100 protein-coding genes, 3 tRNA genes, 1 pseudogene and 1 riboswitch (1 of these 105 cut by a window edge) are annotated in these 115,343 nt (G+C 70.5%); of the genes and pseudogenes, 48 read left to right on the top strand and 56 right to left on the bottom strand.

Annotated features, from left to right (window positions below; translation table 11 throughout):
• Positions 1–223 precede the first annotated feature (223 nt).
• Positions 224–306, bottom strand: a tRNA-Leu gene (locus BSL84_RS17665).
• A gap of 292 nt (positions 307–598) precedes the next feature.
• Here BSL84_RS17665 and BSL84_RS17670 point away from each other — a divergent pair.
• The 6 genes from BSL84_RS17670 to pknB all read left to right on the top strand — a co-directional run bounded on the left by BSL84_RS17670 (position 599) and on the right by pknB (position 8,677).
• A complete protein-coding gene (locus BSL84_RS17670; RefSeq protein WP_045320615.1) occupies positions 599–1,417 on the top strand; it encodes an FhaA domain-containing protein in 819 nt (272 codons plus the stop codon).
• Between the two features lie 10 nt (positions 1,418–1,427).
• Positions 1,428–1,925, top strand: coding sequence for an FHA domain-containing protein FhaB/FipA (locus BSL84_RS17675; RefSeq protein ID WP_045320616.1), 498 nt, complete (start codon positions 1,428–1,430; stop codon positions 1,923–1,925).
• Positions 1,926–2,075: 150 nt separating this feature from the next.
• Positions 2,076–3,533 (top strand): PP2C family protein-serine/threonine phosphatase, encoded by a 1,458-nt coding sequence (locus BSL84_RS17680; RefSeq protein ID WP_045320617.1) that lies wholly within the window; start codon positions 2,076–2,078, stop codon positions 3,531–3,533.
• 28 nt (positions 3,534–3,561) lie between these two features.
• On the top strand, positions 3,562–4,986 hold the full coding sequence (locus BSL84_RS17685) for an FtsW/RodA/SpoVE family cell cycle protein (RefSeq protein ID WP_030028117.1): 1,425 nt from the start codon (positions 3,562–3,564) through the stop codon (positions 4,984–4,986).
• Positions 4,983–6,449 (top strand): peptidoglycan D,D-transpeptidase FtsI family protein, encoded by a 1,467-nt coding sequence (locus BSL84_RS17690; RefSeq protein WP_045320618.1) that lies wholly within the window; start codon positions 4,983–4,985, stop codon positions 6,447–6,449. The genes BSL84_RS17685 and BSL84_RS17690 overlap by 4 nt, the downstream gene beginning before the upstream one ends.
• A gap of 194 nt (positions 6,450–6,643) precedes the next feature.
• On the top strand, positions 6,644–8,677 hold the full coding sequence (pknB, locus tag BSL84_RS17700; protein ID WP_030028120.1) for a Stk1 family PASTA domain-containing Ser/Thr kinase: 2,034 nt from the start codon (positions 6,644–6,646) through the stop codon (positions 8,675–8,677).
• A 210-nt stretch (positions 8,678–8,887) separates the two neighbouring features.
• On the opposite strand, the gene BSL84_RS17705 is transcribed toward pknB, so the two are convergent.
• The 6 genes and pseudogenes from BSL84_RS17705 to BSL84_RS17725 all read right to left on the bottom strand — a co-directional run bounded on the left by BSL84_RS17705 (position 8,888) and on the right by BSL84_RS17725 (position 12,844).
• The gene (locus BSL84_RS17705) at positions 8,888–9,613 is read right to left on the bottom strand and encodes a class E sortase (RefSeq protein WP_075970717.1); all 726 of its coding nucleotides are present in this window, start codon (positions 9,611–9,613) and stop codon (positions 8,888–8,890) included.
• Between the two features lie 14 nt (positions 9,614–9,627).
• Positions 9,628–10,296 (bottom strand): annotated as a pseudogene (locus tag BSL84_RS17710) (class E sortase); the annotation flags it as partial.
• Positions 10,297–10,445: 149 nt separating this feature from the next.
• Positions 10,446–11,084 (bottom strand): aminodeoxychorismate/anthranilate synthase component II, encoded by a 639-nt coding sequence (locus BSL84_RS17715; RefSeq protein WP_030028125.1) that lies wholly within the window; start codon positions 11,082–11,084, stop codon positions 10,446–10,448.
• Positions 11,081–11,257: a hypothetical protein gene (locus tag BSL84_RS36550; protein WP_030011120.1), complete on the bottom strand. Its 177-nt coding sequence runs from the start codon at positions 11,255–11,257 to the stop codon at positions 11,081–11,083. Before BSL84_RS36550 ends, BSL84_RS17715 begins: the two co-directional genes overlap by 4 nt.
• 89 nt (positions 11,258–11,346) lie before the next feature.
• Complete coding sequence (locus tag BSL84_RS17720) at positions 11,347–12,099, bottom strand: class E sortase (protein WP_079273232.1); 753 nt, start codon at positions 12,097–12,099, stop codon at positions 11,347–11,349.
• Positions 12,071–12,844 carry a DUF881 domain-containing protein gene (locus tag BSL84_RS17725; protein ID WP_030031167.1) on the bottom strand — a complete coding sequence of 258 codons (774 nt, stop codon included), beginning with the start codon at positions 12,842–12,844 and terminating at the stop codon, positions 12,071–12,073. Before BSL84_RS17725 ends, BSL84_RS17720 begins: the two co-directional genes overlap by 29 nt.
• Positions 12,845–12,935: 91 nt before the next feature.
• Between BSL84_RS17725 and crgA the strand changes: the two genes are divergently transcribed.
• Positions 12,936–13,190 (top strand): cell division protein CrgA, encoded by a 255-nt coding sequence (crgA, locus tag BSL84_RS17730; protein WP_030031168.1) that lies wholly within the window; start codon positions 12,936–12,938, stop codon positions 13,188–13,190.
• Between the two features lie 115 nt (positions 13,191–13,305).
• Here crgA and BSL84_RS17735 read toward each other — a convergent pair whose 3' ends face one another.
• Positions 13,306–14,181 (bottom strand): rhomboid family intramembrane serine protease, encoded by an 876-nt coding sequence (locus tag BSL84_RS17735; protein ID WP_030031169.1) that lies wholly within the window; start codon positions 14,179–14,181, stop codon positions 13,306–13,308.
• 138 nt (positions 14,182–14,319) lie between these two features.
• Positions 14,320–14,847, bottom strand: coding sequence for a peptidylprolyl isomerase (locus tag BSL84_RS17740; RefSeq protein ID WP_030031170.1), 528 nt, complete (start codon positions 14,845–14,847; stop codon positions 14,320–14,322).
• A gap of 148 nt (positions 14,848–14,995) precedes the next feature.
• Here BSL84_RS17740 and BSL84_RS17745 point away from each other — a divergent pair, with 148 nt between their 5' ends.
• Positions 14,996–15,721: a DUF5324 family protein gene (locus BSL84_RS17745; protein WP_107484817.1), complete on the top strand. Its 726-nt coding sequence runs from the start codon at positions 14,996–14,998 to the stop codon at positions 15,719–15,721.
• A 98-nt stretch (positions 15,722–15,819) separates the two neighbouring features.
• On the opposite strand, the gene BSL84_RS17750 is transcribed toward BSL84_RS17745, so the two are convergent.
• The gene (locus tag BSL84_RS17750; RefSeq protein WP_075970718.1) at positions 15,820–16,344 is read right to left on the bottom strand and encodes a LysM peptidoglycan-binding domain-containing protein; all 525 of its coding nucleotides are present in this window, start codon (positions 16,342–16,344) and stop codon (positions 15,820–15,822) included.
• Between the two features lie 186 nt (positions 16,345–16,530).
• Between BSL84_RS17750 and BSL84_RS17755 the strand changes: the two genes are divergently transcribed.
• Positions 16,531–17,436 carry a hypothetical protein gene (locus tag BSL84_RS17755; RefSeq protein WP_075970719.1) on the top strand — a complete coding sequence of 302 codons (906 nt, stop codon included), beginning with the start codon at positions 16,531–16,533 and terminating at the stop codon, positions 17,434–17,436.
• Between the two features lie 88 nt (positions 17,437–17,524).
• Positions 17,525–17,686, top strand: a complete 162-nt coding sequence (locus BSL84_RS36140; protein WP_158879720.1) for a hypothetical protein — start codon at positions 17,525–17,527, stop codon at positions 17,684–17,686.
• Between the two features lie 153 nt (positions 17,687–17,839).
• Here BSL84_RS36140 and BSL84_RS17760 read toward each other — a convergent pair whose 3' ends face one another.
• Entirely contained in the window at positions 17,840–21,133 is a 3,294-nt protein-coding gene (locus tag BSL84_RS17760; RefSeq protein ID WP_075970720.1) for an AfsR/SARP family transcriptional regulator, read from the bottom strand.
• Between the two features lie 171 nt (positions 21,134–21,304).
• Between BSL84_RS17760 and BSL84_RS17765 the strand changes: the two genes are divergently transcribed.
• On the top strand, positions 21,305–22,771 hold the full coding sequence (locus BSL84_RS17765; RefSeq protein ID WP_075970721.1) for an NB-ARC domain-containing protein: 1,467 nt from the start codon (positions 21,305–21,307) through the stop codon (positions 22,769–22,771).
• Here the strand turns inward: BSL84_RS17765 and BSL84_RS17770 are convergent.
• Both BSL84_RS17770 and BSL84_RS17775 read right to left on the bottom strand, forming a co-directional pair.
• A complete protein-coding gene (locus BSL84_RS17770; RefSeq protein WP_075970722.1) occupies positions 22,768–23,937 on the bottom strand; it encodes an NAD(P)/FAD-dependent oxidoreductase in 1,170 nt (389 codons plus the stop codon). The genes BSL84_RS17765 and BSL84_RS17770 overlap by 4 nt on opposite strands.
• Before the next feature lie 220 nt (positions 23,938–24,157).
• Positions 24,158–24,469, bottom strand: coding sequence for an ArsR/SmtB family transcription factor (locus BSL84_RS17775; protein WP_030028010.1), 312 nt, complete (start codon positions 24,467–24,469; stop codon positions 24,158–24,160).
• A gap of 119 nt (positions 24,470–24,588) precedes the next feature.
• On the opposite strand from BSL84_RS17775, the gene BSL84_RS17780 reads away from it, so the two are divergent.
• Complete coding sequence (locus BSL84_RS17780) at positions 24,589–26,154, top strand: MFS transporter (RefSeq protein ID WP_030028009.1); 1,566 nt, start codon at positions 24,589–24,591, stop codon at positions 26,152–26,154.
• A 192-nt stretch (positions 26,155–26,346) separates the two neighbouring features.
• On the top strand, positions 26,347–27,858 hold the full coding sequence (locus BSL84_RS17785; RefSeq protein ID WP_051873143.1) for an FAD-dependent monooxygenase: 1,512 nt from the start codon (positions 26,347–26,349) through the stop codon (positions 27,856–27,858).
• A gap of 77 nt (positions 27,859–27,935) precedes the next feature.
• On the opposite strand, the gene BSL84_RS17790 is transcribed toward BSL84_RS17785, so the two are convergent.
• The 4 genes from BSL84_RS17790 to BSL84_RS17805 form a co-directional block, all read right to left on the bottom strand.
• Positions 27,936–29,144 carry a cytochrome P450 gene (locus BSL84_RS17790; RefSeq protein WP_030028007.1) on the bottom strand — a complete coding sequence of 403 codons (1,209 nt, stop codon included), beginning with the start codon at positions 29,142–29,144 and terminating at the stop codon, positions 27,936–27,938.
• Between the two features lie 27 nt (positions 29,145–29,171).
• A complete protein-coding gene (locus BSL84_RS17795; RefSeq protein WP_234308267.1) occupies positions 29,172–29,828 on the bottom strand; it encodes an HAD family hydrolase in 657 nt (218 codons plus the stop codon).
• A 42-nt stretch (positions 29,829–29,870) separates the two neighbouring features.
• Complete coding sequence (locus tag BSL84_RS17800; protein WP_030028005.1) at positions 29,871–30,896, bottom strand: ScbA/BarX family gamma-butyrolactone biosynthesis protein; 1,026 nt, start codon at positions 30,894–30,896, stop codon at positions 29,871–29,873.
• A 393-nt stretch (positions 30,897–31,289) separates the two neighbouring features.
• Positions 31,290–31,362: transfer RNA gene (locus BSL84_RS17805), tRNA-Ala, on the bottom strand.
• A gap of 162 nt (positions 31,363–31,524) precedes the next feature.
• On the opposite strand from BSL84_RS17805, the gene BSL84_RS17810 reads away from it, so the two are divergent.
• Together BSL84_RS17810 and BSL84_RS17815 are read left to right on the top strand one after the other, a co-directional pair.
• A complete protein-coding gene (locus BSL84_RS17810) occupies positions 31,525–32,073 on the top strand; it encodes a helix-turn-helix domain-containing protein (protein WP_030028004.1) in 549 nt (182 codons plus the stop codon).
• A 44-nt stretch (positions 32,074–32,117) separates the two neighbouring features.
• Entirely contained in the window at positions 32,118–33,539 is a 1,422-nt protein-coding gene (locus BSL84_RS17815) for a serine/threonine-protein kinase (protein WP_075970723.1), read from the top strand.
• On the opposite strand, the gene BSL84_RS17820 is transcribed toward BSL84_RS17815, so the two are convergent.
• The 11 genes from BSL84_RS17820 to dnaA all read right to left on the bottom strand — a co-directional run bounded on the left by BSL84_RS17820 (position 33,526) and on the right by dnaA (position 47,798).
• Positions 33,526–34,836 (bottom strand): hypothetical protein, encoded by a 1,311-nt coding sequence (locus BSL84_RS17820; protein ID WP_030032201.1) that lies wholly within the window; start codon positions 34,834–34,836, stop codon positions 33,526–33,528. The two genes, BSL84_RS17815 and BSL84_RS17820, sit on opposite strands and share 14 nt — an antisense overlap.
• A gap of 122 nt (positions 34,837–34,958) precedes the next feature.
• Positions 34,959–35,093, bottom strand: coding sequence for a DLW-39 family protein (locus BSL84_RS37020; protein ID WP_208809277.1), 135 nt, complete (start codon positions 35,091–35,093; stop codon positions 34,959–34,961).
• Positions 35,094–35,237: 144 nt separating this feature from the next.
• Positions 35,238–35,311, bottom strand: a tRNA-Ile gene (locus tag BSL84_RS17830).
• A gap of 118 nt (positions 35,312–35,429) precedes the next feature.
• Complete coding sequence (locus BSL84_RS17835; protein WP_075970724.1) at positions 35,430–36,080, bottom strand: DUF3566 domain-containing protein; 651 nt, start codon at positions 36,078–36,080, stop codon at positions 35,430–35,432.
• Between the two features lie 3 nt (positions 36,081–36,083).
• On the bottom strand, positions 36,084–38,699 hold the full coding sequence (gyrA, locus tag BSL84_RS17840; protein WP_075970725.1) for a DNA gyrase subunit A: 2,616 nt from the start codon (positions 38,697–38,699) through the stop codon (positions 36,084–36,086).
• Positions 38,700–38,742: 43 nt separating this feature from the next.
• Complete coding sequence (gyrB, locus tag BSL84_RS17845; protein WP_030029793.1) at positions 38,743–40,764, bottom strand: DNA topoisomerase (ATP-hydrolyzing) subunit B; 2,022 nt, start codon at positions 40,762–40,764, stop codon at positions 38,743–38,745.
• A 317-nt stretch (positions 40,765–41,081) separates the two neighbouring features.
• Complete coding sequence (locus BSL84_RS17850) at positions 41,082–41,558, bottom strand: DUF721 domain-containing protein (protein ID WP_045320663.1); 477 nt, start codon at positions 41,556–41,558, stop codon at positions 41,082–41,084.
• Between the two features lie 149 nt (positions 41,559–41,707).
• Positions 41,708–42,844: a DNA replication/repair protein RecF gene (recF, locus tag BSL84_RS17855; protein ID WP_045320625.1), complete on the bottom strand. Its 1,137-nt coding sequence runs from the start codon at positions 42,842–42,844 to the stop codon at positions 41,708–41,710.
• A gap of 56 nt (positions 42,845–42,900) precedes the next feature.
• Positions 42,901–43,776 carry a phosphogluconate dehydrogenase (NAD(+)-dependent, decarboxylating) gene (gene gnd, locus BSL84_RS17860; RefSeq protein WP_030029596.1) on the bottom strand — a complete coding sequence of 292 codons (876 nt, stop codon included), beginning with the start codon at positions 43,774–43,776 and terminating at the stop codon, positions 42,901–42,903.
• 243 nt (positions 43,777–44,019) lie between these two features.
• Complete coding sequence (gene dnaN / locus BSL84_RS17865) at positions 44,020–45,150, bottom strand: DNA polymerase III subunit beta (RefSeq protein ID WP_030029595.1); 1,131 nt, start codon at positions 45,148–45,150, stop codon at positions 44,020–44,022.
• 842 nt (positions 45,151–45,992) lie between these two features.
• Positions 45,993–47,798, bottom strand: coding sequence for a chromosomal replication initiator protein DnaA (gene dnaA / locus BSL84_RS17875; RefSeq protein WP_075970726.1), 1,806 nt, complete (start codon positions 47,796–47,798; stop codon positions 45,993–45,995).
• A gap of 354 nt (positions 47,799–48,152) precedes the next feature.
• On the opposite strand from dnaA, the gene rpmH reads away from it, so the two are divergent.
• The 9 genes from rpmH (at position 48,153) to BSL84_RS17920 (ending at position 54,620) form a co-directional block, all read left to right on the top strand.
• Entirely contained in the window at positions 48,153–48,290 is a 138-nt protein-coding gene (gene rpmH, locus BSL84_RS17880; RefSeq protein ID WP_007265229.1) for a 50S ribosomal protein L34, read from the top strand.
• 21 nt (positions 48,291–48,311) lie between these two features.
• Complete coding sequence (gene rnpA / locus BSL84_RS17885) at positions 48,312–48,686, top strand: ribonuclease P protein component (protein WP_075970727.1); 375 nt, start codon at positions 48,312–48,314, stop codon at positions 48,684–48,686.
• Entirely contained in the window at positions 48,683–48,964 is a 282-nt protein-coding gene (gene yidD / locus BSL84_RS17890; protein ID WP_075970728.1) for a membrane protein insertion efficiency factor YidD, read from the top strand. Before rnpA ends, yidD begins: the two co-directional genes overlap by 4 nt.
• Before the next feature lie 3 nt (positions 48,965–48,967).
• The gene (gene yidC / locus BSL84_RS17895; protein WP_030025731.1) at positions 48,968–50,068 is read left to right on the top strand and encodes a membrane protein insertase YidC; all 1,101 of its coding nucleotides are present in this window, start codon (positions 48,968–48,970) and stop codon (positions 50,066–50,068) included.
• A gap of 15 nt (positions 50,069–50,083) precedes the next feature.
• Positions 50,084–50,596, top strand: a complete 513-nt coding sequence (locus tag BSL84_RS17900; RefSeq protein ID WP_030025736.1) for a protein jag — start codon at positions 50,084–50,086, stop codon at positions 50,594–50,596.
• 129 nt (positions 50,597–50,725) lie between these two features.
• On the top strand, positions 50,726–51,442 hold the full coding sequence (gene rsmG / locus BSL84_RS17905) for a 16S rRNA (guanine(527)-N(7))-methyltransferase RsmG (protein WP_045320627.1): 717 nt from the start codon (positions 50,726–50,728) through the stop codon (positions 51,440–51,442).
• A gap of 264 nt (positions 51,443–51,706) precedes the next feature.
• Positions 51,707–52,795 carry a ParA family protein gene (locus BSL84_RS17910; RefSeq protein ID WP_075970729.1) on the top strand — a complete coding sequence of 363 codons (1,089 nt, stop codon included), beginning with the start codon at positions 51,707–51,709 and terminating at the stop codon, positions 52,793–52,795.
• A complete protein-coding gene (locus BSL84_RS17915) occupies positions 52,792–53,901 on the top strand; it encodes a ParB/RepB/Spo0J family partition protein (RefSeq protein ID WP_075970730.1) in 1,110 nt (369 codons plus the stop codon). Before BSL84_RS17910 ends, BSL84_RS17915 begins: the two co-directional genes overlap by 4 nt.
• 101 nt (positions 53,902–54,002) lie before the next feature.
• Positions 54,003–54,620 (top strand): GNAT family N-acetyltransferase, encoded by a 618-nt coding sequence (locus BSL84_RS17920; RefSeq protein WP_030025740.1) that lies wholly within the window; start codon positions 54,003–54,005, stop codon positions 54,618–54,620.
• A gap of 68 nt (positions 54,621–54,688) precedes the next feature.
• Here the strand turns inward: BSL84_RS17920 and trxA are convergent, their stop codons facing one another.
• The 7 genes from trxA to BSL84_RS17955 all read right to left on the bottom strand — a co-directional run bounded on the left by trxA (position 54,689) and on the right by BSL84_RS17955 (position 64,224).
• The gene (trxA, locus tag BSL84_RS17925; RefSeq protein WP_030025741.1) at positions 54,689–55,030 is read right to left on the bottom strand and encodes a thioredoxin; all 342 of its coding nucleotides are present in this window, start codon (positions 55,028–55,030) and stop codon (positions 54,689–54,691) included.
• A 58-nt stretch (positions 55,031–55,088) separates the two neighbouring features.
• On the bottom strand, positions 55,089–56,051 hold the full coding sequence (gene trxB, locus BSL84_RS17930) for a thioredoxin-disulfide reductase (RefSeq protein WP_030025742.1): 963 nt from the start codon (positions 56,049–56,051) through the stop codon (positions 55,089–55,091).
• A gap of 122 nt (positions 56,052–56,173) precedes the next feature.
• Positions 56,174–57,100, bottom strand: coding sequence for a hypothetical protein (locus BSL84_RS17935; protein WP_045320630.1), 927 nt, complete (start codon positions 57,098–57,100; stop codon positions 56,174–56,176).
• Positions 57,097–57,792 carry an RNA polymerase sigma factor SigM gene (sigM, locus tag BSL84_RS17940; RefSeq protein ID WP_030025744.1) on the bottom strand — a complete coding sequence of 232 codons (696 nt, stop codon included), beginning with the start codon at positions 57,790–57,792 and terminating at the stop codon, positions 57,097–57,099. Before sigM ends, BSL84_RS17935 begins: the two co-directional genes overlap by 4 nt.
• Before the next feature lie 107 nt (positions 57,793–57,899).
• A complete protein-coding gene (locus tag BSL84_RS17945; protein ID WP_030025745.1) occupies positions 57,900–59,621 on the bottom strand; it encodes a protein kinase family protein in 1,722 nt (573 codons plus the stop codon).
• A gap of 117 nt (positions 59,622–59,738) precedes the next feature.
• Positions 59,739–61,913 carry a murein biosynthesis integral membrane protein MurJ gene (murJ, locus tag BSL84_RS17950; protein WP_075970731.1) on the bottom strand — a complete coding sequence of 725 codons (2,175 nt, stop codon included), beginning with the start codon at positions 61,911–61,913 and terminating at the stop codon, positions 59,739–59,741.
• Between the two features lie 46 nt (positions 61,914–61,959).
• Positions 61,960–64,224 carry a DUF6049 family protein gene (locus BSL84_RS17955; protein WP_030025747.1) on the bottom strand — a complete coding sequence of 755 codons (2,265 nt, stop codon included), beginning with the start codon at positions 64,222–64,224 and terminating at the stop codon, positions 61,960–61,962.
• Positions 64,225–64,410: 186 nt separating this feature from the next.
• On the opposite strand from BSL84_RS17955, the gene BSL84_RS17960 reads away from it, so the two are divergent.
• A complete protein-coding gene (locus BSL84_RS17960; RefSeq protein ID WP_075970732.1) occupies positions 64,411–65,877 on the top strand; it encodes a CCA tRNA nucleotidyltransferase in 1,467 nt (488 codons plus the stop codon).
• Positions 65,878–65,945: 68 nt separating this feature from the next.
• Here BSL84_RS17960 and BSL84_RS17965 read toward each other — a convergent pair whose 3' ends face one another.
• The 3 genes from BSL84_RS17965 to BSL84_RS17975 form a co-directional block, all read right to left on the bottom strand.
• A complete protein-coding gene (locus tag BSL84_RS17965; protein WP_030025749.1) occupies positions 65,946–67,214 on the bottom strand; it encodes an MFS transporter in 1,269 nt (422 codons plus the stop codon).
• Positions 67,215–67,319: 105 nt separating this feature from the next.
• A complete protein-coding gene (locus tag BSL84_RS17970; RefSeq protein WP_030025750.1) occupies positions 67,320–68,402 on the bottom strand; it encodes an inositol-3-phosphate synthase in 1,083 nt (360 codons plus the stop codon).
• Between the two features lie 49 nt (positions 68,403–68,451).
• Positions 68,452–69,054: a PadR family transcriptional regulator gene (locus tag BSL84_RS17975; RefSeq protein ID WP_030025751.1), complete on the bottom strand. Its 603-nt coding sequence runs from the start codon at positions 69,052–69,054 to the stop codon at positions 68,452–68,454.
• A gap of 275 nt (positions 69,055–69,329) precedes the next feature.
• Between BSL84_RS17975 and BSL84_RS17980 the strand changes: the two genes are divergently transcribed.
• Both BSL84_RS17980 and BSL84_RS17985 read left to right on the top strand, forming a co-directional pair.
• Positions 69,330–71,921 (top strand): transglycosylase domain-containing protein, encoded by a 2,592-nt coding sequence (locus BSL84_RS17980; RefSeq protein WP_037660452.1) that lies wholly within the window; start codon positions 69,330–69,332, stop codon positions 71,919–71,921.
• Between the two features lie 91 nt (positions 71,922–72,012).
• Complete coding sequence (locus BSL84_RS17985) at positions 72,013–73,473, top strand: glycosyltransferase family 87 protein (RefSeq protein ID WP_079273234.1); 1,461 nt, start codon at positions 72,013–72,015, stop codon at positions 73,471–73,473.
• Between the two features lie 10 nt (positions 73,474–73,483).
• On the opposite strand, the gene BSL84_RS17990 is transcribed toward BSL84_RS17985, so the two are convergent.
• From BSL84_RS17990 to BSL84_RS18000, 3 genes are all read right to left on the bottom strand, one after another.
• Positions 73,484–74,515, bottom strand: a complete 1,032-nt coding sequence (locus BSL84_RS17990) for an alanine racemase (RefSeq protein WP_030025755.1) — start codon at positions 74,513–74,515, stop codon at positions 73,484–73,486.
• A 71-nt stretch (positions 74,516–74,586) separates the two neighbouring features.
• The gene (locus tag BSL84_RS17995; protein ID WP_030025757.1) at positions 74,587–75,705 is read right to left on the bottom strand and encodes a lipid II:glycine glycyltransferase FemX; all 1,119 of its coding nucleotides are present in this window, start codon (positions 75,703–75,705) and stop codon (positions 74,587–74,589) included.
• 141 nt (positions 75,706–75,846) lie between these two features.
• Positions 75,847–76,149, bottom strand: coding sequence for a hypothetical protein (locus BSL84_RS18000; protein ID WP_030025758.1), 303 nt, complete (start codon positions 76,147–76,149; stop codon positions 75,847–75,849).
• A gap of 249 nt (positions 76,150–76,398) precedes the next feature.
• On the opposite strand from BSL84_RS18000, the gene rpsF reads away from it, so the two are divergent.
• The 4 genes from rpsF to rplI all read left to right on the top strand — a co-directional run bounded on the left by rpsF (position 76,399) and on the right by rplI (position 78,094).
• Positions 76,399–76,689, top strand: coding sequence for a 30S ribosomal protein S6 (gene rpsF, locus BSL84_RS18005; protein ID WP_004950685.1), 291 nt, complete (start codon positions 76,399–76,401; stop codon positions 76,687–76,689).
• Positions 76,690–76,762: 73 nt separating this feature from the next.
• Complete coding sequence (locus tag BSL84_RS18010) at positions 76,763–77,350, top strand: single-stranded DNA-binding protein (protein WP_030025760.1); 588 nt, start codon at positions 76,763–76,765, stop codon at positions 77,348–77,350.
• 42 nt (positions 77,351–77,392) lie between these two features.
• Positions 77,393–77,629, top strand: coding sequence for a 30S ribosomal protein S18 (gene rpsR, locus BSL84_RS18015; RefSeq protein WP_005315025.1), 237 nt, complete (start codon positions 77,393–77,395; stop codon positions 77,627–77,629).
• Positions 77,630–77,647: 18 nt separating this feature from the next.
• Entirely contained in the window at positions 77,648–78,094 is a 447-nt protein-coding gene (rplI, locus tag BSL84_RS18020; protein WP_030025761.1) for a 50S ribosomal protein L9, read from the top strand.
• Between the two features lie 123 nt (positions 78,095–78,217).
• Here rplI and BSL84_RS18025 read toward each other — a convergent pair whose 3' ends face one another.
• On the bottom strand, positions 78,218–79,555 hold the full coding sequence (locus BSL84_RS18025; protein WP_030025762.1) for an MATE family efflux transporter: 1,338 nt from the start codon (positions 79,553–79,555) through the stop codon (positions 78,218–78,220).
• A gap of 452 nt (positions 79,556–80,007) precedes the next feature.
• Between BSL84_RS18025 and dnaB the strand changes: the two genes are divergently transcribed.
• Both dnaB and BSL84_RS18035 read left to right on the top strand, forming a co-directional pair.
• Complete coding sequence (gene dnaB, locus BSL84_RS18030; protein WP_030025763.1) at positions 80,008–81,471, top strand: replicative DNA helicase; 1,464 nt, start codon at positions 80,008–80,010, stop codon at positions 81,469–81,471.
• 9 nt (positions 81,472–81,480) lie between these two features.
• Entirely contained in the window at positions 81,481–82,866 is a 1,386-nt protein-coding gene (locus BSL84_RS18035) for a serine hydrolase domain-containing protein (protein WP_075970734.1), read from the top strand.
• 137 nt (positions 82,867–83,003) lie between these two features.
• On the opposite strand, the gene BSL84_RS18040 is transcribed toward BSL84_RS18035, so the two are convergent.
• Positions 83,004–83,465, bottom strand: coding sequence for a GNAT family N-acetyltransferase (locus BSL84_RS18040; protein WP_030025767.1), 462 nt, complete (start codon positions 83,463–83,465; stop codon positions 83,004–83,006).
• Positions 83,466–83,478: 13 nt separating this feature from the next.
• The gene (locus tag BSL84_RS18045; RefSeq protein WP_107069526.1) at positions 83,479–84,372 is read right to left on the bottom strand and encodes a GNAT family N-acetyltransferase; all 894 of its coding nucleotides are present in this window, start codon (positions 84,370–84,372) and stop codon (positions 83,479–83,481) included.
• 130 nt (positions 84,373–84,502) lie between these two features.
• Between BSL84_RS18045 and BSL84_RS18050 the strand changes: the two genes are divergently transcribed.
• Together BSL84_RS18050 and BSL84_RS18055 are read left to right on the top strand one after the other, a co-directional pair.
• Complete coding sequence (locus BSL84_RS18050) at positions 84,503–85,153, top strand: HAD family hydrolase (protein WP_045320637.1); 651 nt, start codon at positions 84,503–84,505, stop codon at positions 85,151–85,153.
• Positions 85,154–85,295: 142 nt separating this feature from the next.
• The gene (locus BSL84_RS18055) at positions 85,296–86,483 is read left to right on the top strand and encodes a globin domain-containing protein (protein WP_030025773.1); all 1,188 of its coding nucleotides are present in this window, start codon (positions 85,296–85,298) and stop codon (positions 86,481–86,483) included.
• Positions 86,484–86,540: 57 nt separating this feature from the next.
• Here BSL84_RS18055 and BSL84_RS18060 read toward each other — a convergent pair whose 3' ends face one another.
• From BSL84_RS18060 to BSL84_RS18075, 4 genes are all read right to left on the bottom strand, one after another.
• Positions 86,541–87,020 carry an NUDIX domain-containing protein gene (locus tag BSL84_RS18060; protein WP_030025775.1) on the bottom strand — a complete coding sequence of 160 codons (480 nt, stop codon included), beginning with the start codon at positions 87,018–87,020 and terminating at the stop codon, positions 86,541–86,543.
• A gap of 60 nt (positions 87,021–87,080) precedes the next feature.
• Positions 87,081–87,986: a LysR family transcriptional regulator gene (locus BSL84_RS18065; RefSeq protein WP_030025777.1), complete on the bottom strand. Its 906-nt coding sequence runs from the start codon at positions 87,984–87,986 to the stop codon at positions 87,081–87,083.
• 185 nt (positions 87,987–88,171) lie between these two features.
• Entirely contained in the window at positions 88,172–89,341 is a 1,170-nt protein-coding gene (locus BSL84_RS18070) for a cystathionine gamma-lyase (protein ID WP_075970735.1), read from the bottom strand.
• A 163-nt stretch (positions 89,342–89,504) separates the two neighbouring features.
• The gene (locus BSL84_RS18075) at positions 89,505–89,885 is read right to left on the bottom strand and encodes a phage holin family protein (protein ID WP_030025779.1); all 381 of its coding nucleotides are present in this window, start codon (positions 89,883–89,885) and stop codon (positions 89,505–89,507) included.
• 89 nt (positions 89,886–89,974) lie between these two features.
• Between BSL84_RS18075 and BSL84_RS18080 the strand changes: the two genes are divergently transcribed.
• From BSL84_RS18080 to BSL84_RS18095, 4 genes are all read left to right on the top strand, one after another.
• Positions 89,975–90,292: a cupin domain-containing protein gene (locus BSL84_RS18080; protein WP_030025780.1), complete on the top strand. Its 318-nt coding sequence runs from the start codon at positions 89,975–89,977 to the stop codon at positions 90,290–90,292.
• A gap of 163 nt (positions 90,293–90,455) precedes the next feature.
• Positions 90,456–90,683 carry a DUF5326 family protein gene (locus tag BSL84_RS18085; protein ID WP_030025781.1) on the top strand — a complete coding sequence of 76 codons (228 nt, stop codon included), beginning with the start codon at positions 90,456–90,458 and terminating at the stop codon, positions 90,681–90,683.
• Between the two features lie 288 nt (positions 90,684–90,971).
• Complete coding sequence (locus BSL84_RS18090; protein WP_234308269.1) at positions 90,972–91,718, top strand: IclR family transcriptional regulator; 747 nt, start codon at positions 90,972–90,974, stop codon at positions 91,716–91,718.
• Positions 91,719–91,815: 97 nt separating this feature from the next.
• Positions 91,816–92,265: an SsgA family sporulation/cell division regulator gene (locus BSL84_RS18095; RefSeq protein ID WP_030025783.1), complete on the top strand. Its 450-nt coding sequence runs from the start codon at positions 91,816–91,818 to the stop codon at positions 92,263–92,265.
• Between the two features lie 25 nt (positions 92,266–92,290).
• Here BSL84_RS18095 and BSL84_RS18100 read toward each other — a convergent pair whose 3' ends face one another.
• Positions 92,291–93,685, bottom strand: a complete 1,395-nt coding sequence (locus BSL84_RS18100) for a YibE/F family protein (RefSeq protein ID WP_078848742.1) — start codon at positions 93,683–93,685, stop codon at positions 92,291–92,293.
• 72 nt (positions 93,686–93,757) lie between these two features.
• A riboswitch (TPP riboswitch) is annotated at positions 93,758–93,903 on the top strand.
• On the opposite strand from BSL84_RS18100, the gene thiC reads away from it, so the two are divergent.
• Together thiC and BSL84_RS36560 are read left to right on the top strand one after the other, a co-directional pair.
• Complete coding sequence (gene thiC, locus BSL84_RS18105; protein ID WP_030025785.1) at positions 93,897–95,684, top strand: phosphomethylpyrimidine synthase ThiC; 1,788 nt, start codon at positions 93,897–93,899, stop codon at positions 95,682–95,684. (Overlaps the previous riboswitch by 7 nt.)
• 272 nt (positions 95,685–95,956) lie before the next feature.
• Complete coding sequence (locus tag BSL84_RS36560; RefSeq protein WP_199838732.1) at positions 95,957–97,069, top strand: hypothetical protein; 1,113 nt, start codon at positions 95,957–95,959, stop codon at positions 97,067–97,069.
• An 84-nt stretch (positions 97,070–97,153) separates the two neighbouring features.
• On the opposite strand, the gene BSL84_RS18115 is transcribed toward BSL84_RS36560, so the two are convergent.
• The gene (locus BSL84_RS18115) at positions 97,154–98,266 is read right to left on the bottom strand and encodes a tetratricopeptide repeat-containing glycosyltransferase (RefSeq protein WP_199838733.1); all 1,113 of its coding nucleotides are present in this window, start codon (positions 98,264–98,266) and stop codon (positions 97,154–97,156) included.
• Positions 98,267–98,561: 295 nt separating this feature from the next.
• On the opposite strand from BSL84_RS18115, the gene BSL84_RS34805 reads away from it, so the two are divergent.
• Positions 98,562–99,269 carry a hypothetical protein gene (locus BSL84_RS34805; RefSeq protein ID WP_079273236.1) on the top strand — a complete coding sequence of 236 codons (708 nt, stop codon included), beginning with the start codon at positions 98,562–98,564 and terminating at the stop codon, positions 99,267–99,269.
• 21 nt (positions 99,270–99,290) lie between these two features.
• On the opposite strand, the gene BSL84_RS18125 is transcribed toward BSL84_RS34805, so the two are convergent.
• From BSL84_RS18125 to BSL84_RS18135, 3 genes are all read right to left on the bottom strand, one after another.
• A complete protein-coding gene (locus tag BSL84_RS18125) occupies positions 99,291–100,106 on the bottom strand; it encodes a membrane protein (protein ID WP_030032135.1) in 816 nt (271 codons plus the stop codon).
• Between the two features lie 149 nt (positions 100,107–100,255).
• Positions 100,256–101,632 carry a metallophosphoesterase gene (locus BSL84_RS18130; protein ID WP_075972146.1) on the bottom strand — a complete coding sequence of 459 codons (1,377 nt, stop codon included), beginning with the start codon at positions 101,630–101,632 and terminating at the stop codon, positions 100,256–100,258.
• A 215-nt stretch (positions 101,633–101,847) separates the two neighbouring features.
• Positions 101,848–102,963, bottom strand: a complete 1,116-nt coding sequence (locus tag BSL84_RS18135; protein ID WP_030028209.1) for a LacI family DNA-binding transcriptional regulator — start codon at positions 102,961–102,963, stop codon at positions 101,848–101,850.
• A 361-nt stretch (positions 102,964–103,324) separates the two neighbouring features.
• Here BSL84_RS18135 and hisC point away from each other — a divergent pair, with 361 nt between their 5' ends.
• Positions 103,325–104,404: a histidinol-phosphate transaminase gene (gene hisC / locus BSL84_RS18140; protein ID WP_030028208.1), complete on the top strand. Its 1,080-nt coding sequence runs from the start codon at positions 103,325–103,327 to the stop codon at positions 104,402–104,404.
• A gap of 40 nt (positions 104,405–104,444) precedes the next feature.
• Here the strand turns inward: hisC and BSL84_RS18145 are convergent, their stop codons facing one another.
• Complete coding sequence (locus BSL84_RS18145; RefSeq protein WP_075970738.1) at positions 104,445–104,813, bottom strand: cyclophilin-like fold protein; 369 nt, start codon at positions 104,811–104,813, stop codon at positions 104,445–104,447.
• A 187-nt stretch (positions 104,814–105,000) separates the two neighbouring features.
• On the opposite strand from BSL84_RS18145, the gene BSL84_RS18150 reads away from it, so the two are divergent.
• The 4 genes from BSL84_RS18150 to BSL84_RS18165 are packed head-to-tail and all read left to right on the top strand — an operon-like array spanning position 105,001 to position 112,907.
• Positions 105,001–106,506 (top strand): cytochrome ubiquinol oxidase subunit I, encoded by a 1,506-nt coding sequence (locus tag BSL84_RS18150; protein ID WP_075970739.1) that lies wholly within the window; start codon positions 105,001–105,003, stop codon positions 106,504–106,506.
• An 18-nt stretch (positions 106,507–106,524) separates the two neighbouring features.
• Positions 106,525–107,526 (top strand): cytochrome d ubiquinol oxidase subunit II, encoded by a 1,002-nt coding sequence (gene cydB / locus BSL84_RS18155; protein ID WP_030028204.1) that lies wholly within the window; start codon positions 106,525–106,527, stop codon positions 107,524–107,526.
• A gap of 19 nt (positions 107,527–107,545) precedes the next feature.
• The gene (cydD, locus tag BSL84_RS18160) at positions 107,546–111,139 is read left to right on the top strand and encodes a thiol reductant ABC exporter subunit CydD (RefSeq protein ID WP_075970740.1); all 3,594 of its coding nucleotides are present in this window, start codon (positions 107,546–107,548) and stop codon (positions 111,137–111,139) included.
• Positions 111,140–111,155: 16 nt separating this feature from the next.
• Complete coding sequence (locus BSL84_RS18165; RefSeq protein ID WP_030028740.1) at positions 111,156–112,907, top strand: GAF domain-containing protein; 1,752 nt, start codon at positions 111,156–111,158, stop codon at positions 112,905–112,907.
• Positions 112,908–112,918: 11 nt separating this feature from the next.
• Here the strand turns inward: BSL84_RS18165 and BSL84_RS18170 are convergent, their stop codons facing one another.
• On the bottom strand, positions 112,919–113,806 hold the full coding sequence (locus tag BSL84_RS18170; RefSeq protein ID WP_045320640.1) for an HAD family hydrolase: 888 nt from the start codon (positions 113,804–113,806) through the stop codon (positions 112,919–112,921).
• Positions 113,807–113,913: 107 nt separating this feature from the next.
• Between BSL84_RS18170 and BSL84_RS18175 the strand changes: the two genes are divergently transcribed.
• Complete coding sequence (locus BSL84_RS18175; protein ID WP_030028743.1) at positions 113,914–114,819, top strand: LLM class flavin-dependent oxidoreductase; 906 nt, start codon at positions 113,914–113,916, stop codon at positions 114,817–114,819.
• A gap of 92 nt (positions 114,820–114,911) precedes the next feature.
• Here BSL84_RS18175 and BSL84_RS18180 read toward each other — a convergent pair whose 3' ends face one another.
• Positions 114,912–115,343, bottom strand: partial view of an RNA 2'-phosphotransferase gene (locus BSL84_RS18180; RefSeq protein ID WP_075970741.1) — the 3' portion only. The gene runs 108 nt beyond the window's last position; only the last 432 of its 540 coding nucleotides appear in the window; the start codon falls outside the window, past its right edge; the stop codon is at positions 114,912–114,914.

The following is a 115,343-nucleotide window of genomic DNA, read 5'->3' on the forward strand; positions in this document are numbered from 1 at the left end:
GTCCCCGGCTGCCCTCTTTCGTCTCGTCCGCCGCGACGAAAGTCGGATCGGGCGGGAGCAGTTGGAGCGGTCCGCGCCTGCGGCCGCCCCGCCGTGACCGACGCCACACCGCGGGCACCGGTTGACCGGAGACGGCCGTGCGGTGGGTCACGCGCACGCGACCGTCGCGGGGCAATGCGAAACGGCCGCCACCGCTTTCGCGGTGACGACCGTCTCGTCGATGTGGGCGAGGGGGGATTTGAACCCCCACGTCCCGAAGGACACTGGCACCTGAAGCCAGCGCGTCTGCCGTTCCGCCACTCGCCCGAGCAGCGTCCCAGTGGTCTTCCCTTTCGGGCCGTTCCCCTGGCGACGTCGAAACATTAGCACGTAGAACGGGGTGGATTCACATCGCTTTCCCCGGGGGCACACGCCCTGGCACGGACTGCCCCTCCCGCACTCCGCTCCCGGTGCGGGACACTGTTCCCGGAGCGCCCCTACGATCGCTTGTGAGGACCAACACTCGTCCCCACAGGAGCGATGGGGAACCACCCGAATCCGCCACGCGTGGATACGATCAGTAAGCAGTACAGGGCGACAACGACGGAGGAGGTGCCCCATGGGAGTTCTGAAGCGGTTCGAGCAGCGACTCGAAGGTCTGGTGAACGGCACCTTCGCCAAGGTGTTCAAGTCCGAGGTCCAGCCGGTGGAGATCGCCGGAGCCCTCCAGCGGGAGTGCGACAACAACGCCACCATCTGGAACCGCGAGCGGACCGTCGTCCCCAACGACTTCATCGTGGAGCTCAGCGCCGGCGACTACGACCGTCTGAGCCCCTACTCCGGGCAGCTCGGCGACGAGCTCGCGGGCCTCGTCCGCGACTACGCCAAGCAGCAGCGGTACAGCTTCATGGGTCCCATCAAGGTCCACCTGGAGAAGGCCGAGGACCTGGACACCGGGCTCTACCGGGTCCGCAGCCGCACCCTGGCCTCCAGCACCTCCCAGCCGCAGGGGGCCCCGCCGTCCCCGGCGAGCGGCTACGGCTACCCGCCGGTCGCCGCACCGCCCATGCCCGCCGGCCCGCCCCCGGGCGGACCCGGTGCCCGCCGGCCCGCCCCCGGCGGTCCCGGCGCGGCGGCCCCGGTGGGACCGGGCGGCCCCCGGCGGCACTGGATCGAGATCAACGGCACCCGCCACCAGATCTCGCGCCCCACGCTCGTACTCGGCCGAAGCACCGAAGCCGACGTGCGGATCGACGACCCCGGCGTATCGCGCCGGCACTGTGAGATCCGGACCGGAACGCCCTCGACGATCCAGGATCTCGGGTCCACCAACGGCATCGTGGTGGACGGGCAGCACACCACCCGCGCTACGCTCCGCGACGGCTCGCGGATCGTCGTGGGCAGCACCACCATCATTTACCGGCAAGCCGAAGGGTGAAGCGGGGGCAATGTCAGAGCTGACCCTGACGGTCATGCGGTTGGGTTTCCTGGCCGTTCTGTGGCTGTTCGTCATCGTGGCCGTTCAGGTCATCCGCAGCGATCTCTTCGGTACGAGAGTGACCCAGCGCGGCTCCCGCCGCGGCGGCGCCGGCGGCGCCCCGCAGCAGGGCGGCCGCCAGGCCGCGCCTCCGCAGCAGCGCCAGCGTCGCGGTGCGCCCACCAAGCTCGTCGTCTCCGAGGGCATCCTCACGGGAACCACCGTGGCCCTCGCCGGACAGACGATCACCCTGGGCCGCGCCCACGACTCCACGATCGTGCTGGACGACGACTACGCGTCCAGCCGCCATGCCAGGATCTACCCCGACCGTGACGGCCAGTGGATCGTCGAGGATCTCGGGTCCACCAACGGCACGTATCTCGACCGGACCCGGCTGACCACCCCGACGCCCATTCCGCCGGGCGCACCGATCCGCATCGGCAAGACCGTCATCGAGCTGCGGAAGTAGTACGAGAATGAGCGAGCGGAGCGAGCGCGCGGCGGTGATCCGTGCCACCGAGGACACGGACACGAGCGCGCTCCCGACCGGAGGGTGGGCAGTGTGGCTCGTCGAGACCGGTTGTACCCGGAGGAAGCTTCGTCGACAGGGCAGGTGCGCATGAGTCTGTCCCTGCGGTTCGCCGCCGGATCCCACAAGGGCATGATCCGTGAGGGGAACGAGGACTCCGGCTACGCCGGCCCGCGTCTCCTGGCGATCGCCGACGGCATGGGAGGCCAGGCCGCCGGCGAGGTCGCGAGCTCCGAGGTGATCTCCACCCTCGTGCAGCTCGACGACGACGTCCCGGGCTCCGACCTCCTGACCTCCCTCGCCACCGCCGTGCAGCGCGCCAACGACCAGCTGCGCGTCATGGTGGAGGAGGACCCCCAGCTCGAAGGCATGGGGACCACCCTCACCGCGCTGCTGTGGACCGGCCAGCGCCTGGGTCTCGTCCACGTCGGCGACTCCCGCGCCTACCTGCTCCGCGACGGCGTCCTCACGCAGATCACCCAGGACCACACGTGGGTGCAGCGCCTGGTCGACGAGGGCCGCATCACGGAGGAGGAGGCGACGACCCACCCGCAGCGCTCCCTGCTCATGCGCGCGCTGGGCAGCGGCGACATCGTCGAGCCCGACCTCTCCATCCGCGAGGTCCGCGCCGGCGACCGCTACCTGATCTGCTCCGACGGGCTCTCCGGCGTCGTCTCCCACCAGACCCTGGAGGAGACCCTCGCCGACTACCACGGCCCCCGCGAGACCGTGCAGTCCCTGATCCAGCTCGCGCTGCGCGGCGGCGGGCCGGACAACATCACCTGCATCGTCGCGGACGTCCTCGACACCGACAGCGGCGACACCCTCGCCGCCCAGGTCAACGACACCCCGGTGGTCGTCGGCGCGGTCGCCGAGAACCAGCACCAGCTCTTCGACGGCGGCAACGCCATGCAGTCCGCGGCCGGCCGCGCCGCCGGCCTCGGCCGCCAGGCCCCGCCGCCCGCGGGCTCCTTCGGCCCTCCCGGCAGCGGCGACGCCCCCGGCTACGGGTACGGCGACCAGGGCCAGGGCGGCGGCTACGGCACCTTCGGCGAAGCCGACGGCTACGACGGCGACTCCGGCTACGACGACAGCTACGACCACCCCCGCAGGCGCCGCGGCAAAGGGCGCAAGTGGACCACCCGCACACTGACCCTGCTCGTCGTCGCCGGTGTCATCGGCGGCGGCCTCTACGCCGGCTGGCGCTGGACCCAGACCCAGTTCTACGTCGGCGTGAAGGGCGAGCACGTCGCGCTCTTCCGCGGCATCAGCCCGAAGCTCGGACCGCTGGAGCTCTCCAAGGTGGAGACCGACCGCCCCGACATCGAACTGAAGTACCTGCCGCCCTTCAAGCGCAAGCTGGTCGAGGCCACCATCAGCGAGGGCAGCCTCGACGGTGCCCGCAAGAAGCTGGACGACCTCGGCGTCCAGGTCTCAGCCTGCAAGAAGGACGAGGAGCGCCGAGGCGCCGAGGCGCAGAACAGCCAGACACCCGGCCCCAGCCTGACTCCCGAGGAGCAGCAGCTGGTCGGCCTGTGCGGAAAGTAGCCCGCGGGCGCAGGGGGCCTGCCACACCATGAGCGTTGTCACCAACACGACCACCATCGGCGCCATCGAGCTGCCGAGCCGGCGGAACACCGAGCTCGTGCTGCTCGCCTTCGCCGTGGTCATCCCGATCTTCGCCTACGCCAACGTGGGTCTGGCGATCCACGGCGAGCTGCCCCCCGGCATGTTCGCCTACGGGGCCGGCTTCGCCGTCCTCGCCGGCATAGCGCACTTCGTCGTACGCCGGTACGCGAAGTACGCCGACCCGCTGCTGCTGCCGCTCGCCACCCTGCTGAACGGCCTCGGCGTCGTCCTGATCTGGCGCCTGGACCAGTCCGTGCGGCTGCAGAACCTCGCCAAGCGCAGCTTCGGCGACTTCTCGCCCTCCGCGCCCCGCCAGATGATGTACACGGCGCTGGCGATCGCCCTGTTCGCCGCCGTGCTGCTGATCCTGAAGGACCACCGCGTCCTGCAGCGGTTCACGTACATCTCCATGGCCGGCGCGCTGGTGCTGCTGATCCTGCCCGTCGTCCCGGGCCTGGGCGCCGACGTCTTCGGCGCCAAGATCTGGATCAGCGTGGGCGGCTTCTCCATCCAGCCCGGCGAGTTCGCCAAGATCGTCATCGCGATCTTCTTCGCCGGCTATCTGATGGTGAAGCGCGACGCGCTCGCCCTGGCGAGCCGCCGCTTCATGGGGCTCTACCTGCCGCGCGGCCGCGACCTCGGCCCGATCCTGATGATCTGGGCGATGAGCCTGCTGGTCCTGGTCTTCGAGAACGACCTCGGCACCTCGCTGCTCTTCTTCGGCATGTTCGTGATCATGCTGTACGTGGCCACCGAGCGCACCAGCTGGATCGTCATCGGCCTGCTGATGTCGGTCGGCGGCGCGGTCGTGGTGGCCTCCTTCGCCAGCCACGTCCAGGCCCGCGTCAACGCCTGGCTCGACCCCTTCGGCTGCTACACCACCTCGGGCGCCTGTGAGCAGGTCGGCCAGTCGATCATGAGCTTCGGCTCCGGCGGCGTCCTCGGCGCCGGCTGGGGGCAGGGCAACTCCGACCTGATCGGCTTCGCCGCCAACTCCGACTTCATCTTCTCCACCGTCGGCGAAGAGCTCGGCCTCTCCGGCGTGATGGCCTTCCTCCTGGTCTACGGGCTCATCATCGAGCGGGGCGTCCGCACCGCCCTCGCCGCCCGCGACCCCTTCGGCAAGCTGTTCGCCATCGGCCTCTCCGGCGCCTTCGCCCTCCAGATCTTCGTCGTCGCCGGCGGAGTCATGGGGCTCATCCCCCTCACCGGCATGACGATGCCCTTCCTCGCGTCCGGCGGTTCCTCCGTCCTCGCGAACTGGATCCTCATCGCCGTCCTCATCCGGATCAGCGACACCGCCCGCCGCCCGGCACCGGCTCCCGCCCCGTCCCCCGACTCCGAGATGACCCAGGTGGTCCGCCCGTCATGAACAAGCCCCTGCGCCGCATCTCGCTGTTCTGCGGGCTGCTCGTCCTCGCGCTGCTGATCCGGACCAACTGGCTGCAGTACGTCCAGGCCGAGGAACTCAGCACGCGCAAGGAGAACCGACGGGTCCAGATCGCCCAGTACGCGACCGAGCGCGGCAACATCATCGTCCAGGGCGAGCCGATCACCGGTTCCGCGGTCACCGACGGCAGCGACTACAAGTACAAGCGCACCTACACCGAAGGGGAGCTCTGGTCCCCGGTCACCGGGTACGCCTCGCAGGCCTTCGGCGCCACCCAGCTCGAATCGCTTGAGGACGGCATCCTCACCGGCAACGACGACCGGCTGTTCTTCGACCGCACCATCGGCATGTTCACCGGCGAGAAGAAGCAGGGCGGCAACGTCGTCACCACGCTCAACCGCGCCGCGCAGAAGGCCGCCTTCGAGAAGCTCGGCAACAAGAAGGGTGCGGTCGCCGCGATCGACCCGCGCACCGGTGCCATCCTCGCGCTGGTCTCCACGCCCTCGTACGACCCGTCGAGCTTCGCCGGCAACTCCAAGGCCGACGAGAAGGCGTGGGTCGAGCTGAAGGACAGCGAGGACAAGAAGCTCGTCAACCGCGCCCTGCGCGAGACCTACCCGCCCGGCTCCACCTTCAAGGTGGTCACCGCCGCGGCCGCCCTGGAGCACGGCGTGGTCGACAAGATCGACGACCCGACGGACACCCCCGAGCCGTACATCCTCCCGGGTACCCGGACCCAGCTGCCCAACTCCCACACCGGTTGCGAGAAGGCCAGCCTCAACGAGGCGCTGCGCATCTCCTGCAACTCCGTCTTCGCGAACCTCGGCGACAAGGTCACCCGCGACAAGATGGTGGAGACGGCGGAGAAGTTCGGCTTCAACAACGACAAGATCGACACTCCGGTCCGCGCCTTCGCCAGCGTCTACGACAAGAAGATGGGCCGGGACGGCAACGCCCAGAGCGCGATCGGCCAGTTCAACACCGCCGCCACCCCGCTGCAGATGGCCATGGTCACGGCGGCGATCGCCAACGACGGCAAGCTGATGAAGCCCTACATGGTGGACAACCTCACGGCTCCCAACCTCGACATCATCGAGAAGCACGAGCCGCAGGAGATGAGCCGGCCGCTGTCCGCGGACAACGCGCAGAAGCTCCAGCAGATGATGGTCAACGTCGTCGAGAAGGGCACCGGCGAGAAGGCCAAGATCAAGAACGTGACGGTCGGCGGCAAGACCGGTACGGCGCAGCACGGCGAGGGCAACAAGAAGCGCCCGTACGCCTGGTTCATCTCCTACGCCGAGAACCCGGACGGCACCTCGCCCGTCGCCGTCGCCGTCGTGATCGAGGACAGCGAGGGCACCGCCCGCGACGACATCAGCGGTGGCGGTCTGGCCGCTCCGGTCGCCAAGGCGGTCATGGAAGCGGTGCTGGGCAGCCAGGGGTGAACAGGGGATCACGGACCGGAGTACGTGACGCAGGTCACTGAATCCGGCCGGGATCCGCGCGTACGGTACCGGTCCAGTATCAGCCTGTGGCCACGAACCGATCACGGACGATCGGCCGGTAGCCTTTGCGCGAACAGCACACCGCCGGACCACACACAGGTGCGGTCGGGACTGACGGAGAGGGCTGCAACGTTATGGAAGAGCCGCGTCGCCTCGGCGGCCGGTACGAGCTGAGCCACGTGCTCGGCCGCGGTGGCATGGCCGAGGTCTACCTCGGCCACGACACCCGGCTCGGCCGTACCGTCGCCGTCAAGACCCTGCGTGCCGACCTCGCCCGCGACCCGTCCTTCCAGGCCCGGTTCCGGCGCGAGGCCCAGTCGGCCGCGTCGCTGAACCACCCGGCGATCGTCGCCGTCTACGACACCGGCGAGGACTACGTCGACAACATCTCCATCCCGTACATCGTGATGGAGTACGTCGACGGTTCGACCCTGCGCGAACTGCTGCACTCGGGTCGCAAGCTGCTGCCGGAGCGCACGCTGGAGATGTGCATCGGCATCCTCCAGGCGCTTGAGTACTCGCACCGCGCCGGCATCGTGCACCGCGACATCAAGCCCGCCAACGTGATGCTGACCCGCACCGGCCAGGTCAAGGTCATGGACTTCGGCATCGCCCGCGCCATGGGCGACTCCGGCATGACCATGACGCAGACGGCCGCCGTGATCGGCACCGCCCAGTACCTCTCGCCGGAGCAGGCCAAGGGCGAGCAGGTCGACGCACGCTCCGACCTCTACTCCGCGGGCTGCCTCCTCTACGAACTCCTCTGCGTGCGGCCCCCGTTCGTCGGCGACTCCCCGGTGGCGGTGGCGTACCAGCACGTACGGGAGGAGCCGCAGCCCCCGTCGAACTTCGACCCCGAGATCACGCCCGAGATGGACGCCATCGTCCTCAAGGCACTGGTCAAGGACCCCGACTACCGCTACCAGTCGGCGGACGAGATGCGCGCCGACATCGAGGCCTGCCTCGACGGCCAGCCCGTCGCCGCCACCGCCGCCATGGGCGCGGCCGGCTACGGCTACCCGGATCCGGGGCACGGCTACGGCCCGCAGGGCTACGACCAGCCCACCACCGCCCTGCGCGCCACCGACGCGGGCGCCCAGACGTCGATGATGCCGCCCATGCCCCCGGGCGACGGCGGCTACGGCTACGGCGACCAGGGCCACGGCGGCTACGACCAGGGCCCGAACCGCCGCCAGAGCCAGAAGAAGAGCAGGGCGTCCACCGTGCTGCTCGTGGCGGCCGGCCTCCTCGTCCTCGTCGGCGCGATCCTCATCGGCCGCTCCCTCTTCGGGGACACGGCCGACAACCGCCCCGCCGTGCCCAAGCTCGTGGGCCAGACCCTGGAACAGGCGTCGAAGAGCGGCGAGAACGTCGGGCTCAAGGTCGTCAAGGGCGCCGACGCGCCCTGCGACGACCAGCCCAAGGGCAACGTCTGCAAGCAGGACCCGGTGGCCGGGACCAAGGTCGAGGACGGGTCGACGGTCACGGTCACGGTGTCCTCGGGCGCCCCGAAGGTGTTGGTCCTCAACGTGCTCGACAGGAAGTTCGAGGACGCCGAGAAGGCGCTGAAGGAGAAGGGCTTCCAGGTCGACCGCAAGACCCAGGAGTCCGAGCGCACCCCGGGCACCGTCCTGGAGCAGAACCCGGAGCCCGGCTCGGAGGCGGAGAAGAACAGCGTCGTCACGCTGACGGTCGCCAAGGAGCAGTCCAAGTCCGAGGTCCCCGAGCTCAAGGGCAAGACCAAGGACGAGGCGGAGAAGGCGCTCAAGGCCGTCAACCTGCGGCTCGGCAGTGTCACCGAGTCCGACCAGCCGGGAGCCGTTCCGGGCACGGTCATCACCCAGCAGTTCGCCGCGGGCCAGCAGCTGGAGCAGAACAAGACGGTGAACATCACCATCGCCAAGGCCGCGCAGGCCACGGTCGTGCCGAACTTCGCCGGTCGGACCCTGGGCCAGTACAAGAACGAACTCCAGCGGGCCAACCTGCGGGTCGGCATCGTCGCCGGCCCGTCGGACGACAACGCCATCGTGATCACCACCGACCCGCCGCCGGGCACCCCGGCCGTCTCCGGCCAGGCGGTCAACCTGGGCACCATCGCGGGACAGCAGGACGGCGGGAACAACGGCGGCATCTTCGGCGGGCTGACCGGCGGCGGAGGCCGCCGCTGACGCCGACGGCGTAGCAGCGCAGTGCAGAAGGCCCGGCCCTCTCAGGTGAGAGGGACCGGGCCTTTCGTTCGGCAGGCCCCGGGCGGCGCCACTGGGCCGCCTGCACGCCGTACGGGACTCCTGAGGTGTTCAGGGGCTCAAAGGGACTCCCGTGGCGTCACAGGGCTCCCTGGGGCCTCCTCGGGCCTCCTGGAGCCCTCCAGGCCTGTTTCAGCGCAGCTCCGCCGGGGGCGTGCGCTCGGCGTCGACCTTCTCCGTACGGACCAGCTCGCCCCACACGATGTACCGGTACTTCGAGGTGTAGACCGGCGTGCAGGTGGTGAGTGTGATGTACCGGCCGGGGGTGGTCTTCCCGGAGTCCTTGGGGACGGCGTTGATCACGTCGGTGTTGTACTTCGAGGTCTGGCGCAGCTCCGCGAAGACCTTGTAGACGTACCAGGTGTCCCGGGTCTCGAAGACGACCGCGTCGCCGGCCTTCACCTTGTCGATGTTGTGGAACTTCGCGCCGTGGCCGTCCCGGTGCGCGGCGAGCGAGAAGTTCCCCTTCTCGTCCCACGGCAGCGCCGACTTCACCGGCTCGGTGTAGTAGCCGGCGACGCCGTCGTCGAGGACGTCGGGCGCGGTACCCGCCTTGACGAGCACCTCGCCGTTCCGCATCGCCGGGACGTGCAGGAAGCCGACGCCGCCCTGGGTGTCCAGTGCCCCGGGTCCGGCCTGCGCGGGGGCCGGCTTCTGCCACTGCCGGCGGATCTCGTCGCCCCGCGCGGCGGCCTGCCGGTCCGCGAGCACGTTCGTCCACCACAGCGAGTAGGCCACGAACAGGCCCAGCACCAGACCCGTCGTGATCAGGACCTCGCCCAACAGGCTCAGGAACCCCGCGAGCACACTGCGGCTGCCGGCGGGCGGGGCCGCGGCGCGGCGGCTGGCACGAGACACTGCTTGATTCGTCCTTAACTGGTCAGCGCGGGCGGCGGGCCCTGGCTGCGGGGGCGTTCACCGGTCATCCTGCCCCATACGATCATCCGGTAGGTGCTGGTGAACTCCGGGGTGCAGGTCGTCAGGGTGATGTACCGGCCCGGGACGGTGAACCCGGAGCCCTCCGGAACGGGCTTGATCACCCCGACGTTCGTCGGCGGGGTCTGCGCCAGCGACGAGGTCGTCTCGTACGTGTAGTACGCGTCCCGGGTCTCGACCACGACGGGATCCCCGGGCACCAGCCGGTTGATGTAGCGGAACGGCTCGCCGTGGGTGTTGCGGTGTCCGGCCACCGCGAAGTTGCCCTGCTTGTCGGCCGGCATGGCGGTCTTCAGCGCGCCCTCGCCGTAGTGCCCGACCATGCCCTTGTCCAGCACCTTGGGCTTGCTGATGCCCTCGGCGACGGGGACCTTCACGTCCAGTTTGGGGATGTGGAGGATGGCGAAGCCCTGGCCCGGCTCGAAGGCCGTCACGGGCGGTGCGGCGGCGCCGCCGTCCGGCTGCCGTTCCCAGGTCTGCAGCAGGGAGCCGGCGGCGCCGTTCGCCGTCCGCTCGGCCAGCAGGTTCGTGTACCAGAGCTGGTAGGCGACGAACAGCAGCATCACCAGGCCCATCGTGATGAAGAGCTCCCCGCCCAGCCGGCTCGCGATGACCGCCGGGCCGCCGGACGGCGGCCGCTTGCGACGCCGCCCGCCCCGCCTCCGGGTGTTCCTGGCGGCCCGCTTCGCGGCCTCCTGAGCTGCCCTGCGTCGCGCGGCCCGGCCCTCCGTGGGGGCGGACGGCGCGACGGTCGTCACGCGACGGCCTTGCCCACCACCGGGGCCAGCCCCACCGAGCGTTCCACCGCGCCCGCGTCACCGCAGCGCACCAGCCAGTTCGCGAGCATCCGGTGGCCCCATTCGGTCAGCACCGACTCCGGGTGGAACTGCACGCCCTCGACGTCGTGCTCCCGGTGGCGCAGGCCCATGATGATCCCGTCCTCGGTCCTGGCCGTGACCTCCAGGACGTCGGGCAGGGTCCCGGGCTCGGCGGCGAGGGAGTGGTAGCGGGTCGCCGTGAACGGCGAGGGCAGTCCCTCGAACACGCCCAGGCCCTCGTGCTCCACCGGCGAGGTCTTGCCGTGCAGCAGCTCGGGCGCCCGCCCCACGACGCCCCCGTAGGCGACCGCCATCGACTGCATGCCGAGGCACACGCCGAAGACGGGGACACCGGTGCCGGCGCAGTGCCGGACCATGTCGACGCAGACGCCCGCCTCCTCCGGGGTGCCCGGGCCGGGGGAGAGCAGTACGCCGTCGAAGCCGTCCTGCGCGTGGGCGAGGGCGACCTCGTCGTTGCGCAGCACCTCGCATTCGGCTCCGAGCTGGTACAGGTACTGGACCAGGTTGAAGACGAAGCTGTCGTAGTTGTCTACCACCAGAATGCGTGCGCTCACGGAGTGGCTCCCGATCCCTCGTCCACCGTCACGTCGTTGAACGGAAGGAGCGGCTCGGCCCAGGGGAAGACGTACTGGAACAGCACGAAGACCACGGCGAGGACCAGTACGAGTGAGATCAGCGCGCGCACCCACGCGTTGCCCGGCAGATGCCGCCAGATCCAGCCGTACATACCGCCTGATTCCTTTTCGTCCACATTCGTTCACCGCACCGCGGGGGCGGTACGCCAACAGACTAAAGCCAGCGGCCCGGCGCGGGGGGTCACCTGGACGAACCCCCCGGCCCGCCCTGTCCGGCGGCGCGCGTCCCGGTCAGTTCCGCCCACACCACCAGCCGGTGGCTGTGCCCCCATTCCGGGTCGCAGGTGGTCAGCGTCAGGTACCGGCCCGGTGCGGTGAAAGGGGACTTCGGCGGGACCGGGCCGACCACCCCGACGTCGGTCGGCAGAGTGCGCAGGGGCCCGCCGCGGATCGTGTACGTGTACCAGGTGCCGGCGCCCTTGAGGACCACCTCGTCGCCGGGGCGCAGCTTCGGGAAGTCCTTGAAGGGGTCTCCGTAGGTCCGGCGGTGGCCGGCCACGGAGAAGTTACCGACGGCTCCGAGGCGGGCGGTGGAGGGGTAGTGGCCCAGGCCCCTCTTCAGCAGCTCGGCGTCCGTGCCCTCCAGGACGGGCCGCACCCAGTCCGGGCCGAAGCGCGGTACGTACATCTCGGCGAAGGCCCGGCCGGGGGCGGGGGGCGGCTCCTCCGGGGCGGCGGCCGCGGCCGGCGGGGCAGCCGGGGCGTCCGGGGAGGCGGCCGGCGGGGCCTGCGCGGCCCAGCGGTCGCGCAGCCGGGCCATCTCCCCGTCCGCGGCCCGGTCCGCCTCTACCCCGGTCCACAGCAGGACGTAGGCGACGAAGAGCACGATCAGCGTTCCGGCGGTCAGGCACACCTCGCTGAACGTCCGTACCGCCAGGCGCAGTACGACGTCGCGACGGACCCGGTCACGGGGTGTTGGCCACCGGCTTCGCATGGTGGAGGTCCACTGTGCCGGAGTAGCCGGGAAGTGTCATCGCCTTGTGCTCGTCCACTTTCCAGCCCAGGCCGTAGGCGTTCACGTAGAGCTGGTAGTTCTGCAGGGCCGGGGAGGCCGCGAGGGCCTTCTTCAGCGCCGCCGGGTCGCCGACGGCCGAGATCTTGTACGGCGGCGAGTAGACGCGGCCCTGGAGGATCAGGGTGTTGCCGACGCAGCGCACCGCGCTGGTGGAGATGAGCCGCTGGTCCATGACCTGGATGCCCTCGGCGCCGCCCTGCCACAGGGCGTTCACCACGGCCTGGAGGTCCTGCTGGTGGATCACGAGGTCGTTGGGCTGCGGCTCGGGCACGTTGGGGATGCGGGCGGTGGCGTTCGGCGGGGCGTCGTTGAGGGTGACGGTCAGGCCCCTGCCGGAGAGCTCCTCGGTGCCGGAGGCGGCGCGCAGGGCGGCCAGCCTGGCGTCCTGCGCCTCGGTGCTGCCGTCGTCGCGGTCGGCGAGGGCGTCCACGCGGCCGCGGGCCGCGGCGGTGCTCTCCTCCAGCTCGGCGTTGTCCTGGCTGCGCTCCTTGATCAGGTCCGACAGCTTGAGGAGGGAGGCGTCCGTCCGGATGTTCGTACCCTTGGAGGTGTTGAAACTGGTGACGAAGAGCAGCCCGGCCAGGGCGAAGACGGCGGCCGTCAGCAACCCGATCGGCCTGGCCCGGCGACGGGGACCCGCGGAGGAGTCGTCTGAATTGCTCAACGTACCCTTCTCCTTCAACGCCACAGGTCCACTACGCTAACGGACGCCCGGGGCAGGCAAGGTCCCCAGCGCATCGACAGGAGAGCCCCTCGTGCCGAAGTCACGTATCCGCAAGAAGGACGACTACACGCCGCCGCCCACGCGGCAGCCGCAGAACATCCGGCTGACGAACCGCAGCTGGGTCGCCCCGGTCATGCTGGCGTTCTTCCTGATCGGTCTCGCGTGGATCGTCGTCTTCTACGTGACCGAGACCCAGCTGCCGATCGAGGCTCTGGGCAACTGGAACATCGTGGTCGGTTTCGGCTTCATCGCGGCGGGATTCGGCGTTTCCACGCAGTGGAAGTAGCACCTCCCGGTCACTGACGGAAGCTCTCCCCATGAGTTATCCACAGCGTCATCCACACCTGAGGAAAAGACAGAAGATCTGTGGATAACTCTGTGGAGAGTTGACGCCGGTGTGATCAGGTGAGTTCCGCCGTACGGAGCATGATCAGTCCCGCTGCCAGCAGGAACACCACCGCACAGGTGCCCCACTGGACGAGTGCGCGATGCTTCGCGGCGGTCGGCGCGAGCATGCCCAGCCCGACCAGCGCGCCGGTGACCAGACCGCCGACGTGGGCCTGCCAGGACACGCGCAGGTATCCGCCGAACGGCACGAAGGTCAGCACCAGCATCAGCACGACCATGATGATCAGCGGCCGCATCTCGTACCGCAGCCGCCGCGCCAGCACCACGGTCGCGCCGAGCAGCCCGAAGATCGCCCCCGACGCGCCCACGGTCGGGGTGTTCGGCGCGGTCAGGAGATAGACCAGAGCGCTCGCGCCCAGGCCCGAGAGCAGGTAGACCGCGAGGTACCGGGTCCGGCCGAGGGCAGCTTCCAGCGGGCCGCCGATCACCCACAGCGCGATCATGTTGCTGATGATGTGCCACCACTCGACGTGCAGGAACACCGAGGTCAGCAGTCGGTCGTACTCGCCGGCGGCGACGCCGTGGACGGGGCCGCCGAGGTAGTCGACGTACTGGCCGAGCAGCTGGAGCCGCACCACCAGCGCGGGGGCCAGGAGGCCGAGGAAGAAGACCGCGACGTTGATCCCGATGAGGATCCTGGTGACCAGGTGGGGGTCCTCGGCGACGACCCCGCCCGCGATGGTGCGAGGCGCGTTGGCGGTGGGCCGGTGTCCGGTCCCGGAGCCCTCGCGGACGCACTCGGGGCACTGGAAGCCCACCGCCGCACTGATCATGCACTCGGGGCAGATGGGGCGCTCGCAGCGCGTGCAGCTGATCCCCGTGTCGCGGTCCGGGTGGCGGTAGCAGCCGGGCAGACGGTCGGTGTCCATCGGTCCCCTCGGTCGGCGGCGGCAGGGGGTGCGCCCCGCCGGTGCGGTACGTATCCAGTACGGACGGACGGGGCGGAAAGGTTCCCGGGCGGAGCGGGGAGCGGTGCGGTGCGGTGTGCTGTGGTGTGGTGCGGTCCGTCAGCGCTTCTCGACGACGACGGACTTGATGACCACGTCCGCCAGCGGCCGCTCGGTGCGCGAGTTGGTGGCGCTGGCGGCGATGGCGTCCACGACCTTCCGGCTCGCGGGGTCGGTGACCTCGCCGAAGATGGTGTGCTTGCGCGTCAGCCAGGCGGTGGGGGCGACGGTGATGAAGAACTGCGAGCCGTTGGTGCCCGGGCCGGCGTTGGCCATGGCGAGCAGGTACGGCTTGGTGAAGGCCAGGTCGGGGTGGAACTCGTCCGCGAACGCGTAGCCGGGCCCGCCGGTGCCGTTGCCGAGCGGGTCGCCGCCCTGGATCATGAAGCCGCTGATGACGCGGTGGAAGACGGTGCCGTCGTAGAGCGGGTCCGTGGTCTTCTGGCCGTCCGTGGGACGGGTCCACTCGCGGGCGCCCGTGGCGAGCTCGACGAAGTTCCGGACGGTCTTCGGAGCGAAGTTCTCCAGCAGCTCGATCTCGATGTCGCCGTGGGTGGTCTTCAGGGTGGCGTAGAGCTTCTCGGCCACGGATCTGCCTTCCATAAGTCATCACTGTCGGTCCAGATGGTCGCACGGAGGGCTCCGCGGCACTGAAATCCTCCACCCGTATGCCCTGTCACGCATGCCTGTCGTCGCTATGGCAGGCATGATCCGACAAAGGGTGGAAAGGTGAACTGTGTCCGCCACCGAGGAGGAGGATCCCGTGACCGGCAAGGACAGCGCGCGCCTGGCAGCCGAGAGCGCCAGGGAGAGCGTGCGGTACGCGGCTGAAATGGTGGCGCCGTACGCGGAATCCGCCAGGGACGCTGCGGTGCACTACGCACACGAGGCCAACGAACGGCTGTCGCCGATGGTGTCCCAGGCTGCCACCGGCGCCGCGCGCCAAGCCCGGATGACCTACGACTGCCATCTGCACCCACGCCTGAAGGCGGCGCGGGCGCACGTGCCGCCACCCGTAGACCGGGCCGCGGTGAAGGCGGTCCACCAGACCCGTCTGGCGGCCCGTCATGCGGCCGACTACACACAGCCGAAGATCGAGAGCGCCCTCGCGGCCGCCACGCCCGTGGCCGAGGAGGCCGCGGCCCGGTCGTCCGCGGCGCTGGCGGCGCTGCGCGGCCAGGTGACCGCGAAGGAAGTACAGAAGCTCGTCCGCAAGCACGAGCGGGCACAGCGCCGCGGCCGGGTCCTGCGCGGGGCCGCCCTGGTGGGCCTGCTCGCGGCCGGCGCGTATCTGGCGTGGCGGTGGTGGGACCAGCAGTCGAACCCGGACTGGCTGGTCGAGCCGCCGGCGGCGACCGAGCTGTCGGACCGTGACGCCGCGGCGGCGAACTTCGACGACGAGCTGGCGGAGAAGGAGCGCGAGGCCGGTTCCTCCGGACCGGAGCCGGGCTCCGGTCACTGACTTCCGGCATGCGGGAGGGCCCGGACCCCTGGAAGCACCAGGGGGGTCCGGGCCCTCCCGCGTCCCCGCGTACGGGGTCACGGGACGGAGCGGGAAGGTCAGGACGGGAGGTTCAGGACCGCGCCCGGCGGAACAAGGTCGGGGTTGGCGCCGACGACGCCCCTGTTCATGGCGTAGAGCTCGCGCCAGCGGGCCTCGTCGCCCAACTCGCGGCGGGCGATCGCGGCGAGGGTGTCGCCCTGCCGGACGGTGTAGGTGCGCGTCTTCGCGGTGGGCTGCGGCCTGGCCACGGGCGCCGCGGGGACCGCCTTGTGCGCGGCGGAGTGGGGCGTCGGCGTGTGCGCCGCCCCCGGCCGGGCGGCCTGCGGCGCGGGCTTCGGCATCGCGGCGGGCCGGGGCTTGGCGGGTACGGCCTTGTGCGCCGCGGAGGCGGGCGTCGGGGTCGCGGGCGCCGGCCCGGGCGTGGGCGGCGCGGCGGCCGCCATGCGCTCGGCGGCGGCCCTGGTCGCCGAGGCGGCGTCGGCCGCGGCGCTCCTGGAGGAGTCCGCCCCCTTGGCCGCCCGCTGCTGCACCTGCTCCTGCGCCTGCTTCTTGTCGGACTTGAGGAAGTCGAAGATTCCCATGTCTGTACGCCTCCGGCGTGAGGGTCCCCCCTGGGGTGTCGGTGCCTTTCCCCACTGTCCGCCACCCGGCGGCGGCCGGCCCAGCGGCGGGGCCGACCGGGGGACGCGCGGGCACCGGGAACGCGCCGGGAAGGGACCGGGAAGACGTGGCACCAGCATCGTGGGACACGATGGAGGAGAAGGACCGTGATCATCAGACAGGCCGCCGAGCGCGTGGTTCTGGTCAGGCCCGGGCCGGGGCTCCTGCACGCCGCGGCCGTGGCGGGCCTGGAGGTCTGGGTGGTGTCGGACCGCGCGGCTCCGCCCCCGGACACCCTTCACTCCTCCGGGCTGGCGCCGCAGCGGATCCTGCCGGCGGACTTCGACGACGCCGCCGCGCTGGGGGACCTGCTGGCCGACACCGTCCTCCGGCACGGGATCGGCCACGTCCTGTACCTCGCGAGTGATCTCGTACAGGGCCTCGGCAGCGCTGCGGCGGCCGCCGCCGAAGACGTGCTGCGGGACCTCGCCGGACAACGACCGCGCCCTGCGGGCGGACTGCCGGACGCGGTCGCCGTCCGGCGCGTCCTCAACCAGAGCCGGACCTCGGCCGTCCGCGCCGAGGAGGCGGGGACCGTGGCCGAGGCCCGCGCCCTCGCCGAGGACTTCCCACTGCCCGTGGTCATCAAGTCCGCCGACGCGTCCGGCTGTTGGCGGACCGTACCGGTGCACGACCGGCACGGCCTGGACCGGTGGGCCGAGCAGGCCCGCGCCGCGCGCCACAGCGCCCCCTACCTCGTGGAGGAGCTGCTGACGGGTGCGAAGTTCCGTGTCGAGACCCTCAGCGTCGACGGCATGCACCTGGTCGCGGGGATCACCCCCGAGGGGAGTGCCCCACCGCTGCCCGAGGCGGAGCGGGCCGGGATCCGCGCGACCGTACGGGCCCTGCTGGACCTGGTCGGCTACGAGTACGGCACCACGCGGACGGACGTGCTGGTCGGGGCACGGGGAACGCGCATCGCCGCGGCCGTGGAGCCCGGCCGGGAGCGGCCGCGCGAGCGTCCTTCCCGCGCCGCCGCCGCGACCGGTAGCGAGAGGGGAACGGACCGGTAAGGGACTGGGTCAGTCTGTGTCCTGTCGAAAGCGGCAGCCGTCACACGGGGGCCGCACACCGGGTACCACGCACCAGGGGGTTCAGCACATGCGCAGCAAGCTGGTCGGACTGATCGGGATCTTCGCGGTGGCGCTGGTGACCGGAGCCGCCGTGACGGCGCAGACGGCGGACGCCGGTCAGCCCTCCGGCTACGAGGTGCGCGCGGACGACAAGGGACCGGGCGCCCCCTCCCCGCGCCCCGTCCCCTGACCCTGCACGGCGCCTGACCCGGGCCTCGCCTGGCCCGGGACGTCGCCTGACCGGCCCGTCAGCCGCCCGCCACGGCCCGGCGCCGCGCCGGACGCCGGCGGTGCCCCGTACCGGATCCGCGGTACGGGGCAGCCGCCCGTGCCGGGCCGGTGGTCAGTAGGCCCGGCGGTGCTCCGGCAGCCCCATGGCCTCGAACAAGCCCTCCGCCGCGGCGCGGTGTCCGGCCGCCGCCGCAGGGTCTCCGAGCGCCTCGGCCGCGTGGGCGAGGCCCACCAGCGCCGCCGCCTCCTCGGCCCTGAAGCTCATCGGCGACGCGATCCGGTGGGCGTGGGCGTGCAGTTCCCGCGCCGTCCCGTGCTCCCCCCATGCCGCGTGGAGCCGCCCGAGGACGTTCTCCACCTTCGCGAGCCGGATCGGGGCCCCGCCCGTACGGCCGAGGACCAGGGCCCGCTCGGCGAACGCCCGCGCCGCCAGGCCGTCCTCGCGCTCCTGCGCGACCCGGGCGGACAGTGCGAGCACCAGGGCGACGTCGCCCGGGGACCTCGTCTCGTCGCACAGGTCCCGGGCCCGCTTCAGCGTGGCGTCCGCATCCGTGTACTCCTCCAGGCCGACCTGGGCGAAGGCGAGGTCGGTCAGGGCCGCGATCACGTTGCTGCGGTAGCCCAGTTCGCGGCCGATCCCGACCGCCCGGCGGGCGGCGGCGGCCGCCTCCGGATACCGGCCCCACCGCTCGTACAGCGTGCTGAGCGTGCTCAGTGTCTCGGCCTCCGCCCGGGCGTTGCCCAGCTCCCGGGCCATCGCGACCGACCGCTCCAGCAGCGGCAGGGCCTGCGCGTACCGCCCGAGCATCGACATCAGCAGCCCGGTGGTGGAGTCGCTGTGCGCCTCGGTGTGCCGGTCCCCGGCCCGCACCGCCGTCTCGCGCGCCTGCGTGGCCACGTCCAGGCCCTCCTCGAATCGGCCCAGTTTCCAGCAGGCGGCTCCCAGATTGGCCAGGCTGATGCCCAGCAGGGCCGGGTCGTCGAGGCGGCGGGCCGCGGCGACCGCCAGGTGCCCGACGCTCCAGAACTCGTCGAGCTGGCCCTGCGCGTGCAGGTGGAAGCCGACGTTGCGGCTCAGGCAGGCCGCGTAGCGGTCGTGGCCGGACCGCTCGGCGAGGGACACCGCCGCGAGCAGCCCGGCCTGTTCCCGGTCGAACCAGCCCACGGCCTCGTCGGCGCTCCTGAAGGCCGGCCGCTCGCCCCGGTAGGGCGGGATCCCGGTGGGCCGCTGCTCACGGCCCGGGAAGAGCACCTCGCAGGCCGCGTCCGAGGTCGTCATGTAGTAGCCGAGGAGCCGTTCGACCGCCGCCGCGTCGTCCTCGGCCGTCGCCGGGCCCCGCAGGCCCTGCGCGAAGGTCCGCACCAGGTCGTGGAAGGTGTAGAGCCCGATGTCCGGCTGCTGTACGAGGTGGACGTCCAGCAGGAACTCCAGGGCGTCCTCGGCGTCCCGGACGGCCGTGCCGAGGAGCGCCGCGGCCGAGTACACGTCGGTACCGGCGCACGGGTACAGGCTGAGGATGCGGAACGCGGTGCGGTACTCCTCGTCCATCGCCAGGTACGACAGCCGCAGAGTCGCCGCGACGCTGCGCTCCCCCGAACTCAGCTCGTCCATCCTGCGCGTCTCGTCGCGCAGCCGCTCGACGAGGTAACGCACCGTCCAGCGCGGCCGGTTGCGCAGGCGGGCCGTCGCGATGCGCAGGGCCAGCGGCAGATGGCCGCACAGCTCGGCCAGTTCGGCGGAGGCCTCCGGCTCGGCGGCCACCCTGGCCGCGCCCAGCGTCTCGGCCATCAGGCTGGTGCTGTCCCCGGGTTCCATCGTCCCGATGGACACCCACTCGACACCGTCGAGGTCGAGGAGCCGCCCGCGGCTCGTGATCAGGACGAGGCAGCCCGGCGAGGCCGGCAGCAGCGGCCGGATCTGCGGGGCGGAGACCGCGTTGTCGAGCAGCAGCAGCACCCGCCGGCCTTCCAGTTTCGCCCGCCACAGGGCGGTGCGCCCCTCAAGGTCCTCCGGAATGCGGTCGCCGGGTGTGCCGAGGGTGCGCAGCAGGCCGTCGAGCGCGGCGGTGGGCGCGACGGGGCTGCCGCCCGGGGTGAAGCCGCGCAGGTCGATGTGGAGCTGCCCGTCGGGGTAACGGGCGGCCAGCCGGTGGGCGGCGTGCACGGCGAGGGTGGTCTTCCCCATGCCGCCCATGCCGTCAATGGCGACGATCCGGGAGTACCTCTCGCCGCCCCGGCAGGCTTCCCGGGCGTAGTCGAGGAGCCGGCCGAGCTCGCGGGCCCGGCCGGTGAAGTCGGAGAGGTCGTACGGAAGGGTGCAGGGGGCGTCGTCCGGCGCGGCCCCGGCCGGTGCGGGCTCCGGACGCAGCGGCTCCGACGGACGCGGCGGCTGCGGCTCCGCCGGTGACGGCGGCTGTGTCTGCTGCTCGGCCTGTGTCTGCGGCTGCTCGGAGACCGGTTCCCCGGCGGCCGCGTGGCCGCGCGGCGGGCCTGCCGGGCCCACCGGCGGGCCCGCCTCCGGCTCTGGACCCGCCGGTGGGGGAGCGGCCCGTACGGGATCCGGTGCCCCGGGGGCCGCGTCCGCGGAGCCCGGCCGCTGCGGGGCCGCCAGCTCCGGTCCGTCCCGCAGGATCGCCTCGTACAGCCTGGCCAGTCCGGGGCCGGGGTCGATCCCGAGTTCGTCGACGAGCAGCTCGCGGACCTCCCCGTACTCCTTGAGGGCCTCCGCCTGCCGCCCCGAGCGGTACAGGGCCAGCATCAGCTGCCCCCGCAGCGTCTCCCTCAGAGGGTGCTGCGTGATGAGGGCGCGCAGGTCCGAGACCAGCTCCCCGCTCCCGCCGAGCGCGAGGGACAGGTCGAAGAACTGCTCGGCCGCGGCCAGTCGGCGCTCTTCCAGCGCCGTCGCGGCGGCCTCGATCACCGGCCCGCCCGTGCCGGACAGGACCGCGCCCCGCCACAGCGCGAGCGCGGACCTCAGGCGCTCGGCGGCCGCCGGGCGGTCACCCTCCCGCAGGGCCTGCGCCGCCGCCCTCGACAGCGCGTCGAACTCCAGCAGATCGAGCTGCCGGTCCGTCACCGCGGCCCGGTAGCCGGGCCCGTCGGTGGCGATCACCGCCGTCCCGCCGGGAATGCGCCGGCGCAGGTCGGCGACGGCCTTGCGGACCTGGTGCGCGGCGGTCGCGGGCGGGTCCTTCTCCCAGGTCGCCTCCACCAGCCGGGCCACCGGCACCACCCGGCCCGATTCGAGCAACAGCATGCACAGGACGCGTTCCTGGATCGATCCCCCCAGCCGCAGCCGTGCCCCGCCCGCCCAGCCTTCCAGCGAGCCGAGCACGTTGAAGCGCGGAAGGTCCCCCTCACGCCCCCCGGTGCTTCTCTCCCAGGTCTCCGTATCCGCCCCCGCCATCGGACATCCCCCCGTCAGCACAGCCCTGACCAGGGCCATGTCAACGGGATCATAGGTGGTGCCTCCAGCACGCGGTAAGCATCCGGTAGCGGATCGGGAAGCCCCGCGCGGACAGTTCACGACAGGCCCGACAAGGCTGCGGACAAAGCGAGTTGTGAAAAGGAGACGAGTGTGGGAAGACCGGAGCGGCCACTGGCCCCCGACGCCGGACCCGTCACCGCGTTCGCCCGGGAACTGCGCATGCTGCGGACCGCGGCGGGCAGCCCCGGCTACCGCGAGATGGCCACCCGTGCCATGTTCTCCGCGTCGGTCCTCTCCGAGGCGGCGGCCGGATACCGCCTCCCGACCCTCCAGGTCGCCCTCGCCTTCGCCGAAGCCTGCGGCGGGGACCGTGCCTGCTGGGAGCGGCGCTGGCACGAGGCGGCGCGCGCCTGTGGCGACGACGGCGCCCCCCGCCCCCCGGCCAAGGCCGTGCAGGCGCACCACGAGAACGAACTGCGCGCCGCCGACGTGCGCGCCGTGCTCCCGCCGCCGGCCCAGCTCCCGATGGAGCCGCACACCCTGGTGGGACGGTCGGCCCTGCTCCGGCAGGCCCGATCCCTGACCGACCGGTCCCCCGGCGGAGAGCACCAGGTGGCACCGCTGGTGATCAGCGGTCAGATCGGTGCCGGCAAGTCGGCCTTCGCGCTGCGCCTGGCCCGTGAACTGGCGGCGAACCTGCCCGACGGACAGCTCTACGCGAACCTGGACCCGGCCGCCGGCGGACACGGCGACGCCGCCGGGATCGCGGGCGGCTTCCTGGAGGCGCTGGGCATCCCCGCCGGCCGCGTCCCCGCCGACCCGGGTCAGCGCATCGGGCTCTACCGGTCCCTCCTCAACCGCCGCCGGCTGCTCGTCGTACTCGACAACGTGCGCCACGAGCACCAGGTACGGGACCTGCTGACGGCCGCGCCCGAGAGCCGCGTCCTCATCACCAGCCGCTCCCGGCTGCTCGGCCTGGACGGGGTACGCCGGATACGCGTGCCCGTCCTGGAGCGGAACGAGTCGATGGAAGTGCTGGCCCGGCTGCTGGGCAGCGACCGGGTCGGTGTCGAACCGCGGGCCTGCCTGCTACTCGCCGACGCCTGCGGTGACCTGCCGCTGGCGCTGAACCTGGCGGGCCGGCGCATCGCGGCCCGACCGGAGTGGATGCTCCAGCACGCGGTGTCGGACCTGATCGGCGACCGGCGGCGGGACCCCGCCCGCTTCCTCGGCCGGCTCCGGGTGGGTGACGACGCCCTGGACGCCCGCCTCGACGACGCCTACCGGCAGCTGACGCCGTGGGCCCGCCTGATGCTGCGCCAGTTCGCCGGCTCGGAGCACCCGCCCTCGGTGGACGACGTCGTGTACGGGTCGGCCGAGGCGCTGGCCGCCCTGGTCGAGCGCTCCGCCCAACCGGTCGAGGACCTCCTCGAACGCCTCCTGGACGCCGGCCTCCTCGACCACGGCGGGCTGCCCGGGCAGTACGGTCTGACGCCGATGGCCCGTGCGTTCGCCCTGACCCAGCCGGACCCCACCCAGGAGCCCCCGCCCGCCGCACCCCGCCCCGGCGCTCCCGCCCTCACGGGCGGCCGACGCCACTTCGACGACACCCCCTAAAGGGTCCCCGGCGACCCGACGCCGGCCAGCCGGTCGGCGAGTGAGCGCGCGACGAGCGGCGCGAACGCGAAGGACGTCCCGCCGTCGGCCGCGTACGCGTATCCCGCGCCGCCCAGGGCGGCCGGCGCCGTGCCGCCGGCCGGCGCGAAGGCCGCGTGGTAGGAGTCCTCGGCCGCGGTCACCCAGGCCGGGCCGAAGCCGGGCAGCAGGTCGCCGAACTCCCTCTCCAGGCTGCGCTGCCAGTACGGGTCGGTGGTGTGGTCGGTGATCTCGTCGACCGCCCGGCGGGCGGCGGCCGAGCTGAGCTTGAGGCCCGTACCGGCCACCGGCGGGACCAGCCGGGCTCCGCCCGGGGTGCCGGGGAAGGCGACGGCCGGGGTGGCCGCCCACGCCCGTGCCTGGTGCGGCGGCACCCGGCAGTGCAGGAGGGACTGCCGGTAGAGGGTCAGCCGCTCGGCGACGCCCTCCGGCAGGAGTTCACGCGAGCGGGGATCCACCGCCACGAGCACCGCGTCACCGTGCACCGCCCGCCCGTCGGCCAGGCGTACGGTGCCGCTCGCGCCGTCGACGGCGGTCACGGCCCGGTGCTCGACCAGTCGGACGCCGCGCTGCCACTTCAGCCAGCCGGCGCAGGCGGCGAGGACGCGCCCGGCGAGCAGGACGCCGGCCTCCTCCTCCAGTACGGCCCCGAGACCGCCGTCCAGGCGCAGGTGCGGGTAGCGGTGGGACAGGTCGGCCGCGGTCAGCTCCCTGGCCGTCCCCCCGGCGCTCTCGACCAGGGCCGCGCCCGCCGCGGCCGCGGCGGGCGGCAGCACGGTGAGCGCTCCGGCCCGCTCGTAGAAGCGCGTCATGAGCAGCTCTTCCAGCTCGACCCAGCGGTGGTGCGCACGCAGCGCCGCCCGCGTCGCGGACGGGTCCGCGGGATGCAGGGCGCGCAGCACGCGGTGCCGGCCCGGGGAGGCGGCACCGGCGTCCGGGACGGAACCCCGGCCCACGACCGTGACCAGGTGTCCGTCGAGCACGCACTCGACCGCGGTGAGCAGGGCGACCACCCCGCCGCCCACGACCGTCACCCTCGCCGGCAGCCCGGCCCCCGGCCGGGACGGGGGCCGCCGGGCCGGGCGGCCGGAAGCCCGGACGGGCCGGGTCGGGGCGGTCGTGGACACGGGGGCTCCTGGGAGGTCGGGCTCCGGCGCCGACCGGAACGGCCCGGTGACGGCACGGCCGGGTGTGCGCCGGCGGGAGGCGGATCGGCGGCCGGCCACACGGCCCCCGTCCCGTCGGGCACGTCCGGTTCCGCGCTGAGCCGGCTCCGCCCATTGCACGGCCCCGCCCGATTGCCCGGAAGCGAGCCGGGCCCCGGACAATCAAAGCCGTCCCGGATGGTCAGGAGTTGGCGCGGATCAGGTCCAGCAGGCCGGGGAAGCGTTCGTCCAGTTCCGCCCGGCGCAGGGTCGCCGCCCTGCTGTTGCCGCGGTCCACCTGCCCCACCAGGCCCGCCTGGCGCAGGACCTTGAAGTGGTGGGTGATCGTCGACTTCGAGACGGGCAGGTTGAAGGACGCGCAGGTCCGCGCCGTGCCTTCCGGCTCCTTCAGCAGGGCTGAGACGACGGCGTAGCGCAGCGGGTCGGCGAGCGCGCTCAGCACGGCCGGCAGGCTCATCTCCTCGATCGAGGGGTGGCCATCCTCATCGGGCATCGCATGGTCCTTCCTGAGGTACGGGTTGCATCATACCTCTCTTCTGTGTCAGCTTAAGGTTCGATTCGAACCGTACCTGGTCGCGCCGCCGGCCGGGCCGAGCCTGGAGTTGTGCCCCCATGAGTACGCAGACCACGTCGTCGGCCGCGCCACCTGTGCAGGCGGAAGGGCAGCCGGGCCGCACCGTCACCCTGGCCGCGGTGCTCCTCGCGGTGTTCGTCGTCCCCATGTCGATCTCCGGAACCGCCGTCGCACTGTCCGACATCGGCGCCGACACCGACGCCGGCCTCGCCCCCCTGCAGTGGGTGGTGAACGCCTTCAACGTCGCCTTCGCCTGCTTCACGCTCGTCTGGGGCTCCATCGCCGACATCGTCGGCAGGGTCAAGGCCTTCGCGGCCGGCGCCGCCGTCTACGCCGTGGCCTCGCTCGCCAGCGCCCTCGCCACCAACGTCCTCTGGCTGGACGGCGCCCGCGCCCTCGCCGGCATCGGCGGCGCGGCGATCTTCTCCTGCGGCGCGGCGATCATCGCGACCGTCTTCGACGGCCCCGCACGCGCCAAGGCGTTCGCGCTGTTCGGCACCGTCGCGGGCGTCGGCGTGGCGATCGGCCCGTCGCTGGCCGGCGTACTCGTCCAAGGCCTCGGCTGGCGCTGGGTGTTCGCCGTGCACGCCGTCGCCCTGCTCCTGGTGCTGCTCGCGGTGCCCGCCATCGCCAAGGCCATGCCCGCCGACGGCGGCAGCGGTGCGAGCATCGACGTCCCCGGCAGCGCGCTGTTCGTCGTCGCCATGGTGCTGCTGACCACCGCCATCGTGCAGGGCTCCCAGTGGGGCTGGGGCAGCACCGGGGTGCTCGGGCTGTTCGCGGGCGCCGTCGTGGTCCTCGCGGTCTTCGCGGCGGTCGAGAACCGCAGGGAGCACCCCATGCTGGACCTGAGCGTCCTGCGCAACCGGCGCTTCGTCGGCCTGTGCCTGGTGCCCGTCGCGGCGTCCTTCGGCTTCGTCACGATGCTCACCTACCTGCCGAGCTACCTGACCGCGGCCACCGGCCGCGACACCGGCACCGCCGGCCTGATCATGCTGCTGCTCACCGCGCCCGTGCTGGTCTGCCCGATGCTCGCCGCGAAGCTCGTCACCCGCGGGGTCTCCGCGCTCACCCTCATCTACGTCAGCCTCGCCTGCCTGGTCGTCGGCGACCTGGCGCTCACGCTCTTCTCGCCGGACGTGACGATCCTCGTCGTCGCCCTGCCGATGCTCGTCACCGGCGCCGGCATGGGCCTCTCGGCCGGGCTGGTCGACGGCCAGGCGCTGGAACTGATCGACCCGGCCAAGGCCGGCATGGCCGCCGGGTTCCTCAACACCCTGCGCCTCGGCAGCGAGGCCATCGCCGTCGCCGTGTACGGGTCCGTCCTCGCGACCGTCCTCGGCACCCGCATCGAGGACGGCATCGGCGACCACGCCGGCGCCGCGAACGCCGGCCAGGTCGCCGACCAGGCCGCCGGCGGCGACTTCGCCCGCGCCACCGAGCTGTCCGGCGCCGTGGACACCGAGGGCTTCACCCACTTCCTCGCCCAGTCCTACGACTCCGCCTTCCACACCGTCCTGTGGGGACTCGCCGCGGTCTGCGTCGTGCTCTGCGCCGTGGTCGCCGCCCTGCTGCGCGGCGGCCCCGCCAAGAGCGCCGCGTGACCGTCCGGTGAGCGGGGGGAGCGCGCACCGCGCTCCCCTCCCGCACCGCACGACACCCACGAGACCGGCCCGGCGCCCCGATTCCCCCGTCACGGCGCCGGGCCTCCCGCGTTCACCCGCGCCGCCGCCGCGCTCCACGCGGCACACCGTGCCCGCCCGGCGGGGCGGCACCAGGAAAGGATCCGCGCCCCCATGAACCGTCCCCTCCACGACATCCGCCCCGCCCCCGCACATGCCCAGGTCCTGGTCGTCGGGGGCGGACCCGTCGGCATGCTCGCAGCCGCCGAACTCGGGCACTACGGCGTCTCCACCGTCGTACTCGAAGCCGAACCGCGCACCCTCGACCAGCCCAAGGCCGGCACCCTGCACGCCCGCACCGTGCAGGGCCTCGCCCGGCGCGGTCATCTGCCCGCGCACGCCGCGACCGAGGACCGGCTGCGGCGCAGTACCGCCGACGCGTTCCACTTCGCGGGCATGCCGGGACTCGTCATCACCGCCCCCGCCACCGAGCCGGGCCCCATCGTCGGCCGCTCGCAGGCCGATCTGGAGCGGGACTTCGAGCAGCGGGCCCGCGCCAGGGGCGTCAGCGTGCTGCGCGGACACCGGGTGACCGACATCCACCAGGGGCCCGACTCCGTCGAGGTGACCGCCGAAGGACCCGACGGCGTACGGCGCTTCACCGCCGAGTACGCCATCGGCGCGGACGGCGCCCGCAGCACCGTACGCGAGCTGCTGGGATGGCCCGAGGACACGCACCCCGCCACCGTCTCCGCCCTGCTCGGCCTGGTGCGGCTGACCGACCCGGACCGCGTGCCGTACGGCTGGCACCGCACCCCGCGCGGCTGGACGGTGGCGGGCGTCAACCCGTACGGGCACAGCCGGTTCATCACGATCGACTTCCGCGGTCCGCACCCCGACCGGCACTCCCCGCTCACCCTCGCCGAGCTGCGCCGCGAGGGCGAGCGCATCCTCGGCCAGGACGTGCCGATGGCCGACCCGGCCTTCTTCTCCCGCTTCAGCGACTTCGCCCGCCTGGTACGCGACTACCGCCAGGGCCGGGTGTTCCTCGCCGGCGACGCCGCCCATGTGCACTTCCCCGTGGGCGGACAGGGCCTCAACCTCGGTCTGCAGGACGCACTCAACCTCTCCTGGAAACTCGCCCACACCCTGGCGGGCACGGCCGGCAAGGACCTGCTCGACACCTACGACGCCGAACGGCGCCCCGCCGGACAGCGCGTCATCGACAACACCCGCGCCCAGCTGGCCCTGATGCGGCCGGACCCCGGCCTCGACCCGCTGCGCGACCTCGTCACCGAACTGCTCGGCCTGGACGAGGTGAAGGGCCGCCTCGGCCACATGATCAGCGCCCAGGAGACGGCGTACCCCCCGGCGGGCGGGCACGGTTCCCGCTGGGAGGGCCGCTTCCTGCCGAACCTGCCCCTCACCACGGACGACGGCCCGACCGATCTGACCCGGCTGCTGCTCCCGGGCCGTCCCGTACTGGTCCTGCTCGGCGAGGACGGCGGGGTCCACCGCGAACAGGCCGGGCGCTGGGCCCACGTGGTGCGCACGGTCACCGCGACGACCGCCGTCGCGATGCCGTGGGACGCCGTCCTGGTACGGCCCGACGGCTATGTCGCCTGGGCACCGGACGGCGGCCCGCTGGCCGACACGCTGCGCCAGTGGTTCGGCGAACCCCGCTGACGGGTGCGGCGAGGGGCGGGCACGGAAGTCCGTGCCCGCCCCCGTCCCGGCGCCGCCGCGTCAGCCGGTGCCCCGGTTCACCACCGCACGGGCAGCGCCGTCGGCCGCCGCAGCACCGTTCCGTTGTCCCAGGGCACCTCGGCCGGGTCGACGGCCAGGGCCAGGTCCGGGAACTCCTGGGCCAGCCGCGTCAGTACGGCCACGATCTCCATACGGGCGAGCGCGGCGCCCATGCAGTGGTGCATCCCGTAGCCGAACTGCAGGTGCCGCTTGGCCGGCGCACGGTCGGGGTCGATGGTCAGCGGGTCCGGGAACGCGTCGGGATCCCGGTTGGCGGCGAAGGCGTCCGGGTAGACCACGGTGCCCTGCGCCACGACCCCCTCGGTGGTCTCCAGGTCCCGGCCCGCGATCCGGGGGAACGCGGAGATGGCCCCCAGCGGGATCAGCCGGATCAGCTCCTCCGCGAGACGCGGGGCGATCGCGGGGTCGTCGGCGAGCCGGCGCCACAGCGCGGGCGCCGCCAGCAGCGCGTACAGCGACTTGGTCAGCACCGACACCACGTTCTGGTCGCCGCCGAGCAGCGAGCCGAAGAAGATGCCGGTGAGCTCGGCGTCGTCCAGCGGCGGCTCGGCCCGGTCCCGGTCGGCTCGGAAGCGGTCGATCAGGCCTCCGGGCACCGCCGGCCGGACCCCCGTCACCAGGTCCTCCACGTACCCGTACAACCGGTAGAAGTGCTGGACCAGGTCCGGCACGTCCTCGTGCGAGGCGATCTGCACGATCCGCGACGACGGGCGGAAGTACGGCACGTCTTCCAGCGGGAAGCCGAGGAAGTGGGCGTTGACGGTGACCGGGACGGTGTCGAGGAGGTCGGCGAAGAGGTCGGGGGACGCGCTGGAGCGCAGTCGCCGGATGCCCTCGTCCACCACCTCGCCGATCACCGGGCGCAGCCGCTCGGTACCCGCGGCGCTGTAGTCCGCGGCGACGAAGCCCCTGATCCGGGCATGGTGCGGGGCGTCCAGGTTGAGCAGCAGCTCCTTCGGCATCACGGTCGGCAGGAAGCTCGGCCCGTCCTCGACGTTGGTCTCGGCGCGACCGGACGCCGGGTCGGTCAGCACCTTGTGCACGTCGGCGTAGCGGGTCAGGTGGGCCACCTTGTGGCCGCTCGGCAGCTGGATCAGCGGGACGCCGCCCGGGCCGCGCTCGTCGAGCACGGTGAAGGCCGGGACGGGGTCGAGGTGGGGGATGTCCGTGACGGTGACGGCCGCGGACGTGGCGGTGGTGGTCATGTGTGCTCCGTGGGGAAGAAGGGTGCGTCAGACGAGTGCGGGCAGCCCGGTGAGGCCCGCCAGCTCGCGTACGGTCCGGGCGTTGTTGCGGAAGTGCACCGCGCGCCAGCCGACGGACCGGGCCGCGGCGCAGTTCTCGGCGAGGTCGTCGATCAGTACGCACTCCGCGGCCGGCACGCCCGCCTCCTTCTCGGCCCGGCGGAAGATCTCCGGGTCGGGCTTGCGGACGCCCACCACGCAGGAGTCGACGATGCAGTCGACCTCGCCGACGGGCGCGACGATCGCGCGCCAGTACGGCTCCCACTCGACGACGTTGTTGCTGAGGATCCCGACCCGGTAGCCGTGGTCCTTGGCGTGCCGGGCCGTGGCCGCCATCACCGGGTTGACGCGGACCCCCTCGAACCACTGCCGGCCGAACTCCTCGAAGCGCGCGCGGGACAGGTCGATGCCGGGGTCGGCCTCCCTCAGGACGCGGACCATCGCCCGCCCCCACTCGGCCTCGGTGAGCAGGGCCAGTTCGAGGGGTGCCAGAGGCTCGACACCCAGCTCGGCCGCGACCGCGGCCAGCGCCGTCTTCATCTGACGCGGCGTGATGCCGGTGCGGGCGTGGTACGAGTCGAAGAGCTCGTCGAGCGGTGGCGAGAGCACGCCGCCGAAGTCGAACCAGATCATGGGCTGGGGCACTGCGGTCTCTCCTTGTGTCGCCCGGATACGGGACACGGGCTCTCAGGCGCCCGCGCCGGCGGTGGCGGTGGCGTAGGAGGACCGGTTCAGCAGCGCCCCGCCGATGGGGCTGGTCAGCGCGAGGTGCACCCTGGCGCGGGCGATCTGCTCCTCCTGGGTCATGGTGATCTCGAACGCCACCGTGTCCGGGGTCGGCGATTCCACCACCCGCACCAGGCAGTCCGTGGCCAGCTCGAACTCGCCGAAGCGGGTGAAGTCCGTCTCCACCCGGGTGAGCAGCAGCCCTTGCGGCGACAGGCCGAAGAGCTCGTGCGCGGCGTGCACCGCCGACTGGCGGAAGCCCTCGAAGATCAGCGCACCCGGGATGTGGTCGAGCGGGTGGTCGAAGAGGGCCGGGTTGGCCTGGTCGACGACCACCTGGGTGAGCACCTCGTGTTCGCGGACCTCGGTCTCGGACAGCACGACGTTGTGCGGGGAGACGCGGCCCACGGCCATCGGGGGCACGCGGCGGCCCGTGTGGTGCGGCCGGGCGGTGTCGAGCGCGAGCGAGGCCCGGCCCTTCTCCCGCATCCGGTCCCAGGCCCGGCCCGGCATCCACTGGCAGGTGGTGCGCATGGTCGCGGCCTCACGGCCGTCCACCGTGAGGACCATGTCGAGCGTGCTGCCGGTGACGACGCCGTCGCGGTGCTTCAGCCCCGCCTGCCGGGCGTGGATCCGCACGTGGCCCGGCCGGGCGCCGATGTGCAGGGCGGTGATGTCGGTGACGTTCATCTCGCCGCCGTTGAAGATGAACTTCTCGTCGATCGCGGCGTCGAGGAAGGTGTGGGCCGCGTAGATCGACGCCTGGCGGAAGACCTCGACGAGGAGCAGCGGGTCGTAGACGGCGGGAGTGGTGATCTGGTCGCTGTAGTAGCTGTGCACACGCGGAAGTTGCGCGGCGATGAGGTATTCGTCCTCGGCCACCCGGACCGAGTCCGTGAGGAACACCTCGCAGACGGCTGCTCGGTGCACAAGGGCCCGCGTCACGGTGCTCGCGTAGCTGAGTTCGGTGGCCAGGGTCGTGGACATGGCTGAGTTCCCCCTCTTGCATGCAGGTACGTCTCCAAACGGAGGTACGCATGCGACCGTACCTTGATCGACGGTCCTCCCACCGTGGCGTACGCCACTCCGGCGCCGGTCCGACGCACCGTTTTAGCGAGACTTCAGCCCGGCCAACCCCGCGGGAGGGCGACCGGGTTGCCCGCGCGCGCCGGTCCCCGCCGATAGGTGTATCCACCATACTTTCGGACAGCGGCCGACCCGGCAACGACATATCCGCGGCCGCACCGAGGAGCCGCACCGCGGACGACCCCGCACCCCCGGCCGATACCGCGGCCGGGACCGCGGCCGGGACCGCAGCCGTGGCGGGCATGAAAAAATGCCCTCCGACCCGCGTTTCCGCAGGTCGGAGGGCATCTGATGTGGAGCCTAGGAGATTCGAACTCCTGACATCTGCCTTGCAAAGGCAGCGCTCTACCAACTGAGCTAAGGCCCCATGGAACCGGACACACGGGTCCCGCGTGCGGGTTGTGGTCGTTCCGCAGAACAGAGTACCGGGTTTACCCCCTCATCTCGCAAAATGATAGGGACTCCCGCCCTGCGACCACTCTCCGTAAGATGCTCGCGAGGTTCGCACCAGCGAAGGGGAGTAGTAAGAGTGGACGCAGTGCAGCAAGAGGCCACGGCCAGAGCCAGAGAGCTTCAGCGCAGCTGGTACGGAGAGCCGCTGGGAGCGCTCTTCCGCCGGCTCATAGACGACCTCGGCCTGAACCAGGCCCGTCTCGCTGCCGTACTCGGGCTGTCGGCGCCCATGCTGTCCCAGCTGATGAGCGGCCAGCGCGCCAAGATCGGCAACCCTGCCGTGGTCCAGCGCGTCCAGGCCCTCCAGGACCTCGCCGGGCAGGTGGCCGACGGCAGCGTCAGCGCGGCGGAGGCGACCGACCGGATGGACGAGATCAAGAAGACCCAGGGGGGATCCGTCCTCAGCAGCAGCGGCCAGACCGCCACCGGTTCCGGCGCACCCACCGTCAAGCGCGTGGTCCGCGAGATCCAGTCGCTGTTGCGCTCGGTCTCCGCGGCCGGCGACATCATCGACGCGGCGAACAGCCTCGCTCCCAGCCACCCGGAACTGGCAGAGTTCCTCCGGGTGTACGGAGCGGGCCGCACCGCCGACGCGGTCGCCCACTACGAGGCACACCAGAACTGACACGCACGACGGCGGACAACGGACGACGGGGGACGGACACAGCGATGGGTGAGGTCTTCGCCGGCCGGTACGAGCTGATCGATCCGATCGGGCGCGGTGGCGCGGGCGCCGTATGGCGTGCCTGGGACCACCGCCGTCGCCGGTACGTGGCCGCGAAGGTGCTCCTGCAGAGCGACGCCCACACGCTCCTGCGCTTCGTCCGGGAGCAGGCGCTGCGGATCGACCACCCGCACGTACTGGCTCCCGCCAGCTGGGCGGCCGACGACGACAAGGTCCTCTTCACCATGGACCTGGTCGGCGGCGGCTCCCTCGGCCATGTGATCGGGGACTACGGCCCCCTGCCGCCCCGGTTCGTGTGCACCCTGCTCGACCAGCTCCTGTCGGGCCTTGCGGCGGTGCACGCGGAAGGCGTGGTCCACCGCGACATCAAACCGGCCAACATCCTGCTGGAGGCCACCGGAAGCGGGCGGCCGCACCTGCGGCTGTCCGACTTCGGCATCTCCATGCGCAAGGGCGAGCCCCGGCTGACCGAGACGAACTACGTGGTCGGCACGCCGGGCTATTTCGCCCCCGAGCAACTCATGGGCGCGGAGCCCGACTTCCAAGCGGACCTCTATGCCGTGGGACTGGTCGCCCTGTACCTGCTCCAGGGCGCCAAACCCGACTCCCAGGCGCTGGCGGAGCACTTCCTCGCCCACGGCACCCCCGACGCCCCGCAGGGCGTCCCCGCCGCGCTCTGGGACGTCATCGCGAACCTCCTGCAGCCAGACCCCCAGAGCCGCTTCCGGACGGCCACAGGGGCACGCAAGGCCCTTGCCGGGGCCGTGGAACTGCTGCCCCCGCCCGCCCCGGCCGAGGATCCGGTGGAGGTGTTCGACCAACTCGGCCCCCTCCCGCCCGGTTTCGGCCCCGACGGCCCGACGGGACCCGCCCCTTCCGCCCCCGATCCGGCACGCGCGCCGGCATCTGCGGCCGACCGGCCGCCCGCCCACGGCGCGAACACGCGGGGCGGATCCGCCGCCGTGACGGTGGCCGCGGAACCCACCCGCACCGACCCCCGCGGCGCTTCCGCCACGGCGCCCCTCGTCCCGCAGCAGGCCGCGGCAGCGGCCCCCGCGCCCTCGTACGGCACCCCGTACGGCACCCCGAACGGCACCCCGAACGGCACCCCGAACGGCACCTCGCGGACGCCGTCACAGACGCCGTCTCACACGCCGTCTCACACGCCGTCGTACGGGCCCTCCGAGACGGGCAGCTTCCACCTGCCCCCGCCGTCCGCCCCGGCCACCTCGGGGGCGCCGGTGGCCGCGGGGGCTCCCACGGCGGCGGTTCCCGTCGCGCCCGCTTCCGCGGCGGTCCGTACGCGCGGCGGCATCGCCCCGCCCCCGCCGAAGGCGGTGGCGTCCCTGCTCGCCGCGGCGCTGCTGTGCCTCGCGGTCGGCGTCTGGGCGCTCACGCAGATGTAGCGCCGCGCCCCCGCCGCCCGAGCAGCACCCATCCGCCCAGCACCGCCAGCAGCAGCCCGCCGGTGCCGAAGCCGGCGCCCGCCACGACGCGCATCAGCGAGCGGGTGCCGGCCGCCTCGGCGGCCTCCGGGGCCGTGAGCCCCTCCCGCGCCGCCGCCCGGTCGTCCGCCCCGACCGCGAAGCCGCCCGCGGCCGGATCGTCCTGGTACGCGGGAGCCTTGGCCGGGGTGCCGGCCACCTCCAGCCGCAGCGTCAGCGGTACGGGTACCGCGTCCTCGGTGAAGTCGGCGACCTTCCCGCCCATCGTCACGGCGACGTAGTACCAGCCCGCCACGCTCACCGGCTGGACGTCGCGGTCACCGGAGAAGCGGTTCGCGTAGTCGACGGGCGGGGTCTTGTCCAGGGTGATCCCCGCCTGCACCCCGTCGTAGGAGGTGTTCTCGTCCGCGACCTGGCCCCGGTACGGGTTGTAGACGGTCACGGCAAGTCCGCCCGAGGCGGAGCTGAACTTCTTGGTCACCCGGGCCGCGGACAGCTCGGCCCCCACACCCAGTTGCTGCCCCCAGTCCAGCGGGACGCGGTACCAGCGGGTCTGCCCGGGCCGCATCTCGTCGCGCCACACGCCCGCGCCCACGGCCCGCGCGTCGTTGAAGCCGGTGCCGCCGGTGCGGGCCACCGCCTCCGTGCCTGGCAGCGCCGGGGCTCCGGTGGGCAGGCCGCTGGGCGCGGTGGTGGGAACGCCCGCCCCGCGCCCGGGTTCGCGCTGGACCCTGAGCTCCAGCGGCCAGGGGCTCTGGTCCGAGTCCTTGGCCGAAGTCCGGGTGACCTTCGCGTAGTACACGCCGCCGGGCGCGCAGTCGGCGTCCTCGGCCCCCCAGCGGACCCCGGCGGCGGCGAGGGGCACCGCGTCGTAGCCGAAGGTCGCCCGGCCCGTGCCGGACGGACAGGAGCGCCCGGCGGTGGTGATGAGCTCCACCTCGATGCCGTCGCTGCCGGAGACCTTGGCGCCCGCCGGCGGCCGGACCACGGCGGAGACGTAGACGTTGGAGCCGTCCTTCTCCAGGACGAGCCGGTAGACGCGGTCCCCGGGCCCGATGGTGTCCTCGTAGGTCTTCCCGGCCTCGACGAGCGGGGCGTCCGCCGTGGAGGGCTTGCCCTCGACCCGCTCGGCGCCGTCGGCGGCGCGGTAGGCCGGCAGGGGCTCCGGCGTGCTCCCCTCGGCCTGCGCCGCAGCGGGCACGCCCGCCAGCGCCATGCCGAGGGCCGCCGCCCACACCGTCGTCCGTACCCGACCCATCACACACACCCCGAATTTGCTACCGCAAGCCAAATCTTTGCAAATCGCAAGTTTTCGTCACAGAACAGCACAAAGCCCCGGCCGCAGCGGCAGCCGGGGCTTCATGAACTCAGCCTTCGGTCTCACACACCGGAACCAGAGGGCACGGAGTCGGTTGCCTCCGTCCACAGGTCCTGCTCGGCGCGGTCCGCCTGGATCTGGCGGTACACGAGGAGCCCGCCGATGGCGGCCAGTGCGACCAGGAGCAGCTTCTTCACCGCGCGACCTCGTCTTTCGTTGACGTAGGGGACTTCTGGCGCCCAACAATACACACCGACCGATACCGATCGGTGACCTGGCAACCCACCAACTGGCCCAACGACGAAGACCCCCAGGCCTTGGCCTGGGGGTCTTCGACACTGTGGGGCTAACAGGATTTGAACCTGTGGCCTCATCCTTATCAGGGATGCGCTCTAACCAACTGAGCTATAGCCCCATCCGCGCTGCGCGCTGACTCCTGAAGATTAGCGCACAGACCCGGTCAGGCCAAAATCCGTTCCCGGGGGGCGTCTGCGCAGGTCATCCGACCCCTCGCGGGCACTCCGCCGGAAGGCCTACTCGTCCTCGGCGAGGGTGAGCTCGACGCCGCCGACGAAGCCCGCCGACAGGTTGTAGATGAACGCGCCCAGCGTCGCCAGCGCCGTCGCCAGCACCACGTCGATCACCGCGATCACCGACGTGAAGATCAGCACGCGCGGCAGCGACATGAACGCCTGCAGGTCGAAGCCGTTGCTCTCGTTCGACCCGGTCGCCTCGCTGATGGTGCTGCCCACGGTCGAGAAGACACCCATGGCGTCCATGACCATCCACAGCACCGCCGCCGCCACGATCGTGCAGATGCCCAGCGCGATCGACAGCAGGAAGCTGACCTTCATCACCGACCACGGGTCGGCCTTGGCCACCCGCAGCCGCGCCTTGCGCGTCCTGGGGGTCGTACGGACCGGCGTACGCGGCTTGCGCTGCGGGGCGGGCGCACCGCCCGAGCGCGGCGCGCCCGGGCCGGCGGGCGCCGCGTAGGCCTGCGGCGGCTGGTACGGCTGCGCCGGCTTGTCGCCGGCCGCGGCCGCGGGGGCCTCGGCCCCGGTCTCCTCCGGCGCCTTCGGTCCTCGGGTGTCCGTCACGGTTCCCCCCTGGGAGTCCGCGGCGGGGCCACGGGCACCGTTCGCTCCAGTCTTGGCCGGTCCGGCGCCCGTGGCTCCACTCACGACTTACTCCTCGTGCTCCCCGGCCGAAGGCTGCGTGCCCTCGGCGGCCTCGGCGGCCGGTACGTCGGCCGCCTCGGTCTCGTTCTCGTCGACCTCGACCTCGTCAGCTTCCTGACCGGCCTCGGCGTTACGGGCGATGCCCACCACGGCATCGCGCTTGCCCAGGTTGATCAGCTGGACGCCCATGGTGTCACGGCCGGTCTCCCTGACTTCATTGACGCGCGTACGAATCACACCACCGCTGAGCGTGATGGCGAGAATCTCGTCCGTTTCGTCCACCACGAGCGCCCCGACGAGCGACCCGCGGTCCTCCACGATCTTCGCGGCCTTGATGCCCAGACCGCCACGGCCCTGGACGCGGTACTCGTCGACCGGCGTCCGCTTGGCGTAGCCGCCGTCGGTCGCGGTGAAGACGAACGTACCGGGCCGGACGACGCTCATCGAGAGCAGTTCGTCCCCCTCGCGGAAGCTCATGCCCTTCACACCCGACGTCGCGCGGCCCATCGGGCGCAGCGCCTCGTCGGTCGCCGTGAAGCGGATCGACTGCGCCTTCTTGCTGATCAGCAGCAGGTCGTCCTCGGCGGACACCAGCTCGGCACCGATCAGCTCGTCGTCGCTGCCGTCCTCGGTCTCGCGCAGGTTGATCGCGATCACGCCGCCCGAGCGCGGGGAGTCGTAGTCCTTCAGCGCCGTCTTCTTCACCAGGCCGCCCTTGGTGGCCAGGATCAGGTAGGGCGCGGCCTCGTAGTCGCGGATCGCGAGGATCTGGGCGATCTTCTCGTCCGGCTGGAAGGCCAGCAGGTTCGCCACGTGCTGGCCGCGCGCGTCGCGGCCGGCGTCCGGCAGCTCGTACGCCTTGGACCGGTAGACCCGGCCCTTGTTCGTGAAGAACAGCAGCCAGTGGTGCGTGGTGGAGACGAAGAAGTGGTCGACCAGGTCGTCCTGCTTCAGCTTCGTGCCGCGCACGCCCTTGCCGCCGCGCTTCTGCGAGCGGTAGTCCTCGGTCTTGGTGCGCTTGACGTAGCCGCCGTGGGTGATCGTGACGACGATGTCCTCTTCGGCGATCAGGTCCTCGATGGACATGTCACCGTCGAAGGGCACCAGCTTCGAGCGCCGGTCGTCGCCGAACTTCTCGACGATCGCGGCCAGTTCCTCGCTGACGATGGAGCGCTGGCGCTCCTCCGAGGCCAGGATGGCGTTGTACTCGTTGATCTTGGCCTGGAGCTCGTCGTGCTCGGCGACGATCTTCTGGCGCTCCAGGGCCGCGAGGCGGCGGAGCTGCATCTCCAGGATCGCGTTCGCCTGGATCTCGTCGATCTCCAGGAGGCCCATCAGGCCCTCGCGCGCGATCTCGACCGTGTTGCTGCGCCGGATCAGCGCGATGACCTCGTCGATCGCGTCCAGCGCCTTGAGCAGACCGCGCAGGATGTGCGCGCGCTCCTCCGCCTTGCGCAGGCGGAAGCGCGTACGCCGGACGATGACCTCGATCTGGTGGGTCACCCAGTGGCGGATGAAGGCGTCGATCGACAGCGTGCGCGGCACGCCGTCCACCAGCGCCAGCATGTTCGCGCCGAAGTTCGTCTGCAGGTCGGTGTGCTTGTAGAGGTTGTTCAGCACGACCTTGGCGACGGCGTCCCGCTTGAGGACGATCACCAGGCGCTGGCCGGTCCGCGAGGAGGTCTCGTCGCGGACGTCGGCGATGCCGCCGACCTTGCCGTCCTTGACCAGGTCCGCGATCTTCTGCGCCAGGTTGTCGGGGTTGGTCTGGTACGGCAGCTCCGTGACCACCAGGCACTGGCGGTTCTGGATCTCCTCGACCTCCACCACCGCGCGCATCGTGATGGAGCCGCGCCCGGTCCGGTACGCCTCCTCGATGCCCTTGCGGCCCACGACCAGCGCGCCGGTCGGGAAGTCCGGGCCCTTGATCCGCTCGATGAGCGCGTCCTGGAGCTCCTCGTGCGAGGCGTCCGGGTTGGCCAGGTACCACTGCGCGCCGTCCGCGACCTCGCGGAGGTTGTGCGGCGGGATGTTGGTGGCCATGCCGACCGCGATGCCGGCGCTGCCGTTGATCAGCAGGTTCGGGAAGCGCGCCGGCAGGACGGTGGGCTCCTGGTTGCGGCCGTCGTAGTTGTCCTGGAAGTCGACGGTCTCCTCGTCGATGTCCCGGAGCATCTCCATGGCCAGCGGCATGAGCTTGCACTCGGTGTAGCGCATCGCGGCCGCCGGGTCGTTGCCCGGGGAGCCGAAGTTGCCGTTGGAGTCCACCAGCGGCATGCGCATCGACCACGGCTGGGCCAGGCGGACCAGGGCGTCGTAGATCGAGCTGTCACCGTGCGGGTGGTAGGTGCCCATGACGTCGCCGACGACGCGGGCGCACTTGTAGAAGCCCTTCTCGGGCCGGTAGCCGCCGTCGTACATCGCGTACAGCACGCGGCGGTGCACCGGCTTGAGGCCGTCGCGCACGTCCGGCAGGGCGCGCGAGACGATGACGGACATCGCGTAGTCGAGGTAGGAGCGCTGCATCTCCGTTTCGAGCCCGACGGGCTCGATGCGCAGGACGGGCTGCTCCTCGACGGGGTTCTCTGCGTTCTGGGCGGGCTGGGTGGTTTCGTCGGCCATTGCTGGTCAGAAGTCCTTTCAGGCGGCGGTCAGCGGAGCCGACTCAGATGTCGAGGAAGCGGACGTCCTTGGCGTTGCGCTGGATGAAGGAGCGCCGCGCCTCGACGTCCTCACCCATCAGCACCGAGAACAGGTCGTCGGCCTGCGCCGCGTCGTCGAGGGTGACCTGGCCGAGGACACGGTGGTCCACGTCCATGGTGGTGACGCGCAGCTCCTCGGCGTTCATCTCGCCCAGACCCTTGAAGCGCTGGATCGAGTCTTCCTTGATCCGCTTGCCGTTCTGCTTGCCGAGCTCCACCAGCGCGTCGCGCTCGCGGTCCGAGTACGCGTACTCGAAGTCGTCGCGGCCCCACTTGATCTTGTAGAGCGGGGGACGGGACAGGTACACGTGGCCGGCCTCGACCAGCGGCCGCATGAAGCGGAAGAGGAACGTCAGCAGCAGGGTGTTGATGTGCTGGCCGTCGACGTCGGCGTCCGCCATCAGGATGATCTTGTGATAGCGGAGCTTCTCGATGTCGAAGTCCTCGTGCACACCGGTGCCGAAGGCGCTGATCAGCGCCTGGACCTCGGTGTTCTGGAGGATCTTGTCGATGCGCGCCTTCTCGACGTTCAGGATCTTGCCGCGGATCGGCAGGATGGCCTGGTACATCGGGTTGCGGCCGGACTTCGCCGAGCCGCCGGCGGAGTCGCCCTCGACGATGAAGATCTCGCACTTGGTCGGGTCGTTCGACTGGCAGTCGGACAGCTTGCCCGGCAGCGAGGCGCTCTCCAGCAGGCCCTTGCGGCGCGTCAGGTCACGGGCCTTGCGGGCCGCGACGCGCGCCGTGGCCGCCTGGATCGACTTGCGGACGATGTCCGCGGCCTCGACCGGGTTGCGGTCGAACCAGTCGTTCAGGTGCTCGTGGACGACCTTCTGCACGAAGGTCTTGGCCTCGGTGTTGCCCAGCTTGGTCTTCGTCTGGCCCTCGAACTGGGGCTCGCCCAGCTTGACCGAGATGATCGCCGTCAGGCCCTCGCGGATGTCCTCGCCGGCGAGGTTGTCGTCCTTCTCGCGGAGCAGCTTCTTGTCACGCGCGTAGCGGTTGACCAGACCGGTCAGCGCCGCGCGGAAGCCCTCCTCGTGGGTGCCGCCCTCGTGCGTGTGGATCGTGTTCGCGAAGGAGTAGACACCCTCGGTGTACTGCGAGTTCCACTGCATCGCGATCTCGACCGAGAGCATGCGCTCCTTGTCCTCGGCCTCGACGTCGATGACGGTGGGGTGGATCAGCTCGCCCTTGCGCGAGTTGAGGTACTTCACGAAGTCGACGATGCCGCCCTCGTAGTAGTACTTCACCGTGCGCGCCGCGGGCTCCGCCGCGTCCGCGTCCGGGTCGTCCGCGCCGACGGTCGCCTTCGCCGACTCGCGCTCGTCCGTCAGCGACAGGGTGAGGCCCTTGTTGAGGAAGGCCATCTCCTGGAAGCGGCGCGACAGCGTCTCGAAGGAGTACTCGGTCGTCTCGAAGATGTCCCCGTCGGCCCAGAAGGTGACCGAGGTGCCGGTCTCCGCCGTCTCCTCGTTCTTGGCCAGCGGGGCCGTCGGCACGCCGAGCTTGTAGTCCTGGGTCCAGCGGTGGCCGTCCGTCTTGACCTCGACCGCGACCTTGGTCGACAGGGCGTTCACGACGGACACGCCGACGCCGTGCAGACCGCCGGAGACGGCGTAACCCCCGCCGCCGAACTTGCCGCCCGCGTGCAGCACGGTCAGGACGACCTCGACGGCCGGCTTCCCCTCGGACGGAACGATGCCGACCGGGATACCGCGGCCGTTGTCCACGACGCGCACACCGCCGTCGGCGAGGATCGTCACGTCGATGGTGTCCGCGTGCCCGGCCAGCGCCTCGTCGACCGAGTTGTCGACGACCTCGTAGACGAGGTGGTGCAGACCACGCTCACCCGTCGAGCCGATGTACATACCCGGCCGCTTGCGGACCGCGTCCAGGCCCTCAAGGACCTGGATCGCACTGGCGTCGTAATTCTTCTCGTTGGAGTCGCCGGAATCGGCCACGAAGCGCCCTTTCTGGCACAGCGCAGCCCGTGCTCCGGACCCAGCAAGTGCGCCAGCGGAGCGGCCGCGTCGATCTGCGTTGTCTGCGTGATCCCGCGAACGGGCGGGATTTCCTCCAGTCTACCGGTACCACTGACATGAATGGGGGTTTGCCGGTACCTGAGTCCGCATGTGCCGCCCTGAACCGCCACTCTCCGACTCCCCATATCCGGGAAGGGGCTCAAAGAGGCTCACACGGGCACCCAGCGCTTCGGCCTGTCAACCTCCGGCTACCGTGAGGGACGCCACCCGCCGGGGCACCCGCAACAGCGCCCCACGGTGCTACTTCCGGGTGCTACTCACCCGTAGGTGTCGCCGGGTCCGGTGCTCCCGGGAGCCCGCCAGGGCCCGTACCCCTTGGGACGTCCGCCCGGGCCGTGCACCTTGATCAGGCGGACCGTGCCCTGCCCCAGATCCGCGTTGAGCCGCGCCACCAGCTGCGGGGCCAGCAGCTTCAGCTGCGCCGCCCAGGCCGAGGAGTCGCACCTCACGACAAGCTCACGGTTCTCGTAGCGCTGCGGTTCACAGTGCGCGGCGATCTCCGGGCCGACGATCTCCGCCCAGCGCTCCATCACGCCCGCCACCGCCATCGGCATCTCCCAGCCGCGCTCGGTGCGCAGCCGGTCCAGCGCCGCCATCAGCGGCATCGGGTCCCGGCCGTCCGCACGGGCGCCCGATCGCAGCCCCGGCTGCCGCCGCTTGCCGCCGCCCGCGGCGTTGCCCCGGGCCCGTGCCTGCTCGCGCGCCGCCGCGAGGGCCTGGCGGGCCAGGTCCACACCGGAGGCCTCCGGGGCCCTGCGCGCCCGCTGCGGGTCGCCGCCCTGCCGGGCGCCGTCACCGGGACGGACGCCGTCACCGGGCCGGGCCCCGTCGCCGCGACCGGCGCCGTCGTCGCCGCCGCGCCGGAGATCCTTGCCGTGCTCGTTCACAACCGGGTCACCTCACCGCCGGACACCCCGAACCGCGCGCCCACCAGCACTCCCGGGACGTCGTCGTCCACGGCCGCCGTCACCAGCACCTGCTCGCCGGGCGCCACCAGCTCCGCCAGCCGCTCCCGGCGCCGCGCGTCCAGTTCCGCGAACACGTCGTCCAGGATCAGCACCGGCTCGCTGCCCTCCGAGCGCAGCAGCTCGTAGGAGGCCAGCCGCAGCGCCAGCGCGTACGACCAGGACTCGCCGTGGCTGGCGTAGCCCTTGGCGGGCAGCTCCCCCAGCCTCAGCAACACGTCGTCGCGGTGCGGGCCGACCAGGGTCACGCCGCGCTCGATCTCCTGCTTGCGCACCTCGCCGAGAGCGGCCAGCAGCACCTCGTACAGGGCCTCGCGGGTGCGCGCCGCCCCGCTGTCGACGCTCTCGCCGGCCGAGCACCTGTACGCCAGGCCCAGCGGGCCGCCGCCCGGCGCGAGCTGCTCGTACGCCTTGTCCGCCAGCGGAAGCAGCGTCGCGAGCAGGTCGAGGCGCTGCGCCAGCAGCTCCGCGCCCGCGCGCGCGAGGTGCTGGTCCCACACGTCCAGGGTGGACAGGTCCATCGAGCGGCCGCCGTGTCGGCGGGCCATCGCCGCGGACTTCAGCAGGGTGTTGCGCTGCTTGAGCACCCGGTCGTAGTCCGAGCGGACCCCCGCCATCCGCGGCGAGCGCGCCGTGACCAGCTCGTCGAGGAACTTGCGCCGCTCGCCCGGGTCGCCCTTGACCAGGGCCAGGTCCTCCGGCGCGAAGAGCACCGTCCGTACGATCCCCAGCACGTCCCGCGGTCTGACCTGCGAGGACCGGTTGATGCGGGCCCGGTTGGCGCGGCCGGGGTTCAGCTCCAGCTCGACCAGCTGCCGGCGCTCGCCCTGGGTGACGGCGGCGCGGATCACGGCCCGCTCGGCGCCCATCCGCACGAGCGGGGCGTCCGAGGACACGCGGTGGCTGCCCAACGTCGCCAGGTAGCCGACCGCCTCGACGAGGTTGGTCTTGCCCTGGCCGTTGGGCCCCACGAAAGCGGTGACGCCCGGGTCGAGGGGTACCTCGGCCCGGGCGTACGAGCGGAAGTCGGCCAACGAGAGATGCGAGACATGCATACGGCGCCGACCTCCCCCGGCTTTCCACTGCTCTGTGGTGCTGTGCTGCTGAACTGCTACTTCTTCTCGACCGCGTGGCCGCCGAACTGGTTGCGCAGCGCGGCGATCATCTTCATCTGCGGGGAGTCGTCCTGCCGCGAGGCGAACCGCGCGAACAGCGACGCCGTGATCGCGGGCAGCGGCACGGCGTTGTCGATCGCCGCCTCCACCGTCCAGCGGCCCTCGCCCGAGTCCTGCGCGAAGCCGCGCAGCTGCTCCAGGTGCTCGTCCTCGTCGAGGGCGTTCACAGCCAGGTCCAGCAGCCAGGAGCGGATGACGGTGCCCTCCTGCCAGGAGCGGAAGACCTCGCGGACGTCGGTGACCGAGTCCACCTTCTCCAGGAGCTCCCAGCCCTCGGCGTAGGCCTGCATCATGGCGTACTCGATGCCGTTGTGGACCATCTTCGCGAAGTGGCCCGCGCCGACCTTGCCGGCGTGCACGGCGCCGAAGTCACCCTCGGGCTTGAGGGCGTCGAAGATCGGCTGGACGCGGGCGACGTGGTCCTTGGCGCCGCCGTACATCAGCGCGTAGCCGTTCTCCAGACCCCACACGCCGCCGGAGACACCGCAGTCGACGAAGCCGATGCCCTTGGCCGCCAGCTCCTCGGCATGCTTCTCGTCGTCCGTCCAGCGGGAGTTGCCGCCGTCGACGACGATGTCGCCGATCGAGAGCAGCTCGGACAGCTCGTCGACGGTGGACTGGGTCGCCGCACCGGCGGGGACCATCACCCAGACGACGCGGGGGGCCTGCAGGCTGTCCACAAGTTCCCGGAGGCTGTGGACATCCGCGAGGTCCGGGTTGCGGTCGTATCCGATGACGGTGTGGCCTGCGCGGCGGATGCGCTCGCGCATGTTGCCGCCCATCTTGCCGAGACCGACGAGACCAAGCTCCATCAGGTGGTTCCTTAAGCGTTGTGGCCGTCTTTGCCGGGGCTGCCCCGGCGGCGTCCGCGCGGGACGGGCGGGGGCCGCCCACCGGATCCGAGCCTACGCCGGGCCGTGGCGGCGGGCCCCGCGGGCGCTCCATGGCGGCCGCTCGGACCTCCCCGGTTTTCCCGGGATCTTCCCCAGCCTGTGGACGACGCCGGGCCCGGCCGCAACAGCGTGCGCGACCGGGCCCGGCGCAGTCGAGGAGCGTCAGCCGGAGAGGCGCACCGGCATGATCAGGTACTTGTACGACTCGTCGGCCTCCGCGTCGAGCGCCGGGCGGCCGCTGAGGAGCGCGGGCTTGGTCGACGTGGTGAAGCTGAGCTGCGCCACCGGGGAGGCGATCGCGCTGAGGCCGTCCAGCAGGAAGGTCGGGTTGAAGGCGATGGAGATGTCGTCGCCGTCGAGCTGGGCGTCGACCCTTTCCACAGCCTGTGCGTCGTCGGAGGAGCCGGCTTCCAGGATGAGCACGCCCTGCTCGAAGCTGAGGCGGACCGGGGTGTTGCGCTCGGCCACCAGGGCGACGCGCTTGACGGCCTCGACGAAGGGGGCGGTCTCGATCACCGCGACGGAGTTGAACTCGGTCGGGAAGAGCGTGCGGTACTTGGGCAGGTCGCCTTCGAGAAGCCGGGTGGTGGTGCGGCGGCCGGCGCCCTCGAAACCGATCAGGCCTTCGCCCGCGCCGGAGCCGGAAAGCGCCAGGGTGACGGTGTCACCGCTGGTCAGCGAGTTGGCGATCTCCTGGAGCGTCTTGGCGGGCACCAGGGCCACGGCCGACGCGTCCGGGTTCTCCGGCTTCCACAGGAACTCGCGGACCGCGAAGCGGTAGCGGTCGGTGGAGGCCAGCGTGACGCGGTCGCCCTCGATCTCGATGCGGACACCGGTCAGCACCGGCAGCGTGTCGTCGCGGCCCGCGGCCGTGGCGACCTGCTTGGCGGCGGCGGCGAAGACCTCGCCGGGAACGGTGCCGGTCGCGGTCGGCATCTGCGGCAGGGCCGGGTACTCCTCCACAGGCAGGGTGTGGAGTGTGAATCGCGAGGAGCCGCAGACCACGGTCGCCCGTACACCGTCTGTGGAAATCTCCACCGGGCGGTTGGGGAGGGCGCGGCAGATGTCGGCGAGCAGTCGGCCGGAGACCAGGACGGTGCCGTCCTCCTCCACGTCCGCCTCGACCGAGACACGGGCCGAGACCTCGTAGTCGAAGCCGGAGAGGCTCAGCGTGCCTTCCTCGGCCTTGAGCAGCAGGCCCGCGAGAACGGGCACCGGCGGCCGGGCCGGGAGGCTGCGGGCCGCCCAGGCCACCGCCTCCGCGAGTACGTCGCGCTCCACCCGGATCTTCACCGGAACCGCCTCCTGCTGTTGCTCGCTCGTCTGCCGGCCTTCGTCGTCGGCTCGTCGATGCCTCGACCGATGCCGGGGACCAGTCTGACGTACGGCGCCGACAGTCGGTGCGGCCGGCGGTCAAGTCGGGAGCGAGGAGCCGGGACGGGCGACCGGCGAGTTGTGCACAGGACCTGCTTGAAAACCGAAACCGGCCTAACTCTCCATGGGGGTAGTAGTAGGGCCTGTGGAAACGGTGGATAACCCCGTCGTCGCAGCTCAGAGTGCGTTTTTTATCCACCGGCCCTGTGGGTGGAGGCGGTGGACAACCCGGTGTCCCTGTGGAGAACAAAAAGTTCTGCACAGGCTGTCCCCAGGTACCCCCGATTACTCCACAGGTGTGTCCCCAGCTTTCCCCCGGTACTCCACAACCCAAACGTCTACATCCGTGTGACGGCTTTCACTCCGGCCGGTGAGAGGGGGTGGCGGGTTGCCGAACAGTGGACAAGGGTGTGGAGAAGCCCGCAGAAGCTGTGCACAGCATGGGGGAACCTGTGGGGTGGTGGTGGACAACCGCGTGGACAGGGCTGTGGACGGATGTTTCGTCCACAGCCTGTGGATAGCGGTTGCGCACAAATCCACAGGGTTCTGACCAGGTCTGATGGTTCCTCAACAAGCAGCCCTGTGGACAGATTGTGGGCGACGCGACCGGTCCCCAGGGTGTGGACGGAAGAAAGTCCCCGAATCTGTGGATAAGTTGCTCCGCAGGGGGCGTATTCGAACAGGTCAGGGGCGCGCGCACGAAGAAGGGCGCCCCCGGTGTGGACCGGAAGCGCCCTCTGAATCGCGTACGAAGGGGCCAGTCAGCCGTTCTTGATGCGGTTGGTGAGCTCGGTGACCTGGTTGTAGATGGAGCGCCGCTCGGCCATCAGAGCGCGGATCTTGCGGTCCGCGTGCATGACCGTGGTGTGGTCGCGGCCGCCGAACTGCGCCCCGATCTTCGGCAGTGACAGGTCGGTGAGCTCCCGGCACAGGTACATGGCGATCTGCCGGGCGGTGACCAGGACCCGGCTGCGCGAGGAGCCGCACAGGTCGTCCACGGTCAGGCCGAAGTAGTCCGCTGTGGCCGCCATGATGTCGGTGGCCGTGATCTCCGGCGCGCTGTCCTCGCCGCCGGGGATCAGGTTCTTGAGGACGTCCTCGGTCAGGCCCAGGTCGACCGGCTGGCGGTTGAGGCTCGCGAAGGCCGTGACCCGGATCAACGCGCCCTCCAGCTCGCGGATGTTGCGCGAGATGCGGGAGGCGATGAACTCCAGTACCTCCGGCGGGGCGTTGAGCTGCTCCTGGACCGCCTTCTTGCGCAGGATCGCGATGCGGGTCTCCAGCTCGGGGGGCTGGACGTCCGTGATCAGGCCCCACTCGAAGCGGTTGCGGAGCCGGTCCTCAAGGGTGACGAGCTGCTTGGGCGGCCGGTCGGAGGAGAGGACGATCTGCTTGTTGGCGTTGTGGAGCGTGTTGAAGGTGTGGAAGAACTCCTCCTGCGTCGACTCCTTGCTCGCGAGGAACTGGATGTCGTCGACGAGCAGGATGTCCATCTCGCGGTAGCGCTTGCGGAACGCGTCGCCCTTGCCGTCGCGGATCGAGTTGATGAACTCGTTGGTGAACTCCTCGGAGCTCACGTACCGCACACGTGTGCCGGGGTAGAGGCTCCGTGCGTAGTGCCCGATGGCGTGCAGCAGGTGCGTCTTGCCGAGGCCCGACTCCCCGTAGATGAAAAGGGGGTTGTAGGCCTTCGCCGGCGCTTCGGCCACGGCCACCGCTGCGGCGTGCGCGAAGCGGTTGGACGCGCCGATGACGAAGGTGTCGAAGAGGTACTTCGGGTTCAGCCGGGCGGTCGGCTCCAGCGGGCCCGAGGTGGAGCCGCCGGACGGGGCCGGGGGCGCCGCGGGGCGGCCGGGAGCAGTGCGGGGCGTCGGCTGCTCGTAGGACTGCTGCTCGTATTGATGGGATTGATGGGGCTGGTGCGACTGCTGCTGCTCGTACGGGGACTGCTCGTACTGCTGCTGGTCGAAGGAGCCCTGGTCGAAGGAGCCCTGGTCGTACTGCTGCTCGTAGCCCGAGGGCTCGGCCTGCTGGAGGTAGCCGGGCTGGGGCGAGGCATAGGGGTCGCGCTCGGGGAAGCCGCCCAGGCGCGGCTGCTGCCAGCCGTAGTCGTCCTGCTGGCCGCCGCGGGGCCATGCGCCGGGCTCGGGGCGCTGCTGCTGGTAGTCGGGATAGGCAGGGCGGGCCGTGGGGAGCTGGTCGTCCGAGGGGCCGCCGCCGCCCGGGCGCTGGCCGCCGTACGGCTCGTAGCCGCCGGCCTGCTGGACGGGCGGCGCCGGCGGGGCGGGCTCGCCTGCGGAGTCGTCCACGGTGATGGCGATCCGGATGGGGCGGCCGCACTCGCGGCTGAGCGCGTCGCTGATCAGCGGCGCGAGGCGGCCTTCGAGGACGCGCTTGCCCCACTCGTTGGGGACGGCCAGGAGGGCGGTGTCGGCGACGAGTGCCAGGGGCTGGCACCGCTCGACCCACTGCTTGTCCTTGGGCTCGATGCCCGGCTGTCCCTCCCCGAGGAGCTTTTCGAGCACCCTTGGCCACACTGCGGCAAGATCGGCAGGTACGTCAGCCACAGAGCACGCTCTCTCACAGGGGTCCCACGAATGTGTGGTTCTTTGGGACGGTCGGGACAAAAATCCGGGGTCAGGCAACGGTAGTCAGGCCAGAGGCTGCGGTTCAAGTCGTTGTCCACAGCCTGTGCACAGCGGGGAGGCGGGCAGGCTCGGTTTGACCGGATGGCGTAGCCGCGCGTACCGTAACGAGGTCGAGTTGTCGATGGCTGCTGCCGCCTGCCTACCGATGGGCGAAGGTCACTGATAGTGATCAATTAGCGGTGCCACTCGGGCGAACACGCGAGTTTCCTCGTGGGCGCACGGTGACAGCCAGGCGATGTCCCGCCACAACGATTCATTCTCTGGAGCCCCCGAGTGAGCAAGCGCACCTTCCAGCCGAACAACCGCCGTCGTGCCAAGACCCACGGCTTCCGCCTGCGGATGCGTACCCGCGCCGGTCGCGCGATCCTCGCGAACCGCCGTTCCAAGGGCCGTTCCGCCCTTTCCGCGTAACAACGCGCAGGTCGTGACGTCGTGCTGTCTCCCGAGAATCGGCTGAGGCGGCGCGAGGACTTCGCGAGCGCGGTACGCCGAGGACGCAGGGCCGGTCGCCCACTCCTCGTCGTCCACCTACGTACAAGCGGTGCTACGGACCCGCACGAGTCGGGGGAGATCGATCCCTCGTCGCGTGCGGGTTTCGTCGTCAGCAAGGCCGTAGGCAACGCCGTCGTACGGAACCGGGTGAAGCGGCGTCTTCGCCATCTGGTCCGCGAGCGGCTCCCACAGCTGCCCGCCGGTAGCCTGGTGGTGGTACGAGCGTTGCCCGGAGCGGGTGATGCCGGCCCCGACGAACTGGCCCGGGACCTGGATGCCGCTCTGGTGCGGCTCCTGGGAGGCGTGGCTCGATGAAGTACCCGCTGCTCGCTTTGATCAAGCTGTACCAGTGGACGATCAGTCCGCTGCTCGGGCCGGTGTGCCGCTATTACCCGTCGTGTTCGCACTACGGGTACACGGCCATCGACCGGCATGGTGCGGTGAAGGGGACAGTGCTGACCGCCTGGCGGATCCTGCGGTGCAATCCGTGGTCCCCGGGTGGTGTGGACCATGTCCCACCCCGTAAACGCCCGCGTTGGCACGAGCAGCTGCGCAGTGCGTTGCGTAGATCTCGCAATGCTCAAGGAGCCTGATTAGTGGACACGATTGCCAGTCTGTTCAGCTTTATCACTTACCCCGTCTCATGGATCATCGTCCAGTTCCACTCGCTGTACGGGGCGATCTTCGGTGAGTCCAGTGGATGGGCCTGGGGCCTGTCCATCGTGTCCCTGGTGATCTTGATCCGCATCTGCCTGATCCCGCTCTTCGTGAAGCAGATCAAGGCGACGCGCGGCATGCAGGCGCTCCAGCCGAAGATGAAGGCGATCCAGGAGCGCTACAAGAACGACAAGCAGCGTCAGTCCGAAGAGATGATGAAGCTGTACAAGGAGACGGGTACCAACCCGCTCTCCTCGTGCCTTCCCATCCTCGCGCAGTCCCCGTTCTTCTTCGCTCTGTACCACGTGCTGTCGAAGATCGCCGACGGCGAGCAGATCGGCGCGATGGACCAGCAGCTGGTCGACAGCGCCCGCGCCGCGAAGATCTTCGGTGCGCCGATCGCCGCGAAGTTCATGGACAGCCCGGAGAAGGTCGCGGCCCTCGGCGCCACGCTGACGGACGTCCGGATCGTGACCGCGGTCATGATCATCCTGATGTCGCTGTCGCAGTTCTACACCCAGCGCCAGCTGATGCAGAAGAACGTCGACCTGTCGGTCAAGACGCCGTTCATGCAGCAGCAGAAGATGCTGATGTACATCTTCCCGGTGATCTTCGCGGTCATGGGTATCAACTTCCCCGTCGGTGTCCTCGTCTACTGGCTGACCACCAACGTCTGGACCATGGGTCAGCAGATGTACGTGATCAACCAGAACCCGACGCCGGGCAGCAAGGCCCAGGACCAGTACCTGACGCGCCTGCTCAAGCACGCCACCTCGCACGGTGAGGTCAAGGGCCGGGGCAAGAAGAAGGTCGTCGCCGCCATCGTGGCCAAGGGTCCGGACCGCAACGACATCGAGCGGAAGTTCATCACGGCTCTGTCCAAGCAGGGTCTGGCCGCTCAGGCTGACGGCTCCGTGATCAAGAGTTCCGAGACCACCGCGGATGCGGACGCCGCAGGCAGCGGCCCGAAGCGGCAGCAGCCGAAGCGGCAGACGAAGTCGCAGCGCCAGACGCCCAGCAAGCCCTCTCCCAAGAAGTAAGAAGGAGTCCCTCCCGTGACGGAAGGCACCACCACCGCCGCCGCTGAGAGTGGCGACACCCTGACCCGCCTTGAGCAGGAGGGTGAGATCGCGGCCGACTACCTCGAAGGCCTGCTGGACATCGCCGACCTGGACGGCGACATCGACATGGACGTCGAGGCCGACCGTGCCGCGGTGTCGATCGTCAGTGACTCCGCGAGCCGTGACCTGCAAAAGCTCGTGGGCCGCGATGGCGAGGTCCTGGAGGCCCTGCAGGAGCTGACCCGCCTGGCCGTCCACCGGGAGACCGGGGACCGCAGCCGGCTGATGCTCGACATCGCCGGTTTCCGGGCGAAGAAGCGCGAGGAGCTGGCGGCCCTCGGCGCGAAGGCGGCGGCGGACGTGAAGGCGTCGGGCGAGCCGCTGAAGCTGGCCCCCATGACCCCGTTCGAGCGGAAGGTCGTCCACGATGCCGTCGCGGCCGCCGGTCTGCGGAGCGAGTCCGAGGGCGAGGAGCCGCAGCGCTTCGTCGTTGTGCTCCCGGCCTGATCGCCGGCGGCATGAGTGTTCGGCCCCGTCTGTGTCGCAGGCGGGGCCGATGTTTGTCAGCCTGGCATGTGAACGCGGCATCTTGAATACGTGGTCCTCGCGACCACGAAGTACGGAAGGACGGTCCCCGTGACGGAGGCAGCTGAGCTTCCCGAGGCGCCCGAAGAGGCGCGCGCGGTGTTCGGTGAGTTTTTCCCGGAAGCTGTGCGGTATGCGGAGCTGCTCGCGGACGCGGGAGTCAAGCGCGGCCTGATCGGCCCGCGTGAGGTGCCGCGGCTGTGGGAGCGGCACCTGCTGAACTGCGCGGTGCTGTCGGAGGTGGTGCCCCAGGGCGTCACTGTCTGCGACGTGGGCTCCGGTGCGGGTCTGCCCGGCATCCCGCTGGCACTGGTACGCCGGGATCTCAAGATCACTCTGCTCGAACCGCTGCTGCGTCGGACGACCTTCCTCCAGGAGGCCGTGGAGCTGCTGGGGCTCGACCACGTCACGGTGATGCGCGGGCGGGCCGAGGAGGTCCTCGGCAAGCTCCAGCCGGTGCATGTGGTGACGGCGCGCGCGGTGGCTCCACTGGACCGGCTGGCCGGCTGGGGCGTTCCCCTGCTGCGCCCGTACGGGGAGATGCTGGCGCTCAAGGGCGACACGGCCGAGGAGGAGCTGGTGTCGGCCAAGACGGCGCTGACCAAGCTCGGTGTGGTGAAGACCTCGGTGCTCCAGGTGGGCAAGGGCCTGGTGGACCCGTTGTCGACGGTGGTTCGAGTCGAGGTCGGAGAAAGCCCCGGTGGAGTGAGGTTCGCGGCCAAGCGGGCTAAGGCCGCCAGGGTGAGCCGGTCGCGTCGGCGTCGTTGATTTTCTGGCTCTGGGGGCCCACACGGAGATTTCGTCTGTGTTGGGCCCTATAGGTATGCATTTCGGAGTGTCGTAGAGGCCTGAAGACTCCCTCCGGGCATCGTGTTTCACGTGAAACGTCGCTCTCTGCTGCACGGAATCATCAGCCGCGGTCGTGCGGCTGCGTCCCCCCTCCAGCGCAAGGACGCAGGGGGGACGGAGTTGTCCACATCGGTGGATTCATCCACAGGAGTACGGGCCCCGCTGGTTCGCGACCCTGGTGGCATGGCAGGCTCTGTTCATCGCGAGCCAGATGCCGAGGAGAGTGACACCGTGCGGTCCGACGCCAACCTCGCGGGGCCGATGGCCGACCCGGTCCCCGGTCCCCGCTCAGAACCCGTGGGTGAGGATGTTTCACGTGAAACATCGCCCCCACCCCTCGTAGACAACGAGACCCCCATCGGTCGATCCGCCCAGCTGGCGGCCGAGGCCATGGGGCGCTCCGGTGTGGCCATGCCGCGCCCGGAAGAGACCCGCGTCATCGTCGTCGCCAACCAGAAGGGCGGCGTGGGTAAGACCACGACGACCGTGAATCTGGCGGCTTCGCTGGCCCTGAACGGGGCCCGGGTGCTCGTGGTCGACCTCGACCCGCAGGGGAACGCGTCCACCGCTCTGGGCATCGACCACCACGCCGACGTGCCGTCCATCTACCACGTGCTCGTGGACAGCCGGCCTCTCATGGAGGTCGTCCAGCCCGTCGTGGACGTCGAGGGGCTCTTCTGTGCTCCGGCCACGATCGACCTGGCAGGCGCGGAGATCGAGCTGGTGTCGCTCGTGGCGAGGGAGAGCCGGCTTCAGCGGGCGATCCAGGCGTACGACCAGCCTCTCGACTACATCCTGATCGACTGCCCGCCCTCCCTCGGACTGCTGACGGTGAACGCTCTCGTGGCGGGCGCCGAGGTGCTGATTCCGATCCAGTGCGAGTACTACGCGCTGGAGGGTCTGGGCCAGCTGCTGCGCAATGTCGATCTGGTGCGGGCCCACCTGAACCCGGCCCTGCACGTGTCGACCATCCTGCTGACGATGTACGACGGCAGGACGCGGCTGGCCTCGCAGGTGGCGGAGGAGGTGCGCAGCCACTTCGGCAAGGAGGTGCTGCGGACGAGCATCCCCCGGTCGGTGCGAATTTCCGAAGCGCCGAGCTATGGGCAGACGGTGCTCACGTATGACCCGGGTTCCAGCGGTTCCCTCTCCTACATGGAGGCGGCGCGAGAGATCGCGTATCGGGGAGTCGGTATGCGATACGAGTCCCAGCACGCCCACCTGGGCGCGGGCATGAACAGCACGCAGAGTGTGGCGGAGGGGATCCAGTGAGCGAGCGACGTAGAGGGCTGGGACGGGGGCTCGCTGCTCTGATCCCGCAGGCTCCCCAGGAGAAGACGCTGCCGACGGGCGGTGCCGGTTCCACCTCGCCGACAGCGGTACCGGAGCTGCCGTCCGAGCGCGGGATCGCGGCGGCGAAGCTCGCTGCGCTGGCGCAGGCCGACGTTTCACGTGAAACATCGCTGGCGGTCGTCACGGTGGACGAGCCGGCTACGGGGCCTGGACCGGAGTCGTCGGGGCCCGAGGCGAACACGGTGGCGGGAGCGATGTTCGCGGAGCTTCCGATGGACACGATCACGCCGAACCCGCGGCAGCCGCGCGAGGTGTTCGACGAAGACGCGCTCGCCGAGCTGGTGACCTCCATTCAGGAGGTGGGTCTGCTCCAGCCGGTGGTCGTGCGGCAGTCGGCTCCCGGCCGCTATGAGCTGATCATGGGTGAGCGGCGCTGGCGCGCCTGCCGGGAAGCAGGACTGGAGGCCATTCCGGCGATCATCCGCGCGACGGATGACGAGAAGCTCCTGCTGGATGCGCTCCTGGAGAACCTGCACCGGGCTCAGCTCAACCCGCTGGAAGAGGCTGCGGCCTACGACCAACTGCTCCAGGACTTCAACTGCACGCACGACCAGCTGGCCGACCGGATCGGTCGTTCGCGGCCCCAGGTCTCGAACACCCTGCGACTGCTGAAGCTGTCGCCTCCGGTGCAGCGTCGGGTTGCCGCCGGTGTGCTCTCCGCGGGGCACGCCCGGGCACTGCTCTCGGTGGAGGACTCTGCGGAGCAGGACAAGCTGGCGCATCGCATCGTGGCCGAGGGCTTGTCCGTGCGCGCTGTCGAGGAGATCGTGACGCTGATGGCCTCGGAGCCGTCGAGCATGGTCAAGCCGAAGGGCCCGCGTGCCGGGGCCCGGGTCTCCCCGGCGCTCAGTGAGCTGGCGACGCGGCTGTCGGACCGCTTCGAGACCCGGGTGAAGGTGGATCTGGGCCAGAAGAAGGGCAAGATCACCGTCGAGTTCGCCTCGATGGAGGATCTGGAGCGAATTCTCGGGACGTTGGCGCCGGGTGAGGGCCGGGTGCTGGATCAGGGCCTCGCCGGGGAGTGATCTCCGGGTTGGCCGAGGGGCGGACCCTGCCGGGGTGAACCGGTGGTCCGCCCCTTCGTCTTGCTGTCGAAGAACGATGGACCAGTGGATACCATGCCGTCATGGGTCGTCGGCTGGTACCGCTCACGCTGGACAACCTCCAGGATCTGCCCCGACGTTGCCGGTCCTGCGTCTTCTGGGAACTGGACCCGGTCAGCGGTGAGGCCGCCGTGAAGACGGGCACCTCGGCGACGGAGAAGGAGGCATGGATCTCCGCTGTCCTGCTGGAGTGGGGATCCTGCGGCCGCGTGGTCTATGTGGACGAGGTTCCGGTGGGCTTCGTCTTGTACGCCCCGCCGGCTTACGTCCCACGGGCCACTGCCTTCCCGACGAGCCCGGTCTCACCGGACGCCGTCCAGCTCATCACCGCGTGGATCATGCCGGGGTACCAGGGCCAGGGGCTGGGCCGGGTCATGGTGCAGACGGTGGCCAAAGACCTCCTGCGCAGGGGGTTCCGGGCGATCGAGGCCTTCGGAGACGCACAGTGGGAGGGGCCGGCCTGCCTGCTGCCGGCGGACCACCTCCTGGCCGTGGGGTTCAAGACGGTACGTCCGCACCCGGCCCACCCCCGACTGCGACTGGAACTGCGGTCCACCCTGTCCTGGAAGGAAGACGTTGAGCTGGCCCTGGACCGACTGCTGGGCGCGGCTCGCAAGGAGCCGGCGTTGCGTCCGCTCTGAGCACCGAAAACGAGAACGGGCCCGCCCCACGAGGGGCGGGCCCGTTTCACGTGAAACATCGGCCGTCGTCAGGCGGTCTTGACCTCGACGAAGTCGGAGAGGTCGCGCAGGATGGCGGCCTTCGGCTTCGCCCCGACGATCGTCTTGGCGACCTCGCCGCCCTGGTAGACGTTGAGCGTGGGGATGGACATGACGCCGTACTTGGCGGCTGTGGCCGGGTTCTCGTCGATGTTGAGCTTGACGATTTCGATCTGGTCGCCGTACTCGGCGGCGATGGCCTCCAGCGACGGGGCGATCTGGCGGCACGGGCCGCACCAGGCGGCCCAGAAGTCCACCAGTACGGGCTTGTCGCTCCTGAGGACCTCGGCGTCGAAGTCTGCGTCGGTCACGTTCTTGAGGGTGCCGGCCACGGCGGCCTCCTTGTTCTTCATGCGGGGTGGGGTGTGGGGCGGTGCGGTATCAGGCTGTTCAGACCGCTGCGTGAGCCGCCTTCTCGGCGTCCGCGAGGGCCGCGAGGAAGCGCTCGGCGTCGAGGGCGGCCGAGCAACCGGTGCCGGCGGCGGTGATGGCCTGACGGTAGGTGTGGTCCACGACGTCGCCGGCGCCGAACACTCCGGTGACGCTGGTCCGGGTGGAGGGGGCGTCGACCTTGAGGTAGCCCTCGTCGTCGAGGTCCAGCTGGTCCTTGAACAACTCGGTGCGCGGGTCGTGGCCTACGGCGATGAAGAGGCCGGTCACGGGCAGCTCGGAGGTCTCACCGGTCTTGGTGTTCCGCAGGGTGAGGCCGGAAAGCTTCTGCTCGCCGTGGATCTCGGCGACCTCGCTGTCCCAGGCGAACTTGATCTTGGGGTCGGCGAAGGCGCGGTCCTGCATCGCCTTCGAGGCGCGCAGGCTGTCACGGCGGTGGACGATCGTGACGGACTTGGCGAACCGGGAGAGGAAGGTGGCCTCCTCGATCGCGGTGTCGCCGCCGCCGACGACGGCGATGTCATGGTCCTTGAAGAAGAAGCCGTCGCAGGTGGCGCACCAGGAGACACCGCGGCCGGAGAGTGCGTCCTCGTTGGGCAGGCCGAGCTTGCGGTGCTGCGAGCCGGTGGTCACGATGACGGCCTTGGCACGGTGCACCGCGCCGGCGGTGTCGGTGACGGTCTTGATCTCACCGGTGAGGTCCACGGAGACGATGTCGTCCGGGACCAGCTCGGCGCCGAAGCGCTCGGCCTGGGCACGCATGTTGTCCATGAGGTCCGGGCCCATGATGCCGTCCTGGAAGCCCGGGAAGTTCTCCACGTCGGTGGTGTTCATCAGGGCGCCACCGGCGGTGACGGCGCCTTCGAAGACCAGCGGCTTGAGCGAAGCGCGTGCGGTGTACAGGGCGGCGGTGTAACCGGCCGGCCCGGAGCCGATGATGATCACGTTTCGAACGTCGCTCACGGGTTTCTTCCTCGTCTCTGCGGACTGCGTGCTGCCTACCGGGGGCCGGTGCGGACTCTCACCCCACCCAACGGATCCTACGGCGCCCGCATTCCCCACCTGGCGCAGTGGACCTGAACGGGTCAGCTTCGCGGATAGCTGTCTTTCAGGAGGACCTTTCCGGGGGTGGCCGAGCCGGTGCTCTCGCACGTGGTGTCGACGAGGTAGGCATCCACGCGTGAGGCGTCCCCCGGGTCCGGCAGGACGAGGAGGAGGACGGCGGTGCCCTGGTAGCTGCCGCGTTCGGCGGCGAGCGGTGCGTCGGAGCGGCCGGTCGCGTCCTGGACACAGGCGGGCACCTGCGGCGCCACCCTCTTGCCGCCGGGAGCCACACCGGGAGCGCCGGTGGCCTCCTCCATCCCGAAAGTGTTGTTCTGCTCGCCGGAGGGGGCGGTTTTTGCAGCCGTTCCGGGAGCGATGAGCCGCTGGACGCTGTCCGGGAGGCTCTGCGCGGTATAGGTGCCTCCGGCGGGTGCGCTGACGGGAGGATGGGCGGCGGAGTCGGAAGCCGCGGTGTTGGGGTGGGGAGTGCCGGAGAAGTCGACGAAGAGGAAGAGGCCGAGTGCGCAGACGGCTGCGCCGGCCAGGCCGCCGAGGACGGCGATCCGGCGGCGTGCGCGGCGCCGCCCGGGACCGGTTGGGCCGCTCGGGTGGCCGGCCGGCGACGTTTCACGTGAAACGTCACGGCCCGTCGGACGGGGACGGGGAGCCGTTGAGGTCTGTTCCCGTGGTTGGGTCGCGTCGAGGAGGGCCTCGGCGGCGAGGGCCGCGTCGATCCGTCCGGCGATGTCACCGGGCATTCGGGCAGGCCCGGGGAGGGTGCCGAGGAGGCCGCGGATCTCCTGCAGGGAGGAGTGGACGTCGGCACACAGTTCGCAGCTGTCGAGGTGACGGCGGATCTCCGCGGTTCGGGACGGGGAGAGCAGCCCTTCGGTCAGGTCGGAGATCTCCGAGACGTCCGGGTGCCGGATCGTGCCGGTCGTGCCGGGCGTGCCAGTCGCAGGGCTCACGGTCGTCCACCTCCGCCCTTCACAGCATCTGGGTCTGGTTGCCTGGGTCCTGCCGCTGGTGGGACGGGCGTGCCCGGCGTCCGGTTCCTTCCCCGCCCGGTGGCGGTGTTATCCCCGGCATTCGTGCGCAGATGAGTGAGGAGCGGCAGGAGTTTCGCCCGACCGCGGGCGCACCGGCTCTTCACCGTGCCAGTGGGCACGTCGAGGATGTCTGCGGCTTCGGCGACGGGGTATCCCTGCATGTCGACGAGGACCAGCGCGGCCCGCTGCTCGTCCGGGAGGGTCCTGAGAGCGGCCAGGAGCTGACGGTGGAGGTCCTGGCGCTCCGCGGGTGCGTCGGCGGACTCGTGGGGCTCCAGAAGGCGCTCCAGGCGCTCCGTGTCGTCCAGGGGTGTCGTTCTGCGCGAGGCGGCCTTGCGGGCACGGTCGAGGCAGGCGTTGACGGTGATCCGGTGCAGCCAGGTGGTGACGGCGGATTCCCCGCGGAAGGTGTGCGCGGCCCGGTACGCGGAGACCAGGGCGTCCTGCACGGCGTCCGCGGCCTCCTCCCGGTCCCCCAGCGTCCGCAGCGCCACGGCCCACAACCGGTCCCGATGCCGCCGCACGAGCTCCCCGAACGCATCGGGGTCACCGGCCACGTGCCGATCCAGGAGCTCCCGGTCGGTGTGCCCCTCCGTGGTTCCTTCTCGCATCACACCCTGCTTCCTCCCCGGACGGAGACTAGGTGCGTCAGCCGGGCGCGTAAAGAATCACGCGGCCCGGCCGCATACCGCGCCGCGTGCAGCCGAGGCGCATGTGCTCATGACGCGGGGCCGAGCACCTTGATCTCACTGATCCCGCCGCGATATCCCCCACCGGAAGCGGGCAGCTCCGTGACATGGATCAGCACATAGCGCGTGCGGATCGGCTTCTCCAGCGCTGGCTGGAGCTTCTTGTCAGTCCGCTCCAGCTTGGTGATCCGCTGGGCGAAGGCGGCGACGGAGTTTGGGCTCGTGGCCTCCGGGGCTGCGGCGAGCACCTCTACCGTCTGCCCCCCCACGTACATGTCGACGTCGAGCCCCGACACGTCCCTGACTTCGCCCAGGTCGACGATGATTCCGCTGCCGTCGTTCTCCTGCTCCAGGCGTCCGAAGTTGGCGTAGTTGTAGTACTCGGGGGTGATCCAGGCGGATTCCTGATCACCGTCGATGGTCTTCGGGGCCAATGCCGGCTTCACCGAACCCCCGAGAACGGAGGCGTCTCGAATCTTCAGGGCCTCCGCAGGCACGGTCTCCTTCGGGTTGTCGTCCGTGCCCGGCTTGGTGGTGTTGGTGGTGCCGCTGTTGCCCTTCTGGGTGCCGCGTTCCAGGAGGGTGTCGGCCAGCTGCCAGCTGCCCAGGCCGAGGGCGGCGATGAGCAGGGCGGCGACACCCCACTTGAGCGCGCGGCCGGTACGGCTCTGCAGGGGCGGCGGCGGGGGCGCGACGGGCATGCTCTGGACGGTGGTCACACCGGGAGGCGTGGTGCGGCCGTAGCTGCCCTGCTGGTAGGTGGTGTGCTGGTACTCCGGCGGAGCCGTGAACGCGGGCTCCGGCGGCCGGATGCGGGGCATCGCCGCCACCGCCTTGGACAGTTCCTCCGGGGTGGTGCAGGCCGGCTCCTGGCGGGAGGCGGTGGCCCCGTCGTTGGCGAGCGCGCGCATGGCGAGCTCGCCCAGGCCCCGGTGGACGCCTGCGCGGACCTGGTCGGGGGCGATCAGGCCGACCCCCTTGGGCAGGCCGGCGAGGCCGTACGCGTCGCTCTCGTACGGCCAGCGCTGCGTCAGGGCGGCGTACAGCAGGGCGCCGATGGCTTCGGTGTCGGCACGCTGCGGGGTCTCGCTGGTGATGCCGCGCAGCGCCGCGTTGACGGCCAGGCCGCGAATGCGCCACTGGCCCGTGGATGTACGCAGTATCGCGCTCGGCGTAAGCCGCAGGTGGGCCAGGCCCTCGCGGTGCGCGGCGGCCATCGCCTGGGAGACCTGGCTGACGAGCTGGTAGGCCTCATGGGCCTCCAGCGGGCCCGCGGCGAGCAGAGCGGTGAGCTCGGTGGCATCGGGCAGCCACTCGTGGACGACGTAGACGAGGTCGTTCTCCTCCACGGCGTCGAGCACCTGGACGAACCGCGGGTCGCCGAGGAGGGCGGACGAGCGGGCGGCGGCCAGGACGGAGCGAGCCCGCGAGTGGTCGGCGGGCATCAGGTGCACACCCACGGCGCGGCGCAGCTTCTCGTCCATCGCGCGCCAACTGCTGAATCCGTCCACACGGGTGACGCACTCTTCCAGCCGGTAGCGTCTGGCGAGCTTGTGGCCGCTGTGGAGTTCGGGTGCGGCCGTGGAGGCCGGGTTCGTGCGTTCGCCGTCCTTTTCGGGCATGGGTCCGTCCGCGGCTCGTCCGTTCTGGGTGTCCACCCCGTCGGACGTGGCCTGTGCCGCCTGAGCGGCAGACGGCTCGTCGCCGTCGTTGTCAGCCACGTCGACGGCAGCCGTGCTACGTTCCGCCACCGTCGTTCCCGCCTCCCCATCCGTTGCGCGCTGTAGGCCAGTCTGCGAAGCCATGCCAATTGTGCCCACAGTCCGACGCTATGCACGACACACGAAAGGGGGCGACGGTTGTGCGCATCAGCGCCCCAAACGTCCTCGGACCATCCCGACCATCGCGTTGAGCTCTTCGATCCGCATCCGCTTGGCGGCGATGAGGAACACCGCTGCCAGGGCGACGGCGCCCGCGACCAGGGCGGTGGCGGAACCGAGAACTCCGCTGCCCAGCCACTGGGTGACTCCGAACGCGACCGCTCCGGCCACCGCGGCGGCCGGGACGCAGGCGCCGGTGAGGCGGGCGTAGGTACGCATCACGTGGGCGCCGTCGAGGTCGCCGCCGAGCCGGGTCCGCAGGCGGCGCCAGGCCACACCGACACCCACCGCGTAGCCGAGACCGTACGAGGCCGCCATGCCGACGACCGCCCAGCGGGCGGGAAGTACGAAGAAGGAGATCGCCGAGCCCGCGGCGTTGACGGCGGCGACGATGACGGTGTTGTAGAAGGGCGTACGGGTGTCCTCGTAGGCGTAGAAGCCGCGCAGGACGACGTACTGGACGGAGTAGGGGATCAGTCCGAGGCCGAAGGCCATCAGGACGTAGCCGATGTTCTGGGCGCCGGCGCCGGAGCCCGCGTAGAGCAGGGTGGCCATCGGGACGCCGAGCGCGAGGAAGGCGAAGGCGCAGGGCACGATCGCGACGGCCGACGTGCGTAGTCCGTAGGAGATGTCGTCGCGGACCGCGGCGGCGTCCCCGTCGTGGGCGGAGCGGGAGATGCGGGGCAGGACGGCGGTCATGACGGAGACGGTGATGATCGCCTGCGGCATCTGCCACAGCAGCAGCGCGTAGTTGTAGGCGGTGATGCCGGTACCGGGGTGGCCCTGCTTCTCCGCGACCGAACCGGCCCACGTGGCGAGCTGGGTGACGATGACGAGGCCGACCTGGTTGGCGAAGACGAAGAAGAACGTCCACTTGGCCAGGCGGGCGGCCTTGCCCAGGCCGTGGCCCTTCCAGTCGAAGCGCAGGCGCGGCCTGAACCCGGCGTCGCGCAGGTACGGGAGCATCGCGAGTGCCTGGACGGTCAGGCCGAGCAGGGTGCCCAGACCCAGCAGGCGGACGCCTTCGGAGGTGACCGTGGTGGCGTTGACCCCGGAGGTGGTGAAGCCGCCGAAGGCCCAGATGAAGGCGCCGAAGGTGGCGATGACCACGATGTTGTTGAGGACCGGGGTCCACATCATGGCGCCGAAGCGGCCCCGGGCGTTCAGAATCTGACCGAGCACCACATGCACGCCCATGAAGAACATGGTGGGCAGGCAGTAGCGCGCGAACGCGACGGCCACGTCCATCTGCTGAGGGTCGGAAGCGATCTTCGGCGACATCATCGTGATGAACACCGGTGCGGCCAGGACACAGATGGTGGTGATGCCGGCCAGCAGGACCACGACGAGGGTCAGCAGCCGGTTGGCGTACGCCTCTCCCCCGTCGTCGTCGTTCTTCATCGCGCGGACCAGCTGCGGGATGAAGACGGCGTTGAGGGCGCCACCGCCGACCAGCACGTAGATCATCGTGGGGAGCGTGTTGGCGATCTGGTACGTGTCGTTGAAGGTGCCGACGCCGATCGCCGCGGCGATGACCAGGGTTCTCAGGAAGCCGGTGATGCGGGAGACGATCGTGCCGGCGGCCATGAGCGCACTGGACTTGAGCAGGCTCGCCGCGCGTCCGGCCGGCTTGGCCGGTGCCGGGGCGGCGACGGGAGCGTCCTCGGCGGGCGGGCGGGGAGCCGCCTCCTGGTCCCGGTAGAGGTGCGCGAAGGCGTCCGGCTCGGGCTGTTCCTCCGCGGCCCGGGTCACGAGCGAGTCCACACCCACGAACTCGGTGGTGCTGGCGCGGTCGCCGTACGGCAGGTGCCGGGAGGGGCCGTCCGGTTCGGGCGGCGGGGTCTGGGCCCAGACGCGCGGGTCGGGGGAGTACACGGGTGCGGTGGGCGCCGCGTACAGCGGACCGGGCTCCTGGAAGGTGCCGGGGGGCGGCGGCGGGTGCGCGGCACGGTCGTAGAGGACCTCGCCGACGGGGTCCTGGGCGGACAGGTCCTGGGACCGGTACGGGTCGTACTCGTAGGCGTCCTGGACATACGGGTCGTGGTCCGGCGCGGGCGCAGGCGCGGGGACCTGCCCGGGCACCGGGGTGCCCGGGGCAGTGCCCTGGGAGGGCGCAGGCCCGCCAGTGCCCTGCGCGCGGTCACCGTCGTACGGCGCGTTCATCGAAACCCCACCTCATCGTCCCCAGGCCGACCGGCCACGGCATCGCTCAACGGTCCACTGTCTCACTCGTGCCGGACCCCTCGGTGCTTTGCGGTTCGGTGTCCGGGGACTCGTCACTCGGCTGCGTGCTCTCCTCGGCGGCGGCACGCGCCGCGACACGCTTGCGGCTGGCGTACATCTTGATGCCTGCCAGGACCAGGAGGAGCACACCGCCGGCGATCACGAGCATCACGGTGGGAGTGATCTCGGTGGCCTCGACCGTGAACCGTCGTTCCTTGCCGTAGGGGACGCCGTCCTTGGTGAAGAGCTGCGCGGTGACCTCGACGGGCCCGCTCGCGGTGGCGTTGGCGGGGAACTTCACCGTCTGGGTGTGGTCGCCCTGGACGGTGACCTGCTGCTCCGCCTGGCCGCTGCCGTTGAACATCAGGCGGGACGGGTTGGCTGACTTCACCCGCAGGACCAGGTCGTGGACGTCCTGCACGAGGCTGTTCTGGACGCTGACCGGGATGGTGGCGCTGTGTCCGGAGAGGGTGGCGTCGGACTTGGGGATGACCTTGACCTTCTCGGTGAGACCGAGCAGGTATTCCTGCACCTGGTCCCGGTAGAGGCCGGCTTCGTCGGCACGGCCCCGCCAGGAGGTCGACATCTCCCGGTTGATCGTGTTGCCGAAGGGGATCTCCACGCGGTCGGGCGCGGCGAGGATCACCTTGAAATGGTCCAGCGTGTTCTGCGTGGTGCGGATCTTTTCGAAGGCCGACACCGGCAGCTCCTGCTTGCGCAGGTCGTCCGGATACTGGCCGGCGCCCGGCACCTGGGTGGTGGCACCCGGGTCGGGCTTGGCGGCGGCCGCTGCTTCCAGGTCCGCGGGCTGCGTCCAGCGGCCCCCCTGGAGGCCGCGTATGGCGGCTGCCATCGTCTGCGCCTGGCTGACCGTGGGCATCCTCTGCGGAGCCACGACGAAGCTGCGCGGCTCGTCGGTCTTCTGCAGGTTCAGGGCGAGACTGTGGGCCAGGAAGCGCTGCACGGCGAGCGTGGAGCTTCCGGCGCTCAGCATGTCGCCCTCGAACGCGGTGGACAGCTCGGCGTCCGCCACGACGGCGGTGGTACCGGCTCCGATGGGCCGGGCGGCCGACGGCGTGTAGCCGAGGGCACCGCTCTCCACGAGGCTGTCGCTGCGGGTCAGGACGTTGTGGGCGCCGGCAGAGGTGGCCACGTTCACGATCGAGGGATCGATGGCGCCGTTCACGGGCCAGGAGAAATCGGTGGACGCGGGGACGTGCAGGACGGTCTCGACGGCCTGCTTCGCCTTGTCGGTGGCCGGGCGCAGCTGGCCCAGGGTGCCCGAGACGTCCTTGCCGTGGTGGGCCAGGGAGGCCAGGTCGGGGTCGGCGAAGGGCAGGGCGACGACCTTCTTGCCCTGGACGGCCGCCTCCAGGGAGCTCAGCCACTGCTCGGCGGCGGCCTTGTTCTTGCCCTGGACGGTCTTCCCGTTGGCGCCGCGGACCCGGTACCCCTTGGTCATCGCGTCGACCGTGTACAGCAGGTCGGGATCGATGACCCAGGTGATCGGCAGGTCCTTGCCGAGGGCGACCATCTGCTGCAGGCGGCCGCCCGGCTTGATCTCCTCGTAGAGGGAGTCGTCGAGGAAGACCGGTGTCTGGAGCTCGTCGGAGCCCGTCTCCGCCGTGACCCGGGTGGTGGAGATCAGGGGCCAGGCGTAGGTCAGCTGGGAGCGCTTGGCGGCGGCCTCAGGCTGCCAGGGCAGGAAGGTCCGCTTGATCCCCAGCACCTGCTCCGACGGCCTGCTGTCGGTGACCCCGGACAGCGAGACACCGAGCTGGTAGACGCCGTCCTTGTCGAGTTCGAGCTTGTTGACCGGGACGGTGAGGGTGAAGTCCTGGGTGACCTTCGAGGGCAGGGAGGCGATCTTCACCGCGTACGCCGAGTCGATCTCGCCGGGATCGGTGCCGGCCCGGAAGCCGTGGCGGTCGGCGGTCTCGTCGATGGAGGACCGGTCCGTGAGCGCGGGGCCGACCCGCAGGCCGACATGCGCGTCGGTGATCGTCTCGGAGCCGGTGTTCACTACGGTGCCCTGGATGGTGAGGGTGTCACCCTTCACCGGGGCGCTGGGCGCCATCGAGACCAGCTGGACGTCGACCGAGGAGGCGGGGGCCGCCTCGGCCGGCGGGGCGGGGGCATAGACGAGGGCGGCCAGCACGGGAGTCCCGGCGAGCAGGACGATCGCGCGCCGCAGCCACCGGCGCCGGACAGGGGCGGGGGACGCCCCTTGGATGTCTGCCGCCTCGGCCACGCGCTAGCCCGTTCCTAGAAGTGTCAGTGGTCGTCTTTCGTGCGTCCACGAATGGTAACGAGGTGCGCTGTGTGCGAGTGCCGCACCTTGCTCCACATGATCGGCTCAGCCTTGCGGCGGCCGCGTACCGGGGCTGCCGATAAACGAGGCGGTCCCTGGTAGGCCGGGCACGTACCCTTTTCTGTTGTGCCGAACGCCAACGAAGACAACCCCAGTGCCCTGAGTCAGGTGCAGCGCCGCGCGGTCAGTGAACTGCTGCAGGTCGCTCCTGTCGCCGACGAGCTCGGCCGCCGGTTCCAGGAGGCGGGCTTCCGCCTCGCCCTGGTCGGTGGATCCGTCCGCGATGCGCTGCTCGGGCGTCTCGGCAACGATCTCGACTTCACCACCGATGCCCGCCCCGAGGACGTCCTGAAGATCGTCCGTCCGTGGGCCGACTCGGTCTGGGACGTGGGGATTGCCTTCGGTACCGTCGGCGCCCAGAAGAGCGCACGCGTCGGAGACGCTGTGCGGAACTTCCAGATCGAGGTGACGACCTACCGCTCCGAGGCGTATGACCGCACCTCGCGCAAGCCGGAGGTCTCCTACGGCGACTCGATCGACGAGGACCTCGTGCGCCGCGACTTCACGGTCAACGCCATGGCCCTGGCCCTGCCGGAGCAGGAGTTCATCGACCCGCACGGTGGCCTGGAGGACCTGGCCGCCGGCCTGCTGCGCACTCCGGGGACCCCCGAGGACTCCTTCTCGGACGATCCCCTGCGCATGCTGCGGGCAGCGCGGTTCGCGGCGCAGCTGGACTTCGAGGTCGCCCCGGAGGTCGTGGCGGCGATGAAGGCGATGTCCGAGCGGATCGAGATCGTTTCTGCGGAGCGGATCCAGGCTGAGCTGAACAAGCTGATCCTGTCGGCCAACCCGCGCCGGGGTCTGGGGCTGCTGGTGGACACCGGGCTGGCCGACCGGGTGCTGCCCGAGCTGCCCGCGCTGCGGCTGGAGAGTGACGAGCACCACCGGCACAAGGACGTCTACGACCACTCGCTGATCGTGCTGGAGCAGGCGATCGCGCTGGAGGAGGCCGGCCCGGACCTCGTGCTCCGGCTGGCCGCCCTACTGCACGACATCGGCAAGCCCCGCACCCGCCGTTTCGAGAGCGACGGCCGGGTCTCCTTCCACCATCACGAAGTGGTGGGCGCGAAGATGACCAAGAAGCGGCTGACCGCGCTGAAGTACTCCAACGACATGGTCAAGGACGTGTCCCGGCTGGTCGAGCTGCACCTGCGCTTCCACGGCTACGGCGACGGGGAATGGACCGACTCCGCGGTGCGGCGCTACGTCCGTGACGCCGGGCCGCTGCTGGACCGCCTGCACAAGCTGACCCGGTCCGACTGCACCACCCGCAACAAGCGCAAGGCCAACGCGCTGTCCCGTACCTACGACGGGCTGGAGCAGCGCATCGCACAGCTCCAGGAGCAGGAGGAGCTGGACGCGATCCGGCCCGACCTGGACGGCAACGAGATCATGAGCGTCCTGGACGTCGGCCCGGGGCCGGTGATCGGCAAGGCTTATGCCTTCCTGCTGGAGCTGCGGCTGGAGAACGGCCCGATGGGACACGACGCGGCTGTGGCCGCCCTCAAGGAGTGGTGGGCGGCCCAGACCTGAGTCGGGAGCGCTGGTGCCGATGTTTCACGTGAAACATCGGCACCAGCGGACCGGGGATGGCCGATGTTTCACGTGAAACATCGGCTGCGCCGACCGAGCATCACCGCGGTCAGGGCGTAGAGGACGGACACACAGACGAGCAGGACCACGGACCGCCCGTCGGCGGGGAGTATGAGGGCGGCCACGGCTGCCGCCCCGACGAAGGCGATGTTGAACAGCACGTCATAGACCGAGAACACCCGGCCGCGGTAGTCGTCGTCCACCCGGAACTGCACTTCGGTATCGGTCGAGATCTTGGCGCCCTGGGTGGCGAGGCCGAGGACGAACGCGGCGACCAGCATCGGTCCCGGGGCGAAGAACAGACCCAGAGCCGGAACCAGGACGGCGGAGCCTGCGGCGCAGGCGGTGATCCAGCCGAGGGTGCCCAGCCGCCCCACCACCCATGGGGTCACGACGGCGGCCGCGAAGAAGCCCGCCCCTGAGGCGCCGACCGCGATGCCCAGGAGGGCGAGTCCTTCGGCCTCGCTGTCCGACCAGGCGTAGCGGCAGAGCATCAGCAGCATGACGAAGAGGGCGCCGTAGCAGAACCTCATCATGGTCATCGCCGTGAGCGCCCGGGCCGCCCTGGGCCGGCCGGCGAGGTGGCGGAGGCCTTCGGCCATGCCCCGCACGGTGAGGGCGATGCCCTCGGCCGGCGAGGGATGGACATGCCCCGGGCGGTGGTCGGGGCCGAGCAGTCCGATGGCGAGGCGCAGGGAGACCAGGGCGGCGCAGAGGTAGAGACAGGCTCCGAGCAGCACGACGAGGGCGTTGGAGCCGGAGGCGAGCAGTCGCACGAGGAAGGCCAGCCCGCCGCCGGCCACGGCGGCGAGGGTTCCCGCGGTGGGGGAGAGAGCGTTCGCGGTGACCAGCTGCCCGGCTCCGACGACGCGGGGCAGTGACGCGGCCAGGCCTGCCAGTACGAAGCGGTTGACGGCGGTCACGGACAGCGCCGAGGCATAGAACAGCCAGTCGGGTACGTGCGCGACGATCAGCACGGCGGTGATGCAGGCCAGGAAGGCCCGCAGCAGGTTGCCGTAGAGGAAGACCTGACGGCGGCGCCAGCGGTCGAGCAGCACCCCGGCGAAGGGGCCGATCACCGAATAGGGGAGCAGCAGAACCGCCATGGCCGAGGCGATGGCCGCCGGCGAGGTCTGCTTCTCGGGGGAGAAGACGACATAGGTGGCGAGCGCGACCTGGTACACGCCGTCCGCCGCCTGGGAGAGCAGCCGTACGGCGAGCAGGTTGCGGAAGTCCCTCAGGCGCAGGAGTACGCGCAGATCACGTACGACAGGCATGAGGGAAAGGGTCACATACGCGGAGGGTCCCCGGGCGCATTGCCCGGGGACCCTCCGCGGAAGAACAGCCGAAGTCCGGTCGTGGACCGGACCGGCCGGCTTCGACTAGCGCTCGACCTCGCCCTTGATGAACTTCTCGACGTTGGCCAGGGCCTCGTCGTCGAAGTACTGGACCGGCGGGGACTTCATGAAGTAGCTGGAGGCCGACAGGATCGGGCCGCCGATACCGCGGTCCTTGGCGATCTTCGCGGCGCGCAGGGCGTCGATGATGACACCGGCGGAGTTCGGGGAGTCCCACACCTCAAGCTTGTACTCAAGGTTGAGCGGGACGTCGCCGAAGGCACGGCCTTCGAGGCGGACGTAGGCCCACTTGCGGTCGTCGAGCCACGCGACGTAGTCGGACGGGCCGATGTGGACGTTCTTGTCGCCGAGCTCGCGGTCGGGGATCTGCGAGGTGACGGCCTGCGTCTTGGAGATCTTCTTCGACTCAAGGCGGTCGCGCTCAAGCATGTTCTTGAAGTCCATGTTGCCGCCGACGTTGAGCTGCATGGTGCGCTCAAGACGGACACCGCGGTCCTCGAACAGCTTCGCCATCACGCGGTGCGTGATGGTGGCGCCGACCTGCGACTTGATGTCGTCGCCGACGATCGGGACACCGGCCTCGGTGAACTTGTCGGCCCACTCCTTGGTGCCGGCGATGAAGACCGGGAGGGCGTTGACGAAGGCGACCTTGGCGTCGATGGCGCACTGCGCGTAGAACTTCGCCGCGTCCTCGGAGCCGACGGGCAGGTAGCAGATCAGGACGTCGACCTGGCGGTCCCTGAGGACCTGGACCACGTCGACCGGAGCCTCGGCGGACTCCTCGATCGTCTGGCGGTAGTACTTGCCCAGGCCGTCCAGGGTGTGACCGCGCTGGACGGTGACACCGGTGTTCGGGACGTCGCAGATCTTGATGGTGTTGTTCTCGCTGGCGCCGATGGCGTCCGAAAGGTCGAGGCCGACCTTCTTCGCGTCGACGTCGAACGCGGCGACGAACTCGATGTCACGCACGTGGTAGTCGCCGAACTGGACGTGCATCAGCCCGGGGACCTTGGACGCCGGGTCGGCGTCCTTGTAGTACTCGACGCCCTGCACCAGCGAGGCGGCGCAGTTGCCCACGCCGACGATGGCTACGCGAACCGAACCCATTCCGGTTGCTCCCTGTTTGTTCTCGGACGAGGCCTGCAAGATGCAGGCCTCATTTTTCGGTTTCGTCGGACGGACCTGATCGTCTCCGATCCCGTCCCGCCCGCTCACTCTCGATGAGCTCGTTCAGCCAGCGCACTTCGCGCTCCACGGATTCCATGCCGTGCCGCTGCAGCTCAAGCGTGTAGTCGTCGAGGCGCTCCCGCGTTCGGGCGAGGGAGGCGCGCATCTTCTCCAGGCGCTCCTCCAGCCGGCTGCGGCGGCCCTCCAGTACCCGCATCCGCACGTCTCGTTCGGTCTGGCCGAAGAAGGCGAAGCGGGCGGCGAAGGACTCGTCCTCCCAGGTCTCGGGGCCCGTGTGGGAGAGGAGCTCCTCGAAGTGCTCCTTACCCGCGGCCGTCAACCGGTAGACGATCTTGGCTCGGCGCCCTGCGAGTGAAGCGGCGAGAGCGTCTTCCGGGGCGTTGCCCGGTTCTTCGATCAACCAGCCGTTGGCGACGAGTGTCTTGAGGCAGGGGTAGAGCGTCCCGTAGCTGAAGGCTCTGAACACTCCCAGCGAGGTGTTGAGCCGCTTGCGCAGCTCATAGCCGTGCATGGGGGATTCGCGGAGCAGGCCGAGGACGGCGAATTCGAGGATGCCGGAGCGTCTGCTCATCCGCCTGCCTCTCCTCCACCCCTGAGTCTTTATGCCGAGCTGATGTATCGACTCGATACATCCAGACGATAGAACGGGCCGCCTTCATCGACAAGGGGAGACATGGTGACCGGCATCACATCACCGATTCGCACCAGCCAGGTTGCCTGATTTGGGGTGAACTTCGGCACTGGGCGGGTTTTGACCGTGCGTAGTCTGTGCGCCATGACACCGGGGGGAACCGGAATTCATCTGCCGCTTCCAGGCCACTCGCCTGCCCGAGGAGTAGTCGTTCGATGAGCGAGCACCGCCGCAAACCGCCGCAGCCCCAGGGCGGGGGGCGGGCATCGGCCCGCCGCGCCGCCCAGCAGCGCCCCGGCAGGGGTGCCCCGGCCGGACGTGACGTCCCCACGGCGTCACACAGCGGCCCGTACGCACAGCAGCCCCACGGCAGCCGCGCCGACGCCCGCCGGGCGGCGCAGAGAGGGTCCTCGGGCCGAGGCAGAGGCGCCACGGGGAGCGCGCGCGGCGCCGGCCAGGACAAGCGGTTCATCAACTACCCGCGGTCCGACAGGGACGGCTGGAAGCGCTTCGTGCCTTCCTGGAAGCTCGTCTCCGGCACCGCCCTCGGCTTCTTCGCGGTCATCATCGCCGGTGCCGGCATCGGTATCGCCATGGTCAGCACCCCTGACCCGAACAAGGCCGCCAAGGCACAGAACAACGTCTTCTACTGGGCCGACGGCACCCAGATGGTGGCGACGGGCGGTTCGATGAACCGGCAGATCGTCCCCATCTCCAGCATCCCCCGGTCGATGAGGGACGCCGTCATCGCGGCGGAGAACGAGTCCTTCGAGACGGACAAGGGCGTGGACCCGATGGGTATCGCCCGAGCCGTCTGGAACATGGGCACGGGCGGCTCCACCCAGGGCGGCTCCACCATCACGCAGCAGTACGTGAAGAACACCTACCTGGACTCCGACCAGACGCTCAAGCGAAAGGTCACCGAGCTCTTCATCGCGATAAGGCTCGGTGTCTCCGAGGAGAAGGACACCGTCCTCGCCGGCTACCTGAACACCGCCTACTACGGACGGGACGCCTACGGCATCCAGGCCGCGGCCCGCGCCTACTTCGGCAAGGACAGCCAGGACCTGAACCCCTCCGAATGCGCGTTCCTGGCCGCCGTGCTGAAGGGCCCCAACCTCTACAACCCGGACGGCGGCATCGGCGCCGCCGCCACCCCCGAGCTCAACGGGGACCGCGCCAGGAAGCGCTGGGCCTGGGTACTGGACCGCGAGGTCGAGGTGGGCCGCATGGAGGCGGCGGAGCGGGCGAAGTACAAGGACTTCCCCCCGCTCGTCGAGTCGGAGCAGGCCCGCGGTATGACCGGCCAGATCGGCTACCTGGTCGACACGGCCAAGGCGTACGTGATGAAGACCAAGGGCATCACCGCCGAGCAGATGGCCCTGGGCGGCTACCGGATCAAGACCACCTTCGAGAAGCCCAAGGTGGAGGCCATGACCAAGGCGGTCGAGGACATCCGCGCCGGCCTGATCGACGAGAAGAAGCGTCCCGACACCGACACCTTCGTACAGTTCGGCGCCGCCTCCGTGGACGTCAAGACCGGTGCGCTCGTCGCCCTGTACGGCGGCCCCGGCTGGGACAAGAAGTACTTCAGCAACAACGCCAACACCAGCGGCGTCCCGGTCGGATCGACCTGGAAGCCGTACGTGCTGGCCGCGGCCATGGAGTACGGCACCCAGAACTCGAACGGCAAGGGCATCTCGGTCGACAGCAAGTACCAGGCCAACGACCTCACCGTGATCAACAACCGTGAGGGCAAGCCGCTGCGCGACGCCTCGGGCAACCCGTTCCGGCAGAAGAACGAAAGCCCCACCCCCTTCGGGTACGTGACCCTCAACGAGGCGATGGAGAAGTCCATCAACGTCCCCTTCGCCCAGCTGGTCTTCGACGTCGGCCACGAGAAGGTCAGGAACGTGGCGAAGGCCACGGGCATCCTGGAGGAGTCGATCAACCCGAACGCCGACGCCTCCTTCGCCCTGGGCACCTCGACCCCCAGCGCCATCCGCATGGCCGACTCGTACGCGACCTTCGCCGCTTCCGGAACGCACCACGAGCCCTACTCCGTGATCGCGGTCGAGAAGAACGGCGAGAAGCTGTCCGGCTTCGAGGCCCCCAAGGCCCAGCGGGCCATGGACAACGCGGTCGCCGACAACGTCACCGAGGTGCTGCAGAACGTCGTCGAGAACGGCACCGGCAAGAAGGCCAAGAAGCTGGGCCGTCCCGCAGCGGGCAAGACCGGTACCACCGACGAGAACAAGTCGGCGTGGTTCGTCGGCTACACCCCGGAGCTGTCCACCTCCGTGGTCCTCTTCCGCACCGACCCCAACTCGGCGGAGAAGGAGCTGATCTCCATGAAGGGCGTGGGTGACATCCCCTCCCTCCACGGTGGCGACATCCCGGCCGAGATCTGGACCGAGTACATGGGTGAGGCCCTCAAGGGCAAGCCGGTCACCGAGTTCCCCGAGGCCGAGGACATCGGCGTCAAGGCCGACTCCGCCGGCGCCCCCTCTCCCACCCCCGTGGCACCCGTGACGCCGTCGACGTCCCCGTCGTCGCTTCCGCCGACCACGCCCCCGCCGTCTCCGTCGCCTTCCAAGGGCGGCGGCCGTCCGTGCAAGCCGTGGGAGCTGTACTGCGACCCGGACACCACGCGCGGGACCACCGACGGAGGCACGAACAGCGGCAGCACCTCCGGGATCATCGGCGGGCCCAGCGGATCGCCGTCCCCGTCGCCCAGCGGCAGACCCGGCCGCCCGGGCGGCCTGACGGGATCGACCACCAGCGGCACCGACACCACGCAGGACTGATCCCCGCAGCCCCGCCGGCCCGGGAAGGCCGTCGCACGCACCGTGCGGCGGCCTTCCTCCATGCCAGGCCCCGTACGGCAGGATGACCCCCATGACGAAGGTGCACGAGGACCGCCCCGTACTGCCCACACAGCAGGACGAGGTCGCCGCAGCCGGCAGTGAGCTCATCGGCGGCCCGCTCGGCCGCTACGCCAGGCTCGGCGGGCACTGGCTGGGACCGGTGCGCGTCGTGGCCCTCATCGCCATCGGCATGTTCGCCATCGGCATGGTGCAGAAGATCCCCTGCTACGACTGGGCGTGGTTCCGCGGGGCGACCTCGCAGTACACCCACGCCTGCTACTCCGACATCCCGCACCTGTACGCGGTCCGCGGCTTCGCCGACAACCTGACGCCCTACTTCGACCGGCTGCCCGGCGACATGGAGTACCTGGAGTACCCGGTGCTCACCGGGCTCTTCATGGAGATCGCCTCCTGGCTGACCCCCGGCAGCGGCTCCATGCAGCACCGCGAGCAGATGTACTGGATGGTCAACGCGGGCATGCTGATGGCGTGCGCCGCGGTCATCGCCGTGTGCGTCGCCCGCACCCACCGCCGCCGCCCCTGGGACGCCCTCCTCTTCGCCCTCGCGCCCGCCTTCGCCCTGACGGCCACGATCAACTGGGACCTGCTGGCCATCGCCCTGACCGCCGCCGGGATGCTCATGTGGTCCCGCGGGCGCACGGTCCTCTTCGGCGTCCTCATCGGCCTGGCCACCGCCGCCAAGCTGTACCCCGTCCTGCTGCTCGGGGTCCTGTTCGTGCTCTGCTGGCGGGCCGGGAAGTGGCGTGCCTTCGGCGGCGCGGTCCTGGGCGCGGCCGGTGCCTGGCTGGCGGCGAACCTGCCCGTCATGCTCTACGCCTGGGACGGCTGGACGAAGTTCTACACCTTCAGCCAGGAGCGGCCCATCGACTTCGGCTCCGTCTGGCTGCTGATCTCCCAGCGCTCGGGCAACCACCTGCACGACGCCAACACCTACGCGACCGGGCTGACGCTCCTGCTCTGCGGGGCCATCGGACTGCTCACCCTGACCGCGCCCCGCCGCCCCCGCTTCGCCCAGTTGGCCTTCCTGGTCGTCGCGGCCTTCATCCTGTGCAACAAGGTCTACTCACCGCAGTACGTGCTGTGGCTCATCCCGCTCGCCGCACTGGCCCGGCCGCGCTGGCGCGACTTCCTGATCTGGCAGGCCGGCGAGGTCGCCTACTACCTCGGAATCTGGTTCTACCTCGCGTACATCAACAGCGGGGACAAGCACCAGGGCCTGCCCGTGGAGGGCTACCAGCTGGCGATCGCCGCCCACCTGCTGACCACCCTCTACCTGTGCGCCGTCATCGTCCGCGACATCCTCCTCCCGGAGCGCGACGTCGTCCGCCGGGACGGCTCGGACGACCCCTCCGGCGGCGTCCTGGACGGGGCCGAGGACGTGTTCGTGCTGTCCGACGCGGCGAGGGCGCCGCGGTACGCGACGCCCTTGGAGGGACAGCGGGTCGACTGGGGCGCCGGCCCCGGTCACTGACCGGGGCGGCTCAGGCGTCGAGCACGCGGTCGAACTGCGTGGTGGTGTGGCGCAGGTGCGCCACCAGCTCGTCGCCGACCTTCGGCTCGGCCGCGTCGGCGGGCACGAACAGGATCGACACCTGCATGTGCGGCGGCTCGGCGAACCAGCGCTGCTTGCCCGCCCACACGAACGGCGACAGGTTCCTGTTGACCGTGGCCAGACCCGCCCGGGCGACGCCCTTGGCGCGCGGCATCACACCGTGCAGCGCCTTCGGGGCCTCCAGGCCCACACCGTGCGAGGTACCGCCGGCGACCACGACCAGCCAGCCGTCGGAAGCGGCCTTCTGCTGGCGGTACCCGAAGCGGTCCCCCTTGGCCACGCGCGTGACGTCGAGCACCGAGCCGCGGTACTGGGTCGCCTCGTGGTCGCCCAGCCACAGCCGGGTGCCGATCCGCGCCCGGAAGCGGGTCTGCGGGAACTGCTGCTGGAGCCGCGCCAGCTCCTCGGCCCGCAGGTGGCTGACGAACATCGTGTGCAGCGGCAGCCGGGCCGCGCGCAGCCTGTCCATCCAGCCGATGACCTCCTCCACGGCGTCCGAGCCGTCGGGGCGGTCCAGCGGCAGGTGCAGGGCGAAGCCCTCCAGCCGTACGTCCTCGATCGCGCCGTGCAGCTGGCCCAGGTCCTGCTCGGAGATCCCGTGGCGGCGCATCGAGCTCATGCACTCGATGACCACACGGGCACCGACCAGGCTGCGGACCCCCTCCAGCGAGGACACCGAGCGGATGACCCGGTCCGGCAGCGGCACCGGCTCCTCGCCCCGGCGGAACGGGGTGAGGACCAGCAGGTCGCCGCCGAACAGGTCCTTGATGCTCGCGGCCTCGTACGTCGTGCCGACGGCCAGTACGTCGGCGCCCATCCGGGTCGCCTCCTCGCACAGCCGCTCGTGGCCGAAGCCGTAGCCGTTGCCCTTGCAGACCGGGATCATCCCGGGGAACTGGTCCTGGACCTGCTTCTGGTGCGCACGCCAGCGCGCGGTGTCGACGTAGAGCGTGAGCGCCATGCCCGTCCGGGACCTCTCCTGGGAAGCTGCGCGGTGCAGCGGGACTGTGTGGGGAAAGCGGGTGGAATCGGTCAGCGCCGCGACATGTAGATGTCGAGCGCCTTGTGCAGCACCTTGTTCAGCGGGAAGTCCCACTCGCCGACGTACTCCACGGCTTCGCCGCCCGTACCGACCTTGAACTGGATCAAACCGAACAGGTGGTCGTTCTCGTCCAGCGTGTCAGAAATTCCGCGCAGGTCGTAGACGCTCGCACCGAGCGCGTACGCGTCGCGCAGCATCCGCCACTGCATCGCGTTCGACGGCCGGACCTCGCGCTTGTGGTTGGCGGAGGCGCCGTAGGAGTACCAGACGTGCTGGCCGACGGTGAGCATCGTGGCGGCGGCCAGCGGCTCTCCCTCGTGCGTGGCGATGTACAGGCGCATCCGGTTGGGGTCCTCGGAGTTGAGGGCCGTCCACTGGCGCTGGAAGTAGCTGAGCGGGCGAGGGCGGAACTTGTCGCGCTCGGCCGTGATCTCGTAGAGGTGCTGCCAGGTCGGCAGGTCGTCGTAGCCGCCCTGGACGACCTCGACACCGGCCTTCTCCGCCTTCTTGATGTTGCGGCGCCACAGCTGGTTGAAGCCCTTGAGGACATCGTCCAGCGAGCGGTTGGCCAGCGGCACCTGGAAGACGTAGCGGGGCTGGACGTCGCCGAAGCCGGCGCCGCCGTCCTCGGCCTGCTGCCAGCCCATGCGGCGCAGCTTGTCGGACACCTCGAAGGCGCGCGGCTCGATCACCGAGGCCTCCACGTCGCGCAGCCGCTTGACGTTGGGGTCCTGGATGCCGGCCTTGATGGCGGCCGAGTTCCAGCGGCGGATGACGACGGGCGGGCCCATCTTCACGGTGAAGGCGCCCTGCTGCTTGAGGTGGGCCAGCATGGGCTGGAGCCACTCCTCCAGGTTCGGGGCGTACCAGTTGATGACCGGCCCCTCGGGGAGGTACGCGAGGTAGCGCTTCACCTTGGGCAGCTGCCGGTACAACACGAGCGCCGCTCCGACGAGTTCCTCGGATTCGTTGAACCAACCGAGGTTTTCGGAACGCCACTCGTTCTTGACGTCGGCCCACGCCGGGACCTGGCAGTGGCTCGCCGAGGGCAGGCTCTGGAGGTAACCCAGATGCTGCTCTCGGCTGATGGTCCTCAGGGACAGGCTCATGCGGGGCGTCTCCTCGGCGGCTTCGCTGGCTATGGCGCGAAGCCTACTGCGACAGGGGCGCCACCCTTCTGGGGGACGGGCCGTGCGCCCGGGCCGGAGTGCGGCCGGCGCCCTGCCGAGGAGGTGTCCCGGGCAGCCCGGTCAGCTTCCGAAGAGGCCGCCGTGGAACATGCCGAGGTAGAAGCCGATGGCAGACGCGCCAAGGCCGATGATCAGCGCGAAGCGCTCGCGTGTCGTGACGGAGACGAACTGTCCGTAGGCGCCGGTCAGGATTCCGATCAGCCCCGCCCACGAGCTGATCAGGTGCAGGTTGTGGAAGAAGGCCGTGACGAACGCCACGACGCCGAGCGTCAGGGTGACCGCCATCAGGGCGTCCTGCAGCGGATGGGGCTTTCCGTCGGTGGAGAGCAGGGAGATCTGAGGGGGCCGCATTGCCTGTGCCATCGGAAGGCACCTCCTGGCTGAAGCTGGCGGTGCTGCGGCTGCCTCCGGCAGGGGGCCGGGGGCATAGCACCGAGCACACCCGATGGATACAGATTGTGGCCCTCCTCTGCCGGATTTCAACCGGAAGGACGCGAGCAGGTAGTCTGTACAGCTGCGCGGTGTCTGCTCTGCGGACGCCGTGCTCACGCATCACGACCCTCCTGCCACGGAACGACCGTGGCCGCTGAGTCCAAAGGAGGTGGGTTCCACATGCGTCACTACGAAGTGATGGTCATCCTCGACCCCGATCTTGAGGAGCGCGCTGTCTCCCCGCTGATCGAGAACTTCCTCTCCGTCGTCCGTGAGGGCAACGGAAAGGTCGAGAAGGTCGACACCTGGGGCCGTCGTCGTCTCGCTTACGAGATCAAGAAGAAGCCCGAGGGCATCTACTCGGTCATCGACCTTCAGGCCGAGCCTGCGGTCGTCAAGGAGCTTGACCGACAGATGAACCTGAACGAGTCGGTTCTCCGGACCAAGGTCCTTCGCCCCGAGACCCACTGAACTCCGGTTCAGCGGTAATCGGGATCGAGTAGCCACAGCAGCCCAGCAGCAATCCCCGCCGAGAGGTTCATCCATGGCAGGCGAGACCGTCATCACGGTCGTCGGCAATCTCGTCGACGACCCCGAGCTGCGCTTCACCCCCTCGGGTGCGGCGGTCGCGAAGTTCCGTGTCGCGTCCACCCCCCGCACCTTCGACCGCCAGACCAACGAGTGGAAGGACGGCGAGAGCCTGTTCCTGACCTGCTCGGTGTGGCGGCAGGCGGCGGAGAACGTCGCCGAGTCCCTCCAGCGAGGCATGCGCGTCATCGTGCAGGGCCGGCTGAGGCAGCGGTCCTACGAGGACCGTGAGGGTGTCAAGCGCACGGTCTACGAGCTGGACGTCGAGGAAGTCGGCCCCAGCCTGAAGAACGCCACGGCCAAGGTCACCAAGACCACCGGTCGCGGTGGCCAGGGCGGATACGGCGGCGGTCAGCAGCAGGGCGGCGGCGGTGGCTGGGGCGGAGCCCCCAGCGGCGGCCAGCAGGGCGGCGGAGCTCCCTCCGACGACCCGTGGGCGTCCAGTGCGCCGGCCGGCGGCCAGCAGCAGGGCGGCGGCGGGGGCGGTTGGGGCGGAAGCTCCGGCGGCTCCGGCGGTGGCTACTCGGACGAGCCGCCCTTCTAGGGCAGCTCCATCCAAACTTCTTGATCACACAGGAGAGACACAATGGCGAAGCCGCCTGTGCGCAAGCCTAAGAAGAAGGTCTGCGCGTTCTGCAAGGACAAGACCGCGTACGTGGACTACAAGGACACGAACATGCTGCGGAAGTTCATTTCCGACCGCGGCAAGATCCGTGCCCGCCGCGTTACCGGCAACTGCACGCAGCACCAGCGTGACGTCGCCACGGCCGTGAAGAACAGCCGTGAGATGGCGCTGCTGCCCTACACGTCCACCGCGCGATAAGGAAAGGGTGACCGACTAATGAAGATCATCCTGACCCACGAGGTCTCTGGCCTCGGTACCGCCGGCGATGTCGTCGACGTCAAGGACGGTTACGCTCGCAACTACCTGGTCCCGCGTGGTTTCGCGATCCGCTGGACCAAGGGTGGCGAGAAGGACGTGGCGCAGATCCGCCGCGCCCGTAAGATCCACGAGATCGCGACCATCGAGCAGGCCAACGAGGTCAAGGCCAAGCTCGAAGGTGTCAAGGTCCGTCTGGCCACCCGCGCGGGTGACGCCGGTCGTCTCTTCGGCTCCGTGACCCCGGCCGACATCGCCACGGCGATCGAGGCTTCCGGTGGCCCGAAGGTCGACAAGCGCCGCGTGGAGCTGGGCTCCCCGATCAAGACCCTCGGTTCGTACCAGGTCTCCGTGCGTCTGCACAGCGACGTGGCCGCGAACGTGGGCATCGAGGTCGTCGCCGCCTAAGGGCTGCGCACGAAGGGCCGCACCCCTCGGGGTGCGGCCCTTCGTCGTTCCTGTCCCGGTCACTCGGCAGGCGATGTTTCACGTGAAACGCACGCCGCCGGGGCGATGTTTCACGTGAAACACCTACCGGGTGGCCCCACCGATCGCCCATCGGCCGGAGCGGGCACGCAGCTGGAGGGTGACCATCCGGACCAGCATCATCAAGGTCATGGCCCACCAGAGCATCGTGAGCCCGCCGCCCAGGGCCGGGACGAGCAGTGCGGCCGGGGCGAAGGCGGCAAGCGTCACGAGCATGGCCCCGGCCAGGTAGCGGCCGTCGCCTGCCCCCATCAGGACTCCGTCCAGCACGAAGACGATGCCGGACACGGGCTGGGAGAGGGCCACCACCAACAGGGCGGGCAACAGGGCGTCCTCGACGGCCGGATCGCTGGTGAACAGCGGGATGAAGACCGGGCGGGCCAGCACCACCAGCAGGCCGAGCACGATGCCCGTCGCGATCCCCCACTGCACCATCCGGCGGCAGACGGCCTTGGCGCCGTCCGTGTCGCCCGAGCCCAGGTAGCGGCCGATGATCGCCTGGCCGGCGATCGCGATGGCGTCCAGCGCGAAGGCGAGCAGGCTCCACAGGGACAGCAGGATCTGATGGGCCGCGATGTCGGCGTCGCCCAGCCGGGCCGCCACCGCCGTCGCGATCATGAGGATGGCACGCAGGGACAGCGTACGGACCAGCAGTGGCGTCCCCGCATGGGCGCAGGCGCGGATCCCGGCGGCATCGGGACGCAGGGAGGCACCGTGCCGACGGGCCCCCCGCACCACCACGAACAGGTAGGCGGCCGCCATGGCGCACTGGGCGAGGACCGTGCCCCAGGCGGAGCCTGCGATGCCGAGGCCGGCACCGTAGACGAGCGCGACGTTCAGACCCGCGTTGAGGGTGAAGCCTCCGATCGCGACGTACAGCGGCGTACGGGTGTCCTGAAGGCCGCGGATCACCCCGGTGGCCGCCAGCACCACGAGCATCGCGGGGATGCCGAGGGCGGAGATGCGCAGATAGGTGATCGCGTGGGGAGCGACGCTGTCGGAGGCGCCGAAAAGGGAGACCAGGGACGGGGCTGCGGGCAGCACCACGGCGATGACGGCCACGCCGAGCAGCAGTCCCAGCCAGATGCCGTCCAGGCCCTGCCGGATGGCCGCTGGAAGGTCGCCCGCGCCGACCCGGCGGGAGACAGCCGCGGTGGTGGCGTAGGCGAGGAAGACGAAGACGCTCACTGCGGTGGTGAGGAAGGCGGCGGCGATGCCGAGGCCGGCCAGCTGGGGGGTGCCGAGGTGTCCCACGATGGCGCTGTCGGCCATCACGAAGAGGGGCTCCGCGACGAGGGCGCCGAAGGCGGGGACCGCGAGAGCGAAGATCTCTCGATCGTGCCGTCTCGGCCCCGCCGTGGGTGCTGCGAGGGCCTGTGTCATGCGACCAATCTAATCTTCCACAGGTAATAGATGCAACAGCATATGGATCCTTACGTGTGCGCTGACTTGCGGGTTCTCCCCGCCTCGTTGGAGGCGTTCTCGACAGCGCGCCGAACAATTTTCGCGACGGCCGCCGGTGGAAGGAGAAATGCCAGCTCAGACGGGGTGTAGGGGTGCCTCGGGTGATTTTGTCCACAGCTTCGTCCCCCGGTCCGTGCACAGCTTCCGGGGAGTTACCCACAGCATTGGCCCCGTCATCCACATCTCATCCACAGACCCTGTGGATAACAAGATTGGCTGACGCCGCTCCCGGCCCTACCGTGGGGCGTTGCCCGACTCGCCGACAGCGGTTTCGGGCGCCCCGAAAGTCAGAGCCGTGTCGTAGAAAGAGTCGCACGGCGAGGTCCGCGTTGCGGACGGGAGGAGGCGGCCCGGTGAGTATGCCCGAGCCCATGGACGACCCCTGGGCCGACAGCGGTCCGAGCGACCGTCTGCCCGCTCGTCCGCGCCGTAACGCCGACGGCCGAGGCCGAGGCGACGAGCAGCACGACCGCGGTCGCGAAGGCGGCTCCTGGGACGGCGGTGGAAGCGGCTTCGAGCGCGTCCCTCCGCAGGACCTCGACGCCGAGCAGTCGGTGCTCGGCGGCATGCTGCTCTCGAAGGACGCCATCGCAGACGTCGTCGAGGTCATCAAGGGCCACGACTTCTACCGGCCGTCGCACGAGACGATCTACCAGGCCATCCTCGACCTGTACGCCAAGGGAGAGCCGGCCGACCCGATCACGGTGGGCGCCGAGCTGACCCGGCGTGGCGAGATCAGCAAGGTCGGCGGCGCCGCGTACCTGCACACGCTGGTCCAGTCCGTGCCGACGGCGGCGAACGCCGAGTACTACGCCGAGATCGTCCACGAGAGGGCCGTCCTGCGCCGCCTGGTCGCCGCGGGTACGAAGATCACGCAGATGGGGTACGCGGCCGACGGCGACGTCGACGAGATCGTCAACAGCGCCCAGGCGGAGATCTACGCCGTCACCGAGCAGCGGACCTCCGAGGACTACCTGCCGCTCGGCGACATCATGGAGGGCGCGCTCGACGAGATCGAGGCCATCGGTTCGCGCAGCGGGCAGATGTCCGGCGTTCCCACCGGCTTCACCGATCTGGACTCGCTGACCAACGGCCTGCACCCGGGCCAGATGATCGTCATCGCCGCCCGCCCCGCCATGGGCAAGTCCACCCTGGCGCTGGACTTCGCCCGGGCCTGCTCCATCAAGAGCAACCTGCCCAGCGTCATCTTCTCCCTCGAAATGGGGCGCAACGAGATCGCCATGCGCCTGCTCTCGGCGGAAGCCAGGGTGGCGCTGCACCACATGCGCTCGGGCACGATGACGGACGACGACTGGACCCGGCTGGCCCGCCGGATGCCCGACGTCTCCGCCGCCCCCCTCTACATCGACGATTCCCCCAACCTGTCGATGATGGAGATCAGGGCCAAGTGCCGCCGCCTCAAGCAGCGCAACGATCTCTCCCTCGTGGTCATCGACTACCTCCAGCTGATGCAGTCCGGTGGCTCGCGCCGCCCCGAGAGCCGTCAGCAGGAAGTCTCGGACATGTCCCGAAACCTCAAGCTGCTGGCGAAGGAGCTGGAGGTCCCGGTGATCGCGCTCTCCCAGCTGAACCGTGGTCCGGAGCAGCGGACCGACAAGAAGCCGATGGTCTCCGACCTGCGAGAGTCCGGCTCGATCGAGCAGGACGCCGACATGGTGATCCTGCTGCACCGCGAGGACGCCTACGAGAAGGAGTCCCCCCGCGCCGGTGAGGCCGACCTGATCGTGGCCAAGCACCGAAACGGCCCCACCGCGACGATCACCGTGGCCTTCCAGGGCCACTATTCGCGTTTCGTGGACATGGCCAACACGTAGCATCCGATCATGGATGAGCTTGCCGAGGACCGTGAACTGCTCCCCACCACCCGTCGTGCGCTGAGGCACCGGATCGCCGTCGCGCAGAGCACGGGCCGAGCACCGTCGGTCGTGGCGGCCGTACTCCGCGGCGGAGAGGTGGTCTGGGAGGGCTCCCGGACCTCCGTGGAGGGGCACGGCCCGGACGGCGACGTCCAGTACCGGATCGGATCGATCAGCAAGACCTTCACCGCCGTCCTCGTCATGCGGCTGCGGGACGAAGGGCTTCTGAAGCTCGAAGACCCGCTGGACAAGCACCTCCCGGGGACCGCGGCCGGCCGGGTGACCATCGCGCAACTGCTGTCCCACACCGGCGGGCTGGCGGCGGAGACCCCCGGCGAGTGGTGGGAGCGGACCCCCGGCACGCTGCGGCCCGAGCTCGCCGACGTGCTGGGCGAGGACCCGTTCAAGCTCACCCCGGGCAGCAGGCACCACTACTCCAACCCCGGTTACACCCTGCTGGGTTCGCTGGCGGAGGCACTGCGCGGCCGGCCATGGGAAGAGGTCCTGCGAGCCGAGGTGCTGGAACCGCTCGGCTTGGACCGTACGAGCGGACGTCCGCAGGCCCCGCACGCGGGCGGCTGGGCGGTCCATCCGTGGGCCGACGTGATGATGCCCGAACCGCTCGAAGACCTGGGCCTGATGGCCGCGGCCGGGCAGCTGTGGTCCACGACCCGGGATCTCGCACGGTTCGCCGACTTCCTGCTGCGCGGCGACGACCGCGTCCTGAGCGCGGAGTCCGTACGGGAGATGCGGCGGCCGGCAGCGCCGCCCGAGCCCGGTTTCGCCGATCTCGGCTACGGGCTGGGGATGCAGCTGATGGCCCACGGTGCGCGCCGGCTGGTGGGCCACAGCGGATCGCTGCCCGGCTTCGTCGCGGGGATGTGGCTGAGCGAGGCGGACGACGTGGCGGCGGTGGTGCTGGCCAACTGCACTTCGGGGCCGGCTCCCACGGCCGTGGCAGCCGACCTCGTCGGGATCGTGGCGGACGCGGAGCCCCCCTTCCCACCGCCGTGGCGGCCGTTCAAGGAGGCCGAACAGGTGCCTCTTGACGTGTGCGGCCCCTGGTACTGGGGGACTTCGGCCCAGGTGGTGCGGCTGGTCGCGGACGGCTCTCTGGAGCTGGCGCCGGTCGGCGGAGCGGGGCGTACGGCCCGGTTCCGGGCGGAGCCGGACGGCAGCTGGACCGGGTTGTCCGGGTACTACACGGGGGAGACCCTGCGGGCGGTGCGCCGCGAGGACGGTTCGGTGAGCCACCTCGATCTGGCGTCCTTCGTGTTCACCAGGGAGCCGTACGACGCCGGAGCCCCGGTGCCCGGCGGGGTCGACCCGCAGGGCTGGCGCGGCATCGGCTGACGGCCCGCTCCTGCCTCATCCGACGAGCTCACGCTCCATCGGGGTCCGGAAGCGCGGGGTGACGCGAGCGTCGCCCGCCCAGGCGGGCAGACGGGTGGCCGCGGCGCCGAGGTCCGGCTCGGCCTGCGGTGGGCAGGTCAGAGCTGGAGCTTGAATCCGACGTGCGACGCCGTGAACCCGAGGCGTTCGTAGAAGCGGTGGGCGTCGGTCCGGGTCACGTCCGACGTCAACTGGACGAGTGCGCACTCCTCGGCACGGGACTTCTCGATCGCCCACTCGATGAAGCGGGTGCCCAGCCCGCCGCCGCGCTCGTCCGCATGGACGCGGACGCCCTCGATGATGGAGCGGGTGGAGCCCTTGCGGGAGAGGCCGGGAACGATCGTCAACTGGAGGGTGCCCACGACCCGGTCGGCCCGCACAGCGACGACCAGGTGCTGGTTCGGGTCACGGGTGAGACGCTCCAGTGCCGTGCGGTACGGGGCGAGGTCTTCCGGGGACTCGCGGGTGGCACCGAGCGGGTCGTCGGCCAGCATGGCGACGATGGCGGGCAGATCCGCCTCGGTGGCGGGCCGGATCACCAGTTCGGGTGAGTCGGTCATGACGGGGCTCCTTTCAGCCGGCGGCCACGGTCAGCGGCGCCCAGCGGCGGGTCCAGTCACCGGGGAGGTCGGGGATGTCCCGGACCATCACAGCGTTGAAGGCCACGCACTCCAGGCCCCGTTCCTTGAGCCACGCCAACAGTTCCTCGTGGCGTACATCGACGTCCGTGCGCAGGACACGGTCCGTGCCTCGGGCGAGGGCAGTGATCAGGGACTTGGCCGTTCCGGTATCGCGGGCGACGAGCGGGCCGATGACGTGCGTGTGCATGTTGGGCCAGGCTGCGGCGTACCCCGTAAGAGTGCCGTCTCCGTCGCGGTCCTCGCAGACGAGCAGCTGGTCGGCGAAGGCCGGCAGCCGCGTGATCATGTGGGTGCGGTCGGCTCCGAAGACCTCGGCGTCGAGGCGCAGGATACGGGGGAGGTCATCGGCGACCGCGGGCCGTACCCGAGTGGGGTCCTGGGCGTCGGAGGCGCCGTCCTCGTGGAAGGCACCCACCAGCATCTCGGCGCGGCCCGTGGTCTCGAACCCGAGCTCCTCGTAGAGCGGGCGCCCGTACGGAGTGGCGTGCAGGGTGAGCGGGACGCCCTTGAGTACGTCGTTGCAGACATGGGTCATCAAGGAGCGCCCCATGCCCTGCCGGGCGTAGCGGTCCGCCACGAGAACCATGCCGATGGCGGCGAGTGCGGGGCCGTTCGAAGTGCTGCCGTATGGGGTGACGACGCAGGCGGCGGCGAGGCCCTGGCCGTCCGGGGCGTCCACGCCGAAGCCGTTTCCCGCGGCGAGCAGCAGCCCCCACTTGTGCTCCTCGCGGAGCCAGCCACGATCTTCGGACAGGTCGGCGCAGCGGTGGAGATCGTCCACGGTCAGCGCCCGGATCGGGAGATCGGTGATGTGTGGTGGTGTCACCGCCCCAGACTGGATCATGGACCGGGAGTCGTCCAGGGAATTTGGCTTGATGTTTCACGTGAAACACCCGGCCACGTTTCACGTGAAACGCGGTGTTTCACGTGAAACCAAGCCACTAGCCTCAGGGGCTATGACGCGCCTGCACCTCTTCGATCTCGACGGAACGCTGATGTACGGCTCGGCGGCTCCGGTGGAGATCTCACGCCAGCTCGGGGTGAGTGCCGAAATCGCCAAGCTGGAGCGGTCCTTTGCCGCGCGGGAGATCGGCCCACACCAGTTCTCGGTGGCGGCACATGCCCTGTGGGCCGGACTGACGCCGGACCATGTCAGGGCCGCGTTCGACGGCGCTCCCTGGCTCGCGGGCATCCGGGACGTCTGGCAGGAGATCAGGCAGCGGGGGGAGTACTGCGCGGTGGTCTCCCTGTCGCCGTCGTTCTTCGTGGAACTGCTGCTGGAGTGGGGTGCCCATGCGGCCCATGGGTCGGTCTTCCCGGAAGTGCCCTTCACCCGTCCCGTGGAAGCGGCCGGAATCCTGACCCCCGAGGCCAAGGTGACGGTGGCAGACCGGCTGTGCGAGCAGTTCGGGGTGACCCGGGCCGACTGTGTGGCGTACGGGGATTCGTCGACCGACATCCACCTCTTCGACGCGGTATCCGTGTCGGTGGCGGTTAATGCGCGACCGCATCTGGCCGCGCGGGCGAGCCATGTCTACGAGGGGCGGGATCTGCGGGAGGTATACCAGCTCGTGGCGATGGCGCGCCCGGGAGTTGACGCATCTTAGGAGGAAAGTGGGTTCGAAACGCGGATTTTCCTCGTTTCCCCGCAGGCCTCTGGGAGGGCTGGCACGCTGTGAAACCCGGAACCACGGATCGACCGACCGTGGCGTGTGCACCCCGACCGAGATGCTCGAAGCGAGGCACCGCATGGACGCTCCGCCCACCAGATCGGCCAGACGCGAAGCGGCCCGGATACCCTCCGAGGGCGGCCTGGCCGAGCCCTCACCGGATGCCGTACTCATCCGCCGGACCCTCGCGGAGATCGCCCCGGTCGCCGACAAGATGACCGCGTACTTCTACGCCCTGGTCTTCACCGGCCACCCGGAAGTGCGGGACATGTTCCCGGTGGCCATGGACACGCAGCGCGACCGCCTCCTGAAGGCCCTGCTGACCGCCGCCGAGCACATCGACAATCCTGCGGTACTCACCCCCTACCTCTGCCGCCTGGGCACCGGGCACCGCAAGTACGGCACCATGGCCGGCCACTACCCCGTGATCGGCGAGGCCCTCGTCGGGGCGCTGGCCCGGTTCGCGACGCAGACCTGGGGGCCGCAGGCCGAGGCCGCCTGGGTACGGGCGTACACCGCGATCTCCCAGATCATGATCGACGCGGCGGCCGAGGACGAGGTGAAGGCCCCCGCCTGGTGGCACGCGGAGGTGGTCTCCCACGACCTGCGCACCCCGGACATCGCGGTGCTGACCGTCCGACCCGACCAGCCCTACGCCTTCCTGGCCGGCCAGTACGCCAGCCTGGAGACCCCGTGGTGGCCGCGGGTCTGGCGGCACTACTCCTTCGCTTCGGCCCCCCGGGGCGACGGCCTGCTCTCCTTCCACGTCAAGGCCGTCCCCGCCGGCTGGGTCTCCAACGCCCTGGTGCGCCATGCCCGTCCCGGGGACGTGCTGCGCCTGGGACCGCCGACCGGTTCGATGGTGGTGGACCACACCACGGACAACGGGATGCTCTGTCTGGCAGGCGGCACCGGCATCGCCCCGATCAAGGCGCTGATCGAGGACGTGGCCGGACACGGGGAGCGGCGGCCGGTGGAGGTGTTCTTCGGCGCGCGCAGCGACAACGACCTCTACGACAAGGACACGCTGCTGGGTCTTCAGCGCTCGCATCCGTGGCTGTCGGTGCGCCCGGTGGTCGGCGACGGGCTGGCGGGGCAGCTGCCGCACGCCGTGGGTGAGCACGGTCCGTGGAGCTCGTACGACGCCTTCATCTCGGGACCGCCCGCGATGATCCGCAGCGGGGTGGACGAGCTCCTGCGGATCGGCATTCCCGGCGAGCGCATCAGGCACGACGCGGTCGAGGAGCTCGTGGGCATCGAGGGGTGAGATCCGGCGGGCACGGCCGGTCCGGGACCGGCGCCAGCCCACCGGCCCCGAGCGGCTTCAGCCCAGGTCGGGCGCGTGCATGGCGCGCACACCCTCGATGTTGCCGTCCAGGTAGTGGCGTAGGGACAGCGGGACGAGATGGACCGCAGCGATGCCCACCCTGCTGAAGGGCACACGGACGATCTCGTACTCGCCCGCGGGCTCGTCGACCTCGGGGCCGTGCCGGATGCTCGGGTCCATCGATTCGAGGCGGCAGACGAAGAAGTGCTGCACCTTCACGCCGGTCACCCCGCCGTCGGCGATGTGCTCGACGGTGTCGACGAAGCAGGGCACGACATCGGTGATCTTCGCGCCGAGCTCTTCGTGGACCTCTCGGTGCAGGGCGTCGACGACGGTCGCGTCGGAGGGCTCCACTCCCCCGCCGGGGGTGACCCAGTACGGGTCGACACCGGGCTTGGTGCGTTTGATGAGGATCAGGTCGTCACCGTCGAGCAGGATCGCGCGGGCGGTGCGTTTGACCACGGGACGTTCGGTCATGGGAGAAGAGTGGCCCACCATTCCGCTTCTGAAACGCGCCATGGGCCGGAAACAGGGGGCTCACCAGTGCGCGGCGGCGTCCAGCAGGCGCTCGCGCGCCCGCGCGAGGTGGGTGAGGGCGGGGCTGCCGGCCCGCAGGACCAGGAACCAGGTGCGCAGCGGTGGCACGGGAGGCTCGGCCACTGCGGTGATCCGGCCGCTGTCGAGGGCTTCCTGGCACAGGTACCGGGGCAGCACCGCGAGTCCCGCCCCGGCGAGGACGCATTCCAGTACGGCACGCAGATCGGGTACGACCACGGTGGCGGACAGGGACCGGGTGGCAGGCAGGACGTCGAAGACGGCGCTCCAGTACCGGGTGACGAGCGGCAGGGTCTCGTGGACCTCGACGAGCGGAATGCCCTCCAGCGCCCCGGGTCCGTCGTCCCGCAGCCGGTCCGTGTCGACGAGGGCGGCCCAGTAGGGCGCCGCCACCAGGACGTGTTCCTCGTCGCAGAGCGCCGTGGCGGTGAAGGGGCCGCCGCGCGGATGGGCGGTGGTGACGACGAGGTCGTGGTGGCCGGCGGCGAGCCCGTCGAGAACGGTTCCGGAGTCGCTTTGCAGGGTGGCGCGCAGGGTGTGGCCCTGGCCTACGAGCGGCGCCAGGGCGGGGAGCACGCGCAGGGACAGGAACTCGGGCGGCCCGGCGACGTGGAGGGACCGCAGCCCGCCGGTGTCCTCCCGCTCGGCCTCGGTGATCCGGACCAGGGCGTCGAGGTGCGGGGCGGCCTTGTGGGCGAGCTCGTCACCGACGGCGGTGGGCGTGACACCGCGGGCCCGCCGGTGGAAGAGCGGCCGCCCCAACTGCCGCTCCAGTGTGCGGATCTGCGAGGTCACGGCGGGCTGGGACAGTCCGAGGAGGGCTGCGGCGCGTGTGAACGAGCCCGCCCGGTGGACGGTGACGAAGGTGCGCAGCAGGGCCAGATCCATCGCGACACCTCTCGGTGGGGGTCTACAACTATAAATATGCAGATAGGCCCCTGTCGCTACCGTGATTGGACTCTGACGCAGAGTCAATTAGCCTTGTCGCGTGGTTCTTCGCGCGCGGAACCCAGGGGCGGTCCGAGCCACTAGGGGGGAGGCTCGGACCGCTCTTTCCACGGCTTCCGCGGAGTTCAGCGCTCCTGACCGGCCGGGTCCAGGGCCCCGTCGAGGGCGCGCAGGACGTCCGCGACCAGGTCGTGGGTGTCCTCGGCCCCGGCGGAGAAGCGGATGAAGCCCTCGGCCACGGCATCGCCACCCCACCGTCCGCGCCGCTCGGCGGTGGAGCGCACGCCGCCGAAACTCGTGGCGTCCTCGACCAGGTGCAGGGCTGCCATGAATCGTTCCGCGTGCGCCCGGTCGGGCAGCGTGAAGGAGACCACCGAGCCGAAGCCCCGCATCTGGCGGGCGGCCGTCTTGTGGGAGGGGTCCGTGGCGAGCCCCGGGTAGCGCACGCCGCTCACTTCGCGGCGTCCGCCCAGTGCCTCCGCGACGGCCAGGGCGTTGGTCCACTGGCGCTGTGCGCGCAGCTGGATCGTGGCCAGCGAACGGTGGGCGAGCCAGGCCTCCATGGGGCCGGGGATCGCTCCGACGATCTTGCGCCATCCCCGGACGCGGGCCGCCAGTTCCGGGTCGCGGCACACGACGTACCCGAGCAGCAGGTCGCCGTGGCCGGTGAGGCCCTTGGTACCGCTGGCCACGGAGAAGTCCGCCCCGAGCTCCAGGGGCCGCTGCCCCAGCGGAGTGGCGAGGGTGTTGTCCACGGCGACCAGGGTCCCGCCGGCGTGGGCGGCCTCCGCGAGGCGTCGTACGTCGCACACGTCGAGCCCGGGGTTGGACGGCGTTTCGATCCACAGCACCCGGGCGCCGTCGAGGACCTCGATCTGGGCGTCCGAGCCGGTGGGGGCGGTGCGCACGTGGATCCCGTACGCCTCCAGCTGCTGCCGCAGCAGGGGCAGCGCCTGGTATCCGTCGTCGGGCAGGACGACGGTGTCGCCCGTGCGCGTCTGGGAGAGGAGAACGGCGGAGACCGCCGCCATCCCGGAGGCGAAGACGATGGTGTGAACGTCCTGGCCGGGGGCTTCCAGCTCTCCGATGGCCCGTTCCAGCAGGGTCCAGGTCGGGTTGGTGTCGCGGCCGTAGGCGTACGGGCCCTCGACGTCTCCGGGGAGGTGGAAGTGGGCGGCGAAGACCGGTCCCGGCAGGGGCGGTTCGTTCTTGACGGCCTCGGGCAGGCCGGCGCGTACGGCGCGGGTGCCGTCACCGATCGCCTCGACGGCTCCCTCGGGGTGGTGCTCGTTCACGCGGTGTGCTCCTTCAGGGACTGGCGGGAGGACGGGCGTCGGGCGTCCGGCAGGCCGGGGCCGGCCGCCTCGGTGGGTTCCAGGCATTGCCGGTAGCCGCCGATCGGCGCGTAAAAGGGGCCGGGTACGTCGTGTTGTCCGGCCCGGTACGTGCGCGGCCCGCTCAGTCCTTGTCGGGCAGGACCATGTTCACGGCCCAGGAGACGACGGAGATGATCAGGCCGCCCAGGAGCGCGGTCCAGAATCCGTCGACGTGGAAACTGAGGTCGAGCTGCGTGGCCAGCCATGAGGTCAGCAGCAGCATCAGGGCGTTCACGACCAGCGTGAACAGTCCCAGGGTGAGCACGAAGAGGGGCAGCGAGAGCAGCTTCACGAGCGGCTTGACGATCAGGTTGACCAGGCCGAAGACCAGGGCGACGAGGATCAGTGTGAGTGTCCGCCGGCCGAGGCTGCTGCCGTCGTCGAGGGTGATGCCGGCGAGCAGCCACACGGCGACGGCCAGGGCCGCGGCGTTGGCGAGCGTCTTGACTACGAAATTCGTCATGTGTCTGATCGTGGCAGAGAAGATCCCGGTGGGACATCCGCAGACCAGCGGATGCGAGGGAACGATCGAGTACAAGGGGCACAACCACGATGAAAGCCTTCCGGCTTGACGAGCTCGAAGCGGAAAGGGCCGCCAATGACGGCGCCTATCTGCAGTTCCTGCGTGAGCGGAACATGTCGGTCGGGCTCTACGCGCTCGACGCCGGCCAGACTGATCCGCAGCGGCCGCACGGGCAGGACGAGGTGTACTTCGTCGTCAGCGGCCGGGCCTCGATCACTGTCGGGGACGAGACCACCACCGTGGCGCGGGGCAGCGTCGTCTACGTCCCGGCAGGCGTCCCGCACAAGTTCCACCACATCACCGAGGACCTGAAGGTGATGGTGGTCTTCTCCCCGCCGGAGAGCTGACTGACGGTTCCGCGGACCAGGGTCGGGGCCCCGATCCGCCGAACACCCCCTAAGGGGCGGATCAGGGGACTCCGGGGGCTCCGGCGACCCGATCGGAGCCTGCGGACTCCTAGCATCGAGGGCAGGAAGTCACACACGGGAAGACCGGGAAGAGGTCGAGGACATGAACGGCATCCGAGAGATATTCGCAGGCATGCCCTGGTGGGTTAAGTGGGTCGCCGTCCCGCTGCTGGCCCTGTTCGTCTTCGGCGGTGTCATCACCAGCATCCTGGGCGCGCTGATCTCGTTCGCCTTCAAGCTGCTGCTCTTCGTCGGCCTCGTCGCCGGTCTGATCTTCGTAGTGAAGAAGGTCGGCGGCGGAACGTCGAAGTCCTCCTCCGGCGAGTGGTAGGACGGCCGACAGGTGACAGGCGGGACCGGCTTCGGCATTAACCCAGCTGAGGGAACGAGGCGCCCTGAACGGCTCACGGCCACGGAAACGGTGGATAGAGTCGCGATCTGTGCCGATCCCTGGGCACCGAAAGCCGATATCACCTCCTGACCTGAGGTGATGCCGACGACCCGCCGAGCGCGACCCCCAGGACCGGCACGCGCGGGGGTGGACCCCGCCGAGCGGGTCACCCCGAAGGCCCGCTGCCACGCCTGGGGGTGAGCTGTGTCTCCGGTCCACAATGCCGGTGTGCCGACACTGATCGGTTCGGTGCAGAGGGCGCTGAGGCTGTTGGAAGCCGCGGGATCCCATAGCGGGGGAGCCCCGGCGAAGCAGCTGGCGCGTGAGGCCGGGCTCCCGCTTCCCACCGCCTACCACCTGCTGCGCACCCTGACGCACGAGGGCTATCTCCGCAGAGAGTGCGGAGTCTTCGTACTCGGCGACGCGGCCGGCAGGCTGGCCGGCGGGGGACTCCAGCAGAAACGTCGCAGCATGATCCTCGACTCGCTCGCGCACTTCCGTGACGTCGTCGGCGCACCCGTCTACTTCGCGGTCTACCGCGAGGGTGAAATCGAGGTCGTGGGGGTCTCGGACACCCCGGGCAGTCCGGCCTGCGAGGAGTGGGCCGACTTCCGCGAGACGGGGTACGCGCACGCCATCGGGCAGTGCCTGCTCGGCCAGCTCGACGAGGACGCGCGCAAGGACTATTACGACCGCCATCCGGTGGAGGCCATCACCCCTTATACCGTGCGCGATCTGCGCTCCCTGGAGAACCGGATCGGGGCCCTCGGGCGAATGCAGCCTGTAATCGAGCGGCAGGAATATGCCCTCGGCACGGTCTGCGCCGCCATCCCCATCACGGCCGGGGATGCGGCCGCGACTATGGCCATTTCCTTGCCCCTGCATCAGGAAGATCGATTGCTGTATGTAGTCGATCGACTACGGAGTGAAGTAGGCGCGCTGTTGAGTACCCTCTCGTTCTCTATCAGTATCTGAAAACTCACTCCTTGTGATCTGCTAGCGCTTCCACCACTCTTGTCAAGAGGGCCCTGGGGGATCATTCCTGGCCACTTCCACTACAGCGGGGTAGTCAATGCGCGAGTCGGTACAGGCAGAGGTCATGATGAGCTTCCTCGTTTCCGAGGAGCTCTCGTTCCGGATCCCGGTGGAACTCCGGTACGACACCCGTGATCCCTACGCAGTCCGCCTGACTTTCCACCTTCCCGGAGACGCGCCCGTGACCTGGGCGTTCGGCCGGGAGCTCCTCCTCGACGGCATCAACAAGCCATGCGGTGACGGCGACGTGCACATCGCCCCCACCAGCCCCGAGGAGTTGTCCGACGTCCACATCCGCCTCCAGGTCGGCGGCGACCGGGCCCTGTTCCGCGCCAGCGCGGCGCCGCTCGTCGCGTTCCTCGACCGCACGGACCGGCTCGTTCCGCTCGGACAGGAACGCAACACCGGCGACTTCGAGGAGCACCTCGACGAGGCGCTCGGCAGAATCCTGGCCGAGTCGCAGCAGAACGAGCAGAACGCCGGCTGACGCACCGCCCAGCCTGAACCGTCGTTCAGCGCTTGCGCCGACGGCCCCGGCCGCGGACCGGTCCAGAGGCCGGGGCCGCGGCCGCCGCCGGAGCGGCGCCCGGGGATTCCGGCCGGTCGGCCGAGACCACCAGTGCGGCTAGTGCCGTCGTCACGGGCACCGAGGCCACCAGCCCGATCGAGCCCACGAGGGTCCGTACGATCTCCACCGCGACCAGCTCGCTGTTCGCCACCGATCCCATGCTGCTGTTGGCGATCGAGAACAGCAGGAGCAGGGGGAGCGCGGCGCCCGCGTAGGCCAGCACCAGGGTGTTGACCACCGACGCGATGTGGTCGCGGCCGATCCGGATGGCGGCCCGGTACAGGGACCGGGGCCCCATCGACGGGTCGGCCTGATGGAGTTCCCAGACTGCCGAGGTCTGGGTGACCGTCACATCGTCGAGCACACCCAGCGATCCGATGATCACCCCGGCCAGCAGCAGGCCGCTCATGTCGATGTCCGGGTAGAGCCCGTGGATCAGACCGGTGTTGTCGTCGGTGTTGCCGCTGAGGAAGGCCCAGTCGATGAACACCGACCCCAACAGCCCGATGAGCAGCAGCGACACGAGTGTGCCGAGGACCGCAACCGACGTACGGGCGGTCAGGCCGTGGCACATGTAGAGCGCGATCAGCATGATCGCGCTCGCCCCCACCACCGCGACCACCAGCGGGTTCGACCCCTGGAGGATGGCGGGGAGGATGAAGAGCGTCAGCACGCCGAAGCTGACGACCAGGGCGATCAGCGCGAACAGCCCGCGCATCCGCCCGACGAGTACGACCGACAGCGCGAAGATGCCCGCCAGCACCGCGAGCGGGAGCTTGCGGTTCACGTCGATCACCGAGTACTGGAGGTCGCGGGGCGCGTCCGGTGCGTAGGCCACCACCACCTCCTGACCGTCCGCCAACTGCCGTGGTGCGCCAGGCTGGACGATCTCCACGAAGGTGCGTCCCCGGTCCGGGCCGCTCCCGATCTCGACCGTGGCCTTCTTGCACTCACCGGTCTGCGCGCCCCGGGCCCCGCCACCCGGCGCGGTCGGGGTCCCGCCCGCCGCCGGTACCTGTGCGGCGTTCACGGATTTGCAGTCGACGTGTTCCAGCGAGACGACTCTGGCCTGCTGCGTCTGCCGGTCGAAGCCCACCCCGGTCCGCTCGTGGGCGGGGGTGCCGCCGGGCCAGAGCACCACCAGGCCGACGAAGACCGCTGCGGCGAAGGGGATCAGTACGGCCGCGATGACCTTGCGCAGATGCTTCGAGACGGGGGCGGCGGGGCCGTGGCCGTGACTGTGTGAATGCCCGGAGGAATGTCCGTGGCCGTCGTGGGTGTGACCGGTGTGGACACCGGGGTCCGTGGGCTCGATGGGGGGCTGCGGCGAAGACGTCACCAGCAGATCATCGCAAGAGATGAGGGGGCCCACTGTTCAGCACGCCATGGATGACGCTAGCGTGGGGGCTACTTTGCACAACGCGGGAGCTCGGAGCACCGGGCTGAGAGGACGCTGATCACCGTACGCGCATCACAGATGCGTACGGGAGGAGGCTGCGTCGACCGCCGAACCTGTTACCGGGTAATGCCGGCGTAGGGAGATAGGTCTCATGACCATTCAGGACGCACGCACGCCTGCCGTCAGCCAGGAAGCCGACGGCGGGGCCGAGCGCAAGCCCGGCTGGCACAAGGGCTACGTGGCGGGCTCCCGCCCCGACATCCGGGTGCCGGTCCGCCAGGTCCACCTCACCAACGGCAAGGACGTGACGCTGTACGACACGTCCGGTCCGTACACCGACCCGCAGATCGAGACCGATGTGCGGCGCGGCCTCGCCCCGCTGCGCGAGAACTGGATCATCGGCCGCGGGGACACCGAGGAGTACGCCGGCCGCCCCGTCCGCCCCGAGGACGACGGCATCAAGCACACCTCGCCGCGCGGTGGCCTCAAGAACCTCGACGCGGTTTTCCCCGGCCGCCCCCGCCAGCCCCGCCGGGGCCGTGACGGCGCCGCCGTCACGCAGCTCGCGTACGCCCGCCGGGGCGAGATCACCCCGGAGATGGAGTACGTCGCGATCCGCGAGAACGTCTCCCCCGAGGTCGTCCGCGAGGAGATCGCCGCGGGCCGCGCGGTCCTCCCGGCGAACGTGAACCACCCCGAGATCGAGCCGATGATCATCGGCAAGAAGTTCCTGGTGAAGGTCAACGCCAACATCGGCAACTCCGCCGTCACCTCCTCCATCGAGGAGGAGGTGGAGAAGATGACCTGGGCGACCCGCTGGGGTGCGGACACGGTCATGGACCTCTCGACGGGCCGCAACATCCACACCACCCGCGAGTGGGTGCTGCGCAACTCGCCCGTGCCGATCGGCACCGTGCCGCTCTACCAGGCGCTGGAGAAGGTCGACGGCCGCGCCGAGGAGCTGACCTGGGAGATCTACAAGGACACGGTCATCGAGCAGGCCGAGCAGGGCGTCGACTACATGACGGTCCACGCCGGCGTGCTGCTGCCGTACGTACCGCTGACCGCCCGCCGCAAGACCGGCATCGTCTCGCGCGGCGGCTCGATCATGGCCGCCTGGTGCCTCGCGCACCACAAGGAGAACTTCCTCTACACCAACTTCGAGGAGCTCTGCGAGATCCTGGCGACGTACGACGTCACCTACTCCCTCGGTGACGGTCTGCGCCCCGGTTCCATCGCGGACGCCAACGACGCGGCGCAGTTCGCCGAACTGAAGACGCTGGGCGAGCTCAACACCATCGCCAAGCGCCACAACGTCCAGACGATGATCGAGGGCCCGGGCCACGTCCCGATGCACAAGATCAAGGAGAACATCGACCTCCAGCAGGAGATCTGCGAGGAGGCGCCGTTCTACACGCTCGGTCCGCTGACCACGGACGTCGCGCCCGCGTACGACCACATCACCTCGGGCATCGGCGCCGCGATGATCGCCTGGTGGGGCACGGCGATGCTCTGCTACGTCACGCCCAAGGAGCACCTGGGCCTGCCCAACCGCGACGACGTCAAGACCGGCGTCATCACGTACAAGATCTCCGCGCACGCGGCGGACCTGGCCAAGGGGCACCCGGGCGCGCAGGAGTGGGACGACGCCCTGTCCGACGCGCGGTTCGAGTTCCGCTGGGAGGACCAGTTCAACCTGGCCCTGGACCCGGACACGGCCCGTGAGTTCCACGACGAGACCCTGCCCGCCGAGCCGGCCAAGACCGCGCACTTCTGCTCCATGTGCGGTCCGAAGTTCTGCTCGATGAAGATCTCGCAGGACATCCGCCGAGAGCACGGCGGAGACCTGAAGGCCGACGAGATCCAGGCCGGAATGGCGGAGAAGTCCGCCGAGTTCGCGGCTTCGGGCAACCGCGTCTACCTGCCGCTGGCCGACTGAGTCAGCCGGCAGGGCGACACGGACCCGGCTGACGGGCGGACCCGCGACCCATGGGGGGAGTCGCGGGCCCGCCCGTTTTTTCGTGCCGTCGGACAGATGGGTCGGGCACGCGGTCGTCATGCGGCCGACATGCGCCATTGGAGTCGCCGCGATAGTCCGATAAGTGGACTTGCCTGCGGGGTATCCCGCCGCGGACGGCATCGGTTCCCACGCTACCGATGTGGCCGACGAGGCCCACCACGATCGTTCGACCGGTTTCGAGAAGGAGTGGTATGCGTCCTGAGAACAGGTCCAGGCCGGCCCTGGGCCCGCTGCCGAGGAGCAGCCGGCGCAAGGCGGGCACGCTCGCATCGCTGGCACTGGTGATGGTGGGGGTGGCCAGCCCCGCCGTCGCCGTGGCGCAGAGTACCCAGGCGGCCGAGCGGGTCAGCGCGGCGACCCCCGCGGGCGGGGACCACTGCAGGCCGGACGGCCATCATCACCGCCCGGACCACCGCCCGGACCACCGTCCGGACCAGGGACCGGACCAGGGACCGGACCAGGGACCGGACTTCAACCCGGACGAGGGTCCCTGGGCGGCGGGCCTGATGGCCGGCCCCAACGGCGACGACAGGTGTGAGGAGGGGAGGCCCGGACCGGCAGGGCCGACGGGCGCCACAGGCGCCACCGGGGCGACGGGTGCGGACGGCGCCGACGGCGCGGACGGTGCTACGGGTGCCACCGGTGCGGATGGTGCGCCCGGCGCCACGGGCGCCACAGGCGCGACGGGTGCGGATGGTGCGCCTGGTGCCACGGGCGCTACGGGTGCCACCGGTGCGGATGGTGCGCCCGGCGCCACGGGTGCCACGGGCGCGACCGGCGCCACGGGCGCGGACGGTGCCACCGGTGCCACGGGCAGCACCGGCACCTCCGGGCTGAACGGCGCTGACGGTGCCACCGGGGCGACCGGTGCCACGGGTGCGGACGGCGCCGTCGGCGCCACGGGAGCCACTGGCGCCACCGGCCCCTGCAGCGACATCGACAGCATCGCGCCGTCGGGCACCGAGTCGTTCAGCGCCGCCCTCACGAACGGCATCGCCTACGCCGGCCGAGCGACCACGACCGGAGGCGTGCCGGTCTGGCAGAACATCACGGACGCGGACAACCCGGGCTTCCCGTTCGGCAGAGCCTGCGGCATCTCCATCATCGACCAGGGCAACAATGCCTTCATTCAGGTCCTGACCACGGACAACAGGGTCTACCAGACCCACGGCGACACCAACATGAACAACTTCATCTGGGACGAGGGCTGGATCGAACTGAGCCCCGGCCCGACCGGAGTCCTGCGCGGCAAGTCCTTCAAGGGAGACATGATGCTCGGAGCTCCCCCGAACCGCCTCCGCTAGGAGAGCCAGCGCGGAGGGGCCGGACGCATCCCGGATCTGGCGGATGCGTCCGGCCCCTCGGTCATACGCCGACAGCGCGTCCCCTCAGGCCACCACCTGGTACTCCGGCCCCAGCTTGGACAGCGCGAACGCGCGGTTCTCACCCACCCGTTCGCGCTGGCTCTCCGGAAGCCCGCCCTCCCGCAGGAGGCGGTCGCAGCACTCCAGCGACTCCTCGTACGCGCCGACCCAGTAGGCGGCGACCGCGAGCTCGTCGAGCGCGCGCCACTCGTACCAGTCGAACTCCACGAACAGGATGTCCTCGGGGCGCGGGATCCGCGCCGCCTGGCGGGCGAACAGGTACGCCAGCTGGAAGCGGCCGTCGAGGCGGCACAGGCGCGCCAGATCACCGAGCGCCTCCGCCCGCCCGGGGCGGCTCTCGTGGGCGCGGAGGTAGCGGTCCGTCACCTCGGCCGGCGGCCGCCGGAGCCGCGCCGCGAGCCGGGCCGCGTAGAGCTGGGCGCAGTAGGCCTCCTCGGCGAAGCCGCCCATGGACGCCCGCCGGTCGTAGGCGGCCAGGGACTTCTCCGGCTCGCCCGCGTCGCGCCAGCTCTGGGCGAGATAAAAGGCGTAGCGCGCGTTCTCGGGTTCCTTGAGCAGGCCCTTTTCGAGGATCTCGGCATCGCGGAGGTACTTGTCCCGGTCGCTGCCTTCGCCCTGGCGGGCTCCTCCGCCGACGATGCGGATATGGAAGCCTTCGAGTACTCCGCGGGTGAACGGCTCGTCGCAGTCGAGGTACTCGTGCAGCACGCCGACGTATTTCCAGGGCAATCGGGTGGAGACGAGGGCCGGCCGCCAGTGGATGACGGGACGGTGGTGCACCGCGACGCCGTACGAATCGAAGGTGAGCTCCGGCATACGGAATCCGGAATCGATTTCGATCACGTCGTCGGCGTCGACGAACAGCAGGTAGTCCGCGCTGGAGCGGGCCAGGTCGATCGCCTCGGTGCGGCTTCCGTCGAATCCCTTCCAGGGGCGTTCGTGCAGGACACCGGGGAGATCACCGAGGAATTCCCGGATGATCTCCTGGGTGCCGTCCGTCGACCCGGTGTCCACGATCACCCAGGTGTCGATCAAAGGGCGTACGGATTCGAGACAGCGCCTGATCACCGCGGCCTCGTTCTTCACGATCATGTTCAGGCAGATTTTTGCTTTCACGGATCCCGTCCACGGTGGGGGTGAAGACGATCGTGAGGCGACCGTAGGGATCCGGCCAAAGGGGTGCAAGGAAGCCACGAGGAGAGCCGCCATTGGGGCCCTGTCGCTGGTCCGATGAGATGACTGACGCGCGGGGCGACCGGTGCTTCCAATCCGATTTACCCACTATGGGCAAGGCGGCCCGTCCGGGCCGATCGCACATGGTTCCAATCGGTTTCGAGAAGGAGCGGCGTATATGAGCCCCGTGAACAGGACCAGGTCACCCCTTGGGCCGGTGGCCCGGCGGAGTGCTTTGGTGAAGGGAGGCACGCTGGCGTCACTCGCCCTGGTGGTGGCGGGCATCGCCAGCCCGGCGTTCGCCACCGCGCAGAGCATCGAGGCGCCCGAGACGGTCCGGGTGGCCGGTCCGGCCGGCGGCGGAGACTGCAAGGCGAAGCAGGACTCGAACTACGACCCGAGAACCGCCGGCACCCAGGCGGGTGCCCGCGGCGGCGACGACGACTGCGAGGGCCTGCGGGGGCCGACGGGTCCCACGGGGCCGCGCGGCCCGCGGGGCGAGCCGGGCGAGGACGGGGCCGACGGCGCCACAGGGGCGACGGGCGCCACGGGTCCGTGCACCGCCCTCGCCGCCTACAAGCCCAACGCGGCCACGGAGGTCAAGGCGGTCCTGGTGAACGGGCAGGCCTGGGTCGGCATCCGAAGCCTCACCCCGGCACCGCCGGATGACTTCGAGTGGAACAACCTGAGCAACAACACCGCCTTCCCCGCCGGGGCGTGCGGCATCTCGGTCAGTGACCAGGCCGGCCTCGTCAACGTCGAGACGGTGGCTCCCGACGGGCGCGTCTGGGAGACCACCTGCACGACGGATCCGGGGAACAACCCTCCGTCCCTCACGTGCGCCGCCCCGTGGGCCCCGGTGAACGTGCTGGTGGACAGCCCGCCGCTGCGTACCCGGGCCGACGAGGCCATGGCCCACAACCACCTGCCGAAGGCGCTGAAGTAGTCCCGGGGCCGGCGGGAGCGTCTACTCCGGCCGGTGGTCCGGGCCGCCGAAGTCCGGGCTGGTGAAGTCCGGAGGCGTGTAGCCGGGAGGGGAGCCCTGTGACGGGGCTCCCGGACTGGTGAAGTCGGGCCGGGTGTACCCCAGACTGGGGATGCGCCCGGCCCCTGGCGTGCGGGGGGTCGGGAAACCCGGGCCCGCGCTCGGATCGGCCAGCGCGTCCCGCAGGAACGGGATGATGCCGCGCTCCAGCAGGGCGTGCCGCCAGGCCTCGCGGGCCCGCGCCACCTCGTCGGGTATCGCCTCGGTCTCGTCCGCCGCCACCTCGGTCGCGCTGTTGCGGACGGCGGTGACCAGCAGGCCGATCACGGCGAAGAGCAGGGCGGCCGCGGTGAGCGCGCCGAAGAGCCAACCGGTCGTCAGCATCGTCTGCGCGAAGGCCGGTTCCGGTTCGATCATCTTCAGGATGTAGCCGACGAGCAGGAAGATCAGCATGGCGGTGCCCGCCAGGACGGGTGCGAGGACGGCGACCACGGCGCTGACGCCCGCGCCGCCGCCGCTCCGGTCCTCGCCCTCGTCCTCGATCGCGGCGGGTGCGCCGAGCAGCTGGTCGCGCCGCTCCCCGCGGACCTTCACATAGTGGCCGTACTCGGCAGCGGCGGCCGCCGCCAGCAGGGCGCTGGCGCCCTGGGCCATCGTGCGCAGCTGTTCGGCGTTCAGCCGCTCGCCGAGAGAGGCGAGTTCGGGCCGCTGGTCCGCGGCGCGCAGTGCCTCGTCGATGAGCCGGTCGAACTCCGGTCGGTCTTCGGTCAGCAGGTGCGGAGCGCTGGTCATGTGCATCCCCCGATGCTCCGTAGAAGCCGGTTTGCCGCGCGTAGACCCGGGTGCCGGCTGAAACGGAGGAGAGCCTGCTACGGATAGGGCGATGGTAGAGCGCCCACGCCACACCGTGACAGGGGCTTTCCGGAAATACCCCTCTGCGTGAGCTCTCAGTCGCTCAGCGGAAGTCGTACGACGAGCAGCTTGCCCGCCATCGTCACTCCGCCGTCCATCGCGATGGCGAGCCCGTCCGCGTAGACGTGCGGGCCGTCCACGGCCTCCGGGCCGCGCGCGTCGTCGCCGTCCTCCGTGCCCACCTCGCCCAGCAGGTACGGGATCGGGCTGTGGCCGTGCACGACGCGGCTGCCGCCGTAGGTGTCGAGGAGTTCACGGACGGCCTGCGGGCCGGTCTCCTCGTCGCGGAAGGCGAACCGCTTGGTGAACTTCCGGAAGAGATCCCACGTGATGTCCACGTCGCCACGATTGAGGAGCTCGTGGATGGTGTCGTTGACGTCCTCGATGGAGTCGCCGTAGTCGAGGTAGGCGGTGGTGTCGGAGTGCAGCAGCAGGTGGCCCTCCTCCAGCACGGCCGCGTCCAGCCGCGACATCCACTGCAGGTGTACGTCCTGCAGGCGCTCCATGTCGGTGCGCTGGCCGCCGTTGAGCAGCCAGGCCGCCTGGAAGGTGGCGGTGCCGGCGCCGGAGACGACGGGGGTGTCGCCGAACCGCTTGGCGCCGATGAGCAACAGCTCGTGATTGCCCATCAGGGCCTTGCAGTAGCCGCCGGCGGCGGCCGCCTCGGCGGACAGCCGCATGACGAGGTCGATGACGCCGATGCCGTCGGGGCCGCGGTCGGTGAAGTCGCCGAGGAACCAGAGCCGGGCGTTGCCCGCGGACCAGCGGCACTCCGAGTCGATCAGGCCCTGGGCCTGCAGCTCGGTGACGAGCTCGTCGAGGTAGCCGTGGACGTCGCCGACGACGTAGAGCGGGCCGGGTCCGGCGGTGTCCTGCGGGACGTACTGGACCTGGACGGTGTCGCCGGGGCCGCCGCCGAGCGAGCCGGGGCTGATGACGGGGAGGTCCCGGTAGGTCGGGGTGTAGCCGTCGGGCACGTCCTCCTCGGGACCCTGGCTCGTCGCCCGCACCGGCTCGGCCTCGGCGCGCGTGTCGGCGTCGGCGTGTCCCTGCGGCTGCGGGTGGCCCTGGGGGCCCGCGTGCGGGTGCTCCTCGCGGCGCGGGTCGTGGCGGGCGCCGTGGCGCGGATCCTGACGCGGGTCGTGGTGCGGGACCGGCGGCGCGGGAGGCGCGGTACGAGCGGGCGGCGCGGGAGGCTGCGGCGTGTCCTCGGGCTGCCGCGGCACGGCGGCCTGTGCGGCGTCCTCGTAGTACGCGGGGTATTCGCCGTACACGGGGGCCTCGTCCGGCATACCGGTGGATACGGCGTACCGCGCGGCGGGTTCGGTGACTGGCACCCGGAAGTCCCGCAGCGTTTCCGTCCGCATCGCGGGTCCCTGACCGGCCCCCTGAGTCATCGACCCCTCCACCACCGTCGCGCTGCCGTACACCTGCGGACCCTCCTGACCTCCGGGGAGGAGGGTCCGTGATGTCGTGCGCCCATCATAGGAATGCGGCTCGCGCTGTGTGACGCACCAGGGGTGGTGAATCCTTTGCGGAGCGTATCGTTCCTACCATTTTTGCCCGATATCGGCGCTGCTGAAATCTTGGACCGTCCGATGATCAGGCCGACCGGGCGGTCTGGCGGTCAGTCCTGGGCCGGAGATCGAGGCGGGCTGACGGTCGTACGGGGCTGCCTGCGCTGCGACGAGGTACGGATGATCAGCTCGGTCGGGACGACCTGTTCGACGGGGCGTCCCGTGTCCACGCCCTCGATCGCGTCGATGAGCAACTGCACGACGGCGGTGCCGATGCGGCGCGGTTTGAGGGACAGGGTGGTGATGGGCGGCTCGGTGTTGGCGTACACGGTGGACTCGCTGCAGCAGACGAGCAGCAGGTCCTCGGGGACGCGCAGGCCGTAGCGGCGGGCGGCGGCGAGCAGGTCGGTGCCGTTGGGGTCGAAGAGCCCGTAGACGGCGTCGGGGCGGTCGGGGCGGGCGAGGAGCCGGTCGGCGGCCACGGCGCCCGCGCACGGGTCGTGGGCGGGGTAGGACTCGTAGACGGGGTCCTGGCCGACGCGCTCGCACCAGTTGAGGTACGCGGTGGTGGACAGGCGGGTGTAGGTGTCGGTGGTGGTGCCGGTCAGCAGCCCGATCCGGCGGGCGCCGGCGGCGGCGAGGTGGTCGAGGAGGCCGAGCACGGCGGCCTCGTGGTCGTTGTCGACCCAGGCGGTGACGGGGAGGGAGCCGGCGGGCCGGCCGTCCGAGACGACGGGCAGGCCCTGGCGGACCAGCTCGGTGACGACGGGGTCGTGGTCGGAGGGGTCGATCACGACGGTGCCGTCGAGAGCCACGTTCGACCACACGTCGTGGCGCGAGGTGGCGGGGAGGATGACGAGTGCGTAGCCGCGGGCGAGCGCCGCCGAGGTGGCGGCCCTGGCCATCTCGGCGAAGTAGGCGAATTCGGTGAAGGTGAAAGGTTCATCCCCGTACGTGGTCACGGTCAGGCCGATGAGGCCGGACTTGCCGGTACGGAGGGTGCGGGCGGCGGCCGACGGGCGGTAGCCGAGCCGGTCGGCGACTTCGCGAACATGGCGGCGGGTGGCGTCGGGCAGCCGTCCCTTGCCATTGAGCGCGTCGGAGACGGTCGTGATGGAGACGCCCGCCGCGGCGGCCACGTCCCTGATGCCGGCCCGGCCCTGTCGGCCGGCGGCCCGCCGGGTGGTCTCGGTCCGGCTCACCTGATGCTTCCCTGCTGCTGTCATGGCGAGCCGATAGTAGGGCTCGGTGGGGCGGGTGGTCCGGGTGCATATGCACCCGTTGACAGGCACGTTTCTGCGTGGTTCACCACCCGTAATGACCTTGGAAACAAAGGCATTTGATCGCGGGGGTCGATGGGGGAGCTTGTCGGCGGGACGGGGCATGCCAAACCGGCGCGGTTTTGGGCCGACCGCAACTCACCTGCACGAGGGATGCGCGCCACGGCGTAGGCCACCGGCGCGCGCATATATGCGTGCGCTCCCCCGCATTCCAGGCGCCCCCATTCTCGGAAGGGCGGAATCCTCATAAGGTGAGCAGTATTGAGTCGACGGCGACGTCGTACGGGACGGTCGAGGAGGACCTGCGGTGAGCGAGAACAGCCCGAAGCTGCGCGCCGAGCTGGACGGCATTCCGACATACAAGCCCGGCAAGCCGGCTGCCGCGGGCGGGCCCGTCGCGTACAAGCTGTCCTCGAACGAGAACCCGTACCCGCCCCTGCCGGGGGTGCTGGAGAGCGCGGTCACGGCGGCGGGGAGCTTCAACCGGTACCCCGACATGGCCTGCACCGGCCTGGTGAACGAGATCGCCGAGCGGTTCGGCGTGCCGGTCGAGCACGTGGCCACGGGCACCGGTTCGGTGGGCGTGGCCCAGTCGCTGATCCAGTCCACGGCCGGCCCGGGCGACGAGGTCATGTACGCCTGGCGCTCCTTCGAGGCGTACCCGATCATCACGCAGATCTCGGGCGCGACCTCGGTGCAGGTCCCGTTGACCGACGGGGACGTGCACGACCTGGACGCCATGGCCGCGGCGATCACCGAGCGGACCCGGCTGATCTTCGTCTGCAATCCGAACAACCCCACCGGCACCGCCGTGCGCCGGGAGGAGCTGGAGCGCTTTCTGGACCGGGTGCCCTCGGACGTCCTGGTGGTCCTGGACGAGGCGTACCGCGAGTTCGTGCGCGACACGGACGTCCCGGACGGCATCGAGCTGTACCGCGACCGCCCCAACGTCGCCGTGCTGCGTACGTTCTCCAAGGCGTACGGGCTGGCCGGTCTGCGGGTCGGCTTCGCGGTGGCGCACGAGCGGGTGGCGGCGGCGCTGCGCAAGACGGCGGTGCCCTTCGGCGTCAGCCAGCTCGCGCAGGACGCGGCGGTCGCCTCGCTGCGGGCCGAGGACGAGCTGATGGGCCGCGTCGGAGCCCTGGTGGGCGAGCGTGCGAGGGTCCACGGGGCGCTGCTGGCGCAGGGCTGGACGGTGCCGGACACGCAGGCGAACTTCGTGTGGATGCGGCTGGGCGAGCGGACCGCGGAGTTCGCGGCCGCCTGCGAGAAGGCCGGTGTGGTGGTCCGGCCCTTCGCGGGCGAGGGCCTTCGGGTCACGATCGGCGAGCCCGAGGCGAACGACCTCTTCCTGCACACGGCGGAGGCGTTCTTCAAGGAGCTCTAGGCTCCGGACTCCGTGGGGCGGAGGAGCCGGCCGGGAGGGTTCAGGCCAGTTCCACGCGCACGGGGTCGCCGTCGCGGACGGTGGACAGCAGGCGGGGGTCGCCGTCGAACGAGCCGAGCACGTTGCACGGGCTCGCCAGGCGGCTCTCGCCGGTGCGCGAGATGGGCGTCGGGCCGTAGGGCAGCGCGAGGGCGTCGCCCTCGGTCCAGAACGCGACGGTGCCGGGCTCGACGACCTGACGGGCGTCGGCCTCCAGCGCCGCGGAGACGCCGGTGTCGAAGTAGACCTCCTCACCCCAGGTGTTCGCGGAAGCGGAGATCGGAAGGGCCTCGATCAGCGCCTTGCTGGTCGGGGTCTCGTGCAGGGTTGCCGTGAGCTGGCCCGCAGGCCAGGAGATTCGAATCTGCATGAGCCAAATTCAACAATCTGTTGAATGGATTGGCTAGGGGTACCCCGGGTGAAGGTCGCCGAAAGCGGTGCGCCATAATGCTTGTGAATGTGAACGCGTTCACAAGCGCGCCTGCTTCCTCCCGCTTTGGGTGGGCTCTGGAGGCGGATCTCCCTTGTGATCGCGGCGACACGAAGGAGACGAGGACGTGGACCTGGCTCTGGCGCCAGAAACCCTGGCTCGATGGCAGTTCGGCATCACCACCGTCTATCACTTCCTCTTCGTGCCCCTCACGATCTCGCTCGCCGCGCTCACCGCCGGCCTGCAGACCGCCTGGGTGCGCACCGGGAAGGAGAAGTACCTCAGGGCCACCAAGTTCTGGGGCAAGCTTTTCTTGATCAATATCGCGATGGGTGTCGTCACCGGCATCGTCCAGGAGTTCCAGTTCGGAATGAACTGGTCCGACTACTCGCGGTTCGTCGGCGACATCTTCGGTGCCCCGCTCGCCTTCGAAGCGCTGATCGCCTTCTTCTTCGAGTCCACCTTCATCGGACTGTGGATCTTCGGCTGGGACAAGCTGCCCAAGAGGATCCACCTGGCCTGCATCTGGATGGTGTCCATCGGCACCATCCTGTCCGCCTACTTCATCCTGGCGGCCAACTCCTGGATGCAGCACCCCGTCGGGTACCGGATCAACGAGGAGCGCGGTCGAGCCGAGCTCACCGACTTCTGGCTGGTACTCACCCAGAACACCGCCCTCACCCAGTTCTTCCACACCATGACGGCCGCCTTCCTCGTCGGCGGCGCGTTCATGGCCGGCATATCCGCCTACCACCTGGCGCGCAGGAAGCACGTCCCGGTGATGCGCAGCTCGCTGCGCCTGGGCCTGGTCGTCCTGATCATCGCCGGCATGGGCACGGCGATCAGCGGTGACCTCCTGGGCAAGGTCATGTTCAAGCAGCAGCCCATGAAGATGGCCGCCGCCGAGGCCCTCTGGGACGGCGAAGCGCCCGCGCCCTTCTCCGTCTTCGCCTACGGAGACGTCGAGAAGGGCCACAACAAGGTGGCCGTCGAGATCCCCGGTCTGCTGTCGTTCCTCGCCAACGACGACTTCACCTCCTTCGTTCCGGGCATCAACGACGTCAACAAGACCGAGCAGGAGAAGTTCGGGCCGGGCGACTACCGGCCCAACATCCCGGTCGCGTACTGGGGCTTCCGCTGGATGATCGGCTTCGGCATGGCCTCGCTCGGCGTGGGCGTGCTGGGGCTCTGGCTGACCCGCAGGAAGTTCCTGCTGCCGCCGGGGCTGCGCACCGGGGAGGACGAGGTCCCGAACCTGGTGCTCTTCAGGAAGGCGCTGAGCCCCAGGATCGGCAACCTCTACTGGATCGTCGCCCTCTGGACCATGGGCTTCCCGCTCATCGCCAACTCCTGGGGCTGGATCTTCACCGAGATGGGCCGCCAGCCGTGGGTGGTCTACGGAGTGCTGCGCACCCGCGACGCGGTCTCGCCGCACGTCTCACAGGGCGAGGTGCTCACCTCGATGATCGGCTTCACCCTGCTCTACGCGGTGCTGGCCGTGATCGAGGTCAGGCTCCTGGTCAAGTACGTCAAGATCGGCCCGCCGGAGCTCACCGAGGCCGACCTCAACCCGCCCACCAAGATCGGCGGGGACGACAAGAACCCCGACCGGCCGATGGCCTTCTCGTACTGAGGCTGAGGAGAACGCACCATGGAGCTCCACGACGTCTGGTTCGTGCTGATCGCCGTCCTGTGGATCGGCTACTTCTTCCTGGAGGGCTTCGACTTCGGCATCGGGGTACTGACCAAGCTGCTCGCCCGAGACCGTACGGAGAAGCGGGTACTGATCAACACGATCGGGCCCGTGTGGGACGGCAACGAGGTCTGGCTGCTCACGGCCGGCGGTGCGACCTTCGCCGCCTTCCCCGACTGGTACGCCACCCTCTTCTCCGGCTTCTACCTGCCGCTGCTGGTCATCCTGGTCTGCCTGATCATCCGCGGGGTGGCCTTCGAGTACCGGCACAAGCGCCCCGAGGACAGGTGGCAGACCAACTGGGAACACGCGATCTTCTGGACCTCCCTGATCCCCGCCTTCCTGTGGGGCGTGGCCTTCGCCAACATCGTGCGCGGGGTGAAGATCGACCAGGACAAGGAGTACGTCGGGAGCCTCCTCGACCTGCTCAACGTCTACTCGCTCCTCGGCGGCCTGGTCACCCTCACGCTGTTCACCTTCCACGGTGCGGTGTTCGCCTCGCTCAAGACCGTCGGTGACATCCGGGACCGTGCGCGCGGGACGGCGACCGTGCTGGGTCTCGTCGCCGCCGTGCTGGCTCTGGTCTTCCTGATCTGGACCCAGGTCTCGCGCGGCGACGGCAAGAGCCTGGCCGCCATGGCGGTGGCGGTGCTGGCCCTGCTCGGCGCGCTCGGCTTCAACCTGGCGGGACGCGAGGGCTGGTCGTTCGCCCTGTCCGGGATCACCATCGCGGCGGCCGTGGCGATGCTCTTCCTGACGCTCTTCCCGAACGTGATGCCCTCCTCGCTCGACGCAGCCTGGAACCTCACGGTCACCAACGCCTCGTCCAGCCCCTACACGCTGAAGATCATGACCTGGCTGGCCGCCGTGGCCACCCCGCTCGTGCTGCTCTACCAGGGCTGGACGTACTGGGTGTTCCGCAAGCGGATCGGTACGCAGCACATCGTCGACGCGCACTGAGCCTGGAGGGATGTTTCACGTGAAACCGATCGACTCGCGCCTGCTCCGGTACGCCCGTTCCACCCGTCTCTTCCTGGGGGCGGTGGTGGCTCTGGGACTGGCCGGGGCGGGTCTGGTCGTCGGTCAGGCGATGCTCATCGCCGAGATCGTGGTCGGTGCCTTCGAGGAGGGCCTCGACAGCGCCGCACTGCGTACACCGCTGCTCCTGCTCGCCGCGGTGGCGCTCGGCAGGGCGCTGATCGCATGGCTGACGGAGCTGGCCGCACACCGCGCGAGCGCGGCGGTCAAGTCGGAGCTGCGCCGGCGGCTGCTGGACCGGGCGGCGGAGATCGGGCCCGGGCGCCGCAGTGGTAGGCGGACCGGGTCGCTAATCTCCCTGGCCACCCGGGGCGTGGACGCGCTCGACGACTACTTCTCCCGCTACCTGCCCCAGTTGGGGCTCGCGGTCGTGGTGCCGGTGGCGGTGCTCGCCCGTATCGTCACCGAGGACTGGGTGTCGGCGGCCATCATCGTGGTCACCCTCCCCCTGATCCCGGTGTTCATGGTCCTCATCGGCATGGCCACCCAGTCCCGGATGGACCGCCAGTGGCGGCTCCTCTCGCGGCTGTCGGGACATTTCCTGGACGTGGTGGCCGGCCTCCCCACGCTGAAGGTGTTCGGCCGGGCGAAGGCGCAGGCCGAATCGATCCGCAAGATCACCGATGACTACCGGCGGGCGACGATGCGGACGCTGCGCATCGCGTTCCTGTCGTCCTTCGCCCTGGAACTGCTGGCGACCCTGTCGGTCGCGCTGGTGGCGGTGACCATCGGCATGCGGTTGGTCCACGGCGAACTGGACCTCTACACCGGTCTGGTCATCCTCATCCTGGCGCCCGAGGCCTACCTGCCGTTGCGGCAGGTGGGAGCGCAGTACCACGCGGCCGCGGAAGGGCTGGCGGCCGCCGAGGAGATCTTCGAGGTCCTGGAGACCCCCACCGACGGCCCGGCGGGTACGGCGTCCCTGCCGGGCGGCGTCCCCCTGCGCATCGAGATCGACGGGGTCGCCGTCCGCTACGAGGGGCGCGACGAGGACTCGCCCCGTTGCGTCTCGCTGACCGTCGGACCGGGGGAGTGCGTGGCCCTCACCGGTCCCAGCGGGGCCGGCAAGTCCACCCTGCTCCAGGTGCTGCTGGGATTCGTGCGGCCGACCGCCGGGCGGGTACGCATCGCGGGCACGGACCTGGCCGAACTGTCCCCCGAGCACTGGCGGCAGCAGATCGCCTGGGTGCCGCAGCGGCCGCACCTCTTCGCCGGGACGGTCGCCGCGAACGTACGGCTGGCCCGCCCGGACGCCGGTGACAGCGAGGTGGCCGCCGCCCTGGAGGACGCCGGCGCCTGGGAGTTCGTGTCCGCGCTGCCGCACGGGGCCGAGACCCTGCTGGGCGAAGGCGGTGCGGGCCTGTCCGCCGGGCAGCGGCAGCGCCTCGCGCTGGCCCGGGCCTTCCTGGCGGACCGGCCTGTGCTGCTGCTGGACGAGCCGACGGCGGCGCTGGACGGCGAGACGGAGGCGGGCATCGTGGACGCCGTCCGGCGGCTCTCCGCCGGGCGGACGGTGCTCCTGGTCGTACACCGGCCGGCCCTGCTCGCCGTCGCGGACCGGGTGGTCCACATGACCGCCGGTCCCGGTGCCGGTGGTCCCGGGACCGGCGGTACCCGCCCCGGTTCGGCCCCGCTCACCGGACCGCTCCCCCACAGCACGGTGTCCGGGACGGGTGCGGGGGACCCTTCTCCCGGAGGTGTCGACCCGGACGCCGGCGAGTGGATCCTCGGTGCCGTCCCGGAGCGGGTGAGGCCCGGCGGAACGTCCGGCCCGGACACCGCCGACCCGCTGCGCAGGGTGCGGGCGGTCGCCAGGGCATGGCAGGGACGGTTCAGACTGGGGCTGTTGCTCGGGTCGCTGGCCGTCGGCTGCAGTGTCGGCCTGATGGCCGTGTCGGGCTGGCTGATCTCCAGGGCCTCCGAACAGCCCCCCGTCCTCTATCTGATGGTGGCCGTCACCGCGACCCGGGCCTTCGGGCTGGGCCGCGCCGTCCTCCGATACGCGGAGCGGCTCGTCTCACACGACGCCGTCCTGCGGATGCTCGCCGACCTGCGGGTGTCGGTGTACCGCCGGCTGGAGCGCATCGCCCCCGCCGGGCTGCGCGAGCACCGCCGCGGGGACCTGCTGGCCCGGCTGGTCGCCGACGCCGACGCCCTGCAGGACTACTGGCTGCGCTGGCTGCTGCCCGTCGGTACCGCGGTGCTCGTCGGAACGGGTTCCGTGGCCTTCACCGCCTGGCTGCTGCCCGAGGCAGGAGCGGTGCTCGCCGTCGGGCTCCTCGCCGCGGGGGCCGGAGTGCCGCTGGTCAGCGGTGCCTGCGCGCGTCGTGCCGAGCGCCGGCTGGCGCCCGCCCGGGGCGAGCTCGCCACCCGGGTGGCCGACCTGCTCACCGGCACCGCGGAGCTGACCGTCGCCGGGGCGCTGGGGGACCGCAAGGGACTGGCCCGGGAGAGCGACGGAGCCCTGACGCGCATCGCCGCCCGCGGCGCCGCCGCGGGCGGGCTGGGTGGCGGGCTGTCCGCCCTCGTCTGCGGACTGACGGTCGTGGCCGCGGCTGCCGCCGCCGCGAACGCGGTCCAGGACGGGCGGCTGTCCGGGGTCGCCATGGCCGTCGCGGTCCTGACGCCCCTCGCCGCCTTCGAAGCGGTCAGCGGACTCCCCCTCGCCGTGCAGTACCGCCAGCGGGTGCGCCGTAGCGCCGAACGGGTCTACGAGGTCATCGACGCCCCCGTCCCCGTCGCCGAGCCGGAGCAGCCCGCGCCGGCCCCCGCCTCCCCCTTCCCGCTCACGCTGGCCGGGCTGACCGCCCGCCACCCGGGGCAGGAACGGGACGCGCTGCGCGGGCTGGACCTCGTCCTGGAGTCCGGCCGGCGCATTGCCGTCGTCGGCCCCTCCGGCTCGGGCAAGACCACGCTGGCCCAGGTCATGCTCCGGTTCCTGGATCCCGCCGAGGGCTCCTACGCTCTCGGCGGCGCCGACGCGCGCACCCTCGACGGCGACGACGTACGGGCACTCGTGGGCCTGTGCGCCCAGGACGCGCACCTCTTCGACAGCTCGGTCCGGGAGAACCTGCGGCTGGCCCGCACCGGGGCGAGCGAGGAACAGCTGCGGGACGCCCTGGCCGCGGCCAGACTGCTGGAGTGGGCGGACAGCCTGCCGGACGGGCTGGACACGCTGGTCGGAGAGCACGGCGAGCGGATCTCGGGCGGCCAGCGCCAGCGCCTGGCCCTGGCCCGGGCGCTGCTGGCGGACTTCCCCGTACTGGTCCTGGACGAGCCGGCCGAGCACCTGGACCTCGCCACGGCCGACGCCCTGACCGCGGACCTGCTGGCCGCGACGGAGGGCCGGACCACCGTACTGATCACGCACCGGCTGGCCGGCCTGGAGGCGGTGGACGAAGTGCTGGTGCTGGACCGTGGGCAGGTCGTGCAGCGCGGCGGGTACGCCGAGCTGGCCGCCGTCGAGGGGCCGCTGCGCCGGATGCTGGACCGCGAGCGGGAAACGGAAGGGAGTTTGGCCAAGTTTCCCCACTGATGGGAGGCTCAAGGACATGTCAGCGCAGCCGTCGCAGGAACCACCGGATCCCCTGCCGGATCCGTCGCAGGCGCCACCGGGCCCGTCGGCGGCGGCCACCGAGGCCACGAGGAGCCTGCACGGCCTGTCCACCGAGCTCACGGCCCGGGTGCCACAGCTGCTGGAGGCCATGCGGTCGGTCGGTACCGGCCTGGAGCTCCATTCCACGCTCGACCGCATCTGCGAGACCGCGGCCGAGCTGGCGGACGCCCGCTACGCGGCGATCGGAGTCGTCGACACGGAGGGCCGGGGGCTTTCGGACTTCGTCACCCACGGGATCAGTCCCGAGCTGGCCCGGCAGATCGGTCACCGCCCGGACGGAAAGCGGGGCCTGCTCGGCGCGTTGATCTCGCACTCCGACACCGTGCGGCTCGCCGATCTGACGAAGGACCCGCGCTCGGCGGGCTTCCCGGCGCACCACCCGCCCATGAAGACCTTCCTCGGTGTCCCGATCCGGGTGCAGGGGGAGATCTTCGGCAATCTGTACCTGGCCGAGAAGAACGGCGGCGTCGAGTTCAACGACTACGACCTCCACATGGTCCGGGTGCTGGCCACCGAGGCCGGCATCGCCATCGGCAACGCCCGCCTGTACGAGGCCGCCACCCAGCGCGAGCGCTGGATCGACGGCTCGGTCGCGGTCACCACCGCTCTGCTCTCCGGCGGCGACGCCGACGACGCTCTCGCGGTGGTGGCCGAGCAGGCCCGCCGACTGGCCGACTCGGCTGCCGGGATCGTCCTGCTGCCGGCGGAGGAAGGCGGGATGGAGATCGTCGCGGTGTCGGCGGACAACCCCGCCACATCGCTCGGTGTGGTGATCCCCGCCGAGAGCCCGGTGGTGGACCACCTGCTGCGGGGGAATCCGGTGTTCACCGACAACGCCTCGTCGGACCCCCGCATGATCAGCCGGCTCACCAGCCAGTACGGCCCCTGCATGATGCTTCCCCTGCACAGCGGAGGGCGGGTGCTGGGTGCATTGGTCACTCCCCGCGCCCGCGGCCAGCGGCCTTTCACCGAGGCGGAGCGGACCCTGGCCACTCAGTTCGCCTCACAGGCCGCTCTCGCGCTGATGATGGCCGAGGCACAGCGCGACCGAGAGCGGCTGGCGGTCTTCGAGGACCGTGACCGGATCGCCCGTGACCTGCACGACCTCGTCATCCAGCGGCTGTTCGCCACCGGATTGATGCTGGAGGGTGCGCAGCGCCGGTCGATCGTCCCCGAGGTGCGCGACGGTGTGGGCAAGGCCGTGGACGAACTGGACGTGACGATCCAGGAGATCCGCACGGCGATCTACGCCCTTCAGCAGGGGCCCGCGGAAGCCCCGTCCGGGCTGCGCACCCGCCTCCTGCGGGAGATCAACATGGCGGCCGTCCCGCTGGGCTTCAAGCCCTCCCACCGATTCCTCGGAGCGATCGACACGCTCGTCGGCGAGCTGGTGGGCAAGAACCTGATCGCCGCGCTGCGCGAGGCGCTGTCCAACGCCTTCCGGCACGCCGAGGCGTCCCGGATCGAGGTGGTCCTGGACTGCACCGTCACCCTGCCGGACGGCAGGGCCGGAGTCCGGCTTGAGGTGGCCGACGACGGGGTGGGCATTCCCGAGCACGGTCGGCGCAGCGGCCTGCGCAACCTGCGGCGGCGGGCGGAGTCGCTGGGCGGCACGAGCTCCTACGGTCCCGGCATCGGAGACGGCGGCCGCGGGACCACCCTGGTGTGGGAGGCCCCTCTCCAGTAGGGCACCGCTGCCTACGCCTGGTGCCGCGTGAGGCGTTCGGCCAGAATGCGCTCGATCACGACGGCGACCCCGTCCTCGTTGTTGGCGACCGTGCGGCCGGACGCGGCCGTGATCACGTCGGGGTGGGCGTTGCCCATCGCGTAGGAGGTGCCGGCCCAGCTGAGCATCTCCACGTCGTTCGGCATGTCCCCGAACGCGACGACCTCCTCGGGGGAGATGCCCCGTTCGGCACAGCACAGGGCCAGGGTGCTCGCCTTGGACACGCCGTGCCCGCTGACTTCCAGCAGGGAGGTGGGGCTGGACCGGGTGATCGACGCATACGCGCCCGCGGCGGAGCGGGCCAGTACGAGGAACTCGTCCGGGGTGATGTCGGCGTGGTGCGCCAGCAGCTTGAGTACGGGCGGGGCGCTTGCGTCCGCGTACTCGTGGAGCAGTTCCTCGGCGGTCGCGAGCTTCGCGCCCGGATCCTTGAAGAAGGGCGGGTAGTCCGGCTCGTAGTTGATGCCGGTGGTCAGCTCGACCGCGAAGGACGTGCCGGGCGCCTCGGCGCGCAGGGCTTCGACGACGGAGAGTGCGGCCTGTCTGGGGAGAGCCCTGACCTGGACGAACTCCCGCCCGGCGTGCAGGTCGACGACCGCCGCGCCATTGGCGCAGATGGCGAGGCCGTGACCGTGGACGTGGTCGGCGACCACATCCATCCATCGCGCAGGCCGGCCGGTGACGAAGAAGACCTCGATACCCGCCTCCTCGGCAGCGGCCAGTGCGGCCACGGTGCGCGGTGAGACGGACTTGTCGTCATGCAGCAGGGTGCCGTCAAGGTCGGTGGCGATAAGCCGGGGCATGCGCGTTGGCCCGTCCGGGCGCTGGGGAGCCGAGGTCACGGCTCCATCTTCACCCATGTGAGCGCCGGACCGGACCATGATCAAGCCAGGCGGGCGCCGTTGGCGGTGTTTCACGTGGAACGCGATGTTTCACGTGAAACATCGGCCCGCCGTACGCTCGACGCATGAGTCTGCGACTGAGCACGGTGATCCTTCCGGTACGTCGATGGCACGAAGGAGGTCGGGACCAGTGGCTGCGGGCTGAGCAGCTCGGGTTCCACACGGCCTACACCTATGACCACCTGTCGTGGCGGAGCTTCCGAGACGGCCCGTGGTTCGGTGCGGTGCCCACTCTGACCGCGGCGGCCGCCGCCACCGAGCGGCTGCGTCTGGGCACGCTCGTCACCTCGCCGAACTTCCGTCACCCGGTGACCCTTGCCAAGGACCTCATGACCTTGGACGACGTCTCGGGCGGCCGTGTCACTCTCGGCATCGGCGCCGGCGGCAACGGGTTCGACGCGACGGCGCTGGGGCAGGAGGCCTGGTCCCCGCGTGAGCGCGCCGACCGCTTCGCCGAGTTCGTGCCGCTGCTGGACCGGCTGCTGAGCGAAGGCTCCGTGAGCCACGAGGGCACCTTCTACTCGGCCGAGGAGGCCCGCAACATCCCTGGTTGTGTGCAGGGGCCGCGGCTGCCGTTCGCGATCGCCGCGACCGGCCCGCGCGGTCTGCGGCTCGCTGCCCGGCACGGGCAGGCCTGGGTGACCACGGGTGATCCGAAGCTCTTTGAGGACGGCACCCCCGAGCAGTCGCTGGAGGCCCTGCGCGGGCAGCTCGAACGGCTCGACAAGGCCTTCGTGGAGATCGGCCGGGCCCCCGGGCCCATGGAGAAGATCCTGCTGACCGGCTTCACGCCCGAGGCCAACACCGTGCTGGAGTCGCTGGATGCGTTCGTCGACTTCGCGGGCCGGCACCGCGAGCTCGGATTCACGGAGCTGGTCATCCACGCCCCGATCCCGGACTCCGACTTCGCCGCCGACGAGGCGGTCTTCGAGAAGATCGCCACCGAGGCCCTGGCACAGCTCGACAGCTGATCCGTCACTCGTCGCAGCTCCGTAGGAAGCGGGCGGGACGCGCTCGCGTAGGCCCCGCCGCCCCGCCCACAGGGCACGGTGCGCCGGCGGGGCTACTGGAAGCGGAGGAACTGCGGGGGCACGGCGTCCACCAGCCAGACCCCGTTGGCGCTGATCCGGAAGACGTGCCCGGCCGTACGCATCGCCCCGGCGTCCACGCCGAGCACGACGGGCCTGCCGCGGCGGGCGCCCACCCGGGTCGCGGTCTCCCGGTCGGGGGACAGGTGCACGTGGTGCCGGGCCATCGGCCGCAGGCCCTCGGCGCGGATGGAGTCGAGGGTGGCGGCCACGGTGCCGTGGTAGAGGTACGCGGGCGGTTCGGCCTCCGGCAGGTCCAGGTCCACGGCCACCGTGTGTCCCTGGCTGGCGCGGATGCGGGTGCCGTCGACGGCGAACCGCTGCTTGTCGTTGGCGGCCACGACGTGGTCGAGCTCGGCGCGGCTGATGTGGAAGCCGTGCGCGGCGGCGGCGCGCAGCAGGTCGTC

It is taken from the genome of Streptomyces sp. TN58, assembly GCF_001941845.1.
Lineage (GTDB): Bacteria > Actinomycetota > Actinomycetes > Streptomycetales > Streptomycetaceae > Streptomyces.

Bases quoted from the DNA above. Each gene is read 5' to 3' on its own strand.
- BSL84_RS17670 (WP_045320615.1), top strand. From the start codon at position 599: ATGGGAGTTCTGAAGCGGTTCGAGCAGCGACTCGAAGGTCTGGTGAAC.
- BSL84_RS17675 (WP_045320616.1), top strand. From the start codon at position 1,428: ATGTCAGAGCTGACCCTGACGGTCATGCGGTTGGGTTTCCTGGCCGTT.
- BSL84_RS17680 (WP_045320617.1), top strand. From the start codon at position 2,076: ATGAGTCTGTCCCTGCGGTTCGCCGCCGGATCCCACAAGGGCATGATC.
- BSL84_RS17685 (WP_030028117.1), top strand. From the start codon at position 3,562: ATGAGCGTTGTCACCAACACGACCACCATCGGCGCCATCGAGCTGCCG.
- BSL84_RS17690 (WP_045320618.1), top strand. From the start codon at position 4,983: ATGAACAAGCCCCTGCGCCGCATCTCGCTGTTCTGCGGGCTGCTCGTC.
- pknB (WP_030028120.1), top strand. From the start codon at position 6,644: ATGGAAGAGCCGCGTCGCCTCGGCGGCCGGTACGAGCTGAGCCACGTG.
- BSL84_RS36550 (WP_030011120.1), bottom strand. From the start codon at position 11,257: ATGTACGGCTGGATCTGGCGGCATCTGCCGGGCAACGCGTGGGTGCGC.
- BSL84_RS17720 (WP_079273232.1), bottom strand. From the start codon at position 12,099: ATGCGAAGCCGGTGGCCAACACCCCGTGACCGGGTCCGTCGCGACGTC.
- BSL84_RS17735 (WP_030031169.1), bottom strand. From the start codon at position 14,181: ATGGACACCGACCGTCTGCCCGGCTGCTACCGCCACCCGGACCGCGAC.
- BSL84_RS17750 (WP_075970718.1), bottom strand. From the start codon at position 16,344: ATGGGAATCTTCGACTTCCTCAAGTCCGACAAGAAGCAGGCGCAGGAG.
- BSL84_RS36140 (WP_158879720.1), top strand. From the start codon at position 17,525: ATGCGCAGCAAGCTGGTCGGACTGATCGGGATCTTCGCGGTGGCGCTG.
- BSL84_RS17760 (WP_075970720.1), bottom strand. From the start codon at position 21,133: ATGGCGGGGGCGGATACGGAGACCTGGGAGAGAAGCACCGGGGGGCGT.
- BSL84_RS17775 (WP_030028010.1), bottom strand. From the start codon at position 24,469: ATGCCCGATGAGGATGGCCACCCCTCGATCGAGGAGATGAGCCTGCCG.
- BSL84_RS17780 (WP_030028009.1), top strand. From the start codon at position 24,589: ATGAGTACGCAGACCACGTCGTCGGCCGCGCCACCTGTGCAGGCGGAA.
- BSL84_RS17785 (WP_051873143.1), top strand. From the start codon at position 26,347: ATGAACCGTCCCCTCCACGACATCCGCCCCGCCCCCGCACATGCCCAG.
- BSL84_RS17790 (WP_030028007.1), bottom strand. From the start codon at position 29,144: ATGACCACCACCGCCACGTCCGCGGCCGTCACCGTCACGGACATCCCC.
- BSL84_RS17800 (WP_030028005.1), bottom strand. From the start codon at position 30,896: ATGTCCACGACCCTGGCCACCGAACTCAGCTACGCGAGCACCGTGACG.
- BSL84_RS17815 (WP_075970723.1), top strand. From the start codon at position 32,118: ATGGGTGAGGTCTTCGCCGGCCGGTACGAGCTGATCGATCCGATCGGG.
- BSL84_RS17820 (WP_030032201.1), bottom strand. From the start codon at position 34,836: ATGGGTCGGGTACGGACGACGGTGTGGGCGGCGGCCCTCGGCATGGCG.
- gyrA (WP_075970725.1), bottom strand. From the start codon at position 38,699: ATGGCCGACGAAACCACCCAGCCCGCCCAGAACGCAGAGAACCCCGTC.
- recF (WP_045320625.1), bottom strand. From the start codon at position 42,844: ATGCATGTCTCGCATCTCTCGTTGGCCGACTTCCGCTCGTACGCCCGG.
- gnd (WP_030029596.1), bottom strand. From the start codon at position 43,776: ATGGAGCTTGGTCTCGTCGGTCTCGGCAAGATGGGCGGCAACATGCGC.
- yidD (WP_075970728.1), top strand. From the start codon at position 48,683: ATGAAGTACCCGCTGCTCGCTTTGATCAAGCTGTACCAGTGGACGATC.
- BSL84_RS17910 (WP_075970729.1), top strand. From the start codon at position 51,707: ATGGCAGGCTCTGTTCATCGCGAGCCAGATGCCGAGGAGAGTGACACC.
- BSL84_RS17920 (WP_030025740.1), top strand. From the start codon at position 54,003: ATGGGTCGTCGGCTGGTACCGCTCACGCTGGACAACCTCCAGGATCTG.
- sigM (WP_030025744.1), bottom strand. From the start codon at position 57,792: ATGCGAGAAGGAACCACGGAGGGGCACACCGACCGGGAGCTCCTGGAT.
- murJ (WP_075970731.1), bottom strand. From the start codon at position 61,913: ATGAACGCGCCGTACGACGGTGACCGCGCGCAGGGCACTGGCGGGCCT.
- BSL84_RS17965 (WP_030025749.1), bottom strand. From the start codon at position 67,214: ATGCCTGTCGTACGTGATCTGCGCGTACTCCTGCGCCTGAGGGACTTC.
- BSL84_RS17970 (WP_030025750.1), bottom strand. From the start codon at position 68,402: ATGGGTTCGGTTCGCGTAGCCATCGTCGGCGTGGGCAACTGCGCCGCC.
- BSL84_RS17975 (WP_030025751.1), bottom strand. From the start codon at position 69,054: ATGAGCAGACGCTCCGGCATCCTCGAATTCGCCGTCCTCGGCCTGCTC.
- BSL84_RS17980 (WP_037660452.1), top strand. From the start codon at position 69,330: ATGAGCGAGCACCGCCGCAAACCGCCGCAGCCCCAGGGCGGGGGGCGG.
- BSL84_RS17985 (WP_079273234.1), top strand. From the start codon at position 72,013: ATGACGAAGGTGCACGAGGACCGCCCCGTACTGCCCACACAGCAGGAC.
- BSL84_RS17990 (WP_030025755.1), bottom strand. From the start codon at position 74,515: ATGGCGCTCACGCTCTACGTCGACACCGCGCGCTGGCGTGCGCACCAG.
- BSL84_RS17995 (WP_030025757.1), bottom strand. From the start codon at position 75,705: ATGAGCCTGTCCCTGAGGACCATCAGCCGAGAGCAGCATCTGGGTTAC.
- BSL84_RS18000 (WP_030025758.1), bottom strand. From the start codon at position 76,149: ATGGCACAGGCAATGCGGCCCCCTCAGATCTCCCTGCTCTCCACCGAC.
- rpsF (WP_004950685.1), top strand. From the start codon at position 76,399: ATGCGTCACTACGAAGTGATGGTCATCCTCGACCCCGATCTTGAGGAG.
- BSL84_RS18010 (WP_030025760.1), top strand. From the start codon at position 76,763: ATGGCAGGCGAGACCGTCATCACGGTCGTCGGCAATCTCGTCGACGAC.
- rpsR (WP_005315025.1), top strand. From the start codon at position 77,393: ATGGCGAAGCCGCCTGTGCGCAAGCCTAAGAAGAAGGTCTGCGCGTTC.
- rplI (WP_030025761.1), top strand. From the start codon at position 77,648: ATGAAGATCATCCTGACCCACGAGGTCTCTGGCCTCGGTACCGCCGGC.
- BSL84_RS18025 (WP_030025762.1), bottom strand. From the start codon at position 79,555: ATGACACAGGCCCTCGCAGCACCCACGGCGGGGCCGAGACGGCACGAT.
- dnaB (WP_030025763.1), top strand. From the start codon at position 80,008: ATGGACGACCCCTGGGCCGACAGCGGTCCGAGCGACCGTCTGCCCGCT.
- BSL84_RS18035 (WP_075970734.1), top strand. From the start codon at position 81,481: ATGGATGAGCTTGCCGAGGACCGTGAACTGCTCCCCACCACCCGTCGT.
- BSL84_RS18040 (WP_030025767.1), bottom strand. From the start codon at position 83,465: ATGACCGACTCACCCGAACTGGTGATCCGGCCCGCCACCGAGGCGGAT.
- BSL84_RS18050 (WP_045320637.1), top strand. From the start codon at position 84,503: ATGACGCGCCTGCACCTCTTCGATCTCGACGGAACGCTGATGTACGGC.
- BSL84_RS18055 (WP_030025773.1), top strand. From the start codon at position 85,296: ATGGACGCTCCGCCCACCAGATCGGCCAGACGCGAAGCGGCCCGGATA.
- BSL84_RS18060 (WP_030025775.1), bottom strand. From the start codon at position 87,020: ATGACCGAACGTCCCGTGGTCAAACGCACCGCCCGCGCGATCCTGCTC.
- BSL84_RS18065 (WP_030025777.1), bottom strand. From the start codon at position 87,986: ATGGATCTGGCCCTGCTGCGCACCTTCGTCACCGTCCACCGGGCGGGC.
- BSL84_RS18075 (WP_030025779.1), bottom strand. From the start codon at position 89,885: ATGACGAATTTCGTAGTCAAGACGCTCGCCAACGCCGCGGCCCTGGCC.
- BSL84_RS18080 (WP_030025780.1), top strand. From the start codon at position 89,975: ATGAAAGCCTTCCGGCTTGACGAGCTCGAAGCGGAAAGGGCCGCCAAT.
- BSL84_RS18085 (WP_030025781.1), top strand. From the start codon at position 90,456: ATGAACGGCATCCGAGAGATATTCGCAGGCATGCCCTGGTGGGTTAAG.
- BSL84_RS18095 (WP_030025783.1), top strand. From the start codon at position 91,816: ATGCGCGAGTCGGTACAGGCAGAGGTCATGATGAGCTTCCTCGTTTCC.
- thiC (WP_030025785.1), top strand. From the start codon at position 93,897: ATGACCATTCAGGACGCACGCACGCCTGCCGTCAGCCAGGAAGCCGAC.
- BSL84_RS36560 (WP_199838732.1), top strand. From the start codon at position 95,957: ATGCGTCCTGAGAACAGGTCCAGGCCGGCCCTGGGCCCGCTGCCGAGG.
- BSL84_RS18125 (WP_030032135.1), bottom strand. From the start codon at position 100,106: ATGCACATGACCAGCGCTCCGCACCTGCTGACCGAAGACCGACCGGAG.
- BSL84_RS18135 (WP_030028209.1), bottom strand. From the start codon at position 102,963: ATGACAGCAGCAGGGAAGCATCAGGTGAGCCGGACCGAGACCACCCGG.
- BSL84_RS18145 (WP_075970738.1), bottom strand. From the start codon at position 104,813: ATGCAGATTCGAATCTCCTGGCCTGCGGGCCAGCTCACGGCAACCCTG.
- cydB (WP_030028204.1), top strand. From the start codon at position 106,525: ATGGAGCTCCACGACGTCTGGTTCGTGCTGATCGCCGTCCTGTGGATC.
- BSL84_RS18165 (WP_030028740.1), top strand. From the start codon at position 111,156: ATGTCAGCGCAGCCGTCGCAGGAACCACCGGATCCCCTGCCGGATCCG.
- BSL84_RS18170 (WP_045320640.1), bottom strand. From the start codon at position 113,806: ATGGGTGAAGATGGAGCCGTGACCTCGGCTCCCCAGCGCCCGGACGGG.
- BSL84_RS18175 (WP_030028743.1), top strand. From the start codon at position 113,914: ATGAGTCTGCGACTGAGCACGGTGATCCTTCCGGTACGTCGATGGCAC.